This window comes from Streptomyces sp. NPDC051217 (assembly GCF_044455465.1).
Lineage (GTDB): Bacteria > Actinomycetota > Actinomycetes > Streptomycetales > Streptomycetaceae > Streptomyces.
The window spans coordinates 1-115343 of sequence record NZ_JBITEV010000008.1; the positions used below are offsets into that span (position 1 = coordinate 1).

A 115343-nucleotide genomic window follows, 5' to 3' on the forward strand; every position below is an offset into this window, starting at 1 on the left:
GTGAAAGACACCCACGGCTCGACAATCCGCATCGCCCCACCCCTGATGATCAGCAAGGAAGACCTGGACTGGGGCCTGGACCAACTGCGCACGGTCCTGACCCGCTAGGAACTGTCCGTTCGGACTTGGGCAGCAGAGGCCGGCGGTCCTCGCCGTCGGCCACTGGCCCGCACCTCTCGCCACCGGCCGCACCTCTCGCTCGCGGGGTCGGCCCCTCCGGCCTAGAGGATGACGTGCGGGAGGAAGCGGGCGTACTCGTCCGTGATCAAGCCAGACGATTCGCGGATGCCGAGGCCCGCCGCCTCGTTCTCGACGACCCAGGCACCGAGCACGACGCGGTTGCCGTCGAAGTCGGGCAGCGGCGCCAACGCCTGGTAGCAGCAGGCCTCTTGGCGTACGACCGGGGCGTGGCCCGGCTCGTGGACGGTGACTCCGGCACCCTCGCGGCCGAGCAGGGGCTTGGAGACATAACCCCCGTCGAGGGCGAGTTCACGCGGCCCGTCGAGATAGGCGGGCAGCAGATTCGGGTGTTCCGGGTTGAGCTCCCAGAGGATCGCCAGCAGCGCCTTGTTGGAGAGCAGCATCTTCCAGGCGGGCTCTATCCAGCAGGTGCTGCCGGTACCGCCGCCGTTGTCGAGCGTGTCGATGACCTGGGGGCCGAAGCGGTCCGTGGTCAGCCACTCCCACGGATACAGCTTGAAGCAGCTGCGGATGAAGCGCAGCCGCTCGTCGACGAAGCGGCCGGTCAGCTTGTCCCAGCCGATCTGTTCGACGGACAGGGCCTCGGTGTCGAGACCCGCCTGCTGGGCCGTCTCGCGGAGATAGGCGACGGTCATCAGGTCCTCGCCCAGCTCGTCGCCGTCGGAGTGGGCGAAGTGCAGGGGTCCCGGAGGGAGGAGGTGTGCCTGGCTGCGCCAGGCTTCGATGAGCCGTTCATGGAGGGAGTTCCACTGGTCGGCGCCGGGGAAACGCTCCTCCATCCAGAACCACTGGGGGCTGGCGGCCTCGACCAGGGAGGTGGGGGTGTCGGCGTTGTACTCCAGCATCTTCGCCGGGCCTGTGCCGTCGTAGCGGAGGTCGAACCGGCCATAGATGGAGGGCAGTTCGCTCCGGCGGCGCCAGGACTCGGCGACCAGCGCGGCCAGTCGGGGGTCGGTGATACCGAGATCGGCGAAGCGGTCGTATTTCACGATGTGCTCGGCAGCGGCCAGGCACATCGCGTGAAGTTCCTCGACGACGACTTCGAGGGCCTCGACCTCGGGAAGGGAGAAGACGTAGTAAGCGCTCTCGTCCCAGTACGGACGCAGGGAGTCGTCCGGATAGCGGGTGAGCGGATAGACGAGGCCCTGCTCCTCGACGGTCTGCTGCCAGCCGGGGCGTGGCTCTATGGTCCGACGTTCCATCATGGCGCGCCGACGCCCCGCTCAGCCGCCGCCGGTGCCCGAGCAGCCGAAGCCGCCGCGGTCGACCGCCGACTTGTCGAAACTGCCGTCGTGGACAAGGCCCTTGGTGCTCTTGCCGCCGTAGTAGTACGCGCCGGTGCCGTTGCTGTCGCAGTCGGAGCTGGAGAGTTCCTCATAGGTGTTCCGGTCGGCGCAGCGACGGTCCGGTTCCGAACTACAGGAAGTGATCGTCAGTGCGAGTATCCCCATGCCGCCGAGCACCACCGTGCTCGACCGCAGCCTGCGTTGTTTCGTTGCCGCCATGGCACTGTCCTCCCCCGTCTGCCGGCCGATCCTTCGGCCTGCCAGTCCCGTGCTCGCCGCACACATTAGATGCCTGGCCTCCGCACGGACCAGGCGGTCCATGAACTCTCCTCAAGTACATGCCATTTGCTCTGTTTGGAACGATCTGCCGTACTCACATTCAGAGGCCTGCTCAGGGAGGGCCGGTGCGGTGAGGGCGAGGAAAATCGGTGTCGTCGCGATCACCGCTCGGGCAGGATGCGGAGGCTCGCCATACACGAGGAGAACGATTCGCCATGCCCGCTGTACCCGGCCGCCCCGCCGATCCGACCGTGCTCCACCCGATGCCCGGCCAGTCACGGGTGGTGCTGCTGAAACCGCTGATCACATCCGAGTTGATCGAGGCCGGGGACTTCTCGTACTACGACGACCCGGACGAGCCGACGGCGTTCGAGACGAAGAACGTGCTGTACCACTACGGGCCGGAGAAGCTGGTCATCGGGAAGTACTGCGCGCTGGGCGAAGGGGTGCGGTTCATCATGAACGGCGCCAATCACCGGATGGACGGCCCGTCGACGTTCCCCTTCCCGATCATGGGCGGTTCGTGGAGCGAGCACTTCGATCTCATCACCGGACTGCCCGGCCGGGGTGACACGGTGGTGGGCAACGACGTCTGGTTCGGCTACCGCAGCATGGTCATGCCCGGTGTCCGGATCGGCCATGGAGCGGTGATCGCCTCGGGGGCGGTCGTCGTCGACGACGTACCGGACTACGGCATCGTCGGCGGCAACCCGGCCAGGCTCATCCGCCGCCGTTACGACGACGCGGACGTCGACCGGCTGCTGACGATCGCCTGGTGGGACTGGCCCCTCGACCACATCACCACCCACCTGCGCACGATCATGTCGGGCAGCGTCGACGCGCTTGAGGCGGCCACCCCGAAGCCGACGCCCTGATCACCTCCCCCACCAGTGCTTCGGGCAGCACCATCCACGCGAGCCGCAGCCCCGGCGCGAGGGACTTGCTCGCCGTGCCCAGGTAGACGACCCGTTCCGGGTCCAGCCCCTGGAGCGCCCCGACGGGCTGACGGTCGTAGCGGAACTCCCCGTCGTAGTCGTCCTCCAGGATCAGCCCGCCCGCGCCCCGCGCCCAGTCCACCACCGCCGCACGCCGGTCCGGGTGGAGCGCGGCACCGGTCGGGAACTGGTGTGCCGGAGTCGTCAGCACCGCGTCGACGCCCCGCAGCTCTCCCTGCTCGGACGCCAACTCCTCGGTGCGCGTGCCGAGTTGGTCGATCGGCAGCGCGGGCGTACGCAGCCCGGCGGCCGTCAGGATGTCCCGGTGGAGGTCGAGCCCGTACGACTCCACGGCCACCGCCCGTGCCACCCCCCGCGCCCGCCCCACGGGTCGGGCCGCGGTTCTCCCCCGGTCCCCTCCCACCGCACTCCCCCGGCGGGCCGCGAGGACCTGGGCCATCAGCGTCAGACCGTGGACGAACCCGGAGGAGAGGACGACCCGCTCCGGGTCGGCGTACACGCCGCGCGTGCGGGCCAGGTAGTCGGCGAGGACGGTACGCAGTTCGACACGCCCGCTCTGCTCGCCGTAGTCGAAAGCCTCGTGCGACGCGGCGGTCAGCGCCCGGCGCGAAGCGCCGAGCCATTCGCCGCGCGGAAACGAGCCGAGGTCGGGCGACCCGGCCCGCAGATTGTGCGTGGGCCTCCCGTGGACCGGCCGGGCCGGCGAGCCGCCCGGCGCCCGCGTGCGCGGCGCGGCCCGCCGCGCGACCCGCGTCCGCGACCCCTGCCGCGCGGTGAGCCAGCCTTCGGCGACGAGTTCGGCGTACGCGTCGGCGACGGTGTTGCACGCGATGCCCAGATCGGCGGCGAGCGTACGGGACGAGGGCAGCCGGGTTTCGGGGGCGAGCCTCCCCGTCCGTACGGCTTCACGCAGGGCGTCCATCAGCCCCGCACGGAGCCCGGAGCCGCGCAGCTCAAGATGGAGATCGGCGCCGACCGTGACCGCTCCGACCGTGACCGCTCCGACCGTGACCGCTCTGACCGTGACTGCTCCGACCTGCCGCTCGGCGCGTTCGGCCCGCTCTGTCCCCGGGGCGGTCAGCCCCTCACCGCGTGGCACATTGGCCCACGATTCCGGCATGAGAATGGACCATACCGCTGCGCCATCCCGCGCGTAGCGTCGTACGCATGACGACCAACGCGACCAACGCGACCGACCCGCACCCCACCGCAACCGCGACCGCCACCGCCCCCACCCACCCGCACTCCCATGACCGCCTCCCCGTGCACGAGCCCCGCATGGCCTGGGCGAGCGTCGCGCCCGACATCTACCGAGCGATGTCCGGACTTGAGCAGGCGGTCCGGCAGGGCATCGATCCCGTGCTGTACGAGCTGGTGAAGATCCGCGCGTCGCAGATCAACCACTGCTCCGTCTGCCTGGACATGCACACGAAGGAAGCGCTCGCCGCCGGGGAGTCGGTGGAGCGGATCGTCCAGCTCAGCGCGTGGGAGGAGTCGCGGCACTTCTACTCGGCGAAGGAGATCGCGGCGTTCGAGCTGACCGAGGCGGTCACCGTGCTGACGGACGGCTTCGTGCCTGACGAGGTGTACGGGCGGGCGGCGGCATACTTCGACGAGACCGAACTCGCCTATCTGATCTCCGCGATCACGGTCATCAACGCCTGGAACCGCTTCGGAGTCTCTACGAGGACTCCCCCCGGCTACTACGCGCCGAAGAGCGCCAGGAAATAACCCTCCCGTCCGCCCTCGCGTCCGCCCTCGCGCGGACAGACCCCCCAGACGCCCGCGCCGCGCACGCCCTCCTCACCGGGAACCTGATTCAGCCATGACGCTCTTGACGACCTTCCGCGCTCTGCATCACGACCGTGCCGCCGAAGACCCGCTCATACTGCCGGGGCCTTGGGACGCGGGCAGCGCCCGCGTCTTCGTGGAGGCCGGGTTCCCCGCGCTCGCCACGCCGAGCGCGGGGGTCGCCGCGTCGCTCGGGTACGAGGACGGCGCCACCCCGCCGGACGAGATGTTCGCCGCGGTGGCCCGTATCGTGCGGGCCGTCTCCAGCGGTGAGACGCCCGTGCCCGTCAGCGCCGACATCGAGGACGGTTACGGGCTGGCGCCGGCCGAACTGGTCGCCCGCCTCCTCGACACGGGCGCCGTGGGCTGCAACCTGGAGGACTCGTCCAAGGGCGGCCTAAAGGACCCGCGGCGGCACGCCGACTGGCTGGCGGAGGTTCGCGCGGCGGCCGGGGACCGGCTGTTCCTCAACGCCCGCGTCGACACGTTCATCCGTGGCGTGAGCGACTCGGCGGAGGCGATCGCCCGCGCCCGTCTGTACGTCGCCGCCGGCGCGGACTGCGTGTACCCGATCGGCGCCCCGTCCGAGGCGATCCCGGCGCTCCGGGCGGGGATCGACGGCCCGGTCAACGTCGGGTCGGCGCCGGGCGGTGCGGTGGAACTGTCGGAGCTGGGCAGGCTGGGCGCCACGCGCATCACCTTCGGTCCGGGGCTCCAGCGGCAGGCGATGGCGGCGGTACGGGAGGGCGCGGCCCGACTGCGCGCCTGACGCGGCACCGGACGTGGCGGATCCCCGGCAGGGCACCGGCCCGCCGGGGATTCGGCGCGTCCGGCACCGGCCCATATCCCCCATCTCGGACGGGCCGACCAAGAGAGCGCTCTCCAACCTCAACCTCCATCAACTCGCCTGAGTTTGCCGCTACTTGACCGACCTTGCCGCATCTATTGACACCCCTGCGGCCCGCTCTTACGTTCACGGCCAGAGAGCGCTCTCTGACACCACAAGGAACTCCCCAATTCCTCCGATTGGAGTGCCGTGCTCCACAGACCCAGCCGCACCCCCCGCACCCCCCGCGCCTCCCGCATCGCCTCACCCCTCCGAACGGGACTGGCGTCCTGGCGCCGGCGGGTGGTCGCCCTGGCCCTCGTCGCGCTCACCGCCTCGCTGCTCCAGGCCAACATGAGCAGCGCGAACACCGCATCGGTCTCCGCCGAGAACGCCCAGTCCGGCACCAAGGGCGCCGCCGTCGTCCGGGTGTCGGAATTCCTCGCCGAATGTCCGTACAGCCACCGCCTCCCGGACGACCCGATCGTCGCCCCGGGGCTGCCCGGCGGCTCGCACATGCACAGCTTCTTCGGCAACGACACGACCAACGCCCGCTCCGACGTCAACAGCCTGGCGCGCGGGCGCACCACCTGCGCGCCGCAGTCGGACCTCTCGTCGTACTGGGTCCCGACCCTGTACGACGGCACCCGGGAGGTGGAGCCGACCGGCACCACCTTCTACTACCTGGGTGAAGGCGTGCGCGACGACATCATCGCCCAGACGCAGCCGCTGCCGTACGGACTGCGGATCGTGGCGGGCAACGCCAAGGCGACCGGCCCCAACGACAACACGCGGGCGCGCTGGTCGTGTCTGCATCACGGCGAGGTCAACCCGTCGACGGACTTCGTGAACTGCCCGGCGGGGGCGATGCTGGAGTCGTATCTGGACTTCCCGCAGTGCTGGAACGGCCGGGACCTCGACTCGGCCGACCACAAGAGCCATATGTCGTACCCGGTGGCGGGCGCGTGCCCGTCGACCCACCCGGTGCCGGTGCCGAAGCTGCGGCAGGTGCTGAGGTATCCGGTCAACGGCGATCCGGCGCGGCTCAAGCTCGCGTCGGGCCGGGGCTACACGATGCACGGCGACTTCTTCAACGTCTGGCCCGTGGCGGAGATGGAGCGGCGCGTACGTGACTGCATCCGTCCCATCATCAAGTGCGGTGCCGACGGCCGGCCTTCCTGACCGGACCACGCCCGGTGCCCGCCCGGGGCCGCACGGCCCCGGGCGGGCACCGAGCCCGTCCCCTCCCCCCCAAGGACTCTCCATGAAGGCGGTACGCGGTACGGCGGCGACGTTCCTCGCCCTCCTGACGGTGACGGGCTGCTCGTCCACCCCGTCGGTGGACAGAGAGCCACCCGCGGCCTCAACTCCCGTGCGTCCGGGGGCCACACAGCCCACTTCGGTCCCGACCCTGTCCGGTGCCACCGACGCCGCGTGGGTCCAGCTCATGACCCCCATGAACGAGGGCGCGGTCGAACTCCTGACGATGGCCGCCGACCGCTCCACCGACCCCCGTCTGCGGAGCTGGGCGAAGGACCTCGCCGACGCCCACCGCGCCGAACTCGGCCGTATGCGGGCGCTGTTGAAGGAGCTGGGCCTGCCGTCCACGAATGTGCACGAGGGCCATGAGATGCCGGGCATGGTCACGCCCGGCGATCTCACTCAGGCGCGTGCCGCCGAAGGCGCCGCCTTCGAGAAGGTCTTCGTGGTCCAGATCCGCGAACATCTGGAGCAGTCCGCGCATGTGTCGCGCTCCGAGGTCGACGCGGGCAGCGAGGCGGCGGCCAAGAAGCTCGCCGCCGCGCTCGTCGAGGCGAGGGAGGGCGAGCTCGACGGGCTGAGGCGCATCGCCACGTAGAACGGGCTCGGGCTGCCCGAGGCCCCACTCCGCGCGTCGAGTACCAACCGGTATAAAGGCTGCATGACTGCCGACGTCTCCCCGCCCGCGCGCCCGACCCTGGAGGACGTGGCCGCTGTCGCAGGCGTCTCACGAGCCACGGTGTCCCGCGTGATCAACGGAGCGACGACGGTGGATCCGGCGCTGCGCACGGTCGTCGAGGAGGCGATCGCCACGACGCACTACGTCCCCAACCGCGCCGCGCGGTCCCTGGTGACCCGCCGCACCGACTCGATCGCGCTGGTGGTCTCCGAGCAGGAACGGCGGCCGGTGGCCGAGCCGTTCGTGGGCCGGATGTTCTCGGACCCGTACTTCGGCCGGGTCGTGGGCGGGCTGCTGGACGTGCTGCGGCCGGCCGGTGTGCAGATGGTGCTGATGCTGGCGGACGACGCGGCCTCGCGCGAGCAGTTGCTCTCGTATCTGCGCCAGGGCCATGTGGACGGCATCGTGCTGATCTCATCGCACGCCGGTGATCCGCTGCCCCGGCTGGTCCAGGAGACGCGGCTGCCCGCCGTCCTGGCGGGCCGGCCCGGACAGCCGTCGCCCCTCACCTACGTCGAGGCGGACCAGGCCGCGGGCGCGCGGCTGGCCGCCGGGCATCTGGCGGGGCTGGGGCGGCGCAGGATCGGTACGGTCGCGGGGCCGCAGGATATGCCGGCGGGGCAGGAACGGCTCGAAGGTTTCCGGGCGGCGATGGCCGCGTACGGGATCGAGGACGTCGCGGTCGCGGAGGGCGACTTCACCCACACGGGCGGCGCGGCGGCGATGCGGCGTCTGCTGGCCGAACACCCGGACCTGGACGGGGTGTTCATCGCCTCCGACCTGATGGCGCTGGGCGCGCTGCCGGTACTGCTTCGGGCGGGCAGACAGGTGCCCGACGAGGTGGCCGTGGTGGGCTTCGACGACAGCAACGCGGCGCTGACCTGTGATCCGGCGCTGACGACCGTGCGTCAGCCGGTCGAGGAGATGTCCTCGGAGATGGCCAGGCTGCTGCTGAAGCAGATCGCCGCGCCGGGCGATCCGCTGCCGTCGATGATCTTCACGCCGACGCTGGTGGTGCGGGAGTCGGCGTAACGCTCCCCGCTCAGGCGGTACGGCCCCGGCCCTCTTCGTCCTCCAGCGCGGCGGCCTCCTTCGACAGCCGCACCGCCTGGAGAAGGCTCAGCCCCGGCTCAGCCCCGGCTCCGCCTCGCGGAGCGCCTTCACCGCCCGCACCGAGTCAGCGGGCCCCTCCACCCCGGCCTCGGCGATCTGCCGGCGCGCCCAACTCCCGCGCAGCTCACCGTCGGTGGCCTCCCGCGCGGCGGCGAGCAGCGCGGCGGCCCGCTCCAGGCCCGGCCGCTCCTCGGGTCCCGCGGTCTTCAGCGCGTTGTCCACGGCCTCGGCGACCTCGTCGGCGTCGCGCACGACGAGTACGGCGAACTCCTGCTTCTTCTGTCCGAATAGCGTCATTCCCGGATACTCGCCGCCCCCGGCCGCCCGCCTCAAGGGAGTTGAGCCACTTCTGAGGTATGTACGCGCGGCCGGACGGCCCGGAGCCGATGAGGGCTCCGGGCCGTCCACCGGCGTGAGACGACCAGCGGAGTGGGGGCTACTTCTTCGGGAGCCAGGCCTCCCACGTCGACTTGTTCTCCTTGACCCACTTCTCGGCCGCGTCCGGGCCGCTCATCTTGTCCTTCGCGATCGCCTTGGCGACCGCGTTCTGCTCCTCGGTGCTCCACTTGAAGTTCTTGATGAACTCGGCGGCGTCACCGCCGTCCTTCGCGAAGTCCGCGTTGAGGTACTTCTGGAGCGGGGTGTTGGCGTACGCGCAGTCCGTCGCCGTCTCCGGGACGTTGCAGCCCTCCTCGTACGCGGGCAGCTTCACCTCGACCAGGTCGATGTCAGCATTGAGCCACTGCGGGTCCCACCAGTAGGTGATGAAGGGCTCCTTGTCGCGGTACTTCTGCTGGATCTCCTTGATCTGGGCGGCCTCGTTGCCGGTCTCCTTGATCTTGAGATTCAGCTTGAGGTTCTTGACCAGGTGCTCGTCGTACGTCGTGTACGAGGGCGCCGCGCCCAGGAACTCGCCCATGTCGCCGCTGTTCGCGGAGCGGAAGTCCTTGGTGAACTTGTTGAGGTTCTTGGCGTCCGTGACTTCGGGGTTCGCGTCCGCGTAGTACTTCGGGACGAACCAGCCGATGTGGCCGACGACACCGAGGTCGCCGCCCTTGACGATGGTCTTCTTGTCCTCGATGTAGAGCTTTTCCTTCTTCGGCGAGCCGCCCCAGTCCTCCAGGATCGCGTCGGCCTTGCCGTTGTTGAGCGCGTCGAAGGCGACCGGCTCGTCGAGCTGCTGGAGCTCGACCTTGACGTCCAGTTCCTGCTCCATGATCACCTTGGCGACCTCGGCGTTGGCACGCGCGCCGACCCAGGAGGGGACGGTCAGGGTGACCTCGTCGGACGCGGACGCCGACTCGGTCTCGGCAGCGCACGCGCTGAGGGCGAGCATGCCGAGCGCGCCGGCTCCGGCGACCAGGGTGGTGCGTATCCGCTTGCTTTGGGTCACGTCGTGGTTCTCTCTCTCGCGGTTTCGGTTGTCTTCAGTTGTGTTCGGCTCACACCAGGGCGCGTTCCTTCGCCGCCACGCTCGGCTGCGAGATCCGGTCCAGCAGCAGGCCGAGGCAGACGATCGCGATCCCGGCCGTCATACCGAGCCCCAGATCGCCCTTGGCCAGGCCCTTCACCACGTCGACGCCGAGCGCGCCGCCACCGATCATGCCGCCGATGACGACGATGGCCAGGACCAGCACCACGCCCTGATTGACGGCGAGTTGAAGGGCGGGCCGGGCCAACGGCAGCTGGACCTGGCGCAGTTGCTGCCCCGTACCGGCGCCGAGTGAACGCGCCGCCTCCAGGGCGGAGGGGTCGATCTGCCGGATTCCCTGGGTGGTGATGCGTACGACGGCGGGCAGGGCGTAGACGACGGCCGCGGCGACGGCCGCCGTACGGCCGCCGCTGAACAGCGCGATCACCGGGATCAGATAGATGAACTGCGGCATCGTCTGCATGATGTCGAGGACCGGCCTGATCACCCGCTCGACCCTCTCGACGCGCGCCGCGAGGATGCCGATGGCGAAGCCGAGCAGCAGGGTCACCACGAGCGCGGCGAGGACCTGGGAGAGCGTGTCGAGCGAGCGGTCCCACAGACCCATCGCGCCGATCGCGGCCAGCGACAGCACCACGGTGACGACGGCCTGCCAGCCGGTCCGCAGTGCCAGCACACCGGCGACGAGCAGCAGCGCCCACCAGGGCGTGGCCAGCAGCGCGTCGCGCACCGGGTTGATGACCCAGCTCGCGAACCCTTCGGACCAGGTGAGGGTGCCACCCAACACCGGTACGCCGGAGCCGAGTTCGCGCTCGATCCAGTCGACGACGGTATTGACCGGTTCGCTGATCGAGACGGTCCAGGCCTCGGGCCACTCCTTGCGGCCGAGTACGGCTCCGAGCACCGCGCCACCCGCGACGGCCGCGACGACGCCGGGCCAGAGCACGTACCACGTGGCGCGCTGACCGGCGTCGGGGTCTTCGAGCTGCTCGCCGGCCGCCGCCGTCGTACGGTCCAGCCAGATCGCGAGCAGGACGACGGCGATTCCGGCGGGCAGCGCGAGGCCGACATCGACGGTGGAGAGCGCTGTGAAGATCTCGTCGCCGAGCCCGCCCGCGCCGATCATCGACGCGAGGACGACCATCGACAGACACATCATGATCGTCTGATTGAGGCCGAGGAGCATCTGCTTGCGGGCGAGCGGCAGCCTGGCCGTCATCAGCCGCTGCCAGGAACTGGCGCCGAGCGAGGCGGACGCCTCCAGCGCCGCCGCGTCCGCGCCGCGCAGCCCGAGCGCGGTCAGCCGGGCCATCGGCGGGGCCGCGTAGATGACGGTCGCGACGAAGACGGACGGGATGCCGATGTCGAAGAGCAGGACGAACGGCAGCAGGTACGAGAAGGCGGGCAGCACCTGCATGGTGTCGAAGACCGGCCGCAGCACGCGCTGGCAGCGGTCGGACAGCCCGGCGGCGAGCCCGAGCAGCGCGCCGACGACGGCCGAGACGGTGACGGCGACGACCATCAGCGCCAGCGTCTCCATCGCCGGTTCCCACATGCCGAGCAGCCCGATCACCGCGAAGGTGGCGAGCGCGGTGGCGGCGGTGCGCAGTGCGCGGCGACGCAGGCCGGCGCCGCCCGCGTACCAGGCGATCAGTACGGCGGCCACCGTCACGCCGATGAAGCCGAGGCTCTCCAGCACGCTGAGTACGCCGTCGACGGAGCTCTCGGCGGAGTTGCTGATGTGCAGGAGGAAGTAGAGGAAGAGGGGGTGTGTGGTGCGGTTGTCGACGAGCCAGCGGTTGAGGTCGTCGAGCGGCGAGCGTACGTCGACGGTCAGATCGGCGGGCCAGGCTCCGCTTCCGCCGACGGCCGCGCTGACGATCGCGACGAGGACGGCGGCGACGAGCAGCATCGCGCGGGGGTTGCCCGCGAGGCGGGACCAGGGGCCGGGGACGCCGTCGTCGGACGGGCCGGTCTTGCTCGTACGTACGTCGTCCAGGCCACCGCGCGTGTCCCGCGCGGCCCGGTCGGTCTTCTCGGACACCGGGTTGGGAGCGGCGCTCATACCGCCGCCACCTCCTTGGGTTCGGCGTCGTCGTCCAGCCCCGCGACGACGGCCAGCAGTTCCTCGTAGCCGACGACGCCGAGCGTCCGGCCGTCGTCCACGACCCGGCAGTAGTCGCCGCTGCGCGCGACGGCCTCGATCGCGTCGGAGACCAGCGTGTCCGGCCCCAGCACGACGCCCGACTCGCTCTCGCCGTCCCGCGCGGGACGCATGGCGCGGCGTACGGAGATGACCTGCTCGCGCGGGACGTCGCGGACGAAGTCGCGTACGTAGTCGTCGGCCGGGTTGGCGACGATCTCCTCCGGGGTGCCGAGCTGCACGATCCCGCCGTCGCGCATCAGCGCGATGCGGTCGCCGAGGCGCAGGGCCTCGTTGAGGTCGTGGGTGATGAAGACCATCGTGCGGCCCTCCTCACGGTGCAGCCGGATGACCTCTTCCTGCATGTCGCGGCGGATCAGCGGGTCGAGCGCGCTGAACGGCTCGTCGAACAGCAGAACCTGGGGATCCACGGCGAGCGCGCGGGCGAGACCGACGCGTTGCTGCTGGCCGCCGGACAGCTGGCCGGGGCGCCGTTCCTCCAGACCTTCGAGGCCGACCAGGGCGGCGACCTCGGCGGCCTTCGCCCGGCGCTCGGCCCGTGGCATGCCCTGGATCTCCAGGCCGTAGGCGACGTTGTCGAGCACGGAGCGGTGCGGCAGCAGACCGAAGTGCTGGAAGACCATCGCGGCGCGGTGCCTGCGCAGTTCGCGCAGCCGGTTCTTGTCCATGGCGATGACGTCCTCGCCGTCCATGGCCAGCTGTCCGCTGGTCGGCTCGATGAGCCGGGTCAGACAGCGTACGAGGGTCGACTTGCCCGAGCCGGAGAGGCCCATGACGACGAAGACCTCGCCCTTGTGCACGTCGAAGGAGACATCGCGGACGGCCGCCGTGCAGCCGGTGCGTGCCCTCAACTCCTCGGCGGACAAGGCCGCGTACTCCGCGTTGCCCGGTATTCGGTCGGCCTTGGGTCCGAAGACCTTCCACAGATCGCGTACGGAGAAGACCGGTTCGGTGGCGGTCATCACGCATCACCTCCCGGTGCGGTTGTGTTGGCTGTCGCGGTGAGCAGTTCGGCGCATTTCTCGCCGACCATCAGGACCCCGATCATCGGATTCACGGCCGGGATGGTGGGGAAGACGGAGGCGTCGGCGATTCGGATGCCCCTCAGTCCACGGATCGTCAGATCCGGTGCCACCACGGCCTGTTCGTCGTCGGTGGCGCCCATCCGGCAGGTGCCGGCGGGGTGGTAGACCGTGTGGGCGCATCTGCGGGCGTACTCGCTCAGCTCCTCGTCGGAGGTGATGTCCGGGCCCGGACAGACCTCCCGGGTCAGCCAGTCGGCGAGCGGTTCGGCGGCGGCGATCCGCCGGGCGATCCTGATGCCGTCCACGAGGGTGCGGCCGTCGTAGTCGTCCTCGTCGGTGAAGTACCGGAAGTCCAGGGCCGGTTTGACCTCGGGATCCGCGCTGGTGAGGAAGAGCCGGCCGCGGCTGCGGGGCTTGGGGATGTTCGGTGTCATCGAGACGCCGTGGGCGGGGCGTTCGTAGCCCAGGCGCTCGGGATTGTCGGTGAACGGGATCTGGTAGAAGTGGAACATCAGGTCCGGGCCGTGGACGTCCGGGTCGCGCCGGACGAAGAGGCCCGCGTCGGAGTCCATCGCCGAGTTCTCGGGGATCGGCCCGTCGGTCTCCCAGACGATGACCGACTCGGGGTGGTCGAGGAGGTTCTCCCCGACGCCCGGCAGGTCGTGCGTGACGGGGATGCCGAGCGCCTCCAGATCGGCGCGCGGCCCGATGCCGGAGTGCAGGAGCAGCCGGGGTGTGTCGACGGCGCCGGCGCAGACGAGGACTTCGCGCCGGGCGCGTACGTACGACTCCGTACCGTCCGCCGCCCGTACGCGCACGCCGGTCGCGCGGGTGCCGTCCAGCTCCAGCCGGTACGCCCAGGTCTCCAGCAGCAGGCGGAGGTTGGGGCGGTCCAGGAAGGGGTGCAGATACGCCACCGAGGCGGACGACCGCTTGTTGTTCTCCGGGTGGTAGGCGAGGTCGAAGAATCCGGCGCCCTCGTGGAAGGGCTTCTTGTTGAAGCCCTCGACGCGGGGGACGCCGAGCGCCGCCTGCGCCGCGTCGACGAAGTCGCGGGCGATGGGGTTACGGTCCTGCTCGTCCACCGGAACGATGTTGTTGCGCAACCGCCCGAAGTACGGCTCCATGGACGCCGCGTCCCAGCCGTCGGCCCCGGCCGCCGCCCACTCGTCCCAGTCGGAGGGCAGCGGCTTGAAGGCGATCAGGGTGTTGTGCGAGGAGCAGCCGCCGAGCACCCGTGCGCGGCTGTGCCGGATGTGGGAGTTGCCGCGCGGCTGCTCGGTCGTCGGGTAGTCGTAGTCCAGCTCGCCGCCCAGCAGCCCCATCCAGCGCCGGAGGGTCAGCACGTCGGGCCGGTCGATGTCGGACGGCCCTCCCTCGATGACGGCGACGGTGACGTCCGGGTCCTCGGTGAGCCGGGAGGCGATCACCGATCCCGCGGTGCCGCCCCCGACGACGACGTAATCGTATGCGGCGTCGTGTTCGGCCATGAGTGTCGTCTACTCCACTTCGCTGGGGTGATTCAAGGTTCTTGCGCGCAATGAGGCGTAATGTGACTCAGCCGTAAGGCAGTTGGTGTGTACCGACGTCCGCCGGCGGCCGACGGCCGGTTCAGCCGGCGAACCAGCGCACGGGCCGGGGCGCGAGGTTCTGGTAGATGTGCTTGGCCTCGCGGTACTCGGTCAGCCCGGCGGGTCCCAGCTCGCGTCCGATGCCGGACTTGCCGAAGCCGCCCCACTCGGCCTGCGGCAGGTAGGGGTGGAAGTCGTTGATCCAGACGGTGCCGTGCCGCAGCCGCCCCGCGACGCGCCGCGCGCGCCCTGGGTCCGCCGTCCAGACTCCGCCTGCCAGGCCGTACTCGGTGTCGTTGGCGAGCGCGATCGCCTCGTCCTCCGTACGGAAGGTCTCGACGGTCAGTACGGGGCCGAAGACCTCCTCGCGGACGACCCGCATGTCACGGTGGCACTGGTCGAGGACGGTCGGCTCGTAGAAGTACCCTGCGGCGGGGCGGAGTTCACCGGGCTCGGGCCGTTTTCCGCCGGCCCGCAGCACTGCGCCCTCGGCCAGCGCGGACGCGACGTACTCCTCGGTCTTCGCCAGCTGCTGGGCCGATACGAGCGGTCCGCACTCGACGCCCTCGCCGGTGCCCCGGCCGAGGCGGATCTTCGTTGCGCGGCGGGCGAGTTCGGCGACGAAGCGCTCGCGCAGCGACTCCTCGACGACAAGGCGCGAACCGGCGGAGCAGACCTGGCCGCTGTGGATGAACGCGGCGTTCAGGGCCTGGTCGACGGCGGTGTCGAAGCCCTCGTCGGTGGCGCAGGAGTCGGCGAAGACGACGTTCGGGTTCTTCCCGCCGAGTTCGAGCGCGACCTTCTTCACACCGGGCGCGGCGGCGGCCATCACCTTCGTACCGCTGGCAAGTCCGCCGGTGAACGAGACGAGGTCCACGTCCGGGTGTTCGGCCATCCGGGCGCCGACGGGGTCACCGGCGCCGGTCACCATGTTGGCGACACCGGCCGGCAGCCCGGCCTCGGTGAGCAGGTCGATCAGGGCGACGGTGCTGAGCGGGGTGATCTCGCTCGGCTTGACCACAAAAGTGTTGCCCGCGGCGAGCGCCGGGGCAATCTTCCAACTCGCCTGGAGAAGCGGATAGTTCCAGGGGGTGATGAGCGCGCAGACGCCGACGGGTTCGTGCACGACGACGCTGTGCACGTCGGCGGATCCGGCGTCCACGACGCGCCCGCCGCCTTCGTTGCTCACGAGATCGGCGAAGTAGGCGAAGGCGTCGGCGACACAGTCGACATCGACACGCCCCTCCTCGACGGTCTTGCCCGCGTCCCGGCTCTCCAGCGCCCCGAGGGTTTCCCGGTCCCGCCGCAACAGCCCGGCGACACGCCGCAGCAACGCGGCCCGGTCGGCGACGGGGGTCCGGGGCCAGGTCCCCGCACCTCCGTCGAAGGCCCCGCGCGCGGCGTCGACGGCGGCGTCGACATCCTCGGCCCCGCCCTCGGACACGACCGCGAACGGTGTCGCGTCGGCGGGGTCGATGATGTCGCGTGTGGCGCCGGAGACGGCTTTGCGCCACTCTCCGCCCACAAAGATGGTCTGTTGTGCCGACACGTCGCGTTTGGCCTTCCGTTCCCGATACCCACCACCACCAGCAACGACTGGCGACCTGGGCCCCTGCCCCGAGACCGGGAAAGCATGCGTGTTCGATGACCGGAAGTGTTCAGCGTCACTCCCGACGGGAGGTTTCGCCGGCGCGCGGACTCGTCGGGGCCGGACAGCACGAAGACCCCTCGCGGGCGGGCGAGGGGCCTTCGGGCATCGGGCGGCGGTGGCTCACACCGCCGTACGTGTGGGTCAGACGACCGACTTGTTGCCGTCGACCACCGCGGAGCGGCCGAAGATGCTGACGGCCTGGTAGTACGTCCACGCCGTGGCGTCGCAGGAGGCCTTCGTGGCGCCCGAGTAGCCGGCGCACACCCGCTTCAGGTCCGAGTAGAACGCGTTGTCCAGCCGCGCCTTGTTGGCGTCGAAGGAGCCGGCCGCCTTGTAGTTGCGGTAGCCGAAGTCGTGACGCGCGCAGGACGTCTGGAACGGGAAGCCGAAGGGGTTGTCGGGCGAGGACGAGCAGTAGTCCGTGGACCAGTCGAAGCCGTACGCGGACCAGGCGCCCTGGTTGTTGCGGGCGGCGACGAACGAGTTGTAGCTGGCGGCGCTGGTCTGCGTCCAACTGCTCAGGACCTGGGGCTTGTCGGCCGGCGCGGCGGCGGCCGAGCTCGCCGACATCAGCGTGGCGGGGAGGACGAGGGCAAGGGCAGCGAGCGGCATGGCCAGACGACGGCGCATTTCGAAAACCTCCGGTGGGGAGACAGGTTGACGCCCCGTGCCCGGTGACACGGAGTCATACCTCAGAGCGTGCGGGGGCGGGCGCCGCATGGGTCTACGCGCGATGACCGCCGCGGGAATGGTCCCCCAGAAACGCCGAGATGTAACCATGCTCATGACGAAACAAGAGGAAAACAGGGGCCCAACTCGGCGACATAAGGGGCAACTTGGTGTTCGGCGGACGCGTCCCGGGGGCCAACCCCTATCGGGAGGGCCCCGGGGCGTCTCCGCGAAGTCCCTCTCCGTATGCGTTCACGCACTCAGTGTGCGCGAACGATCGCCGTCGGTGGCACCGAACGCGGAATCAACGCCTCACGGGTGTACGGCGGTTGACGCCCACCGCCCCCGGCCCCCGCACGACGAAGCTCCCGGCGGCCGGGTGGGCGGCTGCCGGGAGCTTCGATGTAGGTCGATCAGCGGGTCAGGGAGGTCAGAGAAGGCCGAGCTCGCGGACCGCGTCGCGCTCCTCGGTGAGCTCCTTCACCGACGCGTCGATGCGCGCACGGGAGAAGTCGTTGATGTCCAGGCCCTGGACGATCTCGTACGCGCCGTTCTTCGTGGTCACGGGGAACGACGAGATGATGCCCTCCGGGACGCCGTACGAGCCGTCCGACGGAATACCCATGGAGGTCCAGTCGCCCTCGGGGGTGCCGTTGACCCACGTGTGGACGTGGTCGATGGCGGCGTTGGCCGCCGAGGCCGCCGAGGACGCGCCGCGGGCCTCGATGATCGCCGCGCCGCGCTTGGCGACGGTCGGGATGAAGGTGTCGGCGAGCCACTGCTCGTCGTTGACCGTCTCGGCGGCGTTCTTGCCCGCGATCTCCGCGTGGAAGATGTCCGGGTACTGCGTGGCAGAGTGGTTGCCCCAGATCGTCAGCCGCTTGATGTCCGTGACCTGCGCGCCGGTCTTGGCCGCGAGCTGCGAGATCGCGCGGTTGTGGTCGAGGCGGGTCATCGCGGTGAAGCGCTCGGCCGGTACGTCGGGGGCCGCGGCCTGCGCGATGAGCGCGTTGGTGTTGGCCGGGTTGCCGACGACGAGGACCTTGATGTCGTCGGCCGCGTTGTCGTTGATGGCCTTGCCCTGCGGCTTGAAGATGCCGCCGTTGGCGGAGAGCAGATCGCCGCGCTCCATGCCCTTGGTACGGGGGCGGGCGCCGACGAGCAGCGCCACGTTGGCGCCGGAGAAGGCGGCGTTGGCGTCGTCGGTGATCTCGATGCCGCGGAGCAGCGGGAAGGCGCAGTCGTCGAGCTCCATGGCGGTGCCCTCGGCGGCCTTCAGGCCCTGCGGGATCTCCAGCAGACGCAGACTGACCGGCACATCCGCGCCGAGCAGTTGCCCGGAGGCGATGCGGAAGAGCAGCGCGTAGCCGATCTGGCCGGCTGCGCCGGTGACGGTGACATTCACGGGAGTGCGGGTCATGGCGGTCTCCGTTAGACAGCGGTGGAACGGCGGGCGGCAGGGGCCCTGCCCCTGGTGCGGGCCATCTCTCCGACGGCGGGGTGAATCATGTCTTGACGTGAAGAGACAACCGTTCGCCAGGCTATCCGACGACGAGCACGCGGAACGCGACGGGGCTTGGGCGGTGGGCGGCGCTTCTCACCCGGCCGCCGTCGTGCAGCCCTCCACCCCCGTCGTCAGCGTCGCGCAGGCCTTCGCCTCGTCCGCGGTCGCCACCGCGACCATCGGGGTGTACGCGTCCTTGTCGGCGTTCACCGTGCCGGTCTGGGGCTTGCCCTCGCCCTGGTCCGCCGCGATCTCCACCGTGTCGCCGGGCGCCGCGTCGGTGATGCGCGCCCACGCCACCCCGCACGTCTCGCTGTAACGGACCTCGACCACCGCCGTACCGACCGTCGCGGTCGTCGCGGTCTCGGCGAACTCGCCGCCGCAGCCCATGAGTTCGGGGTCCTCGCCCGTGCAGTCGTCGCCGGAGCACTTCACACCGACGGGCAGTTCGGACTCGACCACGGTCGGCTTCGGCGACGGTGACCGGGCGACCTTCCCCTTGCCGTCGTCGCCACCGCCGCCCAGATCGGTCAGCAGTACGGCCCCGGCTATCAGCACCAGTGCGCCGACGAGGGCCGCCACGAATATCGTCGTGCGGCGCCGGCCGCGCCCGCCACCGCCCCCGCCGTCCCGGCCGGGGGGCGGCACGGGGGCCGACGGCGGGAAGCCGGGCGGAGGTCCCGTGGGGGCGCCTGCCGGGGGGCGGTTGGCGCCCGGGTACTCGGGGCCGAGCCAGCCCCCGGACCCCGCCCCCGTACCCGCACCGGCGCTCGTACCGGCGCCCGCGCCCATCCCCGTACCCGAGTTGGGTCCCCTGCCCGCACCGGGCGGTGTCGCCGTCCGTCCGCCGGGTCGGCTGATCCCCGCGCTCCCCGCGCTGCCGGGGCCGCCGGGGCCGCCTGGGCCGCCGACCGGGTCGCCGCCGAACTCGCCGAGCGCGTCCCGCGCCTGGGAGATCCGGATCGCTTCCATCGTCATGTCGTGACGCATCTCGGAACGGCTCCACGCCCGCTCCGACAGCTCCCACATCGTCGTCAGGTGCAGCGGATTCGTACCGGTCACCTCGGCGAGCGCCATGATCGCGCCCCTGGGCGGGAGCAGGCGGCCGTTGAGATACCGCTCCCACGACGTCTTGCTGTAGCCGGTGCGGTCAGAAACGGCGGCGATGCTCAGGCCGCTCTTGTCCACGAGCCTGCGCAGCTGCGTCGCGAACTCTCTGACCTGTGGGTCGAGCTCCTCCGGTAGTGCCTTCCAACGAGGCATTACTTCCCCCTTGTCCCCCCGCACGTTCCTGATGTGCTCCGCCGCGCCGCGCCCCCACGCCGGCCGACGATTACCCCAAGGGATGCGCGGATCCGGGATATCAGTTCCAGAAATGGGAGTGCACCGGAGCATTCGGGGCAGTCCCCGCGCCCCCTCGCGCGCCGCCGCCGATTCCGTCCCACAGTCTCGCACCCGTTGCCCGACGAGCACACCATGGCGGAATGGTCACTTCCGTGCCACAGGCATCTGTCTGCTCTTGATCCCGTTTGGCGCGTCCATGACGCTAGCCACATGCCGACGGCGCCCGTCCTGACTCGGGGGAGGGGATGGGCGCCGTCTTGTCGATCTGTGCGGAATGTGTCCGGGCCTACGGGACCGTGGAGTGGACGACATCCTCCAGGAACGGGATCTCCAGCCACGGCTTCGGCTGCGTCATCAGCGACAGCAGCACGATCGCGAGGCCGAGCAGGCCGTACGTCACCATGTCGGTGAAGCGCGACCGTACGGCCAGCATGCCGACCGACGGCATGACCCGCCGCAGCACCGCGCCGGTGATCAACGCCACACCGATCAGGATCGTGCCGTAGCGGAACGACTCCTCGAACGGCGCGATCCCGACGATCAGCAGACCGAGACCGGTCGCCCCCAGCACCGTGAGCAGCGGCCACTGACGGGCGGGCGCGGGAGCGTCACCGGGAGCCGCCCGTCCGCCGCCCTCGGGGCGCGCGGTGTCCTGCGTCACGGTGGGAAAGCGCCGCGAGGCACTGGGGGCCGCCGCCTCGGCGTCCCCGGCTCCGGCCGCCTCCCCGTCCGACTCCTTCTCCCCCACGAACGCGGCCGTGCCCGGCCCGCCGTCCGCACGTACGGGCTCGCTCACCGCGCGACCACCATCGCCGCCGACGCCGACGCCGTCACCGCCTCCGGGCTCGGCGGCCGCAGCCGCGTCGGCACCCGCACTCGTCCCAGCACCCATGGGTGCCCCTTTCACGTTCCGCTTCCGCTTCCGGCGCGCTCCGCCGCCTCGACGACGTTGACCAGCAGCTGCGCGCGCGTCATCGGGCCGACCCCGCCGGGGTTCGGTGAGATCCAGCCTGCCACTCCCGCGACGTCCGGGTGGACGTCCCCCGCGATCTTCCCGTGCTCGTCGCGGCTGACGCCGACGTCGAGCACGGCCGCGCCCGGCTTCACGTCCTCCGCCTTGATGATGTGGCGCACACCGGCGGCCGACACGATGATGTCGGCCTGCCGCAGCTGCGAGGAGAGATCACGGGTGCCGGTGTGGCACTGCGTCACCGTCGCGTTCTCGGACTTACGGGTGAGCAGCAGCGGGATCGAGCGGCCCACGGTGATCCCGCGACCGACGACCACGACATGCGCGCCCTTGATCTCGACTCCGTGCGCGCGCAGCAGCTGGATGATGCCGTACGGGGTGCACGGCAGCGGCCCGGTCTCGTTGAGCACCAGCCGGCCGAGGCTCATCGGGTGCAGCCCGTCGGCGTCCTTCTCCGGGTCCATCAGCTCCAGGACGCGATTGGTGTCGATGCCCTTGGGAAGCGGGAGTTGGACGATGTAGCCGGTGCACTCGGGGTTCGCGTTGAGTTCGCGTACGACTGCCTCGATCTCCTCCTGCGTCGCGGTGTCGGGCAGCTCACGCTGGATCGAGGCGATACCGACCTCGGCACAGTCGCGGTGCTTGCCGTTCACATACCAACGGCTTCCCGGGTCGTCCCCGACGAGCAGGGTCCCGAGTCCGGGGGTGATGCCCTGCGCCTTGAGGGCCGCCACGCGGCCGGTCAGGTCGGACTTGATCGCGGCTGCGGTGGCCTTGCCATCGAGAATTTGGGCGGTCATGGGCCCATCTTCGCGGATGACCCCACCGCTGTTCCAATCCGAGGCCGGCCACGAGGTCCGACGCGAGGTGGGCGCGACGGTCGGCGCCGGTGCGGGACCCAAGATCAACCGAGCGTGTCCAGGTTGCACTTGCACAACGCATACGGATACCGACTGGACAAAAAGTCGGCATCAACCGCACGATGAGCCGCGCAGTGCGCGGTCAGTGTTGGGGGGCAAACCGCTCGGTTGTGTGATGTTCCTCCTTCGGACCCGCGATGTCCCCGCGTCACCAACGGAGGAAACCCGCCATGAGCTTTGGCGACCCGAACAACCCCTACGGACAGCAGGGCCAGGGCCAGCCGCCCCAGGGCCAGCCGGGTTACGGCTACCCGCAGCAGGGCCAGCCCCAGCAGCCCAACTACGGCTACCCGCAGGCGCCCCCGGTCCAGCCCTACGGCGGCCACCCCGGCGGCCCCATGGGCGGCGGCCCGCAGACGATGCCGGGCGGCGTGTCCGCGTCCCGCGTCTTCCTCTGGGTGCTCTCCGGGCTCAGCCTGATCGGCGCCGTGATCTTCCTCCTCGCCGCGATCGCGCTCAACGCGGCGAAGGACAGCGACGAGCTGGCCGACGACTCGCAGTTCCAGAGCCTGGTCGACCAGTCGAGCGGTGTGCTCTGGTTCATGACCTTCATCGCGGTCGTGTGGACCGTCGCGTCGATCATCCTGGCGATCAAGATCAGCTCCGGTGGCAGCGGCCTGCGCACCGCGCTGATCGTCTACGGCGCCCTGACCATAGTCCTGGGCATCTACCCCTTCGGCGGGATCGTGGGCATCGTCCACATCGTTCTCAGCATTCTGCTGATCGTCTTCGTGTCGAAGGCGGACGGCGCGGCGTGGTTCAAGCGCCCCCGTTACTGACCCGCGCCACCGACCCGGATGGGCCGGCGCACGGCGCGTATGCCGGAAGGCCGTAACACCCGTCCTGCCGACGGGGTTTACGGCCTTCCGGCGTCTGTCACCCCATGAGGTGGCAGATCGTGAAGAAGCGAATTCAGTGGAAGAAGTGCCGTGTCCCGGTGAAGTACATCGTCGCGCCCGCCTTCTTCGCCGCCTCGATGGTCAGCTCGTCCCGTACCGAACCACCCGGCTGCACCACGGCCTTGACGCCCGCGTCCAGCAGGATCTCCAGACCGTCGGGGAACGGGAAGAACGCGTCGGAGGCCGCGTACGACCCACGGGCCCGCTCCTCGCCCGCGCGCTCCACGGCGAGCTTCGCCGAGTCCACGCGGTTGACCTGTCCCATGCCGACGCCGACGCTCGCACCGTCCTTGGCGAGCAGGATCGCGTTGGACTTGACCGCGCGGCTCGCCTTCCACGCGAAGGCCAGCTCGCGCAGTTCGGCGTCCGACAGGGCCTCACCGGTGGCGAGCGTCCAGGTCGACGGGTCGTCGCCGTCGGCCTGGAGACGGTCGGTGACCTGGAGCAGCGCGCCGCCGTCGATGGGCTTCACCTCGACGGGGGCCGAGGGCCCGCCCTCGCAGCGCAGCACGCGGATGTTCTTCTTGCGGGCCAGCACCTCGACGGCGCCGTCCTCGTATCCGGGCGCGACGATGACCTCGGTGAAGATCTCGGCGACCTGCTCGGCCATCGCGACGGAGACCGGCCGGTTGACGGCGATCACGCCGCCGAACGCGGACAGCGGGTCGCACGCGTGGGCCTTGCGGTGCGCCTCGGCGACGTCGTCGGCGATCGCGATGCCGCACGGGTTGGCGTGCTTGATGATCGCGACGCACGGCTCGGTGTGGTCGTACGCGGCCCGGCGCGCGGCGTCGGTGTCCGTGTAGTTGTTGTAGCTCATCTCCTTGCCGTGCAGTTGCTCGGCGTCGGCGAGGCCGCCGCCCGAGCCACCGGTGTAGAGCGCGGCGGGCTGGTGCGGGTTCTCGCCGTAGCGCAGGACGTTCTTGCGCTCGTACGTCGCGCCCAGGAAGTCCGGGAGACCCGAGTCGTCCGGGGCGGCGTAGTCGTCCGCGAACCAGGAGGCCACGGCCACGTCGTACGCGGCGGTGTGCTGGAACGCCTCGGCGGCGAGCCGCTTGCGGGTCGGCAGGTCGAACCCGCCGTCCTGTACGGCCGCGAGGACGTCGCCGTACCGCGCGGGGCTGGTGACGATGGCGACCGACGGGTGGTTCTTGGCGGCGGCGCGGACCATGGACGGGCCGCCGATGTCGATCTGCTCGACGCACTCGTCGGGGGTGGCCCCGGACTCCACGGTCTCGCGGAAGGGGTAGAGGTTCGAGACGACCAGCTCGAAGGGCTCGATGCCGAGTTCGGCGAGCTGCTCGCGGTGGGAGGCGAGACGCTGGTCGGCCAGGATGCCGGCGTGGACGCGCGGGTGCAGCGTCTTGACGCGTCCGTCGAGGGTCTCGGGGAAACCGGTCAGCTCCTCGACCTTGGTGACGGGCACTCCGGCGGCGGCGATCCTCGCGGCGGTGGAGCCGGTCGAGACGAGCGTGACGCCGGCCGCGTGCAGTCCACGGGCCAGCTCTTCCAGACCCGTCTTGTCGTAGACGCTGACCAGCGCGCGGCGGACGGGCCGCTTCGTACCCTCGGCGGCCGCTGCTGCTTCGACGGGCTTATCGACGCTCACTGGATTGTTACCTTTCGTCCCTCAATGCGGTAGCCGTGCCGGGCGAGACGCCCCACGACATCGACGAGCAGCCGTCGCTCGACGTCCTTGATGCGCTCATGGAGAGCGACGCCACCGTCCTCGTGATCCTCGTCCCGCACCTCGACCACGCCTTGCGCGATGACCGGGCCGGTGTCGACGCCGTCGTCGACGAAGTGGACGGTGCAACCGGTGACCTTCGCGCCGTACGCGAGCGCGTCACGCACCCCGTGGGCACCGGGAAAACTGGGCAGCAGGGCGGGGTGGGTGTTGATGAACCGGCCGCCGAAGCGTGCGAGGAAACGCTTCCCGACGATCTTCATGAAGCCGGCCGAGACGACGAGATCGGGCTCGTACGCGGCGGTGGCCTCGGTCAGCGCGGCATCCCACTCCTCGCGCGTCTCGTGGTCCTTGACGCGGCAGACGAAGGTCGGCAGCCCGGCCCGCTCGGCACGCTCCAGTCCGGCGATGGAGTCGCGGTCGGCGCCGACGGCGACGATACGGGCGCCGTACCCCCGCGGGTCGGCGGCGACGGCGTCGAGCAGGGCCTGGAGGTTCGTACCGGAGCCGGAGACGAGGACCACGAGCCGGGCCGGGGAGCCGAAGGTGACCGGAGGGCCCGGTTCCGTCGGGGTGACCGGGTCGTCGGGGGCGGGCGGGGACGGCGGGGAGGCCACGGCGGAACGCCTTTCTGGAAGCGAGCACAGCCTCGCGGGTCGTGCGGGTCGTGCGGCTTTGTGTGGTCGTACAAACGAATCGCGTCTCCCGTTTCGGGGAACTCTACGAAGGAGCCGACCGTCAGCAACGATACCGGCACACCGAACGGCCCCCGGGGGACGGGGGCGCGACCGGGAGGTAGCGTCTGGGGACACGGACCTGTCTCCAGACGGGCCATACGACACAAGACCCCTTGCGCCAAGGGTCTGAGGGGAAGACGTTCACCAGATGCCGGACCGACGACACCGCACGGCACTTCATGTCCCGCAGCCCACCGGGCCGGTGCTTCTGATGCGGGAACGCCAGTCCTCGTCCGCCGGGTCCTCGGGGCCGGAGGGCTCTTCGGGGCCGGAGGATCCTTCCGGGAGTTCGGGTTCTTCCGGGTCCTCGGGTTCTTCCGGGAGTTCGGGCAGTTCAGGAAGTTCAGGGAACTCGGGGAGTTCCGGGACGGGCGGGGATTCGGGATCGTCCGGCTCCTCCGGGTCCTCCGGGTCCTCCGGGTCCTCCGGGTCCTCCGGGTCCTCCGGGTCCTCCGGGTCCTCCGGGTCCTCCGGGTCCTCCGGGTCCTCCGACGACAATCCGTTCGCGCCGCCGCCGGAGGACAGGCCCGACCGGCCGTGGCAGCCGCGCCATCCCCAGAACGGCGACGGGACGCCGGACGACCAGTCGGGCGGTGACCGCTCGTCCTGGGGCAGCCAGTGGAGCAGCCGGCAGCCGGGGCGTTCGTCGGGCGGGTTCGGCGGCAGGCCGGGCGGCCAGAGCGGACCGGACGGCGAGCGGAACGGCCCCGGTGGCCGCCAGGACGGTCCCGACGGCCGGCCCGGGGGCAAGGGCGGCCTTCGCTGGGACCCGACCGACCCGTTCCAGCGCCGCGCCCGGTACTCGCTCCTCTCCGGCATGTGGGCCTTCTTCTTCGCCCTCTTCGACTTCCCGGAGATCGCGCTGCTCCTCGGCGCGCTCGCGCTGTACTGGGGCATCAGCTCGCTGCGGGCCAAGGCGCCGCTTCCGCGCCCGTCGGGCGAGGGCCAGGCGGCGGCCCGCCGTTCGGACGTGGGTACGGCCTCGGTCTCCGGCTCGGATTCGCCCCCCGGCTCCGGTACGGCCTCTCCCGCGCCGACCACCACGGCACCACCCGCACCGGGTGCGTCGCCGGGAGCCCCGGCGCAGGGCACGACGGCGCACAAGCCGCAGACGACCGCCGCGGTCAGCGGGATCGTCACGGCGGCCATCGCGCTGCTGGTCGTGGCGGCGACGTTCACCGTGCAGTTGGTCTACCGCGACTACTACACGTGCGTGAACGACGCGCTGACGAAGACGGGCCAACTGGCCTGCAACGACAAGCTTCCCGACTCGCTGGTCCCGGTCTTCGGCGTCCAGAAGTAGCCGAGGGGCGCACAGAACACCTGACGGCGGCCCCGCCCTTCCCGGATTCCGGGAAGGGCGGGGCCGCCGCTCGTCCGAGTGGTGTGGATCAGTCGGTGGCCTTCGGTTCCGGCTCGGCCTTGGATTCGGGCTCGGGCGTGGATTCGGGCCCCGGCTCGGGCTCGGGCTCGGGCGTGGATTCAGGCCCCGGCTCGGGCTCGGATTCAGCCTCGGGCTCGGACGCGGTCGGCGGGGACTCGGTCATCAGACCGCCGGACGCGGGCTTGACCGCCGGCCGGCGTGCCTCCTGGGTATCCGGGTCGTGCCAGGCGCCCATCGGCAGGAAGTCGTACGTATCGTCCACCGGTTCGGCCCCGTCCAGCGTTGGCGGACCGTCCTCCCGTCCGCCGGCGGCCGTACCGTCCCCGTTCTCGGACTCCACCGGCCCGTCGTCCGCACCCTTCTCCGCGGCCTCTCCGCGCCGCCACGGCCGTCGCCACCAGGAGCCCTTCGACGAGGCGGCGTCGTCCGGCGTGTCCGGCGGGACTCCCACCGGCACCGTGCTCTCCTCCACCGTCCCGGTCTCGCTCACCACGTCCGCCTCTCCCTCGTCGTCCGCCTCGTCCAGCTCATCCGGCTCGTCCAGTTCGTCGGCCTTCTCCGTTTCGCGCCGCTCGCGCAGCCGCCAGGCCCGTACCAACAGCGCCGCCGGTACGCCGATCCCCACCGTCCAGACCAGCGCCGCAGCCCCGGTCAGCCACCACACCGGCCCGAACTCCACCAGCCGCCCCGTCCCCATCGGCCCGCCCGCGATCGCGGCCAGAGCCGCCATCAGCACCCCGCACCCGACCCCGGCGAGCGCCGCCACGACCGCGGTGTCCCGTGCGCTCCACGCCTCGTCCCGCTCGGCGTAGGGCGGGGCGGCGACCCGTACGGTGAACCAGGCGACCGTCAGCCCGGCCGCCACGGGCACGGCGCCCGCCGCCCAGGTCACGGCCATGCCGGGCCCCTCGGCGGGCACCGCGGCCAGCAGCGGGAAGGGCGGCAGCGCGGGGCTTCCCGTGACGGCGAGAGGGGTGACCGTCGCCTTCGTACCGAGCACGAAACCGGGACCGAGGCCGTACGACGCGCCCCAGACCGCCGCGTTCGGGAGCAGCGCGACGGCCAGCATCAGGACGGCGATCCGCCCGGACCAGCCCGCCGCCAGATGCAGGAACGATTCCTGTGCGGCGCCCGCGTGCCAGGTCAACGAGCAGGCGACCAGGAGAAACCCGCCGACCAGCAGGGCCGCCGCCCCGGCGGTCGCCGACCGCATCACGACGACGGCCCGGCGGCGCCTTCCGGCGGCCCCCGCGGCGGTGACCTCCGTGTCGCGCACGTCTGGGCCCGCGCCGCCCCCTTTCAGTCCGGGCAGCCGGTCGAGCAGCCGGGTGAGCGGCCGCCCGCTCCCCGCCCACACTCCGGCGGCGGACGACAGCACGGGCACGAGGGGCAGCCTGAGAGCCGTGGCGAGCGAGTCCGTGGAGAGCGGTCCGCCCCGCGCGTAGATCACGACGGCGGCGCCGACCAGCAGATATCCGCCCGCGACCGTGCACAGCGCGCCGAGCGCCGTGAGCTGCGGCCGGCCCTCTTCCGGTTCCAGCGCGTCGCGCGAGGACCGGTAGACGAGCCACACCGGCAGCGCCACGACCAGCAGGGGTACGAGTCCGATGGGGGCGGGCACCCCTGACAGCGTGTCGGGCCGTACGAGCTCCGCACCGTGGGCCAGCAGCCAGAGCGCCGCCGCGATGTGCAGGGCTCCCCCGGCGCCGCTGTCGGGGTACGGCGAGCTGATCCACGCGGCGATGACCAGCACGGCGAGGCCGCCGAGGCCGAGGCCCGCGGCGAGCCCTCCCCGGAGGAACGCGGCGGTCAGCGCCGCGGCCCGGCCCCGCTCGGTGGCCGAGGCCGAGGACAACGTGGTGCTGCGCTCGCTCACTTGAGTCACGCCGCCATGCTGCCAACGACACGCGCTTAAACCGCGTAACAGGCGGATAGCCGCTGTGTCGCCCAATATACGTTTATGTACTTTTTCGGCCGGTGCGGTGCCGCGGGGAGTTCTTCATGACCGAGAGCACCACTCGTACCTCCTCGGTGCCCCCGCTTCCCTCCCCCAAGGAGCGGCGCAGGCTGCGCGAGGCGAATGCCATGACCGAGAAGCAGATGGCGGTCGCGCTGGGAGTCACCCGGACGACGATCAGATCCTGGGAGACCGGGCGTACGACTCCGCAGGGGCGTAAGCGTGAGGCGTACGCGCGGCTGCTCGCGGCGTACGCGGCGGAACTCGACGCGAAGAAGCCCGCGAGGCGGAAGCGGCGGTCGAAGGACGCGGCGAACGCCGCGGGCGAGCAGCAGCCGGTGCCGCAGCCGGAACCGGTAGCGGCGGCCGAGTCGGCGCGGGAGACCCCGCCGACCGGCAGCGCCTCGCCCCGGACGGCTCCCGTCGCCGAGCCCGCCCCCTCCTTCAAGAAGCCGCTCAACAGCCGGCCGGTCCGTACGGTCACGGCCGACGGCCGGTCCCGGCAGAACGCCCAGCGCCGTAAGGAGAAGGCCGAGGCCCTGGCGGGAGCGGCGGCCGCCGAGGCCGCGAAACTTAACCCCGCCCAGGCGTTCGACGAGCTGTACGCGCACTCCTCCCCCGCCCTCGTACGCCAGACGTATCTGCTCACCGGGCGCCGCACCCTCGCGCAGGAGTCCGTCGAGCGCGCCTTCCAGCTGGCCTGGCACCGTTGGCCCGAGGTCGCCGTCGACCGCGATCCCGCCGGCTGGGTACGGGCCGCGGCGTACGACTACGCGACCTCGCCCTGGCACCGGTTCCGCCGAGGCCACCGGCACCCGGACCCGGCGAACGGCGAACGCGACGGCCGCCCACTGCGCCGGGCGCTGCTCGACCTGCCGCCGGTGTACCGGCGCACGCTCCTGCTCTACGACGGCCTGGGGCTCGGCCTGTCCGACACGGCCGCCGAGACCGAGGCCACCACCGGGGCCGCCGCGAACCGGGTGCTGCACGCGCGCGAGGCGGTCGCCGGGCAACTGCCCGACCTTGAGGACTCGGAGGTCCTGTACGAGCAGCTGAGCGAGCTGGCCGAGACCGTGTCGGCTCCCGCCGTCGCGACCGCGTCCGCCGTGCGGATCGGCAGCGAGCGCCGCGCCAAGTTCTGGACGCGGGCCGCGATCGCCGTCACCGTCCTGATCATCGGGGCGACGGCCTTCACCGTCATCACGGCGCCGACACGGTACGAACCGACGCCCGCGCCGGGTCAGCGGGTCGGCGGTGTCCCGGCGCCGCACGGGCCGCAGAAGCTCAGCAAGCAGGACCTGAAGCTGCGTGCCGAGCTCCGCGCCGTACCCCTGAACGGGCCGGGGCGGCTGGTGCCCAGCATCCCCTGACGCCGCGCGCGGCACCGAGAGAGAACGCGCGTGGGCCCGCACCACCTGAAAGGTGCGGGCCCACGCGCGTTGTTCAGCAGGACAACCGCTGTACTCCGTAAGACCGTACAGCCAACAATCAGCCCGCGAGAATGGCTCGGGCGAGACCGGCGGTCTCGGTCGGCGTCTTGCCGACCTTGACGCCCGCGGCCTCAAGGGCTTCCTTCTTGGCGGCGGCGGTGCCCGACGAGCCGGAGACGATGGCGCCGGCGTGGCCCATCGTCTTGCCCTCGGGCGCCGTGAAGCCCGCGACGTAGCCGACGACCGGCTTGGTCACGTGCTGGGAGATGAAGTCGGCCGCGCGCTCCTCGGCGTCGCCGCCGATCTCGCCGATCATCACGATGAGGTCGGTCTCGGGGTCGGCCTCGAACGCCTTGAGGGCGTCGATGTGCGTCGTACCGATGACCGGGTCGCCGCCGATGCCGATGGCGGACGAGAAGCCGATGTCACGCAGCTCGTACATCATCTGATAGGTGAGCGTGCCCGACTTGGACACGAGACCGATCCGGCCGGGCTTGGTGATGTCGCCCGGGATGATGCCGGCGTTGGACTGACCGGGCGTGATGAGACCGGGGCAGTTCGGGCCGATGATCCGGGTCTTGTTGCCCTTGCTCGACGCGTACGCCCAGAAGGCGGCGGAGTCGTGCACCGCGATGCCCTCGGTGATGACGACGGCGAGACCGATCTCGGCGTCGATGGCCTCGACGACGGCGGCCTTGGCGTGGGCCGGGGGCACGAAGAGGACGGAGACGTCGGCGCCGGTCTTCTCGATCGCCTCCTTGACGGAGCCGAAGACCGGGACATCGGTGCCGTCGAAGTCGACGGACGTACCGGCCTTGCGCGGGTTGACTCCGCCGACGATGTTGGTGCCGTCAGCGAGCATGAGCTTGGTGTGCTTCATGCCGGTGGCACCGGTCATCCCCTGGACGATGACCTTGCTTTCCTTGGTCAGGAAAATAGCCATGGTGTTGGTGACCTTTACCTTTACTTCGCAGCCGCGAGCTCGGCGGCCTTGTCGGCCGCGCCGTCCATGGTGTCCACGCGCTGTACGAGCGGGTGGTTGGCGTCCGACAGGATCTTGCGACCCAGCTCCGCGTTGTTGCCGTCGAGGCGCACGACCAGGGGCTTGCTGACGGTCTCGCCCTTGGACTTGAGGAGCTCCAGCGCCTGCACGATGCCGTTGGCCACCTCGTCGCACGCGGTGATGCCGCCGAAGACGTTGACGAAGACGGACTTGACGTCCGGGTCGCCGAGGATGATCTCCAGGCCGTTCGCCATGACCTCGGCCGACGCGCCGCCGCCGATGTCGAGGAAGTTGGCGGGCTTCACGCCACCGTGGGCCTCGCCCGCGTACGCGACTACGTCGAGGGTGCTCATGACGAGCCCGGCGCCGTTGCCGATGATGCCCACCTCGCCGTCGAGCTTGACGTAGTTGAGGTTCTTGGCCTTGGCGGCGGCTTCGAGGGGGTTGGCCGCGGCCTTGTCCTCAAGAGCCTCATGGTCGGGCTGGCGGAAGTCGGCGTTCTCGTCGAGCGAGACCTTGCCGTCCAGCGCGATGATCTTGCCGTCACCGGACTTGATCAGCGGGTTGACCTCGACGAGGAGGGCGTCTTCCTTGATGAAGACGGTCCACAGCTGCTGGAGGACGTCGGCGACCTGACCGGCGATGTCGGCCGGGAACCTGGCGGCGGCGACGATCTCGGCGGCCTTCTCGGGGGTGCAGCCCTCGTTGGCGTCGACCGGGGTCTTGGCGAGCGCCTCGGGGTTCTCCTCGGCGACGACCTCGATCTCCACGCCGCCCTCGACGGAGGCCATGGCCAGGAAGGTGCGGTTGGTGCGGTCGAGGAGGAAGGAGACGTAGTACTCCTCCGCGATGTCGGCCGTCTGGGCCAGCATCACCTTGTGGACCGTGTGGCCCTTGATGTCCATGCCCAGAATGGCGTCGGCCTTGGCAACCGCGTCGGCCGGGTCGGAGGCCAGCTTCACGCCGCCGGCCTTGCCCCGGCCGCCGACCTTGACCTGCGCCTTGACGACAGCCTTGCCGCCGAGACGCTCGGTCACCTCGCGGGCCGCCTCAGGCGTTTCGATGACTTCACCGGCCAGCACCGGTACACCGTGCTTGGCGAAGAGGTCCCTCGCCTGGTACTCGAACAGGTCCACGCGCGTCCGTCCCTTGTCTGTCTTCTAAAATTCGCAGTATCGCGGTTCGTCATCTGCGTGGGCGTGCCGCGATGGGCAACGTGACTGCACTTGTCACAAGGAAGGCGCAGACTTCAGTTCCGGAGCGCGGCATGTCCGTCTCGCAGGTTATCCCCGTGGGCCGTGGACCCCTAAATCACAGATCACCCCTGAGCGGTGATACCTGTCACAGCCACCGGGTCCACGGGATCCGGGCCGGCCCCGGCCCGCTCGCCGGTCCGCCTTAGGGGTGGCTCGCCGTGTCCGGTATCGGCAGGGGGCGCTTCTCGATCGCCGCCGCCATCACCTCCGGGAACAGATCCGGGGTGCAGGCGAACGCCGGGGCGCCGAGGGCGGCGAGGGCCGCCGCGTGGTCGCGGTCGTAGGCGGGCGCGCCCTCGTCGGACAGTGCGAGGAGCGCCACGAACCGCACGCCCGACGCCTTCATCACGGCGACGCGCTTCAGCATCTCGTCGCGGATTCCGCCCTCGTAGAGATCACTGATCAGGACGACGACGGTGTCCGCGGGCCGGGTGATCCGCGACTGGCAGTAGGCGAGGGCGCGATTGATGTCCGTGCCGCCGCCGAGTTGTGTGCCGAACAGGACGTCGACCGGGTCGTCCAACTGGTCGGTGAGGTCGACGACCGCGGTGTCGAAGACGACGAGCCGGGTGGAGACGGAGCGCATCGAGGCGAGGACGGCGCCGAAGACGGAGGCGTAGACGACGGACGCCGCCATCGACCCGGACTGGTCGATGCAGAGGACGACCTCCTTCTTCACGGACTGCGAGGCTCGGCCGTAACCGATGAGGCGTTCGGGGACGACCGTCCCGTACTCCGGCAGGTAGTTCTTGAGGTTCGCGCGGATCGTGCGGTCCCAGTCGATGTCCCGGTGGCGCGGCCGGCTGACCCGCGCGGAGCGGTCGAGTGCGCCGGTGAGCGTGGCCCGGGTGCGGGTGGCGAGCCGCTTCTCGATGTCGGCGACGACTTTCCTTACGACGGCGCGCGCCGTCTCCTTGGTCGTCTCGGGCATGGCCTTGTTGAGCGACAGGAGCGTGCCCACGAGATGGACGTCCGCCTCGACGGCCTCCAGCATCTCCGGTTCGAGCAGGAGCGCGGAGAGTCCGAGCCGCTGGATCGCGTCGCGCTGCATGACCTGGACGACGGAGGCGGGGAAGTACGTCCGGATGTCGCCGAGCCAGCGGGCGACCGAGGGGGCGGAGGCGCCGAGCCCCGCGGAGCGGTTGGTGCCGCTCCTCCTGGACGTGCCGCTGTCTCCTCCTCCGTACAGGGCGGTCAACGCGCCGTCCATCGCGGCGTCCTGGCCGGTGAGCGTGCGGCCGGTGCCGTCGGCGGAGTCACCGCCGAGCACCAGCCGCCAGCGCCTCAGCCGCTCGTCGGCCCCAGCGCCCGTCACGTCGTCGGTCCGACCGGCCGTGGTCATCGGGCCACCCCCGCGAGGTCGTTGTCGTTGTCGTTGTCGTCGGCGCGCCCAACCGGCGCGGGGCCGCCGATGAGCAGGCGAAGCACCGGGAGAACCGCGTCCGCGCGGGTCTCGTCGATGCCGGTTCCGAAGCCGGGGATCCCCGCCTCGGAACGGTCGGGCCGCGCGCCGCCCGCCGGTCCGCGCCGGACCAACTCGCCCAGGGTGCGGCGCACTCCGGGCTCGTACGCGGAGAACGTACGGCGCAGAAGGGGCAGCACGTCCGTGAACGAGCCGGCGGGCACCCCGGTCAGCCAGGTGTCCACCAGGGCGAGCAGCCGTTCGTCGTGGACCAGGAGCATTCCGCCGCCGGAGGCTCCTCCGACGAAGCCCTCGATCCAGGCGGCCGCGTCGGCCGGCGGGGTGCCGGGCGACAGGGCGAGGCCCATGAGGCGCGCGGCCTCGTCCTCCGGGAGGCGCCCGTCGTCCAGGAGCAGCCGGGCGGACCGGCCCCGGATGACACCGGGCACCGTGTCCCGCGCGGCCAGTTTCCGCAGCACCGCGCCCCAGCGCCCGGCCAGGTCCCCGGCGGGGCGGTCGGGGGCGTCCGGGGTGTCGGGCAGGAGGCCGATCGCGGTGTGGACGCTGTCGAGGTGGCCCCTCATCTCGGCGGCGCCGTCCGCGTCCAGCGCGGCGCAGGCGGGCGGCAGTCCCACGCAGATCCGCTCCGCGAGCCCGGCGGCGACCTCGCCGAGCGCCGCGGTGTCGGTGGACCGTACGTCTCCGTAGCGCAGCGAGCGGGCGAGTGCGGGCAGGGCCTGAGCGAGATGGCCGACGTCCGCGTCCAGGGCGGCGCGGTCCGCCAGGGCCTTCATCACCACGGGCAGGGCGTCGGTCAGTTCGGCCAGGAGGCACTGCTCGGCCAGGGCCGTGACGTCGGAGAGCGCGGTCGCCGACACCGCGCGGGACTCGGCCTTGGCGGTCGCGGCCGAGAGGACCGTGGTGCCCCAGACCCCGGCCTCGGCGACCCGTACGTACAGCTCGGGCTCCCAGCGCAGCCGCCAGCTCTCGCGGAACGTGCCCGTGCTGCCGCGGCCCGCCGACGGTTCGCCCCAGCCGATGCCGAGCAGCCTCAGCCGGTGCAGCATCCTGCTCCGTCCCGCGTCGGTCTCCTTACGGAGGTCGAGGTCCAGCTCACGCTCCAGCGCTTCCGGCTTCAGCCGCAGCGAGCGCTGCGACCGCGTCAGGTCGCGCTGGAGCGGCACGGCGGGCGCGGAGTCGGGGACCTCGCCCAGGACGTCGCCGACGATGAGCCGGTCCCTGATGAGTGCGAGCGGCACGTCCGACCCGTCGCACATGACGGCACGGATCGCGTCGGTCGTCTCGGTCAGCCCGGCGAGCGGCCTGCCGCGCATGGCGGCCAGGGTCTCGGCGAGCCGGACAGCCTCGATGACATGGGCGGAGGAGATGGGCTGGTCCTCCTCGCGCAGCAGACCGGCGACCTTGGTCATCCAGCGCTCCACGGGCCGGTCGGGGGCGCCGAAGAGGTGTCCGTACCAGCCGGGGGAGTCGATGCCCGCGCCGTATCCGCTGTGTCTGGCCAGCCGGTGGTGCGTCCACGGCACCCAGGTCATCTCGGACTTGACCTTGGGCAGTCCCTTGAGGAGCGCGCGGTCGGCGGTGGCCGTGGTCCGCGTGCCGAGCGCGGGCACATGCCAGGCACCGCAGACGACGGCGACCCGGTCGTCGCCGAACTCCTTGCGCGTGGACCGGAGTTGGAGCCGCATGTACGCCTCGCGGACCAGGTCACGGCGGTGGCCGCCGTCCCCGTACTCCTCGCGCAGGGCGCCCATCGCCTCGCCGAGGGCGGCGAACGGCGCGAACGGGTCGTCGTCGGCGCCGCGGTGCTCCACGACGTCTTCCCACCACCGCTCGGCGTCGTCGTAGCCGGCGGCTTCGGCGAGAACGGCGAGCGGGTCGATCCGCAGCGCTTCGGCGCGGGCGTCCGGATCGAGATCGGTGCCGGCCCCTCCGCCGTCCGGGCCGGTCCCGCCGTCCGGCGTCTCGTCCCCTTCCCCGTCCCCTTCCGTGTAAGCCAGGGAGTGCGTCGCGGGAAGGTCGATGAAGCGGACCGGGACGTCGTGGGCGAGCGCCCAGCGGATCGCGACCCACTCCGGGGAGAACTCGGCCAGCGGCCAGAAGGCCGCGCGCCCCGGATCGTCCACGGCGTGGGCGAGCAGCGCGACAGGCGGGCGCATCCGGGGATCGCCCGCGAGGGACACCAACGCGTCGCCCTCGGGCGGGCCTTCGATCAGGACGGCCAGCGGCGACGCGGCGTCGAGAGCCGCCTGAACGGCGCGGGCGGAACCGGGCCCGTGATGCCGGACGCCGAGAAACAACGGCCCGCTCCCGGCCGGCCACGCCGGTGCGGCGTTCTCGGCGGGGCTCGTCATGCGCCGACCTCTCGGCAGGCGCGGTAGAAGTCCTTCCAACCGTCCCGCTCGCGCACGACCGTTTCCACATACTCCTGCCAGATCACCCGGTCGGCCGCCGGGTCGCGGACGACGGCGCCGAGGATGCCGGACGCGACGTCGCCGGGGCGCAGCACACCGTCGCCGAAGTGTGCCGCGAGCGCGAGGCCGTTGGTGACGACGGAGATCGCCTCGGCCGTGGAGAGCGTCCCGGACGGCGACTTGATCTTCGTACGGCCGTCGGCCGTGACGCCGTCGCGCAACTCGCGGAAGACTGTGACGACCCGGCGGATCTCGGCGATGCCTTCGAGACCGCCGGGCAGATCGAGCGAGCGCCCGATCTGGTCGACGCGCCGCGAGACGATGTCGACCTCCGCCTCGGCCGTGGCAGGCAACGGCAGGACGACGGTGTTGAATCGGCGGCGCAGCGCGCTCGACAGGTCGTTGATCCCTCGGTCGCGGTCGTTGGCGGTGGCGATCACGTTGAAGCCGCGGACGGCCTGGATCTCCTGTCCCAACTCCGGGACCGGCAGGGTCTTCTCGGACAGGATCGTGATGAGCGAGTCCTGCACGTCGGCCGGGATACGGGTGAGCTCCTCGACCCGCGCGGTCATGCCCTCGGCCATGGCCCGCATGACGGGGCTGGACACGAGAGCGTCCCGGCTGGGGCCGTGGGCGAGCAGCCGCGCGTAGTTCCACCCGTATCGGATGGCCTCCTCGGGTGTACCCGCCGTCCCCTGCACCAGCAGCGTCGAGTCACCGCTGACGGCGGCGGCCAGATGCTCGGACACCCAGGTCTTCGCGGTGCCGGGAACGCCGAGGAGCAGCAGCGCGCGGTCGGTGGCGAGGGTGGTGACGGCGACCTCGATGATCCTGCGCGGGCCCACGTATTTCGGCGTGATGACCGTGCCGTCCGGGAGCGTGCCGCCGAGGAGATAGGTCGCGACCGCCCAGGGCGACAGCCGCCACCTTGGCGGGCGGGGGCGGTCGTCGGCGGCGGCGAGCGCCGCCAGTTCATCGGCGAAGGCGTCCTCGGCGTGCGGTCGCAGGACCTCGGCGGCGGCCGTCCCGCCGACGGTCCCGCCGACCGTCTCCGCGGTCGTCACACTCGTTTCGGACATGGTCATGGCTCCCCCTCCAGATCGTTCGACCGGGTGTGGTGCCCACCGTGCACCATGCCACTGACAATCGACCGTTTCCGCAGGTCGGAGCCGATTGTCAGTGGGGCCGCCTAACGTCTTGGACATGGATAACGCGGGGGTGCGCTGGACGACGGAACAGGTGCTGGCCCTGGCACCTGACGATGCGTCACGCAAGGCCGGGGCCAGGCTGAGCGCGGCCGGGCCCTGGTCGGACGCGGGCAGCAGCGGGGAGGGGGCCGTGTGGGGGCTGTGCGAGGGGAGCGGGAAGAAGCCGTATCAGACGGTGATAGATACGAAAGGCCCCGCGTACACGTGCAGTTGCCCGAGCCGGAAGTTCCCGTGCAAGCACGCGCTGGGGCTGCTGCTGCTCTGGGCGGGCGAGGGGACGTCCGCCGTCAGGACCGTCGTGGACGTGGGGGACGGGGCCGCGCCCGACTGGGCGGAGGAGTGGCTGGGGGGCCGCAGGAAGCGGAGCGAGGAGCGGGAGGAGAGAGCGAAGGCCGAGGCCGGCGGGGCGGCCGGGCAGGCCGACCCGGAGGGGGCCAGGCGCCGGGCGGAGCGCAGGGCGGCACGGATCACCGGCGGGGCGCAGGAGCTTGAGCAGCGGCTGACGGATCTGCTGCGCGGCGGGCTGGCGGCGGCCGAGCAGTCCGGTTACGGGCTGTGGGAGGAGACGGCCGCGCGCATGGTGGACGCGCAGGCGCCCGGACTGGCCGCGCGGGTGAAGGAGTTGGGCTCGATCCCGGGCTCGGGGGCGGGCTGGCCGGTACGGCTGCTCGAAGAGTCGGCTCTCCTGCATCTGCTGGATCAGGGCTGGCTGGGGATCGGCCGGCTGCCCGCGCCGCTGGCGACCACGGTCCGTACGCGGGTCGGTCTTCCCTCGCCCGCCGACGGCCCGCCGGTCAAGGACCACTGGCTGGTCCTCGCGCAGTACGACACGTCGGACGGCAAGATCACCACGCGCCGGATCTGGCTGTACGGGCGGGAGTCGGGGCGTACGGCGCTGGTGCTGGGGTTCGGCGCGGCGGGCCGTTCGCCTGGGCCGGCGCTGCCGGTGGGCCTGGTGATCGAGGCGGAGCTGACGCCGCACGCGGGGGCGGGGCAGTTGCGTGCCGATCTCAGCGAGGAGGTGGGCGTTCCCGAGCCGACCGGGACGCCCCCGCCCGGCGGGACGACCACGGCGGCGGTGGAGGCGTACGGCTCGGCGCTGCGGGAGGATCCGTGGCTGGACTCCTGGCCCGTGACACTGACCGACGTCATACCTGTCCCCGACGGAGGGGACGGGGACGGGTGGCAACTGGCCGACGCCGAGGGGGAGTCTGCCCTGCCGATCGCGCCCGCCGCACTCACGCGGCCGGGGCTGTGGAAGCTCGTGGCGCTGTCCGGCGGCGGGCCGGTCACGGTCTTCGGCGAGTGCGGGCACCGCGGCTTCACCCCGCTCGCCGTGTGGTCGGCGGGCTCGTCGGAGACGGTCCAGCTGACGTGAGCCGAATCCGGCCGGTCTCCCCGGGCCGGACGACACCCGTCCGCAGTCCGGATGCCCGTCCTCTGTCCATACGTCTATCCATACGTCTCTATCCATACGTACGGAGGCACCCGATGACCGGCACCACCCTCCCCGGCGGCGCGACCGCCGGGACCACTTCCTGGGAAGAGCTCGTCACATCGGCCCTGCTCGGCACGGACCGCCGCACACCACCGGCGGACGTCATGGCCTCCGGCCAGGACGCGCCCGTCGCGCTTCTGGACGCCGCCGCGCTCCACACGCTCCGGCGCCGCGCGGGCCTGCTCCCGGCGCGCGCCGCCGCCCGGCCGGAGCCGGCGCCCGAGGACGACCGCCGCGAACTGCCGGAGCCGGCCCGCCGGCGGCTGTCGCAGTTGCTGGCCGACCGCTCGGCCCCGGCCGGTACGGGAGGCAGGCGCGGTACGACCCCCGACCTGACCGAGCTGCTGCCCCAGTGGCTCACCGCCGCCAACGACCACGGCTACCGCGCCCCCGCCGCCGCGCTGCCGGCGCTGCTGGACGCCGCGCGCGGGCGCAACGACCTTCGGCCGCACGCTCTCGCGTTCGCCGGGCCGCGTGGGCTCTGGCTCGCGCGCTTCAACCCGGACTGGAAGTTCGCCCTGCGCGGCGCCTCCGGCGGCGCGGTCCTGCCGGGTGTCCAGGACTCCGAATCGGTACGGCAGTTGTGGGAGCAGGGCCTGTTCGCCGAGCGGGTCGCGCTGCTCGCGGCCGTACGCACGCAGGACGCGAACGCGGCGCGGGCGCTGCTGGCCACGACGTGGTCGACGGAGCGCGCCGAGGACCGGCTGATGTTCCTCGACTCGCTGCGCGCCGGACTGTCCGACCTCGACGAGCCCTTCCTTGAGGAGGCGCTCTCCGACCGCAGCCGCAATGTCCGCGCGACCGCGGCCGAGTTGCTGTCCGCGCTGCCGAACTCCGCGCTGGCCGCACGGATGGCGGCGCGCGCGGCGACGTGCGTGAGCCTGGACCGGGCGGCCGGACCCGCGGGTCCGGCCGTCATCGTCGAAGCGCCGCACGAGTGCGACGCGGACATGCAGCGCGACGGGGTGAGCCCGACACCGCCGAGCGGCCGGGGCGAACGGTCCTGGTGGCTGGGGCAGTTGGTGGAGGCGTCACCGCTGTCGGTCTGGCCGGACCGGCTCGGGGGCCGTACGCCCGAGGACATCGTGACGCTGCCGGTCCTGGACGACTGGACGGACGAACTGCACGCCGCGTGGTGCCGGGCCGCCGTCCGTCAGCGCGACGCCCGCTGGGCCCGCGCCCTGCTGGGCCCGCCGGCCGTGTCCCCGGCCGCCGGCCCGGGGGCGTCGTCCCTCGCGGAGCGCGCGAAGCTGCTCGGCACCCTGCCGGTGGCGGAACGGGCCTCCTGGGTGGCCGAGTTCATAGCCGCGCACGGTCTCTCGGAGGCGTTCCAGCTGCTCGGTGTCTGCGCGGTGCCCTGGTCCGGGCCGCTGGGCCGGGCGGTCGTCGACGCGCTCGACATCGCGCGGGACGGCGGGAGTTACCCATGGAGCTTCAGCGGCGTGATGGGCCTCGCCGAACGCTGCCTGGACCCGGCGGAGGCCCCCCACCTGGAAATACTCACGGCCACCCCGGACGAACCGGAAGGCGCGTCACCCGGAGCGGGCGGCTACTGGTCGGAGGCGTTCCAGCGGCTCGTCTCCACCCTGCGGCTGCGCGCCGCGATGATGTCGGAGCTGACGGGTGCCCCGGACCCTCAAGCGCCGGACGAGCCGTCGAGCCCCGTGACCGCGCCTGAGGACAGCTCCCCCGCCGACGGCTGAGGACAGCTCCCACCCCGCAGGTGGGCCGCTACGCGCCCGCCGGCTGGGACACGTTCGCGTTCACCCATTCCACGATCGACGTCGTCGTCGCGCCGGGCGTGAAGATCTCCGCCACGCCCAGCTCCTTCAGCGGCGGGATGTCCGCCTCCGGGATGATGCCGCCGCCGAAGACCTTGATGTCCAGCGCGTCGTGCTGTTCCAGCAGATCGATGACCTTCGCGAAGAGCGTGTTGTGCGCGCCGGAGAGGATCGAGAGACCGATCGCGTCGGCGTCCTCCTGGATCGCGGTGTCCACGATCTGCTCGGGCGTCTGGTGCAGCCCGGTGTAGATGACCTCCATACCAGCATCCCGCAACGCTCGCGCGATGACCTTGGCCCCGCGATCGTGGCCGTCGAGACCTGGTTTCGCCACCACCACACGGATCGGACCGGTCACACCCATCACTGCCTCCACATACCGACTTCGTCGTCATTGGCACGGGTCCCCGTACCGGCGAGGGACGGAGAGGTGAACGAACGTTATCTCCAGCATCTCGCACGCTGCTGTTTCGCGGCGGCCGGGGAGGGGGAAATCACACATGGGGATATGTTCACTCTGCTTCGTGTCGGCCCCATCCGGCACGGGAGCCGCAAGGGAATCGCTTCCCGTGCGGTGTAGGGAGGTAGGTCAATGAAGATCCCGCCTTTCTCCGAGCTCTTCTCGCCCTTCCCGTCTGTCGTACGGCGGCCTGCGGCCTGGGAAATGCCCGTCACGCTCCTGCGGGCCTCAATCCTTGAGATGGCCATCCTCGCGGGGCACCTGGTCCTCTATCCGGGTGGAATCGCCAAGGAACGTCCGGCACCGGACCTGCCGCCCGAGGCCGCCACACTGCCCACGGAGGGCCGCTCCCGGCCCCCGGTCCTGCTTCTGCACGGTTTCGTGGACAACCGCTCCGTCTTCGTCCTGCTGCGCCGCTCCCTCGCCCGGCACGGCTGGACCCACCTCGAATCGCTCAATTTCTCGCCGCTGACCAGCGACATCCGGCTGGCCGCCGAAGTGCTCGGTCGGCACATCGAAGAGGTCTGCGCCCGTACGGGGCACCGCGAGGTCGACATCGTCGGCCACAGCCTCGGTGGATTGATCGCCCGGTATTACGTACAGCGACTGGGCGGGGACGTGCGGGTACGGACCTTGGTCACCATGGGCACACCCCACGCGGGTACCGGCGCCATCCCGTTCGCCAGCGCGCACCCGGTCGTCCGGCAGATGCGGCCCGGCTCGGACCTGATCGAGGAGCTGCGGGAGCCGGCGCCCGGCTGCCGGACCCGGTTCGTCAGCTTCTGGAGCGATCTCGACCAGGTCATGTCACCGGTGGAGGCGGCCCGCGTCGAGCACCCCGACCTCGACGCGCAGAACGTGGGCGTGACCGGTATCGGCCATCTCGCCCTGCCGGTGCACCCGGCCGTCGCCGCGGGCATCCGGTATGTCCTGGAGCACGACGACAGCGACGAGCTCGCGGAGCTCATCGAGTCGGCCGAATGGACGGGAAGCGCCGTGGAGCAGGCCGAGAATCAGGCCGACGGCGCGATATCGGTGGCCTGAGGTCCCTCGGCGGTCCAAACGCGGGCACCGGAACTGGTTGCGTCCCGTGCCGATTCGATGTCGCTTCGACACCTCACCGAAACCCTTAAAATCGAACGATTATCGAACGTACGGCCAAAGGTGTGCCCACAGTCCGCCGAAAGACGGCCGAATGCCCGTTTCCAGAGCGCCCGGAAGCCGCCGAAGATTGTCGCCGTCGCATACCGCCGGGTACAGTCGCGGCCACTGCTTTCCCTTCTGGGTCCCTCTGTTCGCCAAGGCGGCCCCAGGAACCTGCTCCTGCTGCCGAGGCGAGAGAGAAGTTGGTGAACGACCAGCACCCCCACGCCGGATATGCCGCTCACGACGGCTACTCCTCAGGCAGCTTCGACAGCGACCCGCTTTTCGGTGCCCTTCCGGGCACGAGCCCGGTGGGCGCGGTCACTTACGACGCGGACCAGAGCGGTCAGTACGACTCGGCGCAGTGGAACGCGGGTTACGACCCTTACGCGACGCACGCGCCGCAGGAACCCCAGGTTCAGTACGAGGCGTACGACGCGTACGCGGCACAGCCCCAGCAGCCCCAGCAGTCGTACGACACGACGGGTCAGTGGGACGCGAACGCCTGGAACGAGGCGAACCAGGCGGCGAGTTACGGATACGACCCGGCCGGTCAGGGTGTCCAGGCCGACCAGTGGGCGGCGCCCGTCGCCGACACCGGCGCGTACGACGCCACCGCCTGGAACTCGGGCGCGCCGGCCGCACAGCCGGACCTGCCGCTCCAGGCCGACGCTCCGTACTACGGCGACAACGCGGGGTACGAGTCCTACGAATCGGCGGCGTACGAGCCCGCCGCCTACGAACCGGCCGCGTACGAGCCCGAGATCGAGCACCAGCACGAACCCGAGTACGCGCAGCAGGAGTTCGCGCCGCCGGAGTTCGCGCAGGCCGAGTACGAGACGCCGGAGTACGAGCAGTCCGCGTACGAAGAACCCATGTACGAAGCGCCGGTCTACGGCGACGAGCACGAGTACGACACGCCCGGTCCGGAGCCTGAACAGCTGTCGGAATCGGAGCTGGAGCTCGATTCGGACTATTCCGAGCACGCGGATGCGGATCATGTCGTCGGGGCAGCCGCCACCATCACCCCGCGCCCCGTCCGCCGGGCGGCCGGAGGCAGCCGCAGCAGGCGCCGTACACCGGCGAAGCGTTCGGCTCTGCTGACCGTCGCGGTCCCCTCCGCCTGTGTGATGGGCGTCGCCGGTATCGCCGCCGCTTCGGTCGGCGGACTCGGCGCCGCCGACGAGACCAAGGACGACTCGACGACGCTCACGGCGTCGGACGCGGCAGCGGTCAAACCCGCCGCGGTGAACAACAAGCTCGACACCCAACTCGCCGCTCTCGACGCCGACGCACGTGACTTCGGGGACCGCGCCAGCCGCACCCAGGAGCGCATCGACCTCAAGGAGCGGCAGGCGGCGGAGAAGAAGAAGCGCGACGCGCTGGCCGCCGCGCGCGAGGCCGCCCGCCCCAAGTTCGCCATCCCCGTGGCGAATCACGCCCTCAGCGCGTATTACGGCCAGGCCGGCGTCAACTGGATGTCGATGCACACGGGCATCGACTTCCCCGTCTCGTACGGCACGCCGGTGATGGCGGCGACGGACGGCACCGTCCGTACACAGTGGAACAGCGCGTACGGCAACATGGCGATCGTGACGGCCGCCGACGGCACCGAGACCTGGTACTGCCACCTCAGCAGCACGAAGATCCGCTCCGGTTCGGTCAAGGCCGGTGACGAGATCGCCTACTCCGGGAATTCGGGCAACTCCACCGGCCCGCACCTGCACTTCGAGGTACGGCCCGGCGGCGGCGCGGCGATCGACCCGCTCCCCTGGCTCCGGGGCCACGGCCTCAACATCTGACACCCGGCCGCGAGCCGAATCTCTTCTTTCGCGCGTTCGGCGCGGCGGGCCGAGAACACCCCGCCGCGTCGGCGTCCGCGCGTTACAGCTTGTCGACCGGCGCGTACCGCAGCAGCAGCCGCTTCGGCTTGGAGTCCCCGAAGTCGATCGTCGCCTGCGCGTCGGCGCCCGACCCCGTCACCGTGACGACCGTTCCGAGCCCGAACTGGTCGTGCGTGACCCTGTCCCCCACCGCGAGCGAGATGACCGGCTTCTCCGTCGCGCGCCGCGTGGCGAAGCCCGCCGGGCCCGACCGGGCGCGGGAAGTGGACAGCGAGGACGTGATCCCCGAGGTCGGACCGGCCGGGGCGGCCATCGGGCCGGTGCGCTTCCACTCCAGATGCTCGCCCGGAATCTCCTCCAGGAAGCGCGACGGCGGATTGTACGAGGGCTGGCCCCACGCGCTGCGCATCGAGGACCGGGTCAGATAGAGCCGCTCCCGGGCACGCGTGATGCCGACGTACGCCAGCCTGCGCTCCTCCTCCAGCTCCTTCGCCTGGCCGAGCGCGCGCATGTGCGGGAAGACGCCGTCCTCCAGGCCCGTCAGGAAGACGACAGGGAATTCGAGCCCCTTCGCCGTGTGCAGCGTCATCAGAGTGATGACACCGGAGCCTTCCTCGTCCTCGTCGGGGATCTGGTCGGAGTCGGCGACGAGGGCGACCCGCTCCAGGAACTCGGCGAGCGTGCCGGACGCCGCCGCGGCGGGCGCGTCCGGAGCGGGCGCGTCCGCGGCAGGGGTGTCCGCGGCAGGGGTGTCCGCAGCAGGGGTGTCCGCAGCAGGCGCCGTCGTGTCCGCCCCCGCCGCCTGGGCCCGCTCCTGCTCGAACTCCAGCGCCACGGCGGCCAGTTCCTGCAAGTTCTCGATCCGCGTCTCGTCCTGCGGGTCGGTCGACGCCTGCAACTCCGCGAGATAGCCGGTCCGTTCGAGCACGGCCTCCAGGACCGTCGCCGGACCGGCGCCGGACTCGACGACCGTACGCAACTCCTCCATCAGCGTGTTGAAGCGCTTCACGGCGTTCGACGAACGGGCCGCCATGCCGTACGCCTCGTCGACCCGGCGCAGCGCCTGCGCGAAGGAGATCTTCTCCCGCGCCGAGAGCGCGTCGATCATCGCCTCCGCGCGGTCGCCGATGCCGCGCTTGGGCACGTTCAGGATCCGGCGCAGCGGGACGCTGTCCTCGGGGTTGGCGAGCACACGCAGATAGGCCAGCACATCGCGGACCTCCTTGCGCTCGTAGAAGCGCACACCGCCGACGACCTTGTACGGGAGGCCGACGCGGATGAAGATCTCTTCGAACACACGTGACTGCGCGTTCGTCCGGTAGAAGACGGCGACGTCGCCCGCCTTGGCCTCCGACGCGTCCGTCATGCGGTCGATCTCGTCGGCGACGAACTGCGCCTCGTCGTGCTCGGTGTCCGCCACGTACCCCGTGATCAGGGCGCCCGCTCCGGCGTTCGTCCAGAGACTCTTGGGCCGCCGGCTCTCGTTGCGCTCGATGACCGCGTTGGCCGCGCTGAGGATCGTCTGCGTGGAGCGGTAGTTCTGCTCCAGCAGGATCGTCGTCGCGTCCGGGTAGTCCTCCTCGAACTGGAGGATGTTACGGATCGTGGCACCGCGGAACGCGTAGATGGACTGGTCCGCGTCACCGACGACGCACAGCTCCGCCGGGTCGTGCCCCTCGCCCGAGGGGCCGACCAGCTCACGCACCAGGGTGTACTGCGCGTGGTTGGTGTCCTGGTACTCGTCCACCAGGACATGGCGGAAGCGGCGGCGGTAGTACTCGGCGACTTCCGGGAACGCCTGGAGCAGATGGACCGTCGTCATGATGATGTCGTCGAAGTCCAGCGCGTTGGCCTCGCGCAGCCGCGCCTGGTACATCCGGTACGCCTCGGCCAGCGTCTTCTCGAACGGGTCACCGGCCTGACCGGCGAAGGTCTCCTCGTCGATCAGCTCGTTCTTCAGATTCGAGATCTTGGCGCTGAAGGACTTCGGGGGGTGCCGCTTGGGGTCGAGATCGAGATCACGGCAGACCAGGGCCATGAGCCGCTTGGAGTCGGCCGCGTCGTAGATCGAGAACGACGACGTGAAGCCGAGCCGCTTCGACTCACGGCGCAGGATCCGCACGCAGGCACTGTGGAACGTCATCACCCACATGGCGGCCGCACGCGGGCCGACGAGCTGCTCGACGCGCTCCTTCATCTCGCCGGCGGCCTTGTTGGTGAACGTGATCGCCAGTATTTCGCCCGGATGCACCCGGCGCGTCCCCAGCAGATGCGCGATCCGGTGGGTCAGCACCCGGGTCTTGCCCGAGCCCGCGCCGGCCACGATGAGCAGCGGCGATCCGGTGTGCACGACGGCGGCGCGCTGCTCCTCGTTCAGCCCTTCGAGCAGCGCCGCCGGGTCCACGACGGTGCGCGGAGCGCCGTCGCGATGGTGCGGATCCCTGGGCGGGGGCACGTCGAACTTCCCTCCGAAGAGATCGTCGGGCACCTGTTCCGGAGCGGTGTCCTCGGGCGGCGGCGGGGGCTCCTCGGCCGAGGGCTGGAGGTCCGCCAGGAAGCTGTCGTCAAAGAGGCTGCTCATCGCTTCCTGAGTCTAGGGTGCCGCACTGACAGCGGACCGCCACATGGCGCGGTGGGGGCGCCGACGGGCGTTTATGTGAAAGGTCACGGAAATGTATCGGGCATATCGACCATCAACCTTCACAGCGGCACCACGCATTGGCTAGCGTGCTCGCCGAGGCGTTCCGTACTCCATCGGTGATCAGCGCCGAGCGGACGGCCTCCGCCGAATCCGGGCTTCCCCGAGGGGAGTTCGGAACCGGGGACCCACCACGTTCCACCGGGGTGAATCGGGCCGTTTTCCCAGGCCCGTAGGGCAGCCTTCCGTTCCGCCCGAACCCGACAGCTAACCCGGTAGGCGGTCCACGGAAGGAGATGCCGGCCTTGGCATCGCATCGCAAAGCGCGCACCCGCACCGGAATACGCGCGAACACCCCCGCCGTCGGTTTCACGACAGCCGCCCTCGCCTCGGTCACGCTGCTCTCGACGCAGAGCGCCACCGCCGCGCCGGCCGACCCCAAGCCCTCGGTGGAAGAGGTGCAGAAGAAGGTCGACGACCTGTACCGGCAGGCCGGTACGGCGACGCAGCAGTACAACAAGGCGAAGGAAGCGACGGACACCCAGCGCAAGTCGGTCGACCGGGTCCTTGACGAGGTCGCCAAGAGCGCCGACAAGGTGAACGAGGCGCGGCGCGCCCTCGGTACGTATGCCGCCGCGCAGTACCGCGCGGGCGCCGTCGGTCCCACGGCCGCCCTGATGTTCGCCGACAGCCCCGAGTCGTACTTCGAGCAGACCCAGCTGATGGACCGGCTGACCGAGCGCCAGCAGGGGGCCGTCGAGGACTTCCAGAAGGAGCAGCGGTCCGCGTCCAAGCAGCGCGCCAAGGCGACGAAGAGCCTGGAGACGCTGACGGAGTCGCAGGCCTCGCTCAAGGTGGGCAAGCAGAAGGTCCAGAACAAGCTCGCGGCGGCGCGGTCGCTGCTCTCGGAGCTGACGGCGCAGGAGAAGGCGCGGCTCGCCGCCCTGGAGCGGGAGAAGGAGCAGGAGGCGCGCCGCAAGGCCGAGGCGAAGGCCAAGGAGGAGGCCGCGGAGCGCAAGCGCCAGGAGGAGGCGCGGCAGGAGGAGCAGCCCGCGACCGGCGGCACGGGCTCGGGGACCGACACCGGTTCGGGCGCCACGGACGGTACGTACGCGGCCAAGGCCGAGAAGGTCCTCGCCTTCGCCCGCGCCCAGATCGGCAAGCCGTACGTGTGGGGCGCCACCGGTCCCAGCTCGTACGACTGCTCGGGGCTGACGGCCGCCGCCTGGAAGGAGGCGGGCGTGCAGCTGCCGCGTACGACCTGGGACCAGGTGAAGGTCGGCAAGCGCGTCGCCACGGCGGACCTGCTCCCCGGCGACCTGGTGTTCTTCTACGACGACATCAGCCACGTCGGCATCTACCAGGGCGACGGCAAGATGATCCACGCGCCGAAGCCGGGCGCGAACGTCCGCGAGGAGTCGATCTACTACATGCCGATCTACGGCAGTGTGCGCCCGGCCTGAGCCCCTCCGGGGGCGGCTGCCCCGACAGGACTTTCTGAGAATCTCCGTGCGATCATGCGACAGATGTCCCTGGGGAGGGGCCGTCGCGGTGGTCCAGACACCGCGCCGGTGAAAGAAGGAGTCCGGCATGAACACGGGTGGGGATCAAGGCGGTTCGTCCGTTTCCGACGAGGAGTGGGAGCGGTTCCTGCGGGAGTCCGCGGACGGCGTGCCCGACGCTCCCAAAGAGGCTTCCGCACGCGCCCGGCTCGTGGCACGGCGGCTGCGGGAGGAGCCCGCGCCCCCGGAGGGATGGCGTACGCACACGCCCGCCCGGCGGCCGAGGCGGCCGAAGGTCCGGTACCTCGTGGGGCTGCTGGCCTCGGTCGCGCTGCTGGCCGTGGCCCTGGATCCGGGGCGGGTCACCGGGTGGTTCGGCGATGACGCCGGGGCCGGAGGACCACTCGCCGCGGAGTCGGAACGCCCGGACCAGGCACCGCCCATCGAGCCGGCCCGGCTGCCCACGCTCGACGAACCGTTCAAGGGCTCGCCCGCCGTGCGCTGGGAGAGCGGGACGGCCGGGATCACGGTGCCCGCGGCCAGGGCGACCGGGTGGATGAGCAAGGGGCAGGTGAAGGACGCGCTCGACCGGAGCCGTGACTTCCTCGCCGCTTCCAGTCTGGATCCGGCGGTGCTGCTGGGCGCGCACCCGGCGAAGGCGATCGCGCTCATCAACCCGCATCAGAAGGACGTCCAGGACTTCCTGGCGACCGCGTTCCGCGCGCCGGGCGAGGAGAACGACCCGGTGATGCTCTTCAGCCGGTTCGACGAGGCGCACACCCGCGTCGTCGGGGATGTCGTCAAGACACGGGGGCGGATCAGCTACCGGGAGGGCGAGCGCGGCGCCCTCCAGGTGACGGCCGATGTCACGTACGTCTACCCGGTCACGCGGGCGGCGGCGGACGGGGGCGGTGATGAGGTCGCGCGCACGATCGTGCGCCGCGAGACGGTGCTGAACTGGGACGATCCCGCGAAGGTGATCACCGAGCGGGGAACCTTCTCCCTCGTTTCGTACAAGGTCCACACGACCAACGGAGGCTGCGGCGCCCCCACCGGTTACCTCGTCCCCCTGTACGCCGACGAGCGGCCCGCCGGCGCGGACGGTGGCCCGGAGGTCGACCCGTACGACCGCAGCACGCCGGTGACCGACGGGAGAGCGGACGGGGAGTGCGGGAAGGCGACGCGGTCGTAGGCGGACGAGAGCGCCGTCGGTGGCCGATGAGCGGCCGTTGTCGCGGGATCGGTCAGGTCCTGCCGGAAAGTGACCTGATGGGCGGAAGAGAAGCGGGCACAATCCGCCGGCGATCTTCCACCTGCGGGCAATAGCGGCCATGGCGGCGCGCGTCCGTGACCCGCGCGCCTAGCGTCCTTTCCCGTACGGGCCGTCCGGGCCCGCGTGGAACAGAGGATGTGGACGCCCTCGTGGCAGCGCACCGCCGACCCCGATTCAGCTCCCGACCGTTCACCGGGCCGTACGGCCGCACGGCGGCCACCCTCGCCCTCGCGGGGGCCGCGACGGCGACCGGGCTCGAAGGGGCCGCACACGGCGAGCCGCAGCTCACCTCGGCCCAGGTGAAGGCGAAGGTCGACAAGCTCTACCACGAGGCGGAGGCCGCCACCGAGAAGTACAACGGCGCGAAGGAGAAGGCGGCCGACGCGAGCGCCTCGCTGGAGAAGCTGCGCGACGAGGCCACCCGGCGGACGGCACGGCTCAACGTCTCGCGCAACGCGCTCGGTTCGATCGCCGCCGCGCAGTACCGCGCGGGCGGCCTCGACCCCGCCGTACAGCTCGCCCTCAGCTCCGACCCCGAGGGATATCTGCGCGGGGCCGCGCTCGCCGAACGCGCCGGCTTCCAGCAGGCCCAGGCCGTCAACAGAATGCGCGCGCAACTCGGTGACCTCGGCCGCTTACGTAAGAAGGCCGACAAGAAGGCCGATGAACTCACCAGCCGCCAGGCCGACCTGGCCACATACAAGTCGACGGTCAAGAAGAAGCTCGCGGACGCCGAGAAGCTGCTCGACCGGCTCACCGCCGCCGAACGCGCGCGGTACGCCGAGGGCACCGGTTCGGCCGATCCACGCGCCGACCGCGCCCAGAGCCGCGCCGGGGCCCTGCCGGCGCCCAGCGGCCGCGCGGCCGCCGCGATCGCCTACGCGCGCGGGGCGCTCGGCAAGCCGTACGTGTGGGGCGCGACCGGGCCCGACGGGTTCGACTGCTCCGGTCTGACGCAGGCCGCCTGGCGCGCCGCCGGAGTCTCCCTCCCGCGCACCACGTACACCCAGATCAACGCGGGCAGGCGGGTCGCACGCTCCCGGCTCGCCCCCGGTGACCTGGTCTTCTTCTACTCCGGCATCTCGCACGTCGGGCTCTATGTCGGCGGCGGACAGATGATCCACGCCCCGCGGCCGGGCGCCGGGGTGCGGATGGCCCCGATCGACCAGATGCCCTTCGCGGGCGCCACCCGCCCCGCGTAGCGGCCCCGAGGGGCCCACCCGGCCCAGGCCCGAGTGCCGTCCCCTCCCCGCCGCACGACGATGAACGCCATGAGACACACGCGGGTCCGCGCGGCCGTTCTCCCCCTCGGCCTCACCCTCGGCTCGCTTCTCGTCCTCGCCCCGGTCGGCGTCACCCCCGCGGGCTGCGGCGACCTCACCGGCGGCCGGCTCTGCGTGGCCGGCCCGGTGGGGGGCAAGGGCGCGTTCACGACGCGTTACGCACGGCACGGCACCGGCGCGAACACCGGCCCCGCGCCCGCCTTCCGGCTCGGCTACCAGCGCAGGGACGCCCGCATCACCGCGTTCCCCGGATGGTTCGGCACCCTCCGTACGAAGGACGGCTCGGCCGCGCTGACAGGCACGCTCGACACCACACGCGGCGAGTGCGTCCGCGGCCTGCTCCAGCACGCGGGCCGGGACTACGTCACCGAGTGGCTCTGCTCGCGGGAATGACGGACACCGGCTCAGACCAGCCTGCGCGCCGTCGCCCACCGCGTGAGTTCGTGCCGGTTGGAGAGCTGGAGCTTGCGCAGCACCGCCGAGACGTGCGACTCGACCGTCTTCACCGAGATGAAGAGCTGCTTCGCGATCTCCTTGTACGCGTAACCGCGCGCGATCAGCCGCAGCACCTCGCGCTCGCGCTGCGTGAGGCGGTCCATGTCCTCGTCCACCGGCGGCGCGTCCGTCGACGCGAACGCGTCGAGCACGAAGCCCGCCAGCCGCGGCGAGAAGACGGCGTCGCCGTCCTGGACACGGAAGATCGAGTCCACGAGGTCCGTGCCGGTGATCGTCTTGGTGACATAGCCGCGCGCGCCGCCGCGGATCACGCCGATGACGTCCTCCGCCGCGTCGGACACCGAGAGCGCCAGGAAGCGCACCGGGTCCTCGGCCGCCGCCATCAGCGGGGCGCAGCGGCGCAGGACCTCCACGCCACCGCCGCCGGGCAGGTGGACGTCGAGGAGGACGACCTCGGGCCGGGTCGCCGTGATGACCGTGACGGCCTGGTCGACGTCGGCGGCCTCGCCGACGACCTCCACGCCCGTCGTCGCCGTCTGTCCGATCTCGGCCTGTACGCCGGTGCGGAACATGCGGTGGTCGTCGACCAGCACCACGCGCGCCCGCCTGGTCCCGGCCTCTCCCCCGCCGCCGTCGCCGCTCGTCCCGCTGATGCCGGTCATGCGTCCGCCGCCCTCTCCATCTCAAGCTCCACTTCCGTGCCCCCGTCGGGCGCCGAACGCACCCTCGCCGTACCGCCGTTGCGTTCCATCCGGCCGAAGATCGATTCCCGTACGCCCATCCGGTCGTCCGGCACCGAGTCCAGATCGAACCCGGGTCCGCGGTCCCGTACGGAGATGAAGACCGTCCGGCCCTCGACCTCCGCGAAGACCTGCACGGCGCCTCCCTCGCCACCGTACTTGGCGGCATTGACCATTGCCTCGCGTGCTGCCTGCATCTGTGCGGTCAGTTTCTCGTCGAGGGGACAGTCGCCGACCACGACGACCTCGATCGGTACGCCGTGGTAGTCCTCGACCTCGGCCGCGGTGGCCTTCACGGCCTCGGCGAGGGTGTCGGGTTCGTTCTCCTCGTCCTTGCCGGTGCCCTCCGGCTTGTAGAGCCAGGCGCGCAGCTCCCGCTCCTGCGCGCGGGCCAGGCGGCGGACCTCGCCGCCGTCGTCCGCGTTGCGCTGGATCAGCGTGAGCGTGTGCAGGACGGAGTCGTGCACGTGCGCGGCGACCTCGGCGCGTTCCTGGGCGCGGATGCGCATCAGGCGCTCGTCGGAGAGGTCCTGCGTCATCCGTACCAGCCAGGGGCCGGCGAGCAGCGCGACTCCGGCCACGACGGCGATGGCCGCCGTCAGGACGTTGCCGAGCTGGGCGGCCGAGCCGCGTACGACCATGAAGACGGTCAGGCCCATGCCGACCAGGGCCACGCCCGCGAGCCCGCGGGCCAGTTGGAAGACCCTGCGGCGCCTGCTGTCCGTGGAGAGCGACGCCCACTGCGCGCGTCGCGCGTTGTCGGCCTGGCGCCAGACCAGGACGACACCGGCGCCGATGAGCAGCGTCGGCCAGATGTAGTGGCCCGCGCCGCCGCGGCCGAGGTCCGCGCTGCCGACGAAGATGGACCCGACGACGAACAGCGCGATGATCGCGAAGGTCTGTCCCCTGTCGGGTTTCCGGAGCTTTCGCCGTCCGTCGCCCGTCGTCTCGAAGAGCGGGCGCGACGCGGTGGGCATGCCGCCGAAACCGAGCGGGACGACGATCCAGAAGATGGCGTACAGCATCGCGCCCAGCCCCTGGGCCAGGAACAGGCCGAGGAAGACCAGCCGCACCCAGCCGACCGGCAGCCCCAGATGCCCCGCGAGGCCGCGTGCGACGCCGCCCAGCAGTCTGCCGTCGGCGCTGCGGTAGAGCTTGCGCAGCGGCTGCTCGTCGGCCCCCGGGGCCGTCCCTGACGCCCGGCTGCGGCTCCGGGACGCGCCCGACGGTCCCGAAGGCGACCCCGCGGCCGGCCCCGCGGCCGATGACGACGACGTGGATGACGACGGGGGCGGGGTTGGCGTGGCGACCGGCATGCCATTGATGGTCACACGGCCGGGTGCGCCGTGGCATCAGGGCTGCGCCCTGAGAGCGGCCCCGAGAACGACCCTGACACCGCCCGGCCGGCCACCGCGGAATATCAGGGACCGGCCAGGGTCGGGACGGCTGGAGACCGGGCGGGCGGACGGTCACCATGGTCGTATGACTCAGTCCGTGCCGCACACCTCGACGCAGCCGCAGCCGCCGCCCCCCCAGTTGGTGCGCGCGCCGCGGCAGAAGGTCGTCGCGGGCGTCTGCGGCGGGCTGGGGCGCTACTGCGACCTCGACCCGGTCATCTTCCGGATCGTCGTCGTCGTGCTCACGCTGACCGGTGGCATCGGCCTCATCTTCTACGGCTTCGCCTGGCTGCTGGTGCCGGTCGACGGCGAGGACGAGAACGAGCTGCGCCGTCTGCTGTCGGGCCGCGTGGACGGCGCGTCCCTGATCGCCGTGCTCCTCGCGCTCGTGGGCTGCGGCCTGTTCCTGTCGATGCTCAACAACAGCGGCACCCTCGGCTTCGCCACGATGCTGTCGATCGCCACGATCGGCGCGGCGGTCTGGTCGCAGCGGCGCAGCGCCACCACGCAGGAGGGCGGCCCGCTCGACCCGGGTACGGCGGCGGCCGTGGCCGAGGCTCCCCCGGAGACGAAGGCGCCGCCGACCCCCGGCGGTCCGTCGTGGTGGCGCGACCCGATCGTCAAGGACGGCACGACGGGGCCGGCGTCGCCGCCCGACTATCTGTGGGGCCCGGACGACGAGGCGGACGCGGATCCGTCGGGCGGGGGAAAGGGGAAGCGGAAGGAGTCCGGGTCCCCGTGCGGGCGCAAGGGCCGCCCGCGCGGCATCGGCGGCCTCGTCTTCCTGCTGGCGATGGCCGCGGGCGGTCTCGGCCTCGGACTGTCGTGGGAGGAGCAGCCGCTCGGTACGAGCCTGCAGATCGCCTTCGCCGCCACGCTCGGGGTGTTCGGTCTCGGCCTCCTCGGGAGCGCTTTCCTGGGACGTACGGGCTTCGGCACGATCTTCCTCACGATCCTCACCGCCGGGCTGCTCGCGGGCTCGGCGGCCATCCCGAAGGACATCGGCACGGACTGGGTCCGTACGACATGGCGCCCGGCGACGGTCGCCTCGGTGGCGCCGGCGTACGAACTCGGCACCGGTGTCGGGACGCTCGATCTTTCCCGGGTCGGCATCGCCGCGGGCAAGACCCTCCGTACGGAGGCGGAGGTCGGCGCGGGGAAGCTGAAGGTCGTCGTGCCGCACGACGTGACGCTGAAGGTGCACGCGGAGGTGGGGCTCGGCGACCTCCAGCTCCCCGGCGAGCGGCCGAACGACATCGACCTCTCACCGGCCCAGGAACGGACGCGTACCGTGGCCCCGCCCAAGGGCGTGAAACCGGCGGGCACACTGGACCTTCGGCTCGAAGCCGGTGTCGGACAGGTGGAGGTGACCCGTGCTGCGGCATGAGTTCAAGCCGGGCAAGCTGGTGGCCGGGCTCGCCGTGACGGGCGCGGCCACCGTGTTCGCCGGAGACGCGGGGGGCTGGTGGGACGCCCCCTGGTATGTGATGGTCCCGTTCATCTGCGGCGGCCTCTTCCTGGCCTCCGCCGTGTCGATGGCCGACTACAGCATTCGCCGCCGCCTGTCGGCCAGGGCCGCGTCCAGGGAGAACACCGAGGCGCCGGCGAGCACGAGCGGCAGCCAGGCCATGAGGTAGGCGAGGTCGTTGCCGTAGTAGTACGGGTCCGACTGCCAGCTCACCGTCAGCCACAGGCTCAGGGAGATCAGCGCGCCGCCGAACGCGGCGAGCCGGGCCAGCAGCCCGACGAGCGTGCCGAGGCCGACGGCGAGTTCGCCGATGGCTATCGCGTAGCCGAAGCCCTCGGGGTTCTTGAGGGAGAGGTCGACGAGCGCGGGGATGGCCGAGCTGTCCCGCACGCTCCGCATCAGGTCACCGACGGAACCGGGCCCGTCGGCCGACATGAAGGCGCTGTCGGTGAGTTTGTCGAGTCCGGCGTAGATGAAGGTCACTCCGAGGAAGATCCTCAGCGGCAGCAGGGCGTACTTCGTCGCCGAGTCCTTCCAGCCCCGCTGCTCACCGCCGACCGTTCCGAAGGTGTCTGTCCGGTATCCGTGCGCCATAGCGCGTCCTGCCTTTCCGCTGCCCACGTCGCTCGCAGGGCTCGATTGTCCCCGCGTGCCTCGTGCATGCATACGGATGGGACGGACCCCGCGCTCAGCGGTCCGCCCGCTATGTCGCCGTCCGTCCGCACTGTGCCGGTCCGGACTCAGTCCACGACGTCGATCGCCACGCGGTTCGTCTCGACTCCGGCCGCCGTCACCACCTGTACGTCGAGGCGCCCCGGCTCCACGTCGACCGGGACGGGCACGGTGAGCACGGTGTCCGACGGGTTCTGGAAGCCGCCGGGGACCGGGACCAGCGGTACGTGGATATGGACCGGTCCGATCCGTACGACCATCCTGGCCAGCCGGTCCGGCGTGCCCGCGCCCGGCGGCACGAAACCGGTCCCCCGGATCTCGATGTCGTCACCGGTGCGGATCGGCGCGTCCAGATCCCCGGCCTCCCTGGCCCGGACGACCGAGAGCACCACCGGACGACCGCCCTCGGCCCACTTCCCGGCGAAGTACGTCGCGGCGGAGACGATCACCAGCAGGGCGAGCGCCCACGGCAGGTCGGGCAACTGCTCGGGGCGGCGGGCCAGCCGTACCGCCGAGAAGAGCACGGCGACGGCCGTGACCAGCGTGTACTGGACGTCGGCGAAGCTGCCGCGCCCGCCGTCGTCGCAGAGCAGGTCGGCGAGGCGCGGACGCTCGGCCCGTACCTTCTGAAGGCGCCGGTCCCCGACGCGTACGCCCACCACCCGGCGTACGACGACGGCGGTCGCGCACACCACGGTCACCACGGTCAGCATGCCGACGCCACGGGCGAGTTCGAGCCCCGCGATGAGCGCGTCGCGCGCGTCGTTGTCGGACGCCCCGGCGAGCTGGAGCGCGAGCACCAGCACGGCGAAGACGACGAGCAGCACCCACGCGGAGGCGATGGTGCGGGAGGTCGACAGCCGGTTGTCCTCGCCGATGAGCGGGGCGAGGAGGCCGCCGCGCGTACGGTGCAGCCTGGCGGCGCCGGTGAGCAGTCCGGCCACGACGAGGGAGGCGATCAGCCCCGCCGTACGGGCGCCGGTCCAGCCCGCGCCGATCGCGGTGACGGCCAGCCCCAGCACGAAGACCACGACGGCTCCCCACACCAGGAGCAGCGTGTGCCGCCAGACGGCGAGCAGCCAGGCGTCGCCCGCCTCGCGGCTGCGGTCGGCGACGGCGCGCGCGGACTGGGTGAGTTCGTCGGACACCCACTGCCTGGACGCGCCGGGTGAGTGCGCGAGCGCGGCGGGCAGGCCCTGGCCCGCCGCGAACTCCTCACGTTTCGCGAGGAACGCCGCGACCGCCCGGCGGTGCCCCTCAGGAGCCCCGCTCGGGCAGTTCCCGCAGGTACAGCCCCCGCCGTGCGTGCCTTGCCCCGCCACTTGCACCGCCACGCCGAATGCCGCCTTCCCCGCCCCGCACCCGTCGCTGTCTCTCCGGGTGAACTTCCTTGCTGTGACTGGGAATTGTGCCGTATCCAAGAGGGGGTCAGACGCCGAGGACCAGATACGCGAAACCCAAGTACCCCCGGTAGCCGCCGAGATAGCCCGCGCGGTGCCTGGCGGCAGTGACCCGGGCGGCGTCGTGCAGGGGGTGATCGGGGTGGTCGAGGGCCCAGCGCTCGCCCCAGCCGGCCCGGCCGTTGGACTCGAAGACATCCCATTCGCGCTGGTCGGCGACGGTGGTACGGAGCGGTGCGAAGCCGGCGTCGGCGGCGGCCCGGACCAAGTCGTCGAGCGAGCCGACCAATTCGTCCTCGACGGCGCCGAGTCCCGTCAGCGCGGCGTCGGTCGGTGGAACCGCCCAGAATCCGTCCGCGAGAAGCACATGCCCGCCGGGCTTCACGGCCGCGCGCAGGGCGCGCAGCGCCTCGCGGGTCGAGCCGGGCCAGGCGTGCACGGCGCCGATACAGACGGCGAGGTCGTATCCGGTCCGCGTCCACGCGTCGGCGGAGCTCTCGTGGAAGGTGACCCGGCTGCCGAGCCCCCGCTCCCGGGCGAGCCGTCGCCCGCGCTCGACCGCGACGGGATCCTTCTCCACACCGTCACCGGAGCTGCCGGGGGCGCCTTCGACCATCCGCAGCAGCAACTCGCCCCAGCCACAGCCGAGATCGAGCACCTTCCCGCCCTCGGGCACGGGACAGGCGTCGACCAGTGAACGGGCGTGCTCTTCGGAGAGGGGAGCGTTCCAGGTCAGGAGGGGGTTGTTGGGGGCGGCGAGGATGGCGTTCAGTTCGTCGTCGGACATGGTGGGAGACGCTCGCACAGGCGATCGGCCGGGTGCGAGCGAATTCTTCCGCACATGCCGATGCCGCCACCCGGACGAATGAGCGACGGCATCGGCGTTGACCCGGGAGGACGGTCACTCCCACTCGATCGTGCCCGGCGGCTTGCTCGTCACGTCCAGGACCACGCGGTTCACGTCCGCCACCTCGTTGGTGATGCGGGTGGAGATCTTCGCCAGTACGTCGTACGGCATCCGCGTCCAGTCCGCCGTCATGGCGTCCTCCGAGGAGACGGGGCGCAGCACGATCGGGTGGCCGTAGGTGCGGCCGTCGCCCTGGACGCCCACGGACCGGACGTCCGCGAGCAGCACCACCGGGCACTGCCAGATGTCGCGGTCGAGACCGGCCGCCGTCAGCTCCTCGCGGGCGATGGCGTCCGCCTCGCGCAGCAGGTCCAGGCGCTCGCGCGTGATGTCGCCGACGATACGGATGCCGAGGCCCGGTCCCGGGAAGGGCTGGCGGTGGACGATCTCGTCCGGCAGGCCCAGCTCCTGGCCGACCATCCGGACCTCGTCCTTGAAGAGCTGGCGCAGCGGCTCGATGAGGGAGAACTCCAGGTCCTCGGGGAGTCCGCCGACGTTGTGGTGCGACTTGATGTTGGCCGTGCCGCTGCCGCCGCCGGACTCGACCACGTCCGGGTAGAGGGTGCCCTGGACCAGGAATTCGACCGGCTCGCCGGGCTCGGCCTCGGCGATGATCTCCGCCTGGGCCTGCTCGAAGACCCGGATGAACTCGCGGCCGATGATCTTCCGCTTCTGCTCGGGGTCGGAGACTCCGGCCAGCGCGGCCAGGAACCGCTCCTGTGCGTCGACGACCTTCAGCTGCACACCGGTCGCGGCGACGAAGTCCTTCTCGACCTGCTCGGTCTCGCCCTTGCGCATCAGTCCGTGGTCGACGTACACGCAGGTCAGCTGGGAGCCGATGGCCTTCTGTACGAGGGCGGCGGCGACGGCCGAGTCCACGCCGCCGGAGAGACCGCAGATCGCGCGGCTGGAGCCGACCCGCTCACGGATCGCGGCGACCTGCTCCTCGATGACGTTGCCGGTGGTCCAGGTCGGCTCGATGCCGGCGCCCCGGTAGAGGAAGTGCTCAAGGACCTGCTGGCCGTGCGTGGAGTGCATCACCTCGGGGTGGTGCTGGACCCCGTACAGCTTCTTCTCGTCGTTCTCGAAGGCGGCGACCGGCACCACATCGGTGGAGGCGGTGACGGTGAAGCCCTCGGGGGCGGCGGAACAGGCGTCGCCGTGCGACATCCAGACCTGCTGCTCGGCCGGGGTGCCCTCGAAGAGGGTGGAGCCGGCCAGGGAGACGTGGAGTCCCGTCCGGCCGTACTCACGCGAGCCGGTGTTGTCGACCGTCCCGCCGAGTGCCGTCGCCATCAGCTGGAAGCCGTAGCACATGCCGAAGACCGGGACCCCGGCCTCGAAGAGCGCGCGGTCGACGGTCGGGGCGCCCTCCGCGTACACGGAGGACGGGCCGCCGGAGAGGATGATCGCCTTGGGGTTCTTGGCCAGCATCTCGGCCACCGGCATCGTCGAGGGGACGATCTCGCTGTAGACCCGGGCCTCGCGGACGCGGCGGGCGATGAGCTGGGCGTACTGCGCGCCGAAGTCGACGACGAGTACGGCGTCGGGGGCGGCGGGGGGTACTGCTGGCACGGGCGCGGCCTTCCGGCGGTGAAGGGGTTCGGTACTCCGATTCTAACGGGGGCCGAACACAGCTTTTCGTCTCAGCATCCGAACCCCGCGCGGGGCTCCCGGCGGCCCTCGGGCATACTGACCGCCATGCGCGAGCACTCGACCTTCGTCTTTATCTATGGCACCGGCCCGTCCGGCTGCCATGGTCGTGCCGCTTGAGCTGACAAGCGACTTCCCAGGCGCCCCGGGCCGACAAGGCCCGGGGCGTTCCGCGTTGTCCGGGCCGGATGTTCGCCGCTCGGGGTCTCCCCCTTCGTACAGAGGAGCCCTTCATGACTGTCACCGACCGCACCGGCGCCCGTACCGACGAGGCCGCAGAGGTGATCGACGGCGCCCGTGAGCGCATCGACGCGCTGGACGACCGGATCATCGGTCTCGTACAGGAACGGATGGCCGTCTCGTCCGTCATCCAGAACGCCCGTATCGCCTCCGGCGGACGCCGGGTCAACCTCTCCCGCGAGAACGAGATCCTGGGCCGCTTCAGCGACGCGCTCGGCACGCCGGGCACCGCGCTCGCGATGACGCTGCTGGAGCTCTCACGCGGCCGGATCTGAGCGGGTACGGGGGCGGTGCGGCCCGGAGTCGCCCGGACTGTACGGACATGGGTTCGGGCGCATCCTCACCCGTACGGCGCGTGACCGGACCCGCCGGGCCTTCGTTGGTCCCGATGTCCGTGCCAGCCAGGGGCGGGCCCGAACAAACCACGCGTGGCTTCGCTGGGGCGTGTGACGTACCGCTGGTGCGTCGTGGGACCTCGTCTCAGCGCGAGTGACCGGTCGGCAGGGGACAGCATGCCCGGTCACCCCAAGAGCGGTCGGCACCGGGGACGCCCGGGGCCGACCGCATACGGATACGGATCCCCCCGTGTCCGGCCGACAGTCCGACCGCACCTTCGGCTCTTCCCGCTCTTCACCGCTCACCAGTCCACCGTCCCGAACTCGCGGCGCTCACCCCCCCAGCGCCGCGATCCGGCACCGCGCGCCGCCCTGACGCCACGGTGCCGACGACAAGGGCCCCGCAGGCGCCCGTCCGATTCACTTCGGACCGGGCCCGCGGGGCCCTTGTCGCGTGTGGCCGCGTGTGGCCGCGTGTGGCCGCTCGTCGCCGCTCGGAGTGTGACGGCCGTCACATAAGGATTCTGTGAGGAAGTGGGCAACCATCTGCCCAGGTCACAGGTCCATCATGCGACACAAAGGTCTCTCCTGCCCCATGTCGGAGCACCCATAGACTCCGCACCGCCTGTCCGCGGTGCCCGGACTTCGCCGAGGTCTTCATGAAGCTCCGCCGCGCCATGGCCGTCGCAGCAGCGACCGCTGTCATGGCCCCTGCCGCCTTCCTGGCGGCGCCGGCCGCGTACGCGGCCGATGGTGACCCCGACACCACCGGCACCACCCAGACCACGCCCGCCGACGAGAACCCGCCGCCTCCCGGCGACGACGAGGCCGAGACTCCGCCCGCGGACGACGAGCTCGAAGCCCCGCCCACGGACGGCCAGGATCCGCCGCCCGGCGACGACGAGGTCGTCACGGCGCCCGGCGAGGCCGAACCCCCGGCGCAGGACGACGAGCCGGAGAACCCGGGCGGCGAGAACGACGACGAGGATGACGACGGCGAAGAGGAACAGCCCACGCCTCCCGACGAGGAGTGCGCCGACGCCGACTTCAGGACCACGCTCTCCGGCCTCCCCAGCAAGATCGTCGCCGGTTCGGGCTGGAAGGCGTTCCATCTGAACCTCGACAACACCAACGGCGAGGAGGCCGTGTCGGTCGACCTCGGCGCCGTCGTGCTCTACAAGAAGGACGCCCACGGCTCCTTCGAGTCCAGCCTGACCTCCACGTACGCGCGGTTCGAGTACTACGACGGCAGGAAGTGGGTCAACGAGCTCTCCGACGGCGGCTCGATCGCGGGGAAGGTCCTCGACATCGAGGCGGGCGAGACGTACTCGCTCCAGCTCCGTCTCAAGATCGCCGCGAAGGCCCTGGCCGGTTCGGCCGTCGCGATCGCCTTCGCGGTCTCCGTCGACGAGGAGAAGTGCTCGCTCGACGAGAAGTGGTACAGCTTCCGGGTCCTGGCCGCCGACACGGAGCCGGGCGACCTCCCGCCGGCCCAGCCCGAGAAGGGCGAGAGCCCCGCGGACGTCAAGCCGCAGGGCGGTTCGGAGCCACTGCCCGCCGCCGCGACCGGCACCCTCGCCGAGACCGGCTCCCACTCCATGCTGCCGGCCCTCGGCACGGCGGCCGGGCTCGCGGTCGTCGCGGGCGGCGGCCTGGTGTTCGCGCTCCGTCGCCGGAGCGGTGACGCCGCCGCGTAACACGCGCCGGCAGAGCCCGCGGGCGCGGGCCACGAGACCGGAGGCGCTGCACTCGGAGGGGGGTGCAGCGCCTCCTTGCCGCCCGGACGACCGTTGGCGCTACACCGCTCTCTTCGGCGGGACCGCCGGCAGCCCGAGGAACGGCAGCTTCAGCGCCCCGAAGGCCGACGCCGGGACCGCCGGCGACTTCGGCGCGACCGCCTCCCGCCGTACGTACGCCGCCCCCGCCGACTGCTCCGGACGCGGGTCCCTCTCCCCCTTGTTGGGCCAGAAGGACATCGCGCGCTCGGCCTGCGCGGTGATGGTGAGCGACGGATTGACGCCGAGGTTCGCCGAGACCGCCGAGCCGTCGACGACCGAGATACCCGGGTGGCCGTACAGCCGGTGGTACGGGTCGATGACACCGTGCTCCGCGTCCGCCCCGATCGGGCAGCCGCCGAGGAAGTGCGCGGTGAGCGGAGTGCCCATCAGCTCACCGACGTTCGAGCCGGCGAAGCCGTTGATCTCCTCGGCCAGCAGCGTCGCCGTGCGCGTGCCCTCCGCGATCTGCTTGGGGTTGGGGGCGCCATGACCCTGACGGGCCGTCAGCAGACCTTTCCCGAGGCCGCCTTGTTTGCGGTACGTCGTCAGCGAGTTGTCGACGGACTGCATGACCAGACCGATGATGGTCCGCTCCGACCAGTGCCGGTTGGAGAGCGAACGGGCCGCGCGGACAGGGTGTTTGGCCATGTTGCCGAGCCAGCCCGCTATCCGGCGTCCGTTCTCGCTGTACGGGACCTGGAGGATCGAGAGCGAGCCCATCGCGTTGGACCCCTTGCCGTAACGGACGGGCTCCACATGGGTGTCGGCGTCGGGATGGAAGGAGGAGGTGATGGCGACACCACGGGTGAAGTCGGCCCCTCCCCGGCCACCGGCGGCGCCGTGCTTCTTCCGGTAGCGCCGGTCGGTGGTCTGGGCGCCCACCAGGGCCTCGGAGTTGGTACGGGTCAGCTCACCGAGCCGGTCGGACAGCCGGGGCAGCCGACCCCGGTCCTTCATCGTGTGCAGCAGGGTCTGCGTCCCGTACGTCCCCGCTGCGATCACGACATGGCGGGCGCGCAGCACCCGTGGCGCCGACTTCCGCCGGTGGGTGGGGACGGTCGCGACACGATGGCCGCCGGCCGGGTCCTCGGTGATGTCGACGACGGTCGTCATGGGGCGGATGACCGCCCCGGCCTGTTCGGCGAGGTGGAGATAGTTCTCGTTGAGCGTGTTCTTGGCGCCGTGCCGGCAGCCGGTCATGCACTCACCGCACTGGGCGCACGCCTTGCGGGAGGGACCGGCGCCGCCGAAGTACGGGTCGCCGACGGACGCGCCCGGCTCCGCCCGCTCCGTACCGTCGGCGTCCTTGCCGTCGCCGAAGAAGACCCCGACCGGCGCGAGGTGGAAGGTGTCGCCCACGCCCATCGCCTGTGCGGTCGCCTTGAGATGGACGTCCGAGGGGGTCATGGTCGGGTTGAGCCTGACGCCCAGCATGCGCCGGGCCTGGTCGTAGTACGGGGCGAGTTCGGTCTGCCAGTCGGTGATGCCGGCCCACTGCTTGTCCTCGAAGAACGCCTTCGGCGGCACGTACAGCGTGTTCGCGTAGTTGAGCGAGCCGCCGCCGACACCGGCGCCCGCCAGGACCATCACATTGCCGAGCAGATGGACCCGCTGGATACCGAAGAGGCCGAGGGCCGGGGCCCACAGATAGTTCTTGATGTCCCAGGAGTTCTTGGGGAGGGTGCCGGGCGTGAAGCGACGGCCGGCTTCGAGGACCCCGACGCGGTAACCCTTCTCGGTCAGCCGCAGCGCTGAGACCGCACCGCCGAAGCCCGACCCGACGACGATGACGTCGTAGTCGTCACCGTCACCGTCACCGGTTTCGTCGGCGTCGGAGACAGCGACAGCGACGGCCTCCGCCTCCGCCGCGACCTCGTCCTCCGGGCCCCGGGCATGGATCTCCCCTGACATCGGCTCTCCTTCTTCGAATCAGCGCAGCCGGAATGCCTTGAGCACGCGCAGGCTCCTGGTCATGAACGCCGCGTATTTCTCGTCGTCCATGCCCATCGACGGAGCCACCGGCAGCACGCGCTGCTGCGCGACGGTCTGTACCTCGGTGAATTTGAGAATGCCCTCGGAGCCGTGCCTGTGGCCGAGGCCGGACTCCTTCATGCCGCCCATCGGCGCCTGGACGCTGCCGTACGCCGAGGCGTAACCCTCGTTGATGTTGACGGTGCCGGTGCGAAGCCGGGTGGCGATCGCGTGCCCCCGCCTGCCGTCACGCGTCCAGACGCTCGAATTGAGCCCGTACGGCGTGGAGTTGGCCAGCTCGACGGCCTCGTCCTCGTCGCTGAACCGGTAGAGGGAGACGACCGGCCCGAAGGTCTCCTCGGTGCAGACCGACATCGGCGCCTCGACGCCCTGAAGAATGGTGGGCTCGTAGAAGTACGGCCCGATGTCGGGGCGCGCGACGCCGCCCGCGAGGACCGTGGCTCCCTTGGCGACGGCTTCCTCGACATGGCTGCTCACGGTCTTGAGCTGGCGTTCGCCGACGAGCGAGCCCATGTCCGCGCCGTACGCGAGCGCGCTGCCCAGCCGCATCGCCTTCGTACGGGCGACGAACCGCTCGACGAACGCGTCGGCCACGGACTCGTGGACGTACAACCGCTCGATGGAGATGCAGAGTTGGCCGGCGGTGGAGAAGCAGGCGCGCACCGCGCCGGCCGCCGCCTTGTCGATGTCGGCGTCGTGCAGGACGAGCATGGCGTTCTTGCCGCCGAGTTCGAGGGAGGCGCCGACGAGCCGGCCCGCCGCGCGCTTCGCGACCTCACGGCCGGTGCGGGTGGAACCGGTGAACGAGATGTAGTCGCCGTGCTCGACGACCTCCGGTCCCACGACCGCGCCCTCGCCGATCACCACCTGGAACACCCCGGCCGGCAGCCCGGCCTCGACCAGCAGGTCACGTGCCCACAGCGCGGTGAGCGCTGTCTCGGTGTCGGGCTTCATCACCACGGCGTTGCCCGCGACGAAGGCGGGCAGGGCGTCGCCGACGGAGAGCTCCAGCGGGTAGTTCCAGGGCACGATCTGGCCGACGACACCGCGCGGGTGGCGCTGCTCGGTGACCTTGGTCAGCAGGGGTACGGCGCCGGTGTGCCGTCTCGGCCGCAGATACGCCGGGGCCTTGCGCCCGTAGTGGCGGGCGGCGACGGCCACGGACTGGACCTCTTCGTGCGCGTGCAGCCTCGCCTTGCCGGTCTCCAGCTGGATGAGGTCGAGCACCTCGGCCTGGCGCTCCAGCAGCAGGTCGTGGAAGCGGAGGAGGACGGCGGCGCGCTTCCGTACGGAGGTGGCCGCCCAGACGGGCTGCGCGACGCGGGCGCGCGCGAAGGCCTCGGCGACGTCCTCGGGCGTGGACTCGGGCAGGTCGGCGAGTTTCTCGCCGGTGGCCGGGGTGTGGTTCGCGGTGTGCCCGGAACCCACGACGCCCCTGATGAGCTGGGCGAGCACTTCGGGAGTGACCACGTCGGCGGCGGTGCGCACGCCGGCGGGCACCGGAGCCACGGGATTGGTCGTGGGGGCCTGTGAGTCCGTCATGAGGGCGAGGGTATGCCGCATCCGGAACTTTGGGTACCCGCCGGTAACACCTTTTCACCGGTCGCCGACCGGGAGTACGCCGACCGGCGGACGACCACCGGCCGACCCGCCACGAACGCGCCAGTGATCGCTGGCGGAAAAGCCCTGATCAGGCGCTCAGGGCAGGAAGCTACTGTCGATCACGAGGTTCTTGACGACGTTCGAGAAGAGTTCCTCGCCGTCCTTCACGGCGTCGCCCCGGGCGGGCATGGTCACGCGCAGCCGCCAGTGCACATCGTCCTCGCCGGGGACGACCAGCTCGTGGTAGCGGTAGCGGACGGGTTCCTCGGACGAATCGCTGTACGACGTGAAGTCGACGATGTTCTCAAACGCCTTGTCCGAGCCCTCGAAGGACGAGTCCTTCGTCGAGTACGCCGCTTCCTTCATCTCCGTACCGCTCACGCCGCCGCCCTCGTAGTGGGCCTTCCAGGCGTCCGAATCGGGCTCCACCATCTCGAAGTCCGGCTGCTTCTGGACCTGGTCCATGGAGATACCGAAGACGCCGCTCGGATCCTTGAAGCTGACTCGGGTCTCCTCGGTCCCGCTCTCCTGGGAGCGCCGGTAATCCTTCGGGACGGCTATCTCGGCCTCCAGGATCTCCGCCTCCGGGCGGACACCCCAGCCCTCCGGCAGCCCCTCGGACACGAACGGGTTGAAGAAGATCAGCACCAGCGCGAGAGCCACCGCGAGCAGCCCGCCACCGAGGCCGTACTGCGCCGGGCGGTTGCGGTGGAGGACCGGCGGGACCCACTTGTTGCCGCCGCCCGACCCGCTGTTGCCCGCGCCCTGGTAGAGCCTCGCCGCCTCCGCGGAGAGCTGCGGCGGACGCGCCACGGACTCCAGTACCGCGCGCACCTCGGCGGCGGTGGGACGTGCCGCCGGGTCCTTGCGCAGGAGCTGCATCACGACCGTGCCGAAGGCGCCCGATCCGCGGGCCGGTATCTGCGGCTCGGCGGAGAGTACGGCCTGGAGCGTCGCGGGGATGTTCGAGCGGCGGTACGGGGACATCCCCTCGACCGCCGCGTACAGCACGACGCCCAGCGACCAGAGGTCCGACTCGGGGCCGGGGCGCTGGCCGAGCACCCGCTCCGGCGCGATGAACTCCGGTGAGCCGACGAAGGCGCCCGTCTCGGTGAGCCCCTGCTGGCCCTCGACCTGGGCGATGCCGAAGTCGCTGAGCACGACGCGGTCGCCGCGCCCGAGCAGGACGTTGTCCGGCTTCACGTCGCGGTGCAGCACACCTGCCTCGTGGGCGGCGTTGAGCGCGTTCAGTACGTCGAGCCCGATCCTGGCGGCCTCGCGCGGGTCGAGGGTGCCCTCCTGAAGACGGTCGGCGAGCGACTGGCCGCGTACCAGCTCCATGACGATCCACGGCTTGGCGTCCTCGACGACCACATCGTGCATCGTGACGACCGAGGGATGGTCGATCCGCGCGGCGGAGGTCGCCTCGCGCTGCATCCGCCGGTGGACGGTGTCGCGTTCCTGGGCGCTGAGATGCTCGGGCACCCGGGGCTCCTTGACCGCGACGTCGCGGTCCACGACCTCGTCGTGCGCCAGCCAGACGGTGCCCATACCGCCGTGCCCGAGCCGCGAGACGAGCCGGTAGCGGCCGCCCAGCAGGCGTCCGGCCGACGGGTCGGGCGCGGCGGGGCCCTGCGGGGTCTGCTGCGTCGGCTGGTACGGGGAACCCTGAGGGCTCTGGGGAGCGGCCTGGGTCGGCACCTGCGGCGGCTGCCCCTGGTGCGGCGGATACGGCTGCGGCTGCGGCGGTCGAAGTCCGTAGCTCGTGGGCTCGTTCGCCCGTCCCCCGTCGTTCGTCATGACCACATCCTTACGGAAAGCACATCTCGATGGCCACCACGGGGTGGCAGCGGGTGCAGAGCCGTGACATCACGGTCCCACTCGTGCGCCACACGGGCTCTTGCGCTCGTGCGGCCTTGCCCTCACTCGCTCGCGCTGTCCGAGCCGCCCTCGCCGTCCGGCTGCCAGCCGCCGAGCATGATGTTGAACTGGGACCAAGTGGTGGACCAGTCGCCGACCGGACCGGACATGTAGAGCGCGTACTCGGTCGAGCCGTCGGCCGAGTAGTACATCTGGTCGATCGCGCGGCGCTCCCCCTTGTGTCCCTGTTCCTCGGTCCAGGTGAACTCCCAGAGCGCGGCCTTCGTCTGGCCGCGGAAATTGTTGGGACGCATCTCGACCCGGTCGTACTGGGGCAGTTTGCCGACGTCCAGCTCCATGTTCTTCATGTGCTGGAGGGGATTCTCGAAGTCCGGTGTGGTGTCGACGGCGATACGCAGGAGGTGAAGGCCGTTGTCGGGGGTGTAGTCGATCTGGTCGCCGTCCATCTGGCGCTGCCAGCCCTCGGGGACGATGAGGCTGAAGCCCGCCGGATCGTCCACCCGCACCCAGCCGTCGGGGACGGCGCCGGCGTCGGTGCTCTCGCCGTCGGTGCTGTCCTCGCCGTCGGTGCTCTCGCCGCCGGTGCTGTCCTCGCCGCCGCTGCCACTGCCACTGCCGCCCGTGCCGGCGTTCGCGCTCGGCTCCTTGCCGTCGTCGGAGGAGTCGCCGCTCGGCTCCGGGTTCGCGCCGGCGCTCGTGCCCGGGTCGTCCCTGTTCCCGGCCTCGATCGCGAAGTAGCCCGCCACGCCGCCGACCAGTGCGGCGGCGACGACCGCGACGACCACGACCGGCCAACGGCGCTTCCCGGCGGGCGTGGTGGCGGTCTGTGGACCGGTCGACTGCGGGTACGCGTGCAGCGGTGTGTGCCCGTACGGGGAGGGGTACGGCGTCGCGGTGTGCGGCGGCGGGGTGTGGAGGTGCTGGGGCTGTGGGGCCTGCGGGTGCTGGGCCTGGGGCCCCGGGGTTCCCGGCTGCTGGTCCCGCTGGTGCGGTGTGTAGGGCGGCACCGGGGCCGTCGCGGCCTCCCGCCGCGCCGCCTCGGGCTCCCGCCCCTCCAGCACCTCCCGCAGCATCCGCTCGGCCTCGGCGGAGTCCGGGCGGGCCTCCGGGTCCTTGTGCAGCAGCGCGGTGATCACGGGCGCGAGCGGCCCGGCACGTACGGGAGCCGGCGGTTCGTCGGTGATCACCGCCTGCATGGTGGCCACCGCCGACGTACGGCGGAACGGTGACGTCCCTTCGACCGCCGTGTGCAGCGTCGCACCGAGCGACCACAGGTCGGAGGCCGGCCCCGGATCGCTGCCGCGCACCCGCTCGGGTGCCAAGTAGTCGATGGAGCCGACGAGTTCACCGGTCCGGGTGATGGCCGAGTCGCCCTCGATGGCGGCGATCCCGAAGTCCGTCAGCAGCACGCGGCCGTCCCGAGCGAGGAGGACATTGCCGGGCTTGACGTCGCGGTGCAGCACCCCGGCCGCGTGCGCGGCGCGCAGCGCGCCGAGCACCTGGAGGCCGATCCGGGCCGCCTCCCGTATCACGATGGGGTCGGACTTGAGCGCGTCCGCGAGCGAGGGGCCGTCCACGTACTGCATGACGATCCACGGCCGGCCGCCGTGGTCGAGCACGTCATGGACCGTCACCACGGCGGGATGGCTGATCCGGGCCGCGGCTCTGGCCTCTTTCTGGGTGCGGGCGTGCAGCACCCCGCGGTCGGCCGCAGAGACGTACAGCGCGGCCGTCAACTCCTTGATCGCGACTGTCCTGTTGAGGAGTTCGTCGTAGGCCCGCCAGACCTGGCCCATGCCGCCTCTGCCGATGGCCTCGCCGAGCTTGTAGCGCCCGGCGAGCATCTGGCCCTCGCGCGTTTCCTCAGAATGTTCCACGTGCCCCCGCCTGGTGCCCCCGACTGCTCCTCGGAATGACAGATTACGGAGCGGACGCGCGGACACGGAACCTGGGCCCGCGCATGAAACCGCACCGTGACACGAACGACGCGACCGGACGGCCCGTCAGAGAGCCTTCAGCGAAGGGCCGGTGAGGATTCGGCCGTCGGTCGGTGGTTGGTAGGTGCTCGGTCGGCCGGCGGTCGGCCGACGGTCGGCCGACGGCCCGTCAACGGGTGATCCGGTAGGAGCCGGTGGCCTGTTGGTAGATCTCGGAGACCTTGTCCCGCTCGTTCTCCGGGCCGATGACCTGGATGACGTGGTAGCTGTCCTTGACGATCATGACGAGATTCCGGACGTAGACCTCCTGCCCGCTGCTGTTCTGCCAGGTGAACTGACCCTCGGCCATGGGCTGTTGTCCGACGTCGATCCGGCGCAGACCCGATGAGGTGGCCCAGGACGAATCCCGGAAGGGCTGCAACTCCCTTTCCTTGTCGGCCTGGTAGGCCATCGGGTCGCCGCCGTTGTCGGCCACGGTGTCGCGTCCCGGCACGACGATGAGCGTGTAGTCACCTCGTACGTAGCGGACTTGGCCACTGTCGTTGATCGGCCGGCGCTCCCAGCTCTTGTCCACGCCGATCTCGAAGCCCTCGGTGTCCTTGCGCAGGACATAGCCGGCCGCGAGGTCGGCCGGGGACCCGGAGGTCTGCGGTGTCGAGGAGTTGGGGTCCGCGGGCTCGTCGGCGCCGTTGTCCGGGGTCGTGTCCGGGTTCTGCGGCTGCGGCGACGCCGGCGCGCTCGGATTCGAACCCGCCCCGGTCGGCGACTGCTTCTCGTCGGCCTTCGGCAGGAACATCACGGCGAAGGCGATGGCCGCGACCATCAGCACGAGGATCACGACGAGCAGGGTGCGCCCGAGCGAGCGCGGCGACCCGCTGCCGCCCTTCGGCCGCTGCCTGGGCTCGCGGTACTCCCTGTCGCCGAAGTCGTCGTCCCGGTGGTCCCGTTCGGCGTACGAGCGGTCCGGCCGCTCGCGGCGCGGCTCCACATATGTCTCACCGTGCGACGCGTGCGCCACGCCGCGCCGCTCGGAGGCCCTGCCGCCCTTCTCCTTGCGCTCCTTGACCTTCTTGTGGCGGTGCCGGCCGGCGTCGCCGCCCCGGCCGCGGCCTCGGCGCTTGCGGACCAGCTCGCCCCTGCGGCGCACGATGGGCAGCCGCTCGTCGACGGAGGGCACGGCCACGACGTCGAGCCCCGCGTCGGGCTCGGGCGCCGAGCGCACCAGCGAACGCAGCCAGCCGCGCAGCTCCTCGAAGTCGGGCCGCTCCGTGGGGTCCTGCCGGAGCAGCGACTCGACGACGGGACGCAGCGGGCCGCACTCCTCGGCGAACGCGGGCGGTTCGGCGCAGACGAGCTGGACCAGCTCGGCCGCGCTCTCCTCCGGATACGGTGCGTGGCCCTGGACCGCGCGGTAGAGCAGCGCGCCCAGCGCCCACAGGTCGGTGGACGGGCCGATGGGCGGGGCGAGCTGCCAGTTCTCGTGCACCGGGCCGGCCTGCTCGGGTGCCCATCGCTCGGTGACGGCGCCGACGACGGCTATCCGTGCCTGGCGCGCGCGTTCGGCGGCGAGCGGGGTGGCGGGGCCCCGGTAGGCGGGGGTCGCGCCGCTCGCGACGACATCGTCCCAGCGGCCCGCCGGTGCGGCGGAGCCGGGGACGGCGGGCAGGTTCGACGACTGGCGCTGGGCGTCGGCGCGCATGGCGTCGCTGGTGCCCGAGCCGTGCCAACTGCCGCCGCTGCCGGTGGTGCCCGAGCCGCCCGCGCTCTGCCGCGGGAGGTAGGGGGAGGAGCCGCCGGCCGGGGGCAGCGCCGGTACGCCACGGCCGCCCGACGCCTGGTGATACGGGTCGCCGCCGCCCGCGGACAGCGGGGCGGAGCCGTCGCCGGGGGCGGACGGACCGTCGTGCCAGGTGCCTGCCAGCTGGACGCGGCGGGGCGGGCCCGGGTCGTCGTCGTCCGTGTCGGGGTCGTCGGGGTCGCCGGCGTCGTCGTCGTACCTTCCGCGCCCGGCGTCGATCTCGCGGGGCGGCATCGCCCACCAGTCGGGGTCGCGGTTGTCGCTCTGCGAGGGTCCGGCCGCTCCGGCCCCGCCCGGGGGGCCCTCCGGGGCGCCGCCGCGGCCCGCGGGGGCCGAGGGGTCCGACAGACGCACGGGGCGCTGTGCGGGGGCGGTGCCGCTGTCGCGCTGCTGGTCCTCGGTGACACGGGCGGCGGCGCGCGCTCCGGCGCGGTAGGCCGCGATGGCTCCGGCGCGCGCGGCGCGGGTGTCCGCCGGACCGCCGCGGGAGGGGTTGGCGGGCAGGGCGGGCGGGCCGGTGTACGGGAGGACGGGGGCCGCTCCCGTACCGCTGTCGGCGCCCGTGCCCGTACCGCCATGTGCGTCCCGGCCGTCGGCGTCCCGGCCGTCGGCGTCCGGGCCGTCGGCGTCGTCCGCGCCTCCCCGGCCGCCGTCGGGGCGGGTTCCGGTGTCACCGGTGTCCGGGCCGCGGCCCACGACGGGCCGGCCCGACGCGTCGGTCCCGTACGGGCCCTGGGCGTAAGGGACTTCGCCGTAGGACCGGCCGCCGTACGTGCCGTCCCCGTAGGTCGCTTCGCCGTACGGACCGTCGGCCGAGCGGGCCGTCTCCAGCGCGGCGCGCCCCGGCGAGGCGGGCCCCACCGGTACGCCCAGCGCGGTCCCGGGCGGCAGTGCCTCGGAGGTGCCGGTCCGGCCCGGGGGGATTCCCGCGACACCCGGGCCGCCATCCGGCAGGCCCGCCATGTCCGTACCGCCGCCGAGGCCGAGGCCCGTCTGCGGACCCGGTGCCTGTTCGGTGCCGGGAACGGGCCCGGGAATCTCGCCGACAGGCCGGTAACCGGCGTCGAAACCGCCCTCTTCGGGCGATGGCGGCACCGGCATGTAGCCGCAGAGCGCCTCCTCGGCCGCGCCGGCCGCGAGGCCGGTGAGCACCACGCGCCCGTCGTCGCAGACGAGCACCGTGCGGATGGTGATGTTCCGGTGGGTCCAGCCGTGGGCGTGCAGCACCCGCACGGCGGTGAGCACGTCCGAGGCGATCTCGGCCGCGCGGTAGGGGTTGAGCGGCTTCTCGGCGAGCAGGGCGGCCAGCGGCCTGGCCGCGACCAGTTCACTCACTATCCACAGCGAGCCGCCCTCGGCGAAGACGTCGAAGACCTGGTCGAGCCGGGGGTGGTCGGGGATCTGCGCGGCGCTCTGCGCGGCATCGATGGCACGGCGCACCGCCGGGTCCGTGGGCCTGCGTGTCGTGCGGCCCGAGACCCGCCGCGTGGCCGCGGCGCCGTCCGGGTCGACCATCTCGGCGTCCACGACCTCCGGCAACGGCACTTGCCTGACAAGGACTTCCTGCCCGCTGTAGGTGTCGAACGCACGCGTCTCGACGAGATCGAACTCGTCGGACGGAGGCAGGGGCAGGCGGTAGCGGTCGGCAAGCACCCGTCCCGCGTAGTCGTCCACGACGCCTCCCACACGCGCGCTGTCCCCGGGTCTCCGGATCGTCGGAGACCTCGCGAAACCGCCAATTCCGGTCGTTTACCGGCCCATTGTGACTGCGTACGGTCCGCGAGCTCTCACGATACGTGGCCGCACACAAATATGCCGCCGGGTCGCCGCAACACAGGTCTTAACCTTCCCGGCAACCTGCGCCCGTACGCCCCGGCGCACCGGGCCGCTACCCGCCGTGGCCCGTTCCGGTCATCTTGCGCGCCGCTCCACAGACAGTCGCATCAATCACCGGAACGAGTGGTATCGCCCGTCAGTTCACGCCATCGCGACGTGTTCACGCCGCGCCTCGCTGTCAGTTCGACGGCTTGAAAGTGCTGTACGCCGTCTCACGGAGCGTCCGGCACTCGTCGTCGTTCCACTCGCTCGCCTCACAGGTGATCATGATCGCGTAGCCGTGGGTGGCGTCGACCTTGAAGCCACGATTCAGCACACGCACCCGTTCGCCGTTCTGGTCGCGCTCGAACTCCCAGTCGGCGGTGGTCGGATAGCCGTTGAAATCCACCGACGCGAGCTTCAGGCGCTTGTAGTTGCCGAGGGTGCCTTTTATCTGGGCTTCGAGCTGCTCCCAGGCGAGCTTCGCGTCGTCGGTCGGCTTCGCGTTGAAGTCGACCTGGATACGGGGGAATTCGCCGTTCTCGCTGTAGATCCCGCCCGAACTCTGGCCCGCCGTACCGGTACGCCGGAAATCGTCGGGCATCGCCATGGAGAAGCGGAACTGCTGGTCAGTGATCACCTTGAAGTCGTCCGGAAGCCCCTTGCCGCCCGAACCGGAGTCCGAGTCGGAATCGCCGGAACCCGGACCCGAGTTGTCCGTACCGGGGTCGTCCGAAGGCCGGCCGTCCGACGCGTTGCCGTCACCGCTGTCCTTGGCCGAATCCTGCTGCTTGTCCTGGCCCGCCGTGTCCTCGGCGCCGCTCTTGGCGTCGTCACCCGCGGAGGCCCCCGCCGACGTGGCGGTGTCGTCCTTGCCCGTGTCGCCCCCGGCCGTCTTGTCCGAGTCGTCGCTCAGGGCGACGGCCAGGACGACGGCGAGGATCGCCAGCACGACGACGCCCGCGATGATCATCAACGTGCGGCGCGGGACGACATCGGTGAGCGACGCCCGCGTGGCCGTGGTCCGCGCGGTGCCGCCGCCCGGTGTGGGCGCGGGTGCGGACGGCGACGCGGCCGCGGCGCCCGTACCGGCGGCACCCGCACCGGCGCCCGTCGTCCGGCCCGGCCGCTGTCCGCCGCCGGCGACGCTTCCGCTGCCGACCGGTTCCTTGGTCCTGCTCTTGGACCGGGGCGCGGGCACCGGCGGGAGCGGCACGACCCGGGTGGCGTCGGCGGCCGGTTCGGGCAGCACCGAGGGGTCGGGGGCGTCGATGACGTCCTGGAGCAGGGCCCGCGCGCCCGGCTCGTCGAGCCGTAGCGCCGGGTCCTTGGCCAGCAGACCGTAGATGACCTCTTCCAGCGCGCCCGCGTTCTTCGGCGGGTCGAGCGGCTCGGTCATGACGGCGGTGAGGGTCGCGATGGCCGACCCCTTGTCGTACGGCGGGCAGCCCTCGACCGACGCGTAGAGGAGTCCGCCCAGCGACCACAGGTCGGCGGCGGGACCGGGCTTCTTGCCGCGGGCGCGCTCCGGCGAGATGTACGAGGGGGCGCCGACGAGCATGCCGGTCGAGGTGACCGACGGGTCGCCCTCCACCTGTGCGATGCCGAAGTCGGTGAGGACGACGCGTCCGTCATCGGCGATCAGCACGTTGGACGGCTTCACGTCCCGGTGCAGGATGCCCTGCCGGTGGGCCGAGCGCAGCACGTCGAGAATCGCGAGCCCGACCTCGGCGGCGCGCCTCGGGGTGAGGATCCCGTCCTCGCGGACGACATCGGCGAGGGACTTGCCCTCGATCAGTTCCATGACGATCCACGGCCGGTCGTCCTCGTCCACGACGTCGTAGACCGTGACCGCCCCGTTGCTGCGGATACGGGCGATCGCCTTGGCCTCGCGCAGTGTGCGCGTGATGAGGCGGCGCTTCTCGTCCTCGTCGATGCTGCTGGGGAAGCGCAGCTCCTTGACGGCGACCGTGCGGCCCAGCGTCTCGTCGACAGCCCGCCAGACCGTGCCCATTCCACCGCGGCCGAGCACCTCACCGAGTCGGTACCGTCCGGCGAGGAGGCGCCCCTCGGAGGGCGATCCGGCCTCGGGGGTCGATGGGGTTTCGGAGGTCGCTCTGGCCTCTCGCTCCGTGTCGTCCGTGTCGTTCCCGGGGTCCCGCGCCGTATCCCGCGACTGCTCCGCCTCCGCCATGCGTCCCCTCTGCGTTCCCTGGTGTCCGCCCGCGCCTGGGCCTGACGTCACTGTCGTCCGTCGGCCCTGCGGGCGGGCGGGGCCAGTTCGAAGACAGGCCCCTGGCATCTGCCCGCGCGCGGCGCGGTAACGCGCCCTGACAGAGCCCTCATTGTCCCTCACTCCGGCGCATGCGATGCTCCCGGGTCCGCCGTCCGCCGGGACGAGGTCCCAAGCGGAGTCCGGCGCGGGGCGGTTGGGCGGGGCGCGGCGGATCGCGTCGCTGGTCATGCCCCTGTTCGAGGGTCGAACAGGGGTGCCCGGAGCCGTTCGTCACAGGACTGCCGCAGGCGCCCCACCAGCCTCAACTCACCCCAGGCGCCTCGGCCACCTCGGACGACTCATCTCGGACAGCAGCCCGAAGACCCGAACACCCCGGACACCCCGACATCTCACAGCGGCACGATGTCCGGCGCCCCGAGCCTCGCCGCGTCCGCCGTCAGGTCGTCCGGCTGCCGCTGCGACTCGCGCTCCGCCTCCACCCGCTTGCGGTAGTGCTCGACCTCCTTCTCGATCTGGTCCTTGTCCCAGCCGAGCACCGGCGCCATCAGCTCCGCGCACTCACGCGCGGAGCGCGTCCCCCGGTCGAACGTCTCGATCGAGATACGCGTCCGCCTCGTCAGGACGTCGTCCAGGTGGCGCGCCCCCTCGTGCGACGCCGCGTACACGATCTCGGCCCGCAGATAATCCTCGGCGGCGCCCAGCGGCTCGCCGAGCCCGGGGTCGGCCGCGATCAGCTCCAGCAGCTCCTCGACCATCGCCCCGTACCGGTTGAGCAGATGCTCCACGCGCACCACATGGAGTCCGGTCCGCGCGGCGATACCCGCCCGCGCGTTCCACAGGGCGCGGTAGCCCTCGGCGCCGAGCAGCGGGGTGTCCTCCGTGACGCAGTCCGCCACCCGCTGGTCGAGGCCGTGCACCGCCTCGTCCACCGCGTCCTTGGCCATGACCCGGTACGTCGTGTACTTGCCGCCCGCGACGACGACCATGCCCGGCACCGGGTGCGCCACCGTGTGCTCGCGCGACAGCTTGCTCGTCGCGTCGGACTCGCCGGCCAGCAGCGGGCGCAGCCCCGCGTACACCCCCTCCACGTCGTCACGCGTCAGCGGTACGGCGAGGACCGAGTTGACGTGTTCGAGGAGATAGTCGATGTCCGCGCTGGAGGCCGCCGGGTGCGCCTTGTCGAGGTCCCAGTCGGTGTCGGTGGTGCCCACGATCCAGTGCCTGCCCCACGGGATGACGAACAGCACCGACTTCTCGGTCCGCAGGATCAGCCCGGTCGAGGAGTGGATGCGGTCCTTGGGCACGACGAGGTGGATGCCCTTGGACGCCCGGACATGGAACTGTCCGCGCTCGCCGATCAGCGCCTGGGTGTCGTCCGTCCACACCCCGGTCGCGTTGACGATCTGCTTCGCCCGGACCTCGTACTCACCGGCCCCGTCCACGTCCCGCACGCGCGCCCCCACGACCCGCTCGCCCTCGCGCAGGAAGCCGACCACGCGGGCCCTGCTGGCGACATGCGCGCCGTAGCTCGCGGCCGTACGCACCAGGGTGGCCACATAACGCGCGTCGTCCATCTGCGCGTCGTAGTACTGCAACGCCCCCACCAGCGCGTCCTTCTTCAACGCGGGAGCCACGCGGAGCGCGTGGCGGCGGGAGAGATGGCGGTGCGTCGGCAGGCCCCGGCCGTGGCCCGAGGAGAACGACATCGCGTCGTACAGCGCGACGCCCGATCCCGCGTAGAACCGCTCCCACCCCTTGTGCCGCAACGGGTAGAGGAACGGCACCGGCTTCACCAGATGCGGGGCCAGCCGCTCCAGCAGCAGGCCGCGCTCCTTGAGCGCCTCCCTGACGAGGCCGAAGTCGAGCATCTCCAGATAGCGCAGACCGCCGTGGATCAGCTTGCTCGACCGGCTCGACGTGCCCGAGGCCCAGTCCCGCGCCTCGACGAGCCCGGTCGAAAGTCCGCGGGTCACGGCGTCGAGCGCGGTCCCGGCACCGACCACGCCCGCGCCCACGACCAACACGTCCAGTTCCCGCTCGGCCATCTCCGCCAGAGCCGTGGCACGCTCCTCCGGTCCCAGTGTCGCTGTCCTCACCGCTGCCTCCCGTCGCCCCCGTGTTGTTCGGGCTCTTCGATTCTGTCCGCACTCACCGACTTCAGCCACCGGCTGTGGACAACACCGGCTGAAGATCGGACCGGACCCGTTAAATCGGCAGACATGTCCACCAATGTCCGGCCATGTAATGACGCATATCGGTCATATTTACGCCTAGTCTGACATTGCGCTCGCTCGTTCTGTCCACAGGGGTTGCGCCCTCTGTCCCCTCCGGTTATGGGAAAGGACGGCCCACATGCCCGCAGACCTCGCCGTCATCGGACTCGGCCATCTCGGCCTCCCCCTCGCCCAGGCCGCCGTGGCCGCCGGCATCGAGACCATCGGCTACGACTCCGATCCACGGCCCGTCGCCGAACTGGCGGCGGGCCGCACCCCGGTCGACGGCTCGCTCACCGCCTCCGACGTGCGCCGTATGCTCTCCGGCGGCTTCCGGCCCACCACCAACCCGACCGAGCTGGGCCGGGTCCGTACCGCCGTCATCTGCGCGCCCACCCCGCTGGGCCCCGACCGCACGCTGGATCTCACCGCCGTCGGCGAGGCCGCGCGCGCCCTCGCCGCCCGGCTGCGCCCGCACACCACCGTGCTCCTCGAATCACCGGCGGGCCCCGGCACCACGGAGGGGTTCCTGCGCACGATCCTGGAAGAGGGCTCGGGCCTGCGCGCCGGACGCGACTTCCACCTCGCGTACTCCCCCGGCCGTCTCGACCCCGGCCGCCGCACCCACGGCCACACCAACACCCCCAAGGTGATCGGCGGACTCACCCCGGCCTGCACCGAATCCGCCGCCGCCTTCTACGGACGCCTCACCGACAAGGTGGTCCGCGCGCGCGGCCCGCGCGAGGCGGAGACCGTCAAGCTGCTCGAAACCAACTTCAGGCACGTCAACATCGCCCTGGTCAACGAGATGGCGGTGCTCTGCCACGACCTCGGCGTCGACCTCTGGGACGTCATCCGGTGCGCCGAGACCAAGCCGTTCGGCTTCCAGGCCTTCCGCCCCGGCCCCGGCGTGGGCGGCCACGGCGTCCCCATGGACCCCAGCTACCTCCCGCACGCGGGCCGCACCCCCGGCCACCCGCTGCGCATGGTCGGGCTCGCGCAGGAGATCAACACACGCATGCCGCAGTACGTGATCCAGCGCTGCGCCACGCTCCTCAACGAGCACGGCAAGTCCGCGCGCGGCGCCCGCGTCCTGCTGCTCGGCGTCACCTACAAGCAGGACCACGCCGACCAGGAGAGCTCACCGGCCACCGAGATCGCCTGCCGGCTGATGGACCTGGGCGCGACCGTCAGCTACCAGGACCCGTACGTCCCCGACTGGCGCGTACGCGATCTGCCCGTGCCGCGCGCCGACTCTCTTTACGAGGCCGCGGCGCAGGCGGATCTGACGGTGCTGCTCCAGCACCACCGTACGTACGACCTCCAGGGCCTCGCCGTGAAGGCGCAGTTGCTGCTCGACACCCGGGGAGCGAGCCCGGCGGGCGCGGCGCACCGTCTCTGAGGCGGCGGGCCCACCCGCCGTCCACCGCCGGACAATTGCCTGGGGCGGTGTCGTAGCGGACTGCTATGGTCCAGGGCGCTCGCACAACGGTGCGAGCTTTCCTTGGGGGATTCTTCAAATGAGCCAGTCGTTCCAGCCGCCCGGAAACCCGTTCGCCGGCGGTCCCGTCCCGCCCGGACCGGGCAACCCCTTCGCGCCGGCCCCGCCGGTCCGCGACAACGTGGGCCTCGGGCTGGCGGCTGCGGCCGTCACCGCGATCGCCGCCGCCGCGATCTACGGCGGCATCGCCGGTGCGATCGAGAGCGAGATCGGTTTCGCCGCCATCGCTGTCGGCTTCGTCATCGGTCTGGTCGCGGGCAAGGTCGGCGGACGTAACCCGATCCTCGCCGTCGTCAGCGCCGTGTTCGCGCTGGCCGCCGTCTACCTGGGCCAGATCTTCGGCATCGCGATCATCGGGGCCGAGGAGCTGGGCCTGTCGACGACGGAGATGCTGTTCGACCACTTCAACCTGCTGACCGAGGTGTGGAACGAGGGCAAGGAAGCGATGACGTTCCTCTTCTTCGCCCTCGCCGCGTTCGCCGCGGTCTCGGCGGCCAAGAAGGCCTGAGCGTAGGCCGACAGTGGTCCGCGCCAGGTCCGTCAGGTCCGCCGACAACAGCGGCGCTGACGGACCGGGCGCGGTTCTCCGCTCCACGCCAGGGGCGCGGGCCGGGTTCGTCTACAGGACCGCCGGCACCCTCCGCGGGTTCAGCGGCTGTGCTGCGAGTCCGCGACCGTCACCTCGACGCGCTGGAACTCCTTGAGTTCGCTGTAACCGGTCGTCGCCATCGCCCTCTTGAGCGCGCCGAAGAAGTTCATCGAGCCGTCCGGGCTGTGCGAGGGACCGGTCAGGACCTCCTCGGTCGTCCCGACGACGCCCAAATCCACCAACTTGCCGCGCGGCACGTCCTCGTGGACCGCCTCCATGCCCCAGTGGCGCCCCTTGCCCGGCGCGTCGCTCGCGCGCGCCAGCGGGGAGCCCATCATCACCGCGTCCGCCCCGCACGCCACGGCCTTGGGCAGGTCGCCGGACCAGCCCACGCCGCCGTCGGCGATCACGTGCACGTACCGGCCGCCGGACTCGTCCATGTAGTCGCGCCGCGCGGCGGCCACGTCCGCGACCGCGGTCGCCATCGGCACCTGGATGCCCAGCACGTTACGGGTGGTGTGTGCGGCCCCGCCGCCGAAGCCCACCAGCACACCGGCCGCGCCGGTACGCATCAGGTGCAGCGAGGCGGTGTACGTGGCGCAGCCGCCGACGATGACCGGGACGTCCAGCTCGTAGATGAACTGCTTCAGGTTCAGCGGCTCGGCCGCGCCCGAGACATGCTCGGCGGAGACCGTCGTCCCCCGGATGACGAAGATGTCGACCCCGGCGTCCACAACCGCCTTGGAGAACTGGGCGGTTCGCTGCGGCGACAGTGCGGCGGCCGTGACCACGCCCGAGTCGCGCACCTCCTTGATGCGCCGGCCGATCAGCTCCTCCTGGATCGGCGCGGCGTAGATCTCCTGGAGCCTGCGGTTGGCGGTCGCCCGGTCCAGCTCCGCGATCTCGTCCAGCAGCGGCTGCGGGTCCTCGTAACGGGTCCACAGACCTTCGAGGTTGAGCACGCCGAGACCGCCCAGCTCACCGATGCGGATCGCGGTGCTCGGCGAGACGATGGAGTCCATGGGGGCGGCCAGGAACGGCAGCTCGAAGCGGTAGGCGTCGATCTGCCAGGCGATCGAGACCTCCTTCGGGTCGCGGGTGCGCCGGCTGGGGACGACGGCGATGTCGTCGAAGGCGTACGCCCGGCGTCCGCGCTTGCCGCGGCCGATCTCGATCTCAGTCACGATGTGTGGCCTTTCCTCTGCGTCTGCGGCTTCAGTATCCCCGACCCGCCCCGGCACACCGGTGAGGGGCGGCCCCGAATCGAGCGGGGCCGCCCCTCACCGACGAGCCGGACGTCAGCGCCTGGTGTAGTTCGGCGCCTCGACCGTCATCTGGATGTCGTGCGGGTGGCTCTCCTTGAGACCCGCGGAGGTGATCCGTACGAAGCGGCCGTTGTCCTGGAGCTGCGGGACGGTGCGGCCACCGACGTAGAACATCGACTGCCGCAGTCCGCCGGTCAGTTGGTGCACGACCGAGGAGAGCGGACCGCGGTACGGCACCTGTCCCTCGATGCCCTCGGGCACCAGCTTCTCGTCGGACGCCACGCCCTCCTGGAAATACCGGTCCTTGGAGAACGACCGCTGCTCGCCACGGGTCTGCATCGCGCCCAGCGAGCCCATGCCGCGGTACGACTTGAACTGCTTGCCGTTGATGAACATCAGCTCGCCCGGCGACTCCTCGCAGCCCGCGAGCAGCGAGCCGAGCATCACCGTGTCGGCGCCGGCGACCAGGGCCTTCGCGATGTCGCCGCTGTACTGGAGGCCGCCGTCGCCGATGACCGGGACGCCCGCGGCCTTCGCGGCCACCGACGCCTCGTAGATGGCGGTGACCTGCGGGACGCCGATACCGGCGACGACGCGCGTCGTACAGATGGAGCCGGGGCCGACGCCCACCTTGATGCCGTCGACACCGGCGTCGATCAGCGACTGGGCGCCGTCGCGCGTGGCGATGTTGCCGCCGACGACGTCGACGGTGCTGTTCGACTTGATCTTGGCGACCATGTCACCGACGAGCCGGGAGTGGCCGTGGGCGGTGTCGACGACGATGAAGTCGACGCCCGCCTCGATGAGCGCCTGGGCGCGCTCGTACGCGTCACCGGCGACACCGACGGCCGCGCCGACGAGGAGCCGGCCGTCCGCGTCCTTGGCCGCGTTGGGGTACTTCTCGGCCTTGACGAAGTCCTTGACCGTGATGAGGCCCTTGAGGACACCGGCGTCGTCGACCAGCGGCAGTTTCTCGATCTTGTGGCGGCGCAGCAGCTCCATGGCGTCCACGCCGGAGATGCCGACCTTGCCGGTGACCAGCGGCATCGGCGTCATGACCTCGCGCACCTGGCGCGTACGGTCCGACTCGAAGGCCATGTCACGGTTGGTGACGATGCCGAGCAGCTTGCCCGAGCGGTCGATGACCGGGACGCCGCTGATCCGGAACTTGGCGCAGAGCTGATCCGCCTCGCCGAGCGTCGCGTCGGGGTTGACCGTGATCGGGTCGGTGACCATGCCGGACTCGGAGCGCTTCACGAGGTCGACCTGGTTCGCCTGGTCGGCGATCGACAGATTGCGGTGCAGCACGCCGGCGCCGCCCTGGCGCGCCATGGCGATGGCCATGCGCGCCTCGGTGACCTTGTCCATCGCCGCGGAGAGCAGCGGGATGTTCACCTTGACGTTCTTCGAGATGTACGAGGAGGTGTCGATCTCGTCCGGCGTCATGTCGGACGCGCCCGGGAGCAGCAGCACGTCGTCGTATGTCAGCCCGAGCGTCGCGAACTTCTCGGGCACTCCGTCGACGTTTGCAGTCATGACACCTTCCCCAAATGGCCTTGATCGGTGCGGATGTCCATGCTAACGGGAAGCGGGGGCGTCTGATTCCACGGTCCCGCGGCGCACCCCACCGCTCGGGGCCCGCCGCCGGGTGCGGCTACTGCTCGGCGAGCGCGCGCAGTCTGCTGAGCGCGCGGTGCTGCGCGACCCGTACGGCGCCGGGCGACATCCCCAGCATCTGGCCGGTCTCCTCGGCGGTCAGCCCCACGGCGACCCGCAGGACGAGCAGTTCGCGCTGGTTGTCCGGGAGGTTGGCGAGGAGCTTCTTCGCCCACTCGGCGTCGCTGCTGAGCAGCGCGCGCTCCTCCGGGCCGAGGGAATCGTCGGGCCGCTCGGGCATCTCGTCGGAGGGCACCGCCGTCGAGCCGGGGTGCCGCATGGCGGCCCGCTGGAGATCGGCGACCTTGTGCGCGGCGATGGCGAAGACGAAGGCTTCGAAGGGCCTGCCGGTGTCCCTGTAGCGCGGGAGCGCCATCAGGACCGCGACGCAGACCTCCTGCGCGAGGTCCTCCACGAAGTGGCGCGCGTCACCCGGCAGTCGGTTGAGCCGGGTGCGGCAGTAGCGCAGCGCGAGAGGATGCACGTGGGCCAGAAGATCGTGCGTGGCCTGCCCGTCCCCCTCGACGGCACGGTGAACGAGCGCACCGATCACCGTGGTCTCGTCATCGCGCATCCGCCCATGGTGCCTCGGAGGCTGCCGATCCGTGGCGCCACGTTCATAGTTGTGCACCGAAGCGTTATGAGCAGGTGCGCCGGAACTCATCTCCTGCGCCCTCCTCTTCCGCTCGCCCGACTCGTCCCCGAGGAACTCCACATCTCAAGGATGCGGCATCGGGCGGGAAACTGTGGCGTACGGGCACCGGTGACCCTCTCCGCCGCCCCGTCCGCCGCACCGGCAGACGGGGTTACGCGACTGTCCGGACGAGCTGCCCGGGCGCCTCCGACCAGTGCCTAACGGACCAGACCCCAGCGGAATCCGAGGGCCACGGCGTGTGCGCGGTCGGATGCGCCGAGCTTCTTGAAAAGCCGCCGGGCGTGTGTCTTGACCGTGTCCTCCGAGAGGAAGAGCTCGCGCCCGATCTCCGCGTTCGACCGGCCGTGGCTCATGCCTTCGAGCACCTGGATCTCACGCGCCGTGAGTGTGGGCGCGGCGCCCATCTCGGCCGACCTGAGCCGGCGCGGGGCGAGCCGCCACGTCGGGTCGGCGAGCGCCTGTGTGACGGTCGCGCGCAGCTCCGCGCGGGACGCGTCCTTGTGCAGATAACCGCGGGCACCGGCGGCGACCGCGAGCGCGACACCGTCCAGGTCCTCGGCGACCGTGAGCATGATGATCCGGGCGCCCGGATCGGCGGACAGCAGCCGGCGAACGGTCTCGACACCGCCCAGACCAGGCATGCGTACGTCCATCAGAATCAGGTCCGAGCGGTCGGCGCCCCAGCGGCGGAGGACTTCCTCACCGTTGGCCGCGGTCGTCACGCGCTCGACGCCGGGCACGGTCGCAACCGCGCGGCGCAGCGCCTCTCGGGCAAGCGGGGAGTCGTCGCAGACGAGGACGGATGTCATGGCCGCCCTCCGCAGCTGATGCGCGTCACCTTGAGCCTCCAGGCTGAGTACATGTGGTCACCTGTGCGATTGACGCCATCGGACATGTGCCCGATCGCTTCTTCCTTCAACCGCCTCGACCACTCAACGACGGTCACTCGAAAGAGTTACGGGTCCGGAATCGCCCTCGGCACTCTACGTGAGGAAGCGCACACAGAGCAGAGCCTCGCAGGTCATCGCTCGATCACTCTGAGCCATGCCCCATTTAGCGCCATTTCTTCGCTTTTGCTGGTGTCTGTGGCTAGATTCGCAATGAGTCATATTTACATCTACTTACACAGGAGATGTACGGTCGTGAGCAGATGTGGTCGGCACGTCGGGCTCGTACCCGGCGTCCCTGAGCGCGTCTCACGCCTTGGCGACCCATATCCGCCTCCACGGATGCAAGGGGACATGAGCAATGGCAGATTTCTCCCGTCTTCCCGGACCGAACGCAGATCTGTGGGACTGGCAGCTCCTCGCGGCCTGTCGCGGCGTCGACAGTTCGCTGTTCTTTCACCCGGAGGGAGAGAGAGGTGCGGCACGCAGCGCTCGCGAAACCTCGGCGAAAGAGGTGTGCATGAGATGTCCGGTCCGCGCGCAGTGCGCGGCGCACGCGCTGGCGGTGCGGGAGCCGTACGGAGTCTGGGGCGGGCTGACGGAGGACGAACGCGAAGAACTGATGGGGCGCGCCCGCGCCCGGTTGATCGCGACCACGGGGGTGAACGGGTCGGGGCGTACCTGACCTGCGACAAACATTGCGCAGAAACGTTTCTGCATTGACCGCGCACTGACCGCGCACCTCGCCACAGACGCTCCGAGTACCGCGCTCCCGTCACGGGCGGGAGCGGGACAGGGGTGGGGAAGGGGGCGCGACGGGGACGGCGTCAGCGCGAAGCGGCCCGTTCCAGTTGATCCAGCGTCGCCGCCACCGCCGGGACCCGTGCCAGATCGGGCAGGGTGAGCGCGACGATCTCCCGCCGGACCGCGGGCTCGACAGTGACCGTACGGGCGGCCTTCGGCAGCACCGACTCCATGGCCAGCTCCGGCAGGAAAGCGACCCCGAGCCCGGCCCCGACCAGGCCGATCACCGCGGGGTAGTCGTCCGTCGCGAAGTCGATACGGGGGGTGAAGCCCGCGTTCTCGCAGGCCTCCACCAGTTGGCGACGGCAGCGCGGGCACCCCGCGATCCAGGACTCGTCGGCGAGGTCCGCGATGGAGACGGCGGCGGCCCGGGCCAGCCGGTGGCCCTCGGGGAGCAGCCCCACCAGCCGGTCGGTGAGCAGGGGGCGTACGACCAGGTCGTCCCACTCCTCGGCGCCGCCGGTGGAGCCGTAACGGAACGCCAGCGCCACGTCGCAGTCGCCGTCGCGCAGCATCTCGACGGAGCGTGGCGGTTCCGCGTCGACCAGCGAGACACGGGTGCCGGGGTGGGCGGCGCGCAGGGCGGCCAGTGCTGCGGGGACGAGCGTGGAGCTGCCGCTCGGGAACGAGACCAGCCGGACCCGGCCGGCCCGAAGGCCCGCGATGGCGGCGACCTCCTCCTCGGCGGCGGTGAGTCCCGACAGGATGCCCGTCGCGTGCCGTACGAGCACTTCGCCGGCCTGGGTGAGGCGCATCTCGCGGCTGGTCCTGATCAGCAGGGTCGTACCGACCGAGGCTTCGAGGCCCTTCATCTGCTGGCTGACGGCGGGCTGGGTGCACCCCAGTTCCCGCGCCGCGGCGGAGAACGAGCCGGTGGCGGCGACGGCACGCAGGACACGGAGATGACGGGCTTCGATCACTCCGCAAACATAAGGGATGCTTGGGGGTATGAAGAAATGAGGGGTGGAGCATTTGAGAGGCATCGGACCGGGGCGGCGGGTTAGCGTGCCTGGCATGAGAGTTCTGACCGTGAATGTGGGACGCCCCAGGACCGTCGCCTACACGGACGCGCCGGGAGGCGCGACCGGTATCGACAAGCAGCCGGTGGACGGCCCGGTCGCGGTGCGCGATCCCGGCCGGAAGGGCACGGGCGCGAGCGGTCTCGTCGGGGACACGGTGTGCGATCTGCGCCATCACGGCGGCAGCGACCAGGCCGTGTACGTGTACGCGCGGGAGGATCTGGACTTCTGGGAGCGGGAGTTGGGGCGTCCGCTGGCCAATGGCGGCTTCGGCGAGAATCTCACGACGTCCGGTCTCGATCTCAACGGGACCAAGATCGGGGAGCGTTGGCGGGTCGGCCCCGATCTGGTGCTGGAGGCGACGAGCGGCCGGATTCCGTGCCGTACGTTCGCCGGCTGGCTCGGTGAGAAGGGGTGGGTCAGGCGGTTCACCCGGCAGGGCGTCACCGGTGCGTACTTCCGGGTCCTGGTGCCCGGAGAGGTCCGGGCGGGCGACCCGGTCGAGATCGTGCACCGGCCCGACCACGAGGTGACGGTGGCTCTCGCCTTCCGGGCCGTGACGACCGAGCGGGAACTGCTGCCGCGCGTGCTGGCGGCCGGAGAGGCCCTGCACACCGAGGAGTTGAGGATCGCGCGGGAGTACGTGGCGAACTACGGCGGGGCGGGCGGCGCCGGAACGGTGCCCGGCCCGGCGGACGGAAGTGCCGACGGTCCGGTGGGGAGCGCCGAGAGCGCCGGGGCGGTGTGACGCCGGAAACGACAGCGGGACGGGAAGCGGTGCGCCGGGGACGCCCCGAGGTGGGCGGGGGCGCCTTCCGCCCGTCGGACGGCCGTTCGCGCCGGGCGCGCGACCGTCTACCGTGCCGCCTATGACGACTGCTTTGATTACGGGTGCGACAGCGGGGATCGGCGCCGCGTTCGCGCGGCGGCTGGCGGCGGGCGGGACGACCTCCGGCGGGGTGGGAAGCGGCCACAACCTGGTGCTGGTCGCACGGGACACCGTGCGCCTTCAGCAACAGGCGACCGAACTCCACGACCTGCACGGCATCGAGGCGGAGGTGCTGACGGCCGACCTCTCCACGGACCTGGGCATCGCGGCGGTCGAGGAGCGTCTCGGCGACCGTAAGCACCCCATCGATCTGCTGGTCAACAACGCGGGGTTCGGGAACAAGGGCCGGTTCCTCGACGTCTCGATGGCCGACGAGCTGGTGATGCTGAAGGTGCACTGCGAGGCGGTGCTGCGGCTGACGTCGGCGGCCGTCCCCGGGATGAGGGAGCGCGGGCGCGGCGGGGTGGTGAACGTGTCGTCGGTGGCCGCGTTCGTGCCTCGCGGGACGTACGGCGCGTCGAAGGCGTGGGTCGTGCAGTTCACCCAGGGGGCTTCTCGGGACCTGGAGGGGACAGGGGTGCGGCTGATGGCGCTCTGCCCCGGCTTCACGCGGACGGAGTTCCACGACCGGGCGGGCATGGGGACGGACAACATCCCCAACTGGATGTGGCTGGACGCCGACAAGCTGGTGACGGCCGCGCTGGCCGACCTGGCGCGCGGCAAGGTGGTGTCGGTGCCCGATCCCCGGTACAAGGCGCTGATGAGCGCGGTGAAGCTCGTGCCGCGCGGGCTGCTCGGCGGGATCACGTCGAAGACGGGGCGGAAGTACGGCCCGCAGTAGCGGAGGGTGCGGTCGGTGCGGTCGGTGCGGTCGGGGCGGTCGGGGCGGTCGAACCGCGATCACCGTCACCCCGCTGATCATCGCCTTCGTCACCCGCCAGCGACACTGGAAGGCCGGACTCACCGCCGACAGCGTCAAGTAGCGTCGTCCGACGCCTGGAGTGACCCCCGCGGACCCACGAGGAGACCGACTTCCACCATGCACGACGCCACCGACAATCGGCCTTCCGCACTGCTCTCGATGAGTCCCGGTATCGCGGAGCGGCTGTTCTCGCCTGCTCATCTCGCCCGGCTGAGGGGCCTCGTACGCACCGATCCGCGGCTCGTCGCCCACACCCTCACCGGCCCCGGTCTGGACCCCGCCGTCGCCGTCGCGCTCGCGGACGCCGAACTGCTGATCACCTGCTGGGGCGCGCCTCCGCTCACCGCCGAGGTGCTCGGGGCCGCACCGCGGCTGCGCGCCGTCGTGCACGCGGCGGGCACCGTCAAGCACCACATCACGGACGCCTGTTGGGACCGGGGCATCGCGGTCACGTCGGCCGCGGCGGCCAACGCCAAGCCCGTCGCCGAGTACACGCTGGCCGCGATCCTCTTCGCGGGCAAGAGGGTCCTCGGCACGGCCCACCGCCACCGGGAGCTGCGCGCCTCCCACGACTGGCACCAGGAGCTGGGCGGGGCGGGCAACTACCGCCGTACGGTCGGCATCGTCGGCGCGTCCCGGATCGGCCGCCGGGTGATCGAACTGCTGCGGCCGTTCGACCTCGACGTCCTGCTGTACGACCCATACATCAACACCGCCGCCGCCGAGGCTCTCGGTGTCGAACCGGTGGCGCTGACCGAGCTGTGCGCGCGAAGCCAGGTGGTGTCCGTCCACGCACCGCAGGTCCCGGCCACCCATCGGATGATCGGCGCCGCCCAGCTCGCCGCGATGCCGGACGGGGCCACTCTGATCAACACCGCGCGCGGCTCGCTGATCGACGAGGCCGCGCTGCTCCCGCAACTGGTCTCCGGCCGGCTGAGCGCGGTGCTCGACGTGACGGATCCCGAACCGCCGTCGCCGGACTCGCCGTTGTACGACCTGCCGAACGTGCTGCTGACCCCGCATGTCGCGGGCTCGCTGGGCGGCGAGGTCCACCGGATGGCCGACCAGGCGCTGGACGAGGTGGAACGGTACGCGAAGGGGCTGCCGTTCGAGGATCCCGTACACCCCTCGGCGCTGCCGCACTCGGCCTGAGCCGTACACCGGAACGCGCGCCGGACGCGCCGAGGCCCGGCACCCCCGAAGGGGCGCCGGGCCTCGGCGCGTGTACCACGGAGCTGCTTGCCTCAGTGGCTGTGGCCGTGACCGCCGTGACCGGCGTCGCCCTCTTCCTCGGCCGGCTTCTCGACGACCAGGGTCTCGGTCGTGAGGAGCAGCGACGCGATGGAAGCGGCGTTCTCCAGCGCGGAGCGGGTGACCTTGACCGGGTCGATGACGCCGGCCTTCACCAGGTCGACGTACTCGCCGGTCGAGGCGTTGAAGCCGTGACCCGCGTCGAGCTCGGCGACCTTCGCGGTGATGACGTAGCCCTCAAGACCGGCGTTCTCGGCGATCCAGCGCAGCGGCTCGACCACGGCGCGGCGGACGACCGCGACACCGGTGGCCTCGTCGCCCGTCTTGCCCAGGCCGTCCTCCAGCACCTTGGCGGCGTGCACCAGGGCGGAGCCACCACCGGAGACGATGCCCTCCTCGACCGCGGCGCGGGTCGCGGAGATGGCGTCCTCCAGACGGTGCTTCTTCTCCTTGAGCTCCACCTCGGTGGCGGCGCCGACCTTGATCACGCACACGCCGCCGGCCAGCTTCGCGAGGCGCTCCTGGAGCTTCTCGCGGTCCCAGTCGGAGTCCGTGGACTCGATCTCGGCCTTGATCTGGTTGACGCGTCCGGCGACCTCGGTGCTCTCGCCACCGCCGTCGACGATCGTGGTGTCGTCCTTGGAGACCGTGACGCGGCGGGCGGTGCCCAGCACGTCGAGACCGGCCTGGTCGAGCTTGAGGCCGACCTCTTCGGCGATGACGGTCGCGCCCGTGAGGGTGGCGATGTCGCCGAGCATGGCCTTGCGGCGGTCACCGAAGCCGGGGGCCTTCACCGCGACGGCGTTGAAGGTCCCACGGATCTTGTTGACGACGAGGGTGGAGAGCGCCTCGCCCTCGACGTCCTCGGCGATGATCAGCAGCGGCCGGGAGCCGCCCGCCTGGATGACCTTCTCCAGCAGCGGGAGCATGTCCTGGATGGAGCCGATCTTGCCCTGGTTGATCAGGATGTACGGGTCGTCGAGGACGGCCTCCATACGCTCCTGGTCGGTCACCATGTACGGCGAGAGGTAGCCCTTGTCGAAGGCCATGCCCTCGGTGAACTCCAGCTCCAGGCCGAAGGTGTTGGACTCCTCGACGGTGATGACACCGTCCTTGCCGACCTTGTCCATCGCCTCGGCGATGAGCTCGCCGACCTGCGAGTCCTGGGCGGAGAGCCCGGCGACGGCGGCGATGTCGGTCTTGTCGTCGATCGGGCGGGCCGTGTCCAGCAGCTGCTTGGAGACGGCGGCGACCGCGGCGTCGATGCCCTTCTTCAGGGCGGCCGGGGAGGCGCCGGCGGCGACGTTGCGCAGGCCCTCGCGGACCAGCGCCTGGGCCAGCACGGTGGCGGTGGTGGTGCCGTCACCCGCGATGTCGTTGGTCTTGGTCGCCACCTCCTTCACGAGCTGGGCGCCGAGGTTCTCGTACGGGTCGTCGAGCTCGACCTCGCGGGCGATCGTGACACCGTCGTTGGTGATGGTCGGCGCGCCGAACTTCTTGTCGATGACGACGTTGCGGCCCTTGGGGCCGATCGTCACCTTCACCGTGTCGGCAAGCTTGTTGACGCCGCGCTCAAGGGCGCGACGGGCGTCCTCGTCGAACTTCAGGATCTTCGCCATGGGAGCTTTCTCTTGTCCTCTCGAACGAACAACGAACTACGCCCCGGACCACCCGGCGATGCGGGGGCCAGGGGCGTAGTTCACAGCGGACTGTGGAATTACTTCTCGATGATCGCGAGCACGTCGCGAGCCGAGAGGACGAGGTACTCCTCGCCCGTGTACTTCACCTCAGTACCGCCGTACTTGCTGTACAGAACGACGTCGCCGACGGAAACGTCGAGCGGAAGACGCTCGCCGTTCTCGAAGCGACCCGGACCGACGGCCAGGACGACGCCCTCCTGGGGCTTCTCCTTGGCAGTGTCCGGAATAACCAGGCCAGAGGCCGTGGTCTGCTCTGCGTCGAGCGGCTGGACCACAATGCGGTCCTCGAGCGGCTTGATGGCAACCTTGGTGCTGGCGGTCGTCACGATCCGACCTCCCCCTTCGGAGATCTCACGGGGTTAACTGTCTGGGTGGCGTGACCGGGGTCGATCCGTCGTCGCGGGTGCCGGACCTGTCCTGTCACGCATTGGCACTCTCCAGTGGGGAGTGCCAGACATGACACTATGACCGCGATTAGCACTCGGTCAAGCTGAGTGCCAGTCGGGCTCCGCGCGGCGCCCCCGTCCGGCCCCTCCGGCGAGGGCCGCGGGCCGGTGAACTAGACGTAGTCCTCCAGCTTCGCCACCGCGTAGCCCTTGTCCGTGATCGTCTTCATGACGTGCCGGATCATGTCGGGCATCGAGCCCTTCCAGTCCTCCTTCCCGCGGAAGTGCGTGAGGACGATGTCACCGGGATGCAGGTTCCGGTCCCACTCGCGCCACTCCATGTGGTCGGGGAACGCCTCGGACGACCACAGAGGGACCGCCTTGACGCCGCAGGACTTGGCGGCGCGCAGGGTGTCGGCGTCGTAGTTGCCGTACGGCGGCCGGAAGAGCTCGGGCCGCTTCCCGTACCGCTTCTTGATCTTCTCCTGCTGGCCGCAGATCTCCCGCTTCTGCTCCTTGTAGGAGAGCCCGGGAAGGTAGGGGTGGGTGAGGGTGTGGTTGTGCAGGGAGACGCCGCGGGACTGCATCTTCTTGAAGTAGGCGTAGTTGTCGTTGATGACGTAGTCGCTGAGGAAGGCGCTGTACGGGATCTTCAACTCGCCCATCATCCGCAGCAGTTCGGGGTCCTTCTCGGCGCCGTCGTCGATCGTCAGGAAGACGATCTTCTCCTTCGTCGGGACGGCGGTGAAGACCGGCGGCAGCGTCGCGCCGCCCGTGACCTCGAAGCCCTTGCGGGTGGTGATCCGCGGCTTCACCGCGGGCGGCGGGGGCGCGGCGAGCGGGGTCTTGGCGAGCTTCCACTTCTTGGCGGCCACCGCGCGCAGCGCCTGGGCATGGACGACAGCGGCGGCGTCGGCCTTCTTGGCGGCCTCGGCGCCGGGCCCGGCCCGGCCGGGCTTCCCGGGGGCGGACTCCACGGGTCCACCGCCACCGCCGCCCCCGTCCCCGCTCCGCCCGCCGGCGCCATTGCCGTTACGGTCGCCGGACTCCCCCGCACAGGCGGCGGCGAGCGCGGCGATCAGGAGTACGGCGGCCACGGTGCGCGCCCGTCCGCCCGGGTGTCTTTTCAGTAGCTCCGAGGCTTTATCTTCGTTTTGTCGTACTAGTTGCATGGCGCCGCATCCTGTCAGCGCCCGGTCCACGTGCCCGGCCGACACCGCCGTGGGAGCGATGGCGGTCCCCCGGCCGGCCCACAATGGCCCGGTGAACGACCGCACCCCCGCACCCCTGTCCCCGCTCCTCTCCGAGGAGGGCCAGGCCCTCCTCGCCGCCCTTCGCGACTACGACCCCGCGCGGGAGCTGGCCCTGGCGACCCGGCTGCGCCGCGACCACCCCGCCGAGCTGGTCTCGTCGGCCCTCGCGCAGGCCCGGCTGCGACAGCGCGCGGTCGTGAAATTCGGCGAGCGTGACGCGTACCGCATGTACTTCACGCCGGACGGCGTCGAGCAGGCCACCCGCACCTCGGTCGCCGCCCACCGGGCGGCCCGGTTCCGGGACATCGGCTCCACGGCCGGGGGTCGCGCGGGCGGGCGCCCGGCGCGGATCACGGATCTGTGCTGCGGCATCGGCGGCGACGCGATCGAGCTGGCCCGCGCGGGGTTCGCCGTGACCGCCGTCGACCGTTCCCCGGCGGCCTGCGAGATCGCCGCGCACAACGTCCGTACGCTCGCGCCCGACGCCCCGCCGCCGACCGTCGTGTGCGCGGACGTCATGACGTACGACCTGACGGCCGCGCCCACCCCTGACGCCCTGTTCATCGACCCGGCGAGGCGCGGCGGCCGGGGGCGGATCTTCGACCCGGAGGCGTACTCGCCGCCGCTGTCCTGGGCGATCGGGGCGGTACGTGAGGTCGGCGCGGGTGGCATCAAGATCGCGCCGGGCATCCCGCACGAGCTGGTGCCCGACGATTTCGAGGCCGAGTGGATCTCCGACGGCGGCGACGTCAAGGAGGCGGTGCTCTGGCACGACGCGACCGCCTCCGACGGCCCCGGCCGGGTCACGCCCGGCGCCCGGCGCGCCACCCTGCTCCCGGCGGGAGTCACTCTCACCGGCCGCGGACTGCCGGACCCTCGGGTCAGAAAGGTCGGCCGCTATCTGTACGAGCCGGACGGCGCCGTCATCCGCGCCCATCTGGTCGCCGAGGCCGCCGACGAGCTGGACGGCGGGCTGATCGACGAGACGATCGCGTACATCACGGCGGACGAGGCACGCCCGACGCCGTACGCGACCGCCTACGAGATCACCGACGAACTGCCCTTCAGCCTCAAGCGGCTCAAGGCCCTGCTCCGCGAGCGCGGGGTCGGCATCCTGACGGTCAAGAAGCGCGGCTCGCCGGTCGAACCGGAGGAGCTGCGGCGGAAGATGAAGCTCAAGGGCCGGAATTCGGCCACGGTCTTCCTCACCCGGGTCGCCGGCGCGCCGACGATGCTGCTCGGCAGACCCGCCGGGAGGGCGTGAGTCCCGGCCATTCAGGGCCTGTTCCCACCGTCTCCGCTCCTCGCCAATCACCCCGAACCGCCTTGTGGCAGAGCACATTTGAGAGGGTTTTGGGTCTCTGGGCCCATGCGCGCTGACGTGTTCAGGTCATAGGCTCCGCCGAGGGGCGGCCTGACACGTGTCGCCTGAACGCCGCGGTTCGTGAAGGTGGTTGGGAGCTCGGAATGGCTGGTTACGGGGGAGCATCGACGTACGACGGCGCGTGGACACCGCCCGATCCGTCCGGGCGGCGCGACATGCCCCAACTGCTGCAAGTCGCCCGGTGGTTGATCCACGCGCTCTTCGGCTTCACCGTACTGGGCGGGGTCGGCCTGCTTCTCTCCGCCGCCGACGCCGACGCGGTCGACGCGGAGCTGATCGGCCTCGTCGTGTGGGCGGCGGCGCCCGGTACGGCCGGCTGGCTGCTGTCCCGGCGGCTGTGGACCGGCGGGGTGTGGGAGTGGCGAGCGCTGATCGCCGTACAGGCGTGGCTGGTCGCCGGAGGCATCTCCAACATCACCGAGGGCTCCTTCCAGGGCTTCACTCAACTGCTACTGCCCGTACTGATCCTCATCTTCCTGAGCCGTTCCGAGAGCCGGGAGTGGACAAGGCTCGCCGTGGAACGGCGGGCGGAGCGCCGGCGGTTCTCGTTCGCCCGGTTCATCAGGTGGCGGAGTGACGGGGGCCAGACGGCGCTCGAATACCTCGGGCTGTTCGTCCTCGTCGCCGCGATCATCGTCGGGCTCACGGTGAGCGGCGTCGGCGGGCAGATATCCAGCGGCCTCCAGTCCGCGGTCTGTTCGATCACGGGCACGGCGTGCCCGGCCGCCGACGGCGACTCGGTCGAGGCGGGCGACGGCCAGGACGAACCCGGCGGCGACCAGGGTGACCCGGCAGACCCCGGGAACCCTGGCGACCCCGGCGACCCCGGCGACCCCGGCGATCCGCAGGACGGCGAGAACGGCGGCACCGTCCCCGTGGGCGTCGAGACCGACGAGGACCGGAACGACGCCGCCGCCGACGAACCGGGATGGGACGAGGACCAGGCCGCCGCCGACAACGGAGACGACGGGGAGGAGAAGGAGGACTGCGGAGGCTGGGGCTTCTTCTCGTGCGCGGGCGACCGGATCACCCAGGTCGTCAAGGGCGTTGCCGTGGACGGCTTCTGGGGCGACGTCACCGGCGTCTGGGACCTGGTCACCGACCCGGGCGGCACCTGGGACGGGCTGAAGGACTACGGCAGCGGCCTGGGCGACGAGTGGTCGCAGGACGCCAAGGACGCGGGCGACAAGTGGGCGAAGGGCGACTACTTCGACGCGCTGACCGACTGGGGCGGCGCGTCCGTGAACACGGTCGTCAGCGTCGGCGACGACATGTTCGTCGGCGACGAGGTCCGCGACCGGTGGAACAACGGCGAGAAGACGCGGGCGGTCACCGACGTCGTCTGGAACGTCGGGTCGATCTTCATCCCCGGCTACAACGCGGCGAAGGTCGGCGGAAAACTCGGCAAGATCGGCAAGTTGGGCAAGCTCGGGAAACTGGGCAAGGCGGCGGACAAGGCGAGGGAGGCCGCCGACCGGGCCCGGAAGGCCGCGGAGAAGGGCGACGTCAAGGCGGCCGACGAGGCGGCGGCGGAGGCCCGGAAGCACGCCGACGACGCCCGGAAGGAGCTGGCGGAGAAGGGCTGTGTGATCAGCTCCGGCCCGATCGGCGGCCGGCTCCCGGGCGGGCCCGGCGGCTCCGGCGCTGGAGCACCCTCGCTCAGCGGCGGTGTCAACGCCGCCGGGCGGACCGTGGCGGTCTACCGGGCGAACGGCGTCCCCGTACTCCTGCCGTTCGAGAAGAAGTGCGACGGCGCGAGCCAGGAGGAGATCGACGCCGCCGAGCAGGCCAAGAAGGACGCAGACGCGGCGAAGGAAGCGCAGAAGGAGGCCGGCCGCAAGGCGGTCTCCAAGTGGAAGAAGCCGTCCTGGTACGGCGACCTGAAGAACCCCCGCAAGGGCTCCGCCGACCTCGGCGACGGCAAGTGGAAAACGAAGAAGTCGGTCGCGTACAACCCCGCGATGGAACGCTGGATGCGGTTCCAGGAGCAGGTCTCCGGGGTCAAGCGCGGCAAGGAGTACGCGGTGAAGGACCCGGACACCGGCCGCGACGTCGACTTCGACGGCTGGGACTCCGCCGGGCAGAAGTACAAGGAGGCGAAGTTCGGCTATGGGGGCAAGGTCCGTCCGAATGGCACTCTGGAACCCGCACAGGCCACCAAGTGGGTCGAACAGGCACGGCGCCAGGTGCGGGCGGCGAACGGCAAGCCGGTTGAATGGAACTTCTCCAACAAGCAGGCCGCCGACGCCGCGCAGAAGGCGTTCGACGATGCTGGGGTGGACGTGGACGTCGTTCACACGCCCTGGGAGAAGTGAGAAGCGGGAAGCAGGAGCACGATCGGAGTGTCGGGAGTGTCGAGCATGGCGAGCGAAACCATCGTGAAGGCGTCCTGGGGACCCAGGCCCGAGTCCTCCCAGGAACTGGCCGGGCGCTGGCTGGACCTGCTGGGGCGGCTGACCGACCTGTCGGCGGGTGACCTGGCCGAGTGGCGGTGGGACACCGACGGCGCCGCGCCCGGCGCCGCCGTGCCGGACGACCTCGGCGCCTTCGCCGCGGCGATCGAGGCGGCCAACCCGCACGACGACGCGGACATCATCGGCCGGACGGCTGTCGTCGTGGCCCGGCGCCAGGACGGCGGATACGCGCAGCTCAAGGTGGGGGCGGGCGGTACGGACGGATACACCCCGTTCAGCGCGGCGCTGCTGCTCCTCCCCGGCTCCCCGGACGCCGCCGCGCCGCTCGCGGACCGGCTCCCCGAGGCTCTGGCCGCCGTGGCCGACGTCTGGGACGCGGACACCGGGAGCGCGCACGACCGCGAGCTGTTCAACGCGCTGAAGTCCGCGTACGGCCTGCGGGCCTCGCATCCGCGCTGCGGCTGGTCCGTCTTCGTGTCGGCGAACCGGGCCGCGCGGGTGCCCGCGGACCTGGCCGCGCCACGCCTGGCAGCCGGGCCCGGCGGAGTCGTACTGGATATCGGTACCACCACGGACGCGGTGCTCGCGGCGCACAAGACGCTCGCCGACGCGGGGGCGCTGGCACCGCTGCCCACGCCGGCGGACCGGCCGAAGCTGTGACCTCGGGGGCTCCGGAACCGGGACGCGACCCGCTCGAATTCAAGGCGGCGGTCGACGCGCGGACCGCCGCCGTCGTACGGATCGCCACCGCGCCGTACGCCCCGCCCTGGCCGGACGGCGTCGACCCGGGCCGGTCCGGCGCGGGGGCGGACTTCGCGATCGTCGCGCTACGGGTCAGCCCCGACTTCTACGAGGACGAGGACGGCGAACTCCACGCGGCCGTCACCGACGAGTACGAGACCGAGCTCTGGGGAGTCGTACTCGCCCTCGACGCCCGGTGGGGCGCGCACCTGACCGTCGGGCTGGAGGAGTACGGCGACCAGCACCTGGCCGGGGAGCCGGTGCCGCCGTTCTACGCGGCCCTGTTCGACCTGGGCTATTTCGGCGACCTTCAGACGTGGCAGGTGGGCGGGCGCCGGGTCTCCGTCGGGGTGGGGCAGATGGACGCGGAGGAGCCTCTGGTGCTGTTCGCGGCGGTCAACGGCGCGCCGAGCACCTGAGGGCGCGCCGACCCGAACCCCCCGGTGGCGCCCTTCAGCCCTGGTCCTGGTCCTTGTCCCCTGGCGCCTTGGACTCCTCCGGTTTCTTCTTCAACATCTCAGGCATCTCAGCCGTCTCGGACGTCTCCGATGTCTTCGGCGCCCTCGGCCCACCGGCCCTCAGCTCCGCGTCCTTGATCTGGGCGTCGAGAAGCAGTTGGTCCAGGTCCGTGATCTCGTCCGCGTATATCCGCGACAGCGGTTGCGGTCCGACGTACTGCTGGCAGTTGCACTGCGCCAGCTCGTACCGCTTCGGCTTCTTGTTCTCGTCCCAGGCCGTCGCCACTTCCACGTTCTCGTGGCACTTGCCCTGCTTGTCGTGCTTGGCGAGATGGTGCGAACACCCGCAGACGGGCTCCGGCGGCTTGTGTGACTCCTCCAGGGCGAGCCGGCCGCCCTCGACGAGCTTGATGCGCTCCACTCTTCGCTCGTGCCGGGTGCGCAGCGCGCTCCGACCCGTATCGGCGACCCAGCTGAAGCCACCGACCATGAAGAAGACGAAAATCCACCAGAGCCAGTTCATCCGCCGCCCCTTCACCCAATGAATTGGCGCATGCGTTCCACCCAGGATAGAACGGACGGCGTAGGAACGGCCTCAGAGAGCGGGGGGCGACTTCGGGACACATCCGGGCATCACGCGTCACTCAGGTCCCGAAAATCACATTTTCAGCGGTGGGCGCCGCCGCGTCCGCGCTCGGGCGCCGGGCTCAGTACGTGCCCGGCCCACCTCTGGTGGAGTAAGGCCCGGATCGCGCCGAGCACGCCGATGACCAGCGCTATCACGCCGATCCCGACGAGATACGCCACCTCTCCGAGGCCCGCGGAGTCCGGCCGGCCCCCGCCGGTCAGGGCCAGCCCCAGCCCTACGACACACAGCGCGACGGACATTCCCAGCCACACCCCGCTCCGGGCGCCCGCCCGCAGCCGGTGGTCGTTCCGGGGATCCGGCGCCAGCCCGGCCCAGGCGTCGAGCCTCTCGCGCGCGGTGCGGTCCCTGGCGACGCCGAATCCGGCGCCGATCACCGCGGGGACCATGACGATCACGCCGAGGACCAGTTCGACCAGCCCAGTGATGTAGTCGGCGGTCCGGTCCTCGAAATGGCCGAGCCCGAGGCTGAACAGGACCCACCCCATCCCCGCGCCGAGCCCCAGCGACCAGAGCCGCAGCATCCGCACGACGGAGAGGCCGCGCCGCTGCAACTCCGTCATCGCGGCCGCACGCTCCGCGAGCAGCGCCTCACGGTCGGGCCAGTCACGCAGGTGCGCGGGCGGCGGCGGGGGCGGTAACGGCGCACGACGGAACATCCGGGGAGGTTATCGCCCGTGATCATCACAGGACCGACCGGGGATCACCACCAGCGGTCCACGAGAGAAGCCCGTACCGATTGACATGCAGCCACCAGGCTGCCTAAATTATAGGCAGCTGAATGGCTGCGTATCGAGGTCGAGGGTGACGCGTGATGGACGAAGTCTTCAAAGCGCTGGCCGACCCCGGCCGGCGACGCCTGCTGGACAGTCTCGACGCCCGCAACGGGCAGAGCCTGCGGGAGCTGTGCGCCGAGCTCGACATGGCCAGGCAGTCGGTCAGCAAGCACCTGGCGGTGCTCGAAGCGGCGAATCTCGTCACCACCGTGCGGCGCGGCAGGGAGAAGCTCCACTACCTCAACGCCGTGCCGATCAACGCCATCGCCGACCGCTGGATGAACAAGTACGACCGCGGGCGGGCGAGCGCCCTCGCGGACCTGAAAACGGCACTGGAGGGCAGCACCATGACCACGAACGACAGCGGCGACACCGCGTTCGTCTACCGCACCTACATCAGGACCACACCCGAGAAGCTCTGGGGGGCCCTGACCGACCCGGCGTTCACCACCCGCTACTGGGGCGTGACGTTCGAGTCGGACTGGCGGGCCGGGTCGGAGATGTCCTGGGAGCAGTTCGGGGTGAAGATCACCGACCCCGAGCAGGTCGTGCTGGAGTCGGAGCCGTACCGCCGACTCTCCTACACCTGGCACACCATGACGCCGGAGTTCGCGGAGGCGACGGGCCTCGGCGAGGAGTACCGGGCCAGGGCGGCGGCCGAGGAGCGGTCGAAGGTGACGTTCGAGATCGAGCCGATGGGCGCCATGGTCAAGCTGACCGTGATCCACGACGGCTTCGCGCCCGGGTCCACCATCCTGTCGAGCGTCAGTGAGGGCTGGCCTGCGCTGCTGTCGAGCCTCAAGACGATGCTGGAGACGGGCGAGACGCTGCCCGAGGGCTAGGCCGTGTCCGCGGCGGGCGAGCGGGCTCAGAGCCCGGCTGCCCGCTCCTCCAGGAGCGTGCGCTCCCGTTCGTTGCGGGTCAGCCCCGCCGCCCGTACGAATTCGGCCCGCGCCTCCTCCGTACGCCCCAGCCTCGCCAGCAGATCCCCGCGCACGCTCGGCAGCAGGTGGTAGCCCTTGAGCGCGGGCACCGCCGCCAGCGCGTCGACCAGCGCCAGGCCCGCTTCCGGCCCTTCGGACATCGAGACGGCGACCGCGCGGTTCAGCTCCACGACGGGCGAGGGAGTGAGCGCGGCGAGCCGCCCGTACAGCGCGGCGATCGTGGCCCAGTCGGTGGACTCGTACGTCGCCGCCCCCGCGTGACACGCGGCGATCGCCGCCTGGAGTGCGTACGGGCCGGGGACGCCGTCCAGCGCGCTCGCCCGGGTCAGGGCGTCCACGCCACGGCGGATCAGCAGCCGGTCCCAGCGGGCGCGGTTCTGGTCGGCGAGCAGGACGGGCGCGCCGTCGGGGCCGGTACGGGTGGCGATACGGGACGCCTGAAGCTCCAACAGGGCCCCCAGGGCGTGCACTTCGGGCTCCTTGGGCATCAGCCCGCCCAGTACGCGCGCGAGCCGCAGCGCGTCCTCGCACAGGCCGGGGCGCAGCAGGTCGTCCCCGGCGGTGGCGGAGTAGCCCTCGTTGAAGACGAGGTAGATGACCTCCAGCACGGACGCCAAGCGCGCTTCGCGCTCGGCGCCGTACGGCACCTCGAAGGGGACGCCCGCCTTGGCGAGGCCGCGTTTGGCGCGCACGATGCGCTGCGCGACGGTCGGCTCCGGCACCAGAAAGGCGCGGGCGATCTCCTCCGTGGTGAGGCCGCCGAGCAGCCGCAGCGTGAGGGCGACGCGCGCCTCGGTGGACAGGACCGGGTGGCAGGAGACGAAGACGAGCCGCAGCAGGTCGTCGTCGATGTCGTCCGCCTCGGCGGGCTCGGGCGGCGCAGCCGTGTCCTCAAGGGTGCGGCCGACCTCGGCGAGCTTGCGCGCGTACGTCTCGCGGCGGCGTACGAGATCGATGGCACGGCGCCTGGCCGTGGCCATGAGCCACGCACCGGGATTGTCAGGAACCCCCGACTCCGGCCACTGTTCCAGGGCGGCGACCAGGGCGTCCTGCGCCAGTTCCTCGGCGATGCCGACATCGCGTACGACGCGTGCGACGGCGGCGATGATCCTGGACTGCTCGATCCTGAATACCGCTTCCACCGCGCCCGCGCTGCCGCCGCCCTCGCCGTCTGCCGTCACGGCCACCCATCAGAACACCGGGGCGGACGGACGGCAAACGGACGCGGGGGACGACGGCTATTCGGCGATCTGGCGGGTCTCGGCGGTCAGGGTCCAGTACTCCTCGTGGATCTGGAGGAACCGCTTGGCCCACTCGACGGCCTCGGCCTGTGTCTTGGCCTGGACGATCGAGTACCCGCCGATGACCTCCTTGGACTCGGTGAACGGCCCGTCGGTGACCGACAGCTTGCCGCCCGACCAGGTCACCCGGGTGCCCTCGGCGGACGGGTACAGCCCGCCGGTCTCCAGCATGGCGCCGGCCTTGTTCATCTCCTCGGCCAGCTTCCCCATCCGCTCGCCCAGTTCGGCACTGTGGCCCTCGGCCGGCTGGTTGGACTCGTCGAGGTGGATCAGGGTCATGAAGCGCGGCATGGTGACTCCTCGGTGTGTGGTGGCGGGCTGTTCCCCGCCTCTCACCCTCGCGTCGAACGGACCGGCCCCGGATCGACACACGCCGCGATATTTTCTTCCGAAGTTCTTCCTCTTCCGAAATTCCTCGCGGCGGTTCGCGGACCGGGATTCAGTCGGCCGTCTCGAACCGCCAGCGGTGCACGGCCCGCGCCACCAGGTCGTCGGCCGGCTCCGGGATCTCGGGCAGGTCCGCGTCGTACGGCGCGTCCCACCAGGTCATCACCAGCACCCGGCCGCCGGGCGCGGTGAGCGTCTCGCGGCGCCGGGGGGCGGGGGCGAGAGCCCGCGCACGGGCCCACTCCAGCAGTTCGGCGTCCCGGCCGGGCGCGGCCTTGGCCTCCCACATCAGCGCGACGGTCACGAGTAGAGGTTCTCCTTGCCGGCCTCGTGCACATGGTCGTGATGATGATTCCGGCCCGGTACGTGGGTCTCCGTCACCGGCAGTGAGGAGTCCGCCGACAGGTCCCAGTCCGACGCGGGCCGGTTCCGCGCCACCATCTCGGCGCCGAGCGCGGCGACCATCGCGCCGTTGTCCGTGCAGAGTCCGGGCCGCGGCACCCGCAGCCGGATGCCCGCCCGCTCGCACCGGTCTGCGGCCAGCGCGCGCAGCCGCGAGTTGGCGGCGACGCCGCCGCCGATCATCAGGTGGTCCACGCCCTCGTCCTTGCAGGCGCGCACCGCCTTTCGCGTCAGCACGTCCACCACCGCCTCCTGGAAGGACGCGGCCACGTCCCGTACGGGAACGTCCTCGCCCGCCGCCCGCTTCGCCTCGATCCAGCGTGCGACCGACGTCTTGAGCCCGGAGAAGGAGAAGTCGTACGGCGCGTCGCGCGGACCGGTGAGTCCGCGCGGGAACGCGATCGCCGCCGGGTCGCCCTCGCGCGCGAGCCGGTCGATCACCGGGCCGCCGGGGAAGCCCAGTTGAAGCACGCGCGCGATCTTGTCGAAGGCCTCGCCCGCCGCGTCGTCGATGGTCGCGCCCATGGGCCGTACGTCGGCGGTGATGTCCGGCGCGAGCAGCAGCGACGAGTGCCCGCCGCTGACCAGCAGCGCCATCGTGGGCTCGGGCAGCGGCCCGTGCTCCAACTGGTCGACGCAGATGTGCGAGGCGAGGTGGTTCACGCCGTAGAGGGGCTTGCCGAGCGCGTACGCGTACGCCTTCGCGGCCGACACCCCGACCAGCAGCGCCCCGGCCAGCCCGGGACCGGCCGTGACCGCGATCCCGTCGAGGTCGCGGGCGTTCACCCCGGCCTCCTTCAGCGCACGCTCGACCGTCGGCACCATCGCCTCCAGGTGCGCGCGGGAGGCGACCTCGGGGACGACGCCGCCGAAGCGCGCGTGCTCGTCGACGCTGGAGGCGATGGCGTCGGCGAGCAGGGTCGTACCGCGGACGATGCCCACGCCCGTCTCGTCGCACGAGGTCTCGATGCCGAGGACGAGAGGTTCGTCAGCCATTGATCTCTGTTCCTTGTCTGGGGACGCCCCGCTCGTCGTGCATGGAGAGGCGCATGACGAGGGCGTCGACGTTGCCCGGCTGGTAGTAGCCCCGGCGGAAGCCGATGGGCTCGAAGCCGAACCGCTCGTACAGCTTCTGCGCGCGGGGGTTGTCCACCCGCACTTCGAGCAGTACCTCCTCGCACTCGAAGGCGGTGGCGTGCTGGAGGAGATCGGTGAGCAGCCGCGAGCCGAGCCCGCTCCCCCAGCGGTCGCGGGCGGCGGCGATGGTCTGTACGTCGCCGAGGCCACCGGCGGCGGCGAGCCCGGCGTAGCCGACGAGGCGGCCGTCGTCGGCCTCGGCGACCACATAACGGCGGGTGGCGGCGGGGCCTCGCGCGTGGGCCAGCTCGGACCAGAACATGCCCGGTGACCAGGCGTCCTCGGGGAACAGCTCGTGCTCCAGGGCGAGCACGGCCTCGATGTCCCACCAGCGCATCTCGCGCAGGGTCGTATCGGTCACTTCGGGGTGACCACCTTGTAGTTCTTGGGCACCTGCGCGTCGGGACGGCGCAGATAGAGGGGCAGCGCGGGGAGGAACGCGTCGCCGTCGCCGGCCGCGAGTCTCTCGGCGGCCAGTGACGCGAGCGCGGCGGCCGACTGGTGCTCGGGCCCGCGCGCGTCCCCGAACGCCTCCGGGTAGAGCGTGCCGCCCGCCCCGACGACCGGCAGCCCCGCCAGCTCGGCCGCGATGTCGGCGGGCCGGTCGACGGCGGGCTCGGTCAGCCGCGTACGGGAGTCGGCGTACCGCGCCCAGTAGACCTCCTTGCGGCGCGCGTCCGTCGCGACCACGAAGGGCTCGTCGAGCCCGGCGGCGTACGCGAGTCCGTCCAGCGTGCACAGGCCGTGGACCGGGACCCCGAGCGTCGAGCCGAAGGCCGCGGCGGTGACCAGGCCGACGCGCAGTCCGGTGTACGGGCCGGGGCCCACGCCCACGACCAGGTCCGTCACCGCCCCGAGCGCGAGACCGGCCCCGGCCAGGACGCGGTCGACGGCGGGCAGCAGCAGCTCGCCGTGCCGCCGGGCGTCGACCTGGCTCTCGGCGGCGAGGACGGAGACACCGTCGTGGAGGGCGACGGTGACGGCGGGCGTGGCGGTATCAACGGCGAGCAGGAGCACACAAACAGCCTACGGCTCCCCCGGTGGCCCCTGGGGCCGGGCACGGCAGCCCGGCCGCCCCGTCGGCTGCTGCTAACGTCACCACGCACACGTACGTACGAGAGGTGGATCCAGGTGTCCAGGAGCAGCTCGGGATTTGTGGCCGGGCTCACCGCGTTGGCCGTGGCCGCCGTCGGTTTCCTCGCGTACCAGGCGTCGGCGAACGTGCCGGACGAGCTCGCGTCGCCCAAGAAGCCGGGCTCCTCGGCATCCGGCTCCCCCGCCGCCAAGGAGAAGAAGAAGGACGCGCACGCGGTGCCCGCGCGGTCGGGCACCGGTCAGCGCGTCGTCTACGCGCTGACCGCCAAGCGCGTGTGGCTGGTGGGCAAGGCGGGTGCGAAGCCGCGCACCTTCGGGGTCATGCCGAGCACGGTGAGCCCGCCGCCGGGCACGTATCAGGTCACCTCGCGCTCCGGGCAGATCACCGGATCGGACGGCGTGGACATCGAGCACGTGGTGCGGTTCGCCAGCGTCGACCAGGTCGCGATCGGCTTCAGCGCGGCGGTGGACGGGACGATGGCGAAGCCGGACCCGAATCTGAGGACGGGCGGCGTGCGGATGACACCGGCGGACGGCGACGCGATGTGGACGTTCGCGACGGTCGGTTCGAAGGTCGTCGTCGTCCCGTAACGGTCCTCGGGGAGTATCCGAACGGACATTGGCGGGTGGCGGGGGATCTTGATTCCGGCCGCGTCAGCGGTGCGCGCGTACCGGCTGTCGTGTACGTCACCGAGGCGCCCAGCGGCTTCGGGCCGAGGAGTAGAGTCGGCTGCCGCCAGCCCGCGCCGGACCGGGCCCGGGCCCTGATTCCTCTCCCTGCCGGCCAGGTGACGTCATGACCGGTAGGCAGGATCCGCCGAAGCAGGCCCCAGGCACCTCCGCCGCACGGAACCTGCCATCGGCGGGCGACCGCGCCGTGCGGATACGCCGGCGTCTGGAGCGGCTGATAGGCATCGCGGCGACCGAGGGCAACGCGCTGATCCCGCTGCGCAACGGTGACGAGATCTTCGCCGCGATGCTGGGGGGCATCCGTTCCGCCCAGCACACGGTGGACATGATGACGTTCGTGTACTGGAAGGGCGACATAGCCCACCAGTTCGCCCAGGCGCTGGCGGATCGCGCACGGGCCGGGATACGGGTGCGGCTGCTGCTGGACGGCTTCGGCAGCCGGCTGATCGAGAAGGACCAGCTGGAGGCGATGGAACAGGCCGGGGTGCAGGTGGCCTGGTTCCGCAAACCGCTGTATCTCTCCCCCTTCAAACAGAACCACCGCTGCCACCGCAAAGTCCTGGTCGTCGACGAGGAAACGGCGTTCACCGGCGGGGTGGGGATCGCCGAGGAATGGTGCGGCAACGCCCGCAACGAGCACGAGTGGCGCGACACCCACGTCGAGGTCCGCGGACCCGCGGTGGACGGTATCGCCGCCGCCTTCGCCCAGAACTGGGCCGAGTGCCACGACGAACTCTTCGACGACCACGACCGGTTCGTCGAACACCGCCCCCACGGCGGCGCGGTGGTACAGGTGGTTCGCGGCTCGGCGAGCTTCGGCTGGCAGGACATGCAGACCCTGATCCGCGTCATGCTCGAATCGGCCGAGGAACGTTTCCGGCTGGCCACCGCGTACTTCTCTCCGGACGCCTACTTCGTCGAGTTGCTCTGCGCCACCGCGCGGCGCGGAGTGGCGGTGGAGATCGTGCTGCCGGGACCGCACACCGACAAGCGGGTCTGCCAGCTGGCCGGGCAGCACTTCTACGAGGACCTCACCGCCTGCGGAGTGAAGATCTACCACTACCAGCCGACGATGATGCACGCGAAGGTCATCACCGTGGACCGGGTGGCCGCTCTGATCGGCTCGACCAACTTCAACCGGCGTTCCCTGGAGCACGACGAGGAAGTCATGCTCGCCGTGCTGGACGAGGAGTTCACCGCGACGCTCGACGAGCACTTCGACCAGGACCTGTCGGTGAGTGAACTGATCCGGCCGGGCCGATGGAAGAGACGCTCCGTCCTTCAGCGCACCCGTGAGCTGACCGTGCTGCCCGTCCGCCGCTTCCTGTGACCCTGGCCGTCCGCCGACCCGCAGTCGGCGCGGACCCAATTCCCGGGTGACGCCGCTGGTCCCACTGACCTCATGGGGTGTGGGCCCGCGGCGCGGGGGCACGCCGGGTTCAATGAACCCGCTGCCCCGAGGTGAAATTGTGGCCGTGCCCGCGAAGATCCGCCGGACAGGCCCTAGGCCGGCCTGGTTACGCCGCTTCGTCGCCCTCGTCCGCGCGGGACTCGGCCGGCGGGGTCGACACGGCACTGGCGGCCGCGCACGACGCCAGCAGATCGCTCATCGACACGGACGACGGGTCCGCGGACGGGGTCGTCGGCTCCGACGGTCGCGCTTCGGTGCTCTCTGTTGCCGACATGGATGCCTCCTGAGGCTCCGGGGGCAGGCTGGTTAGGCAGACCTAACCAAGTCTCGTCCACCATGTGACCACGGCCGCACGGCATAGGCAACAGTTTACCGACATCGCGTCGGAATCGACGCGGAGAGCGTGACTCAGGTCACATCGGACCGGTTCACGCGGTGATCGCGGTCAGGTCCACGTCCGACCAGCGCGTGCCGATCCCGGTGAGGGTGACCACACGCCGGTCGTGCTCCCGCGCGGCGAGCGGATCCGTACCGGTTCCGTCCCCGAGGACGCGGTCGATCACCACCTGGAGCCGGTCGTCCGACAGCTCCTCGACCTTCCCCTCGCCCCACTCCACGACCACCACCGAGTCCGGCAGCGACACGTCGAGGTCCAGGTCCTCCATCTCGTCGAGACCGCCGCCGAGCCGGTACGCGTCCACGTGCACGAGCGGCGGGCCCGAGGTCAGGGAGGGGTGCACCCGGGCGATGACGAAGGTCGGGGACGTGACCGCGCCGCGTACGCCGAGCCCCGCGCCCAGGCCACGGGCCAGCGTCGTCTTGCCCGCGCCGAGCTCGCCGGTGAGCATCACCAGATCGCCGGGGCGCAGCAGACCGGCGAGCCCCCGGCCCAGCTCGCTCATCCGCTCGGGTGAGTCGACGGTGAGACGAGCGGTGACGCGGGGGCTGACATCGGCGGTGTCACGGGCGGCGGGGGCGGGGCCCGTGCCGGCCTCAGCCGCCGGGCTGTGCGGTGCTTCCATACGAACCCACGTTAGTGGTTGCGGGCACGGCACCCGCCCGTACCAGCAGGTCGGCGAGCCGGTCCGTGACGACCTCCGGATGCTCCAGCATCACCAGATGGCCCGCGTCCGGCACTATGACCAGCTCGGAGTCCGGCAGCAGGTCCGCCATGGCCTCGCTGTGCGAACTGGGCGTGATGAGATCGCGGTCCCCGGCCAGCACCAGCACCGGGACCTCCATGTAGACCGGCAGCGCGTCCGACTTGTCGTGCTCGGTGAACGCCGGGTAGAACTCCGCCACCACGTCGATCGGCGTCCCCTCGATCAGCCGCTCGGCGAACCGCGCGACCGCCGGGTCCACGTCCTTCGAGCTGAACGAGTAGCGCTTGATCAGGCCCGCGAAGAGATCGGCGGTGGCGCGCCGCCCGCGCTCGACCAGTTCGGTCTGCGAGCCGAGGGCCTTCAGGACGCCGGGCAGTACACGGCGTACGGCGTTCACGCCCGCCACCGGCAGCCCGAAGCTGACCTCGCCGAGCTTGCCGCTGGAGGAGCCGACGAACGCGGCGCCGACGACCCGATCGAGTACGAACTCGGGGAAGTTGCTCGCGAGGGCCATCATCGTCATGCCGCCCATGGAGTGGCCGACGAGGACGAGCGGGCCCTCGGGCGCCGCCTCGTCGATGACCGCCCTGAGGTCGCGGCCGAGCTGGTCGATCGAGACGGCGACACCGTCCGGCCCCTGCTGCGCCGTGCCCCGGCCCGAGCGGCCGTGGCTGCGCTGGTCCCAGAAGACGGTTCGCACGAGCCCCCGCAGCGCGGCGCGCTGGAAGTGCCAGGAGTCCTGGTTGAGGCAGTAGCCGTGGCTGAAGACCACGGTGACGGGTGCCGGGGCCTTACGGCCGAAGAGTCTGCGGCGGCGCGGGGTACCCGCGCCGGACTCGGGGTCGACGTCGTCCACTTCGAAGTACAGCTCGGTGCCGTCGTCGGCGAGGGCCCTGCCGGGGGTGCCGCGCAGGGAGCCGTACGGTCCCGTCGAGTCGAGCGCCAGCCGGGCCTTCTTACGTATGCCGCGGCCGACCGTCATCCGCTCGATCGCGACGCCGGCCGCGGCCCCGGCGGCGATCACTCCTATCGCCGTACCGGCGATGCCGGCCAGCCGCCAGGTGCCGCCGGTGGTCGCGGCCTTGGCGGCGTCGGCGGCGGCCGACACCATGTTCCCCGCGATGTCCCCCGCGATGTCCCCCGCGTTGCTCTCGCTCAACGTCCCGCTCCCGCTTCTCGATGTCCCGCGCCGTCCCGGTCTCCGGCGGCCCCGTCCTCATGCCCTTCCTGCCCATTCACATGGACGCGGGGAACACGGGGACCGATACGGGTCACGATCTCGTACGCGATGGTGCCGGCCGCCTCCGCCCAGTCGGCGGCGGTCGGCTCGCCCCGGTCGCCGGGCCCGAAGAGGACGGCGGGGGCGCCCTCCTGGACCGCGTCGGCGTCCGTGCCGGTACCGAGGTCCACGACGAACTGGTCCATGGCGACCCGCCCCGCCACCCGCCGCACCTTTCCGCCGACGAGTACGGGGCCCCGGCCGGACGCGTGGCGCGGAACGCCGTCCGCGTACCCAAGGGGGATCAGCCCGAGGGTCGTCTCGGCGGGGGTGCGGTACCGGTGGCCGTAACTGACGCCGTGTCCCTCCGGTACGCGCTTCACCAGCGCCACGGACGCGGCGAGCGTCATGACGGGCCGCAGGCCGAGCTCCGCCGAGGTGCCGAGTTCGGCGCTGGGCGAGATGCCGTAGACGGCGATGCCGGTCCGTACGAGATCGAAGTGCGACTCGGGGGCGGTGAGGGCGGCGGCGGAGTTCGCGATGTGCCTGACCTCGGGGTCGACACCGGCCTTCTCCGCGTACGCGACCAGCTCGTGGAACAGGTGGAGCTGCGAGGCGATCGAGGGGTCGCCCGGCTCGTCCGCACGGGCGAAGTGCGACCACAGCCCGGTGACGCGGACGGTGCCCGCGACCTCGGCGGCACGGGCCGCGGCGACGAGTTCGGGCCAGTCGGCGGGCTGGCACCCGTTGCGGCCGAGCCCGGTGTCGGCCTTGAGCTGGATCCGCGCGACCCGCCCCGCCTCCCGCGCGGCGGCGGTCACCTCCCGCAGCGCCCACATACCGCTCACGGACATGTCGAGGCCGGCCTCGATGGCCTGCCGCCAGGGGTCGCCGGGGGTCCACAGCCAGCACAGGACCGGAGCCCGGATCCCGGCGGCACGCAACGCGAGCGCCTCGTGCGGCGTCGCGGTCCCGAGCCAGCTCGCCCCGGCGTCGAGGGCGGCCCGCGCGCAGGGCAGCGCCCCGTGCCCGTACGCGTCGGACTTCACCACGGCCATGAGGCCGGCACCGGGCGCGAGACGCGCCCGCAAGGCGCGGACATTGCCGCGGAGCGCCCCGAGATCGATCTCGGCGCGGGCCCGCAGGGAAGAGGTGGGTACGGTTCCGGTCATCCCCCACAGTCTCTCAGAGCCACCCGGGCCCGCCGGAACACGAAGCCCCACCGTGCCGCAGCCTGGGGACGGTTCTCACTCGAAGAACTTGAGGCTGAACCCGACGGTGGAGGTGGCGCCGGGGACGTTGGCCCGGCTGTACGTGGTGTTGCCCCACCAGACGGCCGTGCCGCTGTACCAGTAGCGATTGGCCCACGAGTACGGCGTGCCCTTGGCGACCGCGTGGAACATGGTCGGGAACCGGTTGCCGGACGGCGGGCCCGCGGCGACGTCGCCGCGCGGCAGGACGAAGGTGTGGTGGCCGGGACCGTCGACGTTCAGCGTGGGGTCCCAGCCCGCCATCATGGTCGAGGCGTGCGAGCCGAACAGGCAGCCGTTGCTCTTGTACCAGTCCCACACGTACGCCGGATCGCCACCGGCCCTCAGCCGCAGGTCGGCGAGGCAGTACTGGTTGCTCCAACTGCCGTTCGCGGAGTACACGATGTGCAACTGTCCGTTGGGGTCGACGATCGGCTGCGGCGCCTCGTTGATGTAGGGGTTGCCTACGACCCGTTCCCACGGCTCGCGCGGCTGCGATATGACGTAACGACCGCCGGTGGCCGCGGTGGGACTGCTCATCCGGGCGATGTACAGGTTCTGCTCGACGTTGGTGTCGCCGGACCAGCCGGACCACACGAACCAGCGCTGGCCGCCGAATGTCAGTGGCACCCCGTCGATGGCCCATTTGTCGTTGGGCAGGGCGACCTTGGTGGCGGCGGAGTAGCCGGTGTCCGGGGCGGCCGAGCTGATGTGGTACATCCGGTGCGCCGCACCGGTGCCGGCGGCGAAGTAGACGCGGTACTGACCGTCGTGGTGCACGATCTCCGGGGCCCAGACCTCGCCGAGGCCGCCGGTGTCCCGCCACACCTGGTGCTTGGGCGCGGTGGCGACGCCCTCCATGGTGGAGGCCGACCGCACCGCGATGCCGCCGTCCACGGACTTGGCGGAGACATAGAGGTCGCCGACCTTGATGACGCTCGGGTCGGCGCCGCCGACGAGTGGGCGGCCGAGCGTGGACGGCCGGTCGTCCGTCACCGCGGCGACGGCTTCCGCGGGTCCGGCGGCGGTCACCTGCCCGAATCCCCATGTGCCGAGGAGTCCGAGGGAAACGATGCCGACGATCCATCGCCTGGGGGACATCAGGTTCCTCCCGATCATGTCCACGACAAAGGGAGCGCTCTCAATAGTCGCGACGCGGTGACCGGCCGTCAATAGACCGGCGGCCCTGCCCCCACGTGCCGCGTGACCGCCCCGCTCAGCCGGAGCGGAACTCGCCGGCCTTGACGCCCGCGACGAAGGAAGCGAACGAGTCGGCCGGGAAGCGGAGAACCGGACCAGCCGTGGCCTTGGAGTCACGGACGGGGACGACACCGGAGGTGGCGGCGAGGTTGGCGGCGACCTCGACGCAGTTGCCGCCGTTGGAGCTGTAGGAGGACGTGAACCAGCGGGGGGACTTGGTCGTGGTCGTCACGGGATGCCCTTTCGTACTTCATTGATCATGGCCACGGATTCTGTCTGCGACAGCGACTCGGCCTGCAACTGATGGTAGTCCGACAACACAGGCAGCACGAAGGTGGATTCGCGGTCCAAGTGCCCCTGCATCTGTGACTCCGCGTACGCGATCACCGTTCGGTCCGGCAGCGTGAGCAAGTTGACGGGCAGGTTGAACGGTCGTCGCTCGCCTATGGCATACGGGGCGATTTGGAGCATGGTATTCGGCAACGCGACGAATTCCAGCAGGCGTTCAAGCTGCTCGGCCATGACCTCGGCGCCGCCGACCGGACGACGGACGCAGCTCTCGTCCATCACCACCAGAAGCGTGGGGGGCCGGTTGCGCACGAGAGTCGCCTGACGTTCCGCCAGAACGGAGACTCGCTCGTCGGCCTGTTCGGGGGTGATGCCGCCCCGGCGCACATCACCGTTCGCCAGCGCGCTTGCGTACGCGGTCGTTTGCAACAAGCCGGGAATGATCCCGATCTCAAACAGCCTGATCTCCGCTGCGCGACCTTCATGCCCCACGTACTCCGGAAAGCCCTCCAGCAGCGAACCGTGGCGCATGTCATGCCATTCGCGCTCGAACGAGTCGGGGCTGTCGACCGTGCCCAACACGAGATCGACCTTGCGCGCGAACCGACTACGGAGAGGAACGGCCCGTGTCCGAACAGCAGGTCCCCCCGGCCCTCGGAACGCTCGTGGTCGACACCAACTCGGCTGACCGCGTTGGTGAGTTCAGAGGAGTCACCGGCCCGCGCTGGCTCCTGCGGCCCGTCTGTGGCGGGGACGGGTGGGAGGCGGAGCCCGTAAATCTTCGTCTCGCGACGCCCAGGGAACGGCTCCACGCCGAGAACTCCCGCCGCAACGCCCGAAGTCGGGGCGCGGTGCTGTGAACGCGCGGCCACGGGACGAACACGACCCGAGAGGTGTGAGAACCATGACCAACGCCACCCCGTACGTCGCCGCGCGCAGCACCGACAAGGGCCCGCGTAAAGCCGAGTTGACCGTCGAGTTCGGCCCGAAGGGGCCCCGGCTCGCGTACACGCACCCCCGCCCCGAGGACCGCGACCGGCACGGGAACCTGTGGATCCGCATGGGGGAACCCACCGAACCGGGTCGCGTCCGCTACGACTCCATGCACCCGGCCCGCCAACGCGCCTGCATGGAACAGCTGTTGTGCCAAATCTGCGCGGAACCGGCCGACCGCGACAAACACGGCTGGCTGTTCATCGACTGGCGCCGCGAGGACTCGCCCCCCCACCTGGCCGGAGAAGTCCATCACCTCCATGCCACCCCTGTGCGCAGAACACGTCCAACTCTCCCTGCGCCAGTGCCCCTTCCTCCGCCACACCGAACACGCCGTCCTCCGCGTCCGCAAACCCCACCTCCACGGCGTCTCCGGCACCCTCTACCGCCTCACCGACCACGGCTGGCACACCTCCGACACCGACACCCTCACCCCGTACGGCAAACCCCAACACCCCGGCATGCTCGCCTCCCGCCTCCACCGCGAGCTGCGGGGCGTGACCGTAACGGAATTCCCCTAGGGCCTGTCTTTCGGATCTTGCCGGGCTCGCGGTCCCTGATCCGGCCTGATCCGAAAGACAGGCCCTAAGCCGTCCGCTCCTTCTCGCGCAGCGCCTCCTCGACGGCGTCCTGGACGCGGGCGTCCTCGCGTGCCTTGCGGCGGGCGCGGCTGCGGCGGGTGAGGACGAGCGCGACCACGACGGCCGCGAGCAGTACGACGACGAGCAGCAACAGCGTCCATGGGACGGCCCAGCCGTGCGCCGTGGCCTCGACCGGCTTGAGGGAGGCGGTGGAGCCCGACGCCTCGGTGAGCACGGGCGTGAGGGTCGCCGTCGCGGACAGGCTGACTCCGGGCGTCACACCGCGCACGGGCACCTTCATCTTCCAGCTCTCGCCCGGAAGCAGTTCCGGCGGCGGGGCGATGTCGCCCGCCTCGGCCCGCAGCCATCCGAACGGTCCCGCTACCGACACCGCCTGACGGCCCGACAGCAGGGCGTTGCCCGTGTTGTGGATCGTGTAGGTGACGGTGGCGTCGCCCTTGGCGAACGGGTTGGCCGAACCCTCGTAGTCCACCCGGAGGTTCTCGATCGCGAGCTTCGGCTTCAGCTCGCCGCTGACCCGCAGCTTGACGCGGATACCCAGGCGCCGGTCGACGTTGATGCCCTCGGCGTCGTCGGCCTGTTTCAGGGACGTGAGAATGCCGCCCACGTAGTCGCCGGGCGTGGCATTGCCCGGGACGCCGACCGTGAAGGGGATCTCGGCGGACTTGCCGGGCTTGATCACGACGCTGTCGCGGCCGGCGTGGGCCCAGGCGCCGATGCCGACGGACTTCGTGCCCCGGGTGAGCAGGTCGAGTTGGCCCGTGTCGGTCGTGAATCCGTCGGCGGCGTACACGGTGAGTTCGAGCGGGGTCTTGCCGCGGTTGGCGACGACCATGGCGTCCTTGACCTGTCCGCCGGGGCTGACGGTGTAGCTGTAGCTGGACCGGTCGTCGCCGTACCCGTTCGCGGCCGTCCGGACCGTCCAGGTGACGTCGCCGTCGGCCGCCTGAGCGGGTCCGGTACACAGGCCGGCGATCGCGAGGGCCATGAGCAGGGGGAGGGCGGCGGTACGGAGCGCGGCACGGACAAGGGCGGTGACGCCGGTCCTGCCGCCGGTCTTCCGGCGCGTTGCGGGCATGAGCATGGTGGGTTTCCTCTGGAACGGGAGGCGGGGCAGACCACCCGAAGGCGCCTGCCCCGCCAGTGGAGCGGGTCGGATCAGCTGCTCAGGGCAGTGATCGTGAGAGTGGCGCGGTAGCCACCCTTCTCGACGCTGTCCGGGATCCTCAGACCCAGGTCAGCGCCCAGCTTGGCCGTACCCCGGGCGTGGCCCTGCTCGGCCGAACCGAGGCCGCGCGAGACGGAGAGACCCTCGCCCTGGTCGTCGTAGCGGGAGGCAACCTTCGCGCCCGCCTTCGACCCCGCGCCGTTCACGAGCACGCGCGGCGTCCAGCCGAGGTAGGAGCCGGAGAACGTCTTGCCGGCGTCCTTGAAGTCGCTCACGTTGGCCGAGATCGACCAGGGGGCGAGCGAACGGCGGCTGTCCGAGACGGCGATCGGGTTGATCTTGCCCGCCGCCTCGAAGTGGGTGCCGCCGGTCTCCTTGGCGGTGCCGAGGTCCACCAGGCCGTTGTAGCCGTCGATCGTCCAGCCGAACTCGCCGGGGGCGACGTTGGGTACGTCGACCTGGAGGTCCTGGCCGTCACCGTGGAACGGGTGCACCGTGACCTTGTCGACGAGGGAGCCGACCGGCTGGCCCTCGGTGGTGTTGTTGCACCAATCACCCGTCTCGACGGCGGCGTTCGGAGCGGCGCAGGTGCCGCTGCGGACGTTCTCGACGACGAGCTTGTCGTTGCGCACCTGGACCTTGACGTAGGTGCGGACATGCTCCTGGTTCTGGACCGAGTTGTACCAGTAGCTGTCCGGGTTCAGCGGGTCCGGGCCGTTGCCGGCGCCGCTCGTGCCGCTGCTGTCCGGCTTGGTGATGTCGTAGTACTTCGAGCCCGAGGCGGAGTTGCCCGTCACGTACAGGACGCCGCCGGGACCGGCGTACACGTCCGAGGCACCGGGCTGCTCGGCCGGGTCCGCCTTCTCGCCGTTCTTGATCAGGTAGCTGCGCGAGTAGCTGTGGTCGTGGCCCTGGAGCACCAGGTCGACGCCGAGCTTGGAGAACGCGGTCGGGAAGTCCGTACGGCGGATCTTGTTGTCGCCGTCCTTGGCGTGGGAGGCCGGCGAGTAGATGGCGTGGTGGTAGGTGAGCACCTTCCACTTGGCCTCGGCACCGTGCTTGTTGATGACGTCGGTGACGTAGGCGAGGTGCGCCGCGTCGCCGCCGCCACCCTGGGCGGTGGAGTAGCTGTTGCTGTTGAGGTCGATGAACAGCACATCCTTGTAGATGTACCAGTAGTCACCGCCGGAGGTGTTGGACGCCGGGTTGCCGTTGGAGTACAGCGGGCCCGAGCGGTCCGTGTTCGGGGTGGAGAAGTGCTGCTCGTACGCCTTGCCGCCGACGTCGTGGTTGCCGATGGTGGCGGCCCAGGGGTACTGGCGCAGCTTGTCGGGTGCCAGGAAGGAGTTCCACTGCGCTTCGTTGTTGGCGGTCTCGACCTGGTCACCGCCCGACACCAGGAGTTCGGCGTTCGGGTTGGCCGCCAGCGAGACGTCCACGGTGTCCTGCCAGCCGGCCTGGTCCTTCGCCAGATCGCCGGACGCGCCGATCTGCGGGTCGCCGTAGAACAGGAAGTCGTAGTCGCCCTCGAAGTCCTGCGTCTTGAAGGCGTACGCCTTCGACCAGGTCCCCTCGGTGCCGACGCGGTAGGAGTACTGCGTCTGCTCCTTCAGGCCGGTGATCGTGGCGTGGCGGTTGAAGCCGCCGCTCGTGGCGATGTTCGCCCCGCCGATGGCGTCGAAGGTGGCGGCGCCGGCCGGGAATTCGCCGTCGACCAGCTCCGCGGTCGGGGCGACCTGGAGCTTTTGCGCGGTGTCGGCCGAGGAGTACCACGTCACCGTGCGCTGGGACTCGTTGGCGCCGACGCCGAGGATGATGCCGGTGAGCGTCGTGGGCTCGGCGGCGCCGGCGGGGGACGTCATGCCGCCGCCGAAGGCGACGGCCAAGCCCAGGAATGCCGCCGCGGCCCCGGTGGCCACGCGGCGTCGCGCGGGCCGGGAGGCCCGCACAGAAGGTCTGAGTGTCATTTGTTTACGTTCCTTTTACCCACATGGGTGGATGTATTGGGCATCGATAACTTGTCGGCCGTTGGTGAACCG

96 protein-coding genes, 2 pseudogenes and 1 riboswitch are annotated in these 115343 nt (G+C 71.2%); of the genes and pseudogenes, 36 read left to right on the forward strand and 62 right to left on the reverse strand.

Annotation, left to right across the window (positions count from 1 at the left end; all coding sequences use genetic code 11):
• Nucleotides 1-221: 221 nt before the first annotated feature.
• Together ACIBBB_RS19080 and ACIBBB_RS19085 are read right to left on the reverse strand one after the other, a co-directional pair.
• A complete protein-coding gene (locus ACIBBB_RS19080) occupies nt 222-1403 on the reverse strand; it encodes a glutathionylspermidine synthase family protein (protein ID WP_398983931.1) in 1182 nt (393 codons plus the stop codon).
• A 21-nt stretch (nt 1404-1424) separates the two neighbouring features.
• Nucleotides 1425-1706 carry a hypothetical protein gene (locus tag ACIBBB_RS19085; RefSeq protein ID WP_398983407.1) on the reverse strand — a complete coding sequence of 94 codons (282 nt, stop codon included), beginning with the start codon at nt 1704-1706 and terminating at the stop codon, nt 1425-1427.
• 275 nt (nt 1707-1981) lie between these two features.
• Between ACIBBB_RS19085 and ACIBBB_RS19090 the strand changes: the two genes are divergently transcribed.
• Nucleotides 1982-2641 carry a CatB-related O-acetyltransferase gene (locus ACIBBB_RS19090; protein WP_398983409.1) on the forward strand — a complete coding sequence of 220 codons (660 nt, stop codon included), beginning with the start codon at nt 1982-1984 and terminating at the stop codon, nt 2639-2641.
• Here ACIBBB_RS19090 and ACIBBB_RS19095 read toward each other — a convergent pair.
• Nucleotides 2619-3644: pseudogene (locus ACIBBB_RS19095) on the reverse strand (PLP-dependent aminotransferase family protein); the annotation flags it as partial. The gene ACIBBB_RS19090 and the pseudogene ACIBBB_RS19095 sit on opposite strands and share 23 nt — an antisense overlap.
• A gap of 245 nt (nt 3645-3889) precedes the next feature.
• Here ACIBBB_RS19095 and ACIBBB_RS19100 point away from each other — a divergent pair.
• The 5 genes from ACIBBB_RS19100 (at nt 3890) to ACIBBB_RS19120 (ending at nt 8310) form a co-directional block, all read left to right on the forward strand.
• Nucleotides 3890-4453: a carboxymuconolactone decarboxylase family protein gene (locus ACIBBB_RS19100; protein ID WP_398983411.1), complete on the forward strand. Its 564-nt coding sequence runs from the start codon at nt 3890-3892 to the stop codon at nt 4451-4453.
• Nucleotides 4454-4547: 94 nt separating this feature from the next.
• Entirely contained in the window at nt 4548-5282 is a 735-nt protein-coding gene (locus tag ACIBBB_RS19105) for an isocitrate lyase/phosphoenolpyruvate mutase family protein (RefSeq protein ID WP_398983413.1), read from the forward strand.
• A gap of 267 nt (nt 5283-5549) precedes the next feature.
• Nucleotides 5550-6521 (forward strand): DUF1996 domain-containing protein, encoded by a 972-nt coding sequence (locus ACIBBB_RS19110; RefSeq protein WP_398983415.1) that lies wholly within the window; start codon nt 5550-5552, stop codon nt 6519-6521.
• Nucleotides 6522-6603: 82 nt separating this feature from the next.
• Entirely contained in the window at nt 6604-7197 is a 594-nt protein-coding gene (locus ACIBBB_RS19115) for a DUF305 domain-containing protein (RefSeq protein ID WP_398983417.1), read from the forward strand.
• A 63-nt stretch (nt 7198-7260) separates the two neighbouring features.
• A complete protein-coding gene (locus tag ACIBBB_RS19120) occupies nt 7261-8310 on the forward strand; it encodes a LacI family DNA-binding transcriptional regulator (protein WP_398983419.1) in 1050 nt (349 codons plus the stop codon).
• Between the two features lie 87 nt (nt 8311-8397).
• On the opposite strand, the gene ACIBBB_RS19125 is transcribed toward ACIBBB_RS19120, so the two are convergent.
• The 11 genes from ACIBBB_RS19125 to ACIBBB_RS19175 all read right to left on the reverse strand — a co-directional run bounded on the left by ACIBBB_RS19125 (nt 8398) and on the right by ACIBBB_RS19175 (nt 21521).
• Nucleotides 8398-8688: a hypothetical protein gene (locus ACIBBB_RS19125; RefSeq protein ID WP_398983421.1), complete on the reverse strand. Its 291-nt coding sequence runs from the start codon at nt 8686-8688 to the stop codon at nt 8398-8400.
• A 139-nt stretch (nt 8689-8827) separates the two neighbouring features.
• Nucleotides 8828-9784, reverse strand: a complete 957-nt coding sequence (locus ACIBBB_RS19130; protein WP_398983423.1) for a glycine betaine ABC transporter substrate-binding protein — start codon at nt 9782-9784, stop codon at nt 8828-8830.
• Nucleotides 9785-9833: 49 nt separating this feature from the next.
• Nucleotides 9834-11888 carry an ABC transporter permease gene (locus tag ACIBBB_RS19135; RefSeq protein ID WP_398983425.1) on the reverse strand — a complete coding sequence of 685 codons (2055 nt, stop codon included), beginning with the start codon at nt 11886-11888 and terminating at the stop codon, nt 9834-9836.
• On the reverse strand, nt 11885-12949 hold the full coding sequence (locus tag ACIBBB_RS19140) for a glycine betaine/L-proline ABC transporter ATP-binding protein (RefSeq protein ID WP_398983427.1): 1065 nt from the start codon (nt 12947-12949) through the stop codon (nt 11885-11887). The genes ACIBBB_RS19135 and ACIBBB_RS19140 overlap by 4 nt, the downstream gene beginning before the upstream one ends.
• Nucleotides 12949-14502 (reverse strand): GMC family oxidoreductase, encoded by a 1554-nt coding sequence (locus ACIBBB_RS19145; RefSeq protein ID WP_398983429.1) that lies wholly within the window; start codon nt 14500-14502, stop codon nt 12949-12951. The genes ACIBBB_RS19140 and ACIBBB_RS19145 overlap by 1 nt, the downstream gene beginning before the upstream one ends.
• 121 nt (nt 14503-14623) lie before the next feature.
• Nucleotides 14624-16132, reverse strand: coding sequence for an aldehyde dehydrogenase family protein (locus ACIBBB_RS19150; protein WP_398983431.1), 1509 nt, complete (start codon nt 16130-16132; stop codon nt 14624-14626).
• 243 nt (nt 16133-16375) lie between these two features.
• A complete protein-coding gene (locus ACIBBB_RS19155) occupies nt 16376-16864 on the reverse strand; it encodes a phospholipase (protein ID WP_398983433.1) in 489 nt (162 codons plus the stop codon).
• Between the two features lie 469 nt (nt 16865-17333).
• A complete protein-coding gene (locus ACIBBB_RS19160; RefSeq protein ID WP_398983434.1) occupies nt 17334-18323 on the reverse strand; it encodes a malate dehydrogenase in 990 nt (329 codons plus the stop codon).
• Nucleotides 18324-18500: 177 nt separating this feature from the next.
• Nucleotides 18501-19670 carry an XRE family transcriptional regulator gene (locus ACIBBB_RS19165; protein WP_398983436.1) on the reverse strand — a complete coding sequence of 390 codons (1170 nt, stop codon included), beginning with the start codon at nt 19668-19670 and terminating at the stop codon, nt 18501-18503.
• A 367-nt stretch (nt 19671-20037) separates the two neighbouring features.
• A complete protein-coding gene (locus ACIBBB_RS19170; protein WP_398983438.1) occupies nt 20038-20643 on the reverse strand; it encodes a DUF3017 domain-containing protein in 606 nt (201 codons plus the stop codon).
• Between the two features lie 11 nt (nt 20644-20654).
• A complete protein-coding gene (locus ACIBBB_RS19175) occupies nt 20655-21521 on the reverse strand; it encodes a bifunctional methylenetetrahydrofolate dehydrogenase/methenyltetrahydrofolate cyclohydrolase (RefSeq protein ID WP_398983440.1) in 867 nt (288 codons plus the stop codon).
• 290 nt (nt 21522-21811) lie between these two features.
• Between ACIBBB_RS19175 and ACIBBB_RS19180 the strand changes: the two genes are divergently transcribed.
• A complete protein-coding gene (locus ACIBBB_RS19180) occupies nt 21812-22420 on the forward strand; it encodes a hypothetical protein (RefSeq protein ID WP_398983442.1) in 609 nt (202 codons plus the stop codon).
• Between the two features lie 133 nt (nt 22421-22553).
• Here ACIBBB_RS19180 and purH read toward each other — a convergent pair whose 3' ends face one another.
• Together purH and purN are read right to left on the reverse strand one after the other, a co-directional pair.
• Nucleotides 22554-24149, reverse strand: a complete 1596-nt coding sequence (gene purH / locus ACIBBB_RS19185) for a bifunctional phosphoribosylaminoimidazolecarboxamide formyltransferase/IMP cyclohydrolase (protein ID WP_398983444.1) — start codon at nt 24147-24149, stop codon at nt 22554-22556.
• On the reverse strand, nt 24146-24751 hold the full coding sequence (gene purN / locus ACIBBB_RS19190) for a phosphoribosylglycinamide formyltransferase (RefSeq protein WP_398983933.1): 606 nt from the start codon (nt 24749-24751) through the stop codon (nt 24146-24148). The genes purH and purN overlap by 4 nt, the downstream gene beginning before the upstream one ends.
• Nucleotides 24752-25112: 361 nt before the next feature.
• Between purN and ACIBBB_RS19195 the strand changes: the two genes are divergently transcribed.
• Nucleotides 25113-26267 (forward strand): hypothetical protein, encoded by a 1155-nt coding sequence (locus ACIBBB_RS19195; RefSeq protein ID WP_398983446.1) that lies wholly within the window; start codon nt 25113-25115, stop codon nt 26265-26267.
• An 88-nt stretch (nt 26268-26355) separates the two neighbouring features.
• Here the strand turns inward: ACIBBB_RS19195 and ACIBBB_RS19200 are convergent, their stop codons facing one another.
• The gene (locus ACIBBB_RS19200; protein ID WP_398983448.1) at nt 26356-28233 is read right to left on the reverse strand and encodes a DUF6350 family protein; all 1878 of its coding nucleotides are present in this window, start codon (nt 28231-28233) and stop codon (nt 26356-26358) included.
• Between the two features lie 116 nt (nt 28234-28349).
• Between ACIBBB_RS19200 and ACIBBB_RS19205 the strand changes: the two genes are divergently transcribed.
• Nucleotides 28350-29675 (forward strand): helix-turn-helix domain-containing protein, encoded by a 1326-nt coding sequence (locus tag ACIBBB_RS19205; RefSeq protein ID WP_398983450.1) that lies wholly within the window; start codon nt 28350-28352, stop codon nt 29673-29675.
• Nucleotides 29676-29793: 118 nt separating this feature from the next.
• Here the strand turns inward: ACIBBB_RS19205 and sucD are convergent, their stop codons facing one another.
• The 5 genes from sucD to ACIBBB_RS19230 form a co-directional block, all read right to left on the reverse strand.
• Complete coding sequence (gene sucD, locus ACIBBB_RS19210) at nt 29794-30678, reverse strand: succinate--CoA ligase subunit alpha (RefSeq protein ID WP_398983452.1); 885 nt, start codon at nt 30676-30678, stop codon at nt 29794-29796.
• A 20-nt stretch (nt 30679-30698) separates the two neighbouring features.
• Nucleotides 30699-31874, reverse strand: coding sequence for an ADP-forming succinate--CoA ligase subunit beta (gene sucC, locus ACIBBB_RS19215; RefSeq protein WP_398983454.1), 1176 nt, complete (start codon nt 31872-31874; stop codon nt 30699-30701).
• 262 nt (nt 31875-32136) lie between these two features.
• Nucleotides 32137-33336 (reverse strand): VWA domain-containing protein, encoded by a 1200-nt coding sequence (locus tag ACIBBB_RS19220; RefSeq protein WP_398983456.1) that lies wholly within the window; start codon nt 33334-33336, stop codon nt 32137-32139.
• Nucleotides 33333-35768 (reverse strand): DUF5682 family protein, encoded by a 2436-nt coding sequence (locus tag ACIBBB_RS19225; RefSeq protein WP_398983458.1) that lies wholly within the window; start codon nt 35766-35768, stop codon nt 33333-33335. The genes ACIBBB_RS19220 and ACIBBB_RS19225 overlap by 4 nt, the downstream gene beginning before the upstream one ends.
• Nucleotides 35765-36913: an AAA family ATPase gene (locus ACIBBB_RS19230; protein ID WP_398983460.1), complete on the reverse strand. Its 1149-nt coding sequence runs from the start codon at nt 36911-36913 to the stop codon at nt 35765-35767. The genes ACIBBB_RS19225 and ACIBBB_RS19230 overlap by 4 nt, the downstream gene beginning before the upstream one ends.
• 118 nt (nt 36914-37031) lie before the next feature.
• On the opposite strand from ACIBBB_RS19230, the gene ACIBBB_RS19235 reads away from it, so the two are divergent.
• Nucleotides 37032-38414, forward strand: a complete 1383-nt coding sequence (locus ACIBBB_RS19235) for an SWIM zinc finger family protein (protein ID WP_398983462.1) — start codon at nt 37032-37034, stop codon at nt 38412-38414.
• Nucleotides 38415-38527: 113 nt separating this feature from the next.
• Nucleotides 38528-40237, forward strand: coding sequence for a DUF5691 domain-containing protein (locus ACIBBB_RS19240; RefSeq protein WP_398983464.1), 1710 nt, complete (start codon nt 38528-38530; stop codon nt 40235-40237).
• Nucleotides 40238-40265: 28 nt separating this feature from the next.
• On the opposite strand, the gene ACIBBB_RS19245 is transcribed toward ACIBBB_RS19240, so the two are convergent.
• Nucleotides 40266-40679, reverse strand: coding sequence for a cobalamin B12-binding domain-containing protein (locus ACIBBB_RS19245; protein ID WP_398983466.1), 414 nt, complete (start codon nt 40677-40679; stop codon nt 40266-40268).
• 300 nt (nt 40680-40979) lie between these two features.
• Between ACIBBB_RS19245 and ACIBBB_RS19250 the strand changes: the two genes are divergently transcribed.
• Together ACIBBB_RS19250 and ACIBBB_RS19255 are read left to right on the forward strand one after the other, a co-directional pair.
• The gene (locus ACIBBB_RS19250; protein ID WP_398983935.1) at nt 40980-41819 is read left to right on the forward strand and encodes an esterase/lipase family protein; all 840 of its coding nucleotides are present in this window, start codon (nt 40980-40982) and stop codon (nt 41817-41819) included.
• Between the two features lie 305 nt (nt 41820-42124).
• Nucleotides 42125-43720 (forward strand): peptidoglycan DD-metalloendopeptidase family protein, encoded by a 1596-nt coding sequence (locus ACIBBB_RS19255; RefSeq protein WP_398983468.1) that lies wholly within the window; start codon nt 42125-42127, stop codon nt 43718-43720.
• A gap of 82 nt (nt 43721-43802) precedes the next feature.
• Here ACIBBB_RS19255 and ACIBBB_RS19260 read toward each other — a convergent pair whose 3' ends face one another.
• Nucleotides 43803-46343 (reverse strand): ATP-dependent DNA helicase, encoded by a 2541-nt coding sequence (locus ACIBBB_RS19260; protein WP_398983470.1) that lies wholly within the window; start codon nt 46341-46343, stop codon nt 43803-43805.
• Between the two features lie 192 nt (nt 46344-46535).
• Nucleotides 46536-46698, forward strand: a riboswitch (cyclic di-AMP (ydaO/yuaA leader).
• Here ACIBBB_RS19260 and ACIBBB_RS19265 point away from each other — a divergent pair.
• The 4 genes from ACIBBB_RS19265 to ACIBBB_RS19280 all read left to right on the forward strand — a co-directional run bounded on the left by ACIBBB_RS19265 (nt 46697) and on the right by ACIBBB_RS19280 (nt 50851).
• Nucleotides 46697-47863 carry an NlpC/P60 family protein gene (locus ACIBBB_RS19265; RefSeq protein WP_398983472.1) on the forward strand — a complete coding sequence of 389 codons (1167 nt, stop codon included), beginning with the start codon at nt 46697-46699 and terminating at the stop codon, nt 47861-47863. (Overlaps the previous riboswitch by 2 nt.)
• A 127-nt stretch (nt 47864-47990) precedes the next feature.
• On the forward strand, nt 47991-49094 hold the full coding sequence (locus tag ACIBBB_RS19270; RefSeq protein WP_398983474.1) for a hypothetical protein: 1104 nt from the start codon (nt 47991-47993) through the stop codon (nt 49092-49094).
• A gap of 230 nt (nt 49095-49324) precedes the next feature.
• Nucleotides 49325-50377, forward strand: coding sequence for an NlpC/P60 family protein (locus ACIBBB_RS19275; RefSeq protein WP_398983476.1), 1053 nt, complete (start codon nt 49325-49327; stop codon nt 50375-50377).
• A 69-nt stretch (nt 50378-50446) separates the two neighbouring features.
• A complete protein-coding gene (locus ACIBBB_RS19280) occupies nt 50447-50851 on the forward strand; it encodes a hypothetical protein (protein ID WP_398983478.1) in 405 nt (134 codons plus the stop codon).
• An 11-nt stretch (nt 50852-50862) separates the two neighbouring features.
• Here ACIBBB_RS19280 and ACIBBB_RS19285 read toward each other — a convergent pair whose 3' ends face one another.
• Entirely contained in the window at nt 50863-51576 is a 714-nt protein-coding gene (locus tag ACIBBB_RS19285; RefSeq protein ID WP_398983480.1) for a LuxR C-terminal-related transcriptional regulator, read from the reverse strand.
• Nucleotides 51573-52970: a PspC domain-containing protein gene (locus ACIBBB_RS19290; RefSeq protein ID WP_398983482.1), complete on the reverse strand. Its 1398-nt coding sequence runs from the start codon at nt 52968-52970 to the stop codon at nt 51573-51575. Before ACIBBB_RS19290 ends, ACIBBB_RS19285 begins: the two co-directional genes overlap by 4 nt.
• Before the next feature lie 166 nt (nt 52971-53136).
• Here ACIBBB_RS19290 and ACIBBB_RS19295 point away from each other — a divergent pair, with 166 nt between their 5' ends.
• Nucleotides 53137-54438, forward strand: a complete 1302-nt coding sequence (locus ACIBBB_RS19295; RefSeq protein ID WP_398983484.1) for a PspC domain-containing protein — start codon at nt 53137-53139, stop codon at nt 54436-54438.
• A complete protein-coding gene (locus ACIBBB_RS19300; protein WP_398983486.1) occupies nt 54425-54688 on the forward strand; it encodes a hypothetical protein in 264 nt (87 codons plus the stop codon). Before ACIBBB_RS19295 ends, ACIBBB_RS19300 begins: the two co-directional genes overlap by 14 nt.
• On the opposite strand, the gene ACIBBB_RS19305 is transcribed toward ACIBBB_RS19300, so the two are convergent.
• The 4 genes from ACIBBB_RS19305 to guaA all read right to left on the reverse strand — a co-directional run bounded on the left by ACIBBB_RS19305 (nt 54595) and on the right by guaA (nt 59073).
• Entirely contained in the window at nt 54595-55113 is a 519-nt protein-coding gene (locus tag ACIBBB_RS19305; protein ID WP_398983488.1) for a DoxX family protein, read from the reverse strand. The genes ACIBBB_RS19300 and ACIBBB_RS19305 overlap by 94 nt on opposite strands.
• Nucleotides 55114-55259: 146 nt before the next feature.
• Nucleotides 55260-56525 carry a hypothetical protein gene (locus ACIBBB_RS19310; protein ID WP_398983490.1) on the reverse strand — a complete coding sequence of 422 codons (1266 nt, stop codon included), beginning with the start codon at nt 56523-56525 and terminating at the stop codon, nt 55260-55262.
• A gap of 94 nt (nt 56526-56619) precedes the next feature.
• Nucleotides 56620-57378 (reverse strand): SAM-dependent methyltransferase, encoded by a 759-nt coding sequence (locus tag ACIBBB_RS19315; protein WP_398983492.1) that lies wholly within the window; start codon nt 57376-57378, stop codon nt 56620-56622.
• A 114-nt stretch (nt 57379-57492) separates the two neighbouring features.
• Nucleotides 57493-59073 carry a glutamine-hydrolyzing GMP synthase gene (gene guaA, locus ACIBBB_RS19320; protein ID WP_398983494.1) on the reverse strand — a complete coding sequence of 527 codons (1581 nt, stop codon included), beginning with the start codon at nt 59071-59073 and terminating at the stop codon, nt 57493-57495.
• Between the two features lie 311 nt (nt 59074-59384).
• Here guaA and ACIBBB_RS19325 point away from each other — a divergent pair, with 311 nt between their 5' ends.
• Complete coding sequence (locus tag ACIBBB_RS19325) at nt 59385-59666, forward strand: chorismate mutase (protein ID WP_398983496.1); 282 nt, start codon at nt 59385-59387, stop codon at nt 59664-59666.
• 737 nt (nt 59667-60403) lie between these two features.
• Nucleotides 60404-61423: a hypothetical protein gene (locus tag ACIBBB_RS19330; protein WP_398983498.1), complete on the forward strand. Its 1020-nt coding sequence runs from the start codon at nt 60404-60406 to the stop codon at nt 61421-61423.
• 99 nt (nt 61424-61522) lie between these two features.
• Here the strand turns inward: ACIBBB_RS19330 and ACIBBB_RS19335 are convergent, their stop codons facing one another.
• The 7 genes from ACIBBB_RS19335 to ACIBBB_RS19365 form a co-directional block, all read right to left on the reverse strand.
• Nucleotides 61523-63415: a GMC oxidoreductase gene (locus ACIBBB_RS19335; RefSeq protein WP_398983500.1), complete on the reverse strand. Its 1893-nt coding sequence runs from the start codon at nt 63413-63415 to the stop codon at nt 61523-61525.
• Nucleotides 63416-63433: 18 nt separating this feature from the next.
• Nucleotides 63434-65038, reverse strand: coding sequence for a succinic semialdehyde dehydrogenase (locus tag ACIBBB_RS19340; protein ID WP_398983502.1), 1605 nt, complete (start codon nt 65036-65038; stop codon nt 63434-63436).
• A 156-nt stretch (nt 65039-65194) separates the two neighbouring features.
• Nucleotides 65195-66898 carry a serine/threonine-protein kinase gene (locus ACIBBB_RS19345; protein WP_398983504.1) on the reverse strand — a complete coding sequence of 568 codons (1704 nt, stop codon included), beginning with the start codon at nt 66896-66898 and terminating at the stop codon, nt 65195-65197.
• A gap of 122 nt (nt 66899-67020) precedes the next feature.
• Complete coding sequence (locus ACIBBB_RS19350) at nt 67021-68856, reverse strand: protein kinase (RefSeq protein ID WP_398983506.1); 1836 nt, start codon at nt 68854-68856, stop codon at nt 67021-67023.
• 229 nt (nt 68857-69085) lie between these two features.
• On the reverse strand, nt 69086-72388 hold the full coding sequence (locus ACIBBB_RS19355; RefSeq protein ID WP_398983508.1) for a protein kinase: 3303 nt from the start codon (nt 72386-72388) through the stop codon (nt 69086-69088).
• A 340-nt stretch (nt 72389-72728) separates the two neighbouring features.
• Complete coding sequence (locus tag ACIBBB_RS19360; protein ID WP_398983510.1) at nt 72729-74723, reverse strand: protein kinase; 1995 nt, start codon at nt 74721-74723, stop codon at nt 72729-72731.
• A 431-nt stretch (nt 74724-75154) separates the two neighbouring features.
• Complete coding sequence (locus tag ACIBBB_RS19365) at nt 75155-76861, reverse strand: glycerol-3-phosphate dehydrogenase/oxidase (protein ID WP_398983512.1); 1707 nt, start codon at nt 76859-76861, stop codon at nt 75155-75157.
• Nucleotides 76862-77117: 256 nt separating this feature from the next.
• On the opposite strand from ACIBBB_RS19365, the gene ACIBBB_RS19370 reads away from it, so the two are divergent.
• Both ACIBBB_RS19370 and ACIBBB_RS19375 read left to right on the forward strand, forming a co-directional pair.
• The gene (locus ACIBBB_RS19370; RefSeq protein WP_398983514.1) at nt 77118-78380 is read left to right on the forward strand and encodes a nucleotide sugar dehydrogenase; all 1263 of its coding nucleotides are present in this window, start codon (nt 77118-77120) and stop codon (nt 78378-78380) included.
• Between the two features lie 118 nt (nt 78381-78498).
• The gene (locus ACIBBB_RS19375; RefSeq protein ID WP_398983516.1) at nt 78499-78987 is read left to right on the forward strand and encodes a hypothetical protein; all 489 of its coding nucleotides are present in this window, start codon (nt 78499-78501) and stop codon (nt 78985-78987) included.
• A gap of 140 nt (nt 78988-79127) precedes the next feature.
• Here the strand turns inward: ACIBBB_RS19375 and ACIBBB_RS19380 are convergent, their stop codons facing one another.
• The 4 genes from ACIBBB_RS19380 to ACIBBB_RS19395 form a co-directional block, all read right to left on the reverse strand.
• Nucleotides 79128-80252: a GuaB3 family IMP dehydrogenase-related protein gene (locus tag ACIBBB_RS19380; RefSeq protein WP_398983517.1), complete on the reverse strand. Its 1125-nt coding sequence runs from the start codon at nt 80250-80252 to the stop codon at nt 79128-79130.
• Between the two features lie 114 nt (nt 80253-80366).
• Nucleotides 80367-81869, reverse strand: coding sequence for an IMP dehydrogenase (guaB, locus tag ACIBBB_RS19385; protein ID WP_398983519.1), 1503 nt, complete (start codon nt 81867-81869; stop codon nt 80367-80369).
• 118 nt (nt 81870-81987) lie between these two features.
• The gene (locus ACIBBB_RS19390; protein WP_189107598.1) at nt 81988-82563 is read right to left on the reverse strand and encodes a sigma-70 family RNA polymerase sigma factor; all 576 of its coding nucleotides are present in this window, start codon (nt 82561-82563) and stop codon (nt 81988-81990) included.
• A gap of 278 nt (nt 82564-82841) precedes the next feature.
• Entirely contained in the window at nt 82842-83453 is a 612-nt protein-coding gene (locus ACIBBB_RS19395; protein ID WP_003948568.1) for a response regulator transcription factor, read from the reverse strand.
• A 439-nt stretch (nt 83454-83892) separates the two neighbouring features.
• On the opposite strand from ACIBBB_RS19395, the gene ACIBBB_RS19400 reads away from it, so the two are divergent.
• Nucleotides 83893-84216, forward strand: coding sequence for a WhiB family transcriptional regulator (locus ACIBBB_RS19400; protein ID WP_398983521.1), 324 nt, complete (start codon nt 83893-83895; stop codon nt 84214-84216).
• A gap of 142 nt (nt 84217-84358) precedes the next feature.
• On the opposite strand, the gene ACIBBB_RS19405 is transcribed toward ACIBBB_RS19400, so the two are convergent.
• On the reverse strand, nt 84359-85255 hold the full coding sequence (locus ACIBBB_RS19405; RefSeq protein ID WP_398983523.1) for a LysR family transcriptional regulator: 897 nt from the start codon (nt 85253-85255) through the stop codon (nt 84359-84361).
• Between the two features lie 94 nt (nt 85256-85349).
• Between ACIBBB_RS19405 and ACIBBB_RS19410 the strand changes: the two genes are divergently transcribed.
• The 3 genes from ACIBBB_RS19410 to ACIBBB_RS19420 all read left to right on the forward strand — a co-directional run bounded on the left by ACIBBB_RS19410 (nt 85350) and on the right by ACIBBB_RS19420 (nt 88257).
• Nucleotides 85350-86102, forward strand: coding sequence for an MOSC domain-containing protein (locus ACIBBB_RS19410; RefSeq protein ID WP_398983525.1), 753 nt, complete (start codon nt 85350-85352; stop codon nt 86100-86102).
• A gap of 121 nt (nt 86103-86223) precedes the next feature.
• Nucleotides 86224-87024 (forward strand): SDR family NAD(P)-dependent oxidoreductase, encoded by an 801-nt coding sequence (locus ACIBBB_RS19415; protein ID WP_398983527.1) that lies wholly within the window; start codon nt 86224-86226, stop codon nt 87022-87024.
• A 198-nt stretch (nt 87025-87222) separates the two neighbouring features.
• Complete coding sequence (locus ACIBBB_RS19420; RefSeq protein WP_398983529.1) at nt 87223-88257, forward strand: hydroxyacid dehydrogenase; 1035 nt, start codon at nt 87223-87225, stop codon at nt 88255-88257.
• A gap of 92 nt (nt 88258-88349) precedes the next feature.
• On the opposite strand, the gene groL is transcribed toward ACIBBB_RS19420, so the two are convergent.
• The 3 genes from groL to ACIBBB_RS19435 all read right to left on the reverse strand — a co-directional run bounded on the left by groL (nt 88350) and on the right by ACIBBB_RS19435 (nt 91614).
• Nucleotides 88350-89975 (reverse strand): chaperonin GroEL, encoded by a 1626-nt coding sequence (groL, locus tag ACIBBB_RS19425; protein ID WP_398983531.1) that lies wholly within the window; start codon nt 89973-89975, stop codon nt 88350-88352.
• Between the two features lie 98 nt (nt 89976-90073).
• Nucleotides 90074-90382, reverse strand: a complete 309-nt coding sequence (groES, locus tag ACIBBB_RS19430; protein WP_189107608.1) for a co-chaperone GroES — start codon at nt 90380-90382, stop codon at nt 90074-90076.
• Nucleotides 90383-90615: 233 nt separating this feature from the next.
• Nucleotides 90616-91614 (reverse strand): polysaccharide deacetylase family protein, encoded by a 999-nt coding sequence (locus ACIBBB_RS19435; RefSeq protein WP_398983534.1) that lies wholly within the window; start codon nt 91612-91614, stop codon nt 90616-90618.
• A 58-nt stretch (nt 91615-91672) separates the two neighbouring features.
• Between ACIBBB_RS19435 and ACIBBB_RS19440 the strand changes: the two genes are divergently transcribed.
• The 4 genes from ACIBBB_RS19440 (at nt 91673) to ACIBBB_RS19455 (ending at nt 96653) form a co-directional block, all read left to right on the forward strand.
• Nucleotides 91673-92959: a methyltransferase domain-containing protein gene (locus tag ACIBBB_RS19440; protein ID WP_398983937.1), complete on the forward strand. Its 1287-nt coding sequence runs from the start codon at nt 91673-91675 to the stop codon at nt 92957-92959.
• Nucleotides 92960-93162: 203 nt separating this feature from the next.
• Nucleotides 93163-95394 carry a Tox-REase-5 domain-containing protein gene (locus tag ACIBBB_RS19445; RefSeq protein WP_398983537.1) on the forward strand — a complete coding sequence of 744 codons (2232 nt, stop codon included), beginning with the start codon at nt 93163-93165 and terminating at the stop codon, nt 95392-95394.
• Between the two features lie 45 nt (nt 95395-95439).
• Nucleotides 95440-96153: a hypothetical protein gene (locus ACIBBB_RS19450; RefSeq protein WP_398983539.1), complete on the forward strand. Its 714-nt coding sequence runs from the start codon at nt 95440-95442 to the stop codon at nt 96151-96153.
• A complete protein-coding gene (locus ACIBBB_RS19455) occupies nt 96150-96653 on the forward strand; it encodes a hypothetical protein (RefSeq protein WP_398983541.1) in 504 nt (167 codons plus the stop codon). Before ACIBBB_RS19450 ends, ACIBBB_RS19455 begins: the two co-directional genes overlap by 4 nt.
• A gap of 205 nt (nt 96654-96858) precedes the next feature.
• On the opposite strand, the pseudogene ACIBBB_RS19460 reads toward ACIBBB_RS19455, so the two are convergent.
• A pseudogene (locus tag ACIBBB_RS19460) lies at nt 96859-97215 on the reverse strand (hypothetical protein); the annotation flags it as partial.
• 143 nt (nt 97216-97358) lie between these two features.
• A complete protein-coding gene (locus tag ACIBBB_RS19465) occupies nt 97359-97997 on the reverse strand; it encodes a hypothetical protein (RefSeq protein WP_398983543.1) in 639 nt (212 codons plus the stop codon).
• A gap of 155 nt (nt 97998-98152) precedes the next feature.
• On the opposite strand from ACIBBB_RS19465, the gene ACIBBB_RS19470 reads away from it, so the two are divergent.
• On the forward strand, nt 98153-98956 hold the full coding sequence (locus ACIBBB_RS19470) for an ArsR/SmtB family transcription factor (RefSeq protein ID WP_398983545.1): 804 nt from the start codon (nt 98153-98155) through the stop codon (nt 98954-98956).
• Between the two features lie 26 nt (nt 98957-98982).
• Here ACIBBB_RS19470 and ACIBBB_RS19475 read toward each other — a convergent pair whose 3' ends face one another.
• The 6 genes from ACIBBB_RS19475 to tsaB form a co-directional block, all read right to left on the reverse strand.
• The gene (locus tag ACIBBB_RS19475) at nt 98983-100245 is read right to left on the reverse strand and encodes an RNA polymerase sigma factor (RefSeq protein ID WP_398983547.1); all 1263 of its coding nucleotides are present in this window, start codon (nt 100243-100245) and stop codon (nt 98983-98985) included.
• 51 nt (nt 100246-100296) lie between these two features.
• On the reverse strand, nt 100297-100650 hold the full coding sequence (locus ACIBBB_RS19480) for a YciI family protein (protein ID WP_398983550.1): 354 nt from the start codon (nt 100648-100650) through the stop codon (nt 100297-100299).
• Nucleotides 100651-100798: 148 nt separating this feature from the next.
• On the reverse strand, nt 100799-101050 hold the full coding sequence (locus tag ACIBBB_RS19485; RefSeq protein WP_398983552.1) for a hypothetical protein: 252 nt from the start codon (nt 101048-101050) through the stop codon (nt 100799-100801).
• Nucleotides 101047-102144 (reverse strand): tRNA (adenosine(37)-N6)-threonylcarbamoyltransferase complex transferase subunit TsaD, encoded by a 1098-nt coding sequence (tsaD, locus tag ACIBBB_RS19490; RefSeq protein WP_398983554.1) that lies wholly within the window; start codon nt 102142-102144, stop codon nt 101047-101049. Before tsaD ends, ACIBBB_RS19485 begins: the two co-directional genes overlap by 4 nt.
• Nucleotides 102137-102622 (reverse strand): ribosomal protein S18-alanine N-acetyltransferase, encoded by a 486-nt coding sequence (gene rimI, locus ACIBBB_RS19495; RefSeq protein ID WP_398983939.1) that lies wholly within the window; start codon nt 102620-102622, stop codon nt 102137-102139. Before rimI ends, tsaD begins: the two co-directional genes overlap by 8 nt.
• A 20-nt stretch (nt 102623-102642) precedes the next feature.
• Nucleotides 102643-103302, reverse strand: a complete 660-nt coding sequence (gene tsaB, locus ACIBBB_RS19500) for a tRNA (adenosine(37)-N6)-threonylcarbamoyltransferase complex dimerization subunit type 1 TsaB (RefSeq protein ID WP_398983556.1) — start codon at nt 103300-103302, stop codon at nt 102643-102645.
• A gap of 138 nt (nt 103303-103440) precedes the next feature.
• Between tsaB and ACIBBB_RS19505 the strand changes: the two genes are divergently transcribed.
• A complete protein-coding gene (locus ACIBBB_RS19505; RefSeq protein ID WP_398983941.1) occupies nt 103441-103971 on the forward strand; it encodes a hypothetical protein in 531 nt (176 codons plus the stop codon).
• 205 nt (nt 103972-104176) lie between these two features.
• Nucleotides 104177-105400 carry a phosphatidylserine/phosphatidylglycerophosphate/cardiolipin synthase family protein gene (locus ACIBBB_RS19510; protein WP_398983558.1) on the forward strand — a complete coding sequence of 408 codons (1224 nt, stop codon included), beginning with the start codon at nt 104177-104179 and terminating at the stop codon, nt 105398-105400.
• 187 nt (nt 105401-105587) lie between these two features.
• Here ACIBBB_RS19510 and ACIBBB_RS19515 read toward each other — a convergent pair whose 3' ends face one another.
• The 7 genes from ACIBBB_RS19515 to ACIBBB_RS19545 all read right to left on the reverse strand — a co-directional run bounded on the left by ACIBBB_RS19515 (nt 105588) and on the right by ACIBBB_RS19545 (nt 111123).
• Nucleotides 105588-105755, reverse strand: coding sequence for a hypothetical protein (locus tag ACIBBB_RS19515; RefSeq protein WP_398983560.1), 168 nt, complete (start codon nt 105753-105755; stop codon nt 105588-105590).
• Nucleotides 105756-105909: 154 nt separating this feature from the next.
• A complete protein-coding gene (tsaE, locus tag ACIBBB_RS19520) occupies nt 105910-106503 on the reverse strand; it encodes a tRNA (adenosine(37)-N6)-threonylcarbamoyltransferase complex ATPase subunit type 1 TsaE (protein ID WP_398983563.1) in 594 nt (197 codons plus the stop codon).
• The gene (locus ACIBBB_RS19525) at nt 106475-107743 is read right to left on the reverse strand and encodes an alpha/beta fold hydrolase (protein ID WP_398983565.1); all 1269 of its coding nucleotides are present in this window, start codon (nt 107741-107743) and stop codon (nt 106475-106477) included. Before ACIBBB_RS19525 ends, tsaE begins: the two co-directional genes overlap by 29 nt.
• Nucleotides 107740-108975: an alanine racemase gene (gene alr / locus ACIBBB_RS19530; RefSeq protein ID WP_398983567.1), complete on the reverse strand. Its 1236-nt coding sequence runs from the start codon at nt 108973-108975 to the stop codon at nt 107740-107742. The genes ACIBBB_RS19525 and alr overlap by 4 nt, the downstream gene beginning before the upstream one ends.
• 75 nt (nt 108976-109050) lie before the next feature.
• Nucleotides 109051-110154 (reverse strand): glycoside hydrolase family 43 protein, encoded by a 1104-nt coding sequence (locus ACIBBB_RS19535; RefSeq protein ID WP_398983569.1) that lies wholly within the window; start codon nt 110152-110154, stop codon nt 109051-109053.
• 115 nt (nt 110155-110269) lie between these two features.
• Entirely contained in the window at nt 110270-110485 is a 216-nt protein-coding gene (locus tag ACIBBB_RS19540; RefSeq protein ID WP_398983571.1) for a DUF397 domain-containing protein, read from the reverse strand.
• On the reverse strand, nt 110482-111123 hold the full coding sequence (locus ACIBBB_RS19545; protein WP_398983573.1) for a DUF5753 domain-containing protein: 642 nt from the start codon (nt 111121-111123) through the stop codon (nt 110482-110484). Before ACIBBB_RS19545 ends, ACIBBB_RS19540 begins: the two co-directional genes overlap by 4 nt.
• Before the next feature lie 44 nt (nt 111124-111167).
• Between ACIBBB_RS19545 and ACIBBB_RS19550 the strand changes: the two genes are divergently transcribed.
• Both ACIBBB_RS19550 and ACIBBB_RS19555 read left to right on the forward strand, forming a co-directional pair.
• Nucleotides 111168-111401: a hypothetical protein gene (locus ACIBBB_RS19550; protein WP_398983575.1), complete on the forward strand. Its 234-nt coding sequence runs from the start codon at nt 111168-111170 to the stop codon at nt 111399-111401.
• A 393-nt stretch (nt 111402-111794) separates the two neighbouring features.
• Nucleotides 111795-112055, forward strand: coding sequence for a hypothetical protein (locus ACIBBB_RS19555; RefSeq protein ID WP_398983577.1), 261 nt, complete (start codon nt 111795-111797; stop codon nt 112053-112055).
• Nucleotides 112056-112119: 64 nt separating this feature from the next.
• Here ACIBBB_RS19555 and ACIBBB_RS19560 read toward each other — a convergent pair whose 3' ends face one another.
• Nucleotides 112120-113220, reverse strand: coding sequence for a WxL protein peptidoglycan domain-containing protein (locus tag ACIBBB_RS19560; RefSeq protein ID WP_398983579.1), 1101 nt, complete (start codon nt 113218-113220; stop codon nt 112120-112122).
• Between the two features lie 74 nt (nt 113221-113294).
• Nucleotides 113295-115271, reverse strand: a complete 1977-nt coding sequence (locus ACIBBB_RS19565) for a fibronectin type III domain-containing protein (RefSeq protein WP_398983581.1) — start codon at nt 115269-115271, stop codon at nt 113295-113297.
• Nucleotides 115272-115343 lie beyond the last annotated feature (72 nt).

Bases quoted from the DNA above. Each gene is read 5' to 3' on its own strand.
- ACIBBB_RS19080 (WP_398983931.1), bottom strand. From the start codon at position 1,403: ATGGAACGTCGGACCATAGAGCCACGCCCCGGCTGGCAGCAGACCGTC.
- ACIBBB_RS19085 (WP_398983407.1), bottom strand. From the start codon at position 1,706: ATGGCGGCAACGAAACAACGCAGGCTGCGGTCGAGCACGGTGGTGCTC.
- ACIBBB_RS19090 (WP_398983409.1), top strand. From the start codon at position 1,982: ATGCCCGCTGTACCCGGCCGCCCCGCCGATCCGACCGTGCTCCACCCG.
- ACIBBB_RS19100 (WP_398983411.1), top strand. From the start codon at position 3,890: ATGACGACCAACGCGACCAACGCGACCGACCCGCACCCCACCGCAACC.
- ACIBBB_RS19105 (WP_398983413.1), top strand. From the start codon at position 4,548: ATGACGCTCTTGACGACCTTCCGCGCTCTGCATCACGACCGTGCCGCC.
- ACIBBB_RS19115 (WP_398983417.1), top strand. From the start codon at position 6,604: ATGAAGGCGGTACGCGGTACGGCGGCGACGTTCCTCGCCCTCCTGACG.
- ACIBBB_RS19120 (WP_398983419.1), top strand. From the start codon at position 7,261: ATGACTGCCGACGTCTCCCCGCCCGCGCGCCCGACCCTGGAGGACGTG.
- ACIBBB_RS19125 (WP_398983421.1), bottom strand. From the start codon at position 8,688: ATGACGCTATTCGGACAGAAGAAGCAGGAGTTCGCCGTACTCGTCGTG.
- ACIBBB_RS19135 (WP_398983425.1), bottom strand. From the start codon at position 11,888: ATGAGCGCCGCTCCCAACCCGGTGTCCGAGAAGACCGACCGGGCCGCG.
- ACIBBB_RS19140 (WP_398983427.1), bottom strand. From the start codon at position 12,949: ATGACCGCCACCGAACCGGTCTTCTCCGTACGCGATCTGTGGAAGGTC.
- ACIBBB_RS19145 (WP_398983429.1), bottom strand. From the start codon at position 14,502: ATGGCCGAACACGACGCCGCATACGATTACGTCGTCGTCGGGGGCGGC.
- ACIBBB_RS19155 (WP_398983433.1), bottom strand. From the start codon at position 16,864: ATGCGCCGTCGTCTGGCCATGCCGCTCGCTGCCCTTGCCCTCGTCCTC.
- ACIBBB_RS19160 (WP_398983434.1), bottom strand. From the start codon at position 18,323: ATGACCCGCACTCCCGTGAATGTCACCGTCACCGGCGCAGCCGGCCAG.
- ACIBBB_RS19165 (WP_398983436.1), bottom strand. From the start codon at position 19,670: ATGCCTCGTTGGAAGGCACTACCGGAGGAGCTCGACCCACAGGTCAGA.
- ACIBBB_RS19170 (WP_398983438.1), bottom strand. From the start codon at position 20,643: ATGGGTGCTGGGACGAGTGCGGGTGCCGACGCGGCTGCGGCCGCCGAG.
- ACIBBB_RS19175 (WP_398983440.1), bottom strand. From the start codon at position 21,521: ATGACCGCCCAAATTCTCGATGGCAAGGCCACCGCAGCCGCGATCAAG.
- ACIBBB_RS19180 (WP_398983442.1), top strand. From the start codon at position 21,812: ATGAGCTTTGGCGACCCGAACAACCCCTACGGACAGCAGGGCCAGGGC.
- ACIBBB_RS19195 (WP_398983446.1), top strand. From the start codon at position 25,113: ATGCCGGACCGACGACACCGCACGGCACTTCATGTCCCGCAGCCCACC.
- ACIBBB_RS19205 (WP_398983450.1), top strand. From the start codon at position 28,350: ATGACCGAGAGCACCACTCGTACCTCCTCGGTGCCCCCGCTTCCCTCC.
- sucD (WP_398983452.1), bottom strand. From the start codon at position 30,678: ATGGCTATTTTCCTGACCAAGGAAAGCAAGGTCATCGTCCAGGGGATG.
- ACIBBB_RS19220 (WP_398983456.1), bottom strand. From the start codon at position 33,336: ATGACCACGGCCGGTCGGACCGACGACGTGACGGGCGCTGGGGCCGAC.
- ACIBBB_RS19225 (WP_398983458.1), bottom strand. From the start codon at position 35,768: ATGACGAGCCCCGCCGAGAACGCCGCACCGGCGTGGCCGGCCGGGAGC.
- ACIBBB_RS19230 (WP_398983460.1), bottom strand. From the start codon at position 36,913: ATGACCATGTCCGAAACGAGTGTGACGACCGCGGAGACGGTCGGCGGG.
- ACIBBB_RS19235 (WP_398983462.1), top strand. From the start codon at position 37,032: ATGGATAACGCGGGGGTGCGCTGGACGACGGAACAGGTGCTGGCCCTG.
- ACIBBB_RS19240 (WP_398983464.1), top strand. From the start codon at position 38,528: ATGACCGGCACCACCCTCCCCGGCGGCGCGACCGCCGGGACCACTTCC.
- ACIBBB_RS19245 (WP_398983466.1), bottom strand. From the start codon at position 40,679: ATGGGTGTGACCGGTCCGATCCGTGTGGTGGTGGCGAAACCAGGTCTC.
- ACIBBB_RS19250 (WP_398983935.1), top strand. From the start codon at position 40,980: ATGCCCGTCACGCTCCTGCGGGCCTCAATCCTTGAGATGGCCATCCTC.
- ACIBBB_RS19260 (WP_398983470.1), bottom strand. From the start codon at position 46,343: ATGAGCAGCCTCTTTGACGACAGCTTCCTGGCGGACCTCCAGCCCTCG.
- ACIBBB_RS19265 (WP_398983472.1), top strand. From the start codon at position 46,697: ATGCCGGCCTTGGCATCGCATCGCAAAGCGCGCACCCGCACCGGAATA.
- ACIBBB_RS19270 (WP_398983474.1), top strand. From the start codon at position 47,991: ATGAACACGGGTGGGGATCAAGGCGGTTCGTCCGTTTCCGACGAGGAG.
- ACIBBB_RS19280 (WP_398983478.1), top strand. From the start codon at position 50,447: ATGAGACACACGCGGGTCCGCGCGGCCGTTCTCCCCCTCGGCCTCACC.
- ACIBBB_RS19285 (WP_398983480.1), bottom strand. From the start codon at position 51,576: ATGACCGGCATCAGCGGGACGAGCGGCGACGGCGGCGGGGGAGAGGCC.
- ACIBBB_RS19290 (WP_398983482.1), bottom strand. From the start codon at position 52,970: ATGCCGGTCGCCACGCCAACCCCGCCCCCGTCGTCATCCACGTCGTCG.
- ACIBBB_RS19295 (WP_398983484.1), top strand. From the start codon at position 53,137: ATGACTCAGTCCGTGCCGCACACCTCGACGCAGCCGCAGCCGCCGCCC.
- ACIBBB_RS19305 (WP_398983488.1), bottom strand. From the start codon at position 55,113: ATGGCGCACGGATACCGGACAGACACCTTCGGAACGGTCGGCGGTGAG.
- ACIBBB_RS19315 (WP_398983492.1), bottom strand. From the start codon at position 57,378: ATGTCCGACGACGAACTGAACGCCATCCTCGCCGCCCCCAACAACCCC.
- ACIBBB_RS19325 (WP_398983496.1), top strand. From the start codon at position 59,385: ATGACTGTCACCGACCGCACCGGCGCCCGTACCGACGAGGCCGCAGAG.
- ACIBBB_RS19330 (WP_398983498.1), top strand. From the start codon at position 60,404: ATGGCCGTCGCAGCAGCGACCGCTGTCATGGCCCCTGCCGCCTTCCTG.
- ACIBBB_RS19335 (WP_398983500.1), bottom strand. From the start codon at position 63,415: ATGTCAGGGGAGATCCATGCCCGGGGCCCGGAGGACGAGGTCGCGGCG.
- ACIBBB_RS19340 (WP_398983502.1), bottom strand. From the start codon at position 65,038: ATGACGGACTCACAGGCCCCCACGACCAATCCCGTGGCTCCGGTGCCC.
- ACIBBB_RS19345 (WP_398983504.1), bottom strand. From the start codon at position 66,898: ATGACGAACGACGGGGGACGGGCGAACGAGCCCACGAGCTACGGACTT.
- ACIBBB_RS19360 (WP_398983510.1), bottom strand. From the start codon at position 74,723: ATGGCGGAGGCGGAGCAGTCGCGGGATACGGCGCGGGACCCCGGGAAC.
- ACIBBB_RS19370 (WP_398983514.1), top strand. From the start codon at position 77,118: ATGCCCGCAGACCTCGCCGTCATCGGACTCGGCCATCTCGGCCTCCCC.
- ACIBBB_RS19375 (WP_398983516.1), top strand. From the start codon at position 78,499: ATGAGCCAGTCGTTCCAGCCGCCCGGAAACCCGTTCGCCGGCGGTCCC.
- guaB (WP_398983519.1), bottom strand. From the start codon at position 81,869: ATGACTGCAAACGTCGACGGAGTGCCCGAGAAGTTCGCGACGCTCGGG.
- ACIBBB_RS19390 (WP_189107598.1), bottom strand. From the start codon at position 82,563: ATGCGCGATGACGAGACCACGGTGATCGGTGCGCTCGTTCACCGTGCC.
- ACIBBB_RS19395 (WP_003948568.1), bottom strand. From the start codon at position 83,453: ATGACATCCGTCCTCGTCTGCGACGACTCCCCGCTTGCCCGAGAGGCG.
- ACIBBB_RS19400 (WP_398983521.1), top strand. From the start codon at position 83,893: ATGGCAGATTTCTCCCGTCTTCCCGGACCGAACGCAGATCTGTGGGAC.
- ACIBBB_RS19410 (WP_398983525.1), top strand. From the start codon at position 85,350: ATGAGAGTTCTGACCGTGAATGTGGGACGCCCCAGGACCGTCGCCTAC.
- ACIBBB_RS19415 (WP_398983527.1), top strand. From the start codon at position 86,224: ATGACGACTGCTTTGATTACGGGTGCGACAGCGGGGATCGGCGCCGCG.
- ACIBBB_RS19420 (WP_398983529.1), top strand. From the start codon at position 87,223: ATGCACGACGCCACCGACAATCGGCCTTCCGCACTGCTCTCGATGAGT.
- groL (WP_398983531.1), bottom strand. From the start codon at position 89,975: ATGGCGAAGATCCTGAAGTTCGACGAGGACGCCCGTCGCGCCCTTGAG.
- ACIBBB_RS19435 (WP_398983534.1), bottom strand. From the start codon at position 91,614: ATGCAACTAGTACGACAAAACGAAGATAAAGCCTCGGAGCTACTGAAA.
- ACIBBB_RS19440 (WP_398983937.1), top strand. From the start codon at position 91,673: ATGGCGGTCCCCCGGCCGGCCCACAATGGCCCGGTGAACGACCGCACC.
- ACIBBB_RS19445 (WP_398983537.1), top strand. From the start codon at position 93,163: ATGGCTGGTTACGGGGGAGCATCGACGTACGACGGCGCGTGGACACCG.
- ACIBBB_RS19450 (WP_398983539.1), top strand. From the start codon at position 95,440: ATGGCGAGCGAAACCATCGTGAAGGCGTCCTGGGGACCCAGGCCCGAG.
- ACIBBB_RS19465 (WP_398983543.1), bottom strand. From the start codon at position 97,997: ATGTTCCGTCGTGCGCCGTTACCGCCCCCGCCGCCGCCCGCGCACCTG.
- ACIBBB_RS19470 (WP_398983545.1), top strand. From the start codon at position 98,153: ATGGACGAAGTCTTCAAAGCGCTGGCCGACCCCGGCCGGCGACGCCTG.
- ACIBBB_RS19480 (WP_398983550.1), bottom strand. From the start codon at position 100,650: ATGCCGCGCTTCATGACCCTGATCCACCTCGACGAGTCCAACCAGCCG.
- tsaD (WP_398983554.1), bottom strand. From the start codon at position 102,144: ATGGCTGACGAACCTCTCGTCCTCGGCATCGAGACCTCGTGCGACGAG.
- rimI (WP_398983939.1), bottom strand. From the start codon at position 102,622: ATGCGCTGGTGGGACATCGAGGCCGTGCTCGCCCTGGAGCACGAGCTG.
- ACIBBB_RS19510 (WP_398983558.1), top strand. From the start codon at position 104,177: ATGACCGGTAGGCAGGATCCGCCGAAGCAGGCCCCAGGCACCTCCGCC.
- ACIBBB_RS19515 (WP_398983560.1), bottom strand. From the start codon at position 105,755: ATGTCGGCAACAGAGAGCACCGAAGCGCGACCGTCGGAGCCGACGACC.
- tsaE (WP_398983563.1), bottom strand. From the start codon at position 106,503: ATGGAAGCACCGCACAGCCCGGCGGCTGAGGCCGGCACGGGCCCCGCC.
- alr (WP_398983567.1), bottom strand. From the start codon at position 108,975: ATGACCGGAACCGTACCCACCTCTTCCCTGCGGGCCCGCGCCGAGATC.
- ACIBBB_RS19535 (WP_398983569.1), bottom strand. From the start codon at position 110,154: ATGTCCCCCAGGCGATGGATCGTCGGCATCGTTTCCCTCGGACTCCTC.
- ACIBBB_RS19555 (WP_398983577.1), top strand. From the start codon at position 111,795: ATGCCACCCCTGTGCGCAGAACACGTCCAACTCTCCCTGCGCCAGTGC.
- ACIBBB_RS19560 (WP_398983579.1), bottom strand. From the start codon at position 113,220: ATGCTCATGCCCGCAACGCGCCGGAAGACCGGCGGCAGGACCGGCGTC.
- ACIBBB_RS19565 (WP_398983581.1), bottom strand. From the start codon at position 115,271: ATGACACTCAGACCTTCTGTGCGGGCCTCCCGGCCCGCGCGACGCCGC.